The organism is Snodgrassella sp. M0110, from assembly GCF_016101465.1.
Lineage (GTDB): Bacteria > Pseudomonadota > Gammaproteobacteria > Burkholderiales > Neisseriaceae > Snodgrassella > Snodgrassella alvi.
Genome location: NZ_JACFQM010000007.1, coordinates 1 through 104,694, shown reverse-complemented (window position 1 = coordinate 104,694; position 104,694 = coordinate 1). Strand labels below are relative to the sequence as shown.

Genomic DNA, 104,694 nt, shown 5'->3' with positions numbered 1-104,694 from the left:
GATCCTTTTCTCTGTCAGTACCGCCTTTAAGAGTATCATTACCGGGACCGCCAATCAGGATATCATAGCCGGAGCCGCCTTCAAGATAATCATCTCCATCGCCACCGACAAGGATATCATTACCATCGCCGCCGTAAAGCGTATCATTACCATCATCACCATATAATTCATCATCACCGGCATACCCATATAAGGTATCATTACCTTTTCCGCCGCTGATAATATCCTTGGTATCCCAACCCCTGATGAAATTATCACCATCGTCACCATTCTGAGTAAATGTAATTTCGTTGATGATATCCTGTGCACTGATGGTTCTGTCTTCAAAAATAAAGTTAAATCCGCGGCGGATATCTTCCTTAAAATAATCAGGCAAGGTTACAGAGTCTGAATCACCATAAGCTTTGATAATCAAATCATTACCGAAACGGATGAACTGAGTATCAGCAAAACGGGCACCTTTGAACACAACATCATCATGTCGATTTGTCTCATATGAGTATGCTCCATCATCAATAGTGTCCTGCCCATGGCCGGCTGCAAATTCATACCGATCTTTTTCCCTGCTACCGCCTTTAAGAGTATCATTACCGGGACCGCCAATCAGGATATCATAGCCATATCCGCCTTCAAGGTAATCATCCCCGTCGCCACCGGCAAGAATGTCGTTACCATCGCCGCCGTAAAGCGTATCATTACCTTCATCACCGTATAATTCATCATCACCGGCATACCCATATAAGGTATCATTACCTTTACCGCCGCTAATAATATCCTTGGTATTCCAACCATGGATGAAATTATCACCATCGTCACCATTCAGAGTAAATGTAATTTCGTTGATGATATCCTGTGCACTGATGGTTCTGTCTTCAAAAATCAAGTTAAATCCACGGCGGATATCTGCGTTAAAATAATCAGGCAGGGTTACAGAGTCTGAATCACCATAAGCTTTGATAATCAAATCATTACCGAAACGGATGAACTGAGCATCAGCAAAAAGAGCGCCTTTGAACACAACATCATCATGTCGATTTGTCTCATATGAGTATGCTCCATCATCAATAGTGTCCTGCCCATGGCCGGCTGCAAATTCATACCGATCTTTTTCCCTGCTACCGCCTTTAAGAGTATCATTACCGGGGCCGCCAATCAGGATGTCATAGCCGGAGCCGCCTTCAAGGTAATCATCCCCGTCGCCACCGGCAAGAATGTCGTTACCATCGCCGCCGTAAAGCGTATCATTACCTTCATCACCGTATAATTCATCATCACCGGCATACCCATATAAGGTATCATTACCTTTACCGCCGCTAATAATATCCTTGGTATTCCAACCATGGATGAAATTATCACCATCGTCACCATTCAGAGTAAATGTAATTTCGTTGATGATATCCTGTGCACTGATGGTTCTGTCTTCAAAAATCAAGTTAAATCCACGGCGGATATCTGCGTTAAAATAATCAGGCAAAGTTACAGAGTCTGAATCACCATAAGCTTTGATAATCAAATTATTACCGAAACGGATGAACTGAGCATCAGCAAAACGGGCACCTTTGAACACAACATCATCATGTCGATTTGCCTCATATGAGTATGCTCCATCATAAATAATGTCCTGCCCATGGCCGGCTTCAAATTCATAGCGATCCTTTTCTTGATTACCGCCTTTAAGAGTATCATTACCGGGGCCGCCAATCAGGATGTCATAGCCGGAGCCGCCTTCAAGGTAATCATCCCCGTCGCCGCCAACAAGGATATCATTACCATCGCCGCCATAAAGCGTATCATTACCTTCATCACCGTATAATTCATCATTACCGGCTTCCCCATACAAGGTATCATTACCTTTGCCGCCGCTGATAATATCCTTGGAATCCCAACCATGAATAACATTATCACCATCGTCGCCATTCATGGTAAATGTAATTTCCTTGATGATATCCTGTTCTCCGATAGTTCTGTCTTCGAAAATAAAGTTGAATGCACGTTTGGTGAAATGGGTAAAATAACTAGGCAGAGTTACAGAGTCTGAATCACCGTAAGCTTTAATAATCAGATCATTACCGGAACGGATGAACTGAGCATCGGCAAAACGGGCATCTTTGAACACAACTTCATCCCAAGTATTTTTTTCACTTAAATATGCTTCATCATCAATAGTGTCCTGACCATGACCGGCTGCAAATTCATAGCGATCTTTTTCACGAATCCCGCCTTTAAGAGTATCATTACCGGGACCGCCAATCAGGATATCATAGCCGGAGCCGCCTTCAAGGTAATCATCCCCGTCGCCGCCGACAAGGATATCATTACCATCGCCGCCATAAAGCGTATCATTACCTTCATCACCGTATAATTCATCATTACCGGCTTCCCCATACAAGGTATCATTACCTTTGCCGCCGCTGATAATATCCTTGGAATCCCAACCATGAATAACATTATCACCATCGTCGCCATTCATGGTAAATGTAATTTCCTTGATGATATCCTGTTCTCCGATAGTTCTGTCTTCGAAAATAAAGTTGAATGCACGTTTGGTGAAATGGGTAAAATAACTAGGCAGAGTTACAGAGTCTGAATCACCGTAAGCTTTAATAATCAGATCATTACCGGAACGGATGAACTGAGCATCGGCAAAACGGGCATCTTTGAACACAACTTCATCCCAAGTATTTTTTTCACTTAAATATGCTTCATCATCAATAGTGTCCTGACCATGACCGGCTGCAAATTCATAGCGATCTTTTTCACGAATCCCGCCTTTAAGAGTATCATTACCGGGACCGCCAATCAGGATATCATAGCCGGAGCCGCCTTCAAGGTAATCATCCCCGTCGCCACCGACAAGGATATCATTACCATCGCCGCCATAAAGCTTATCGTTACCTGCACCACCACTTAAATAATCATTTCCGTTTCCTCCGTACAGCTCATCATCGCCTTTACCGCCAAAAAGATTATCGATACCATCGCCGCCATACAGCTTATCATTGCCCGGCCCTCCGGCAATTACATCATTTGAATCCCAGCCTCTGAGTACATCATCTCCTGCTGTGCCGCCTATAGCAAAAGACATGGCTGCAATATCATCAACACTTAATACTTTATCTTCAAAGACAAAGTTAAATGCACAATTGTCGGTATAGCTTAGATCGAAAAAATTTTGTATGGTTACAGAATCATCATTTCCATAAGCCTGAATTACTAAATCTTGTCCGGAACGGTCAAAAACAGCATCAGTAGATTTAGCTTTCATAAATACCACATCATTATATTGTTCTTTTTGATTCCGATAACCTTTATCAACGATAGTATCTTGCCCGTGCCCGGCTTCAAACACATAGCGGTCTTTTTCATAATCACCGCCATAAAGTTTGTCATTACCGCTACCGCCGATGAGGACATCATATCCAGAACCGCCTTTCAGAATATCGTCACCGGCATAACCATTTATGGTATCGTTTTTGTCTGATCCGTTAAGCGTATCATTTTTCTCTGTTCCATTTAATACATTTGTGTTATCTATGAAATATTTCGAATTTAATGTTTTATCATCGAAGATAAAAATAAAGTTACCGGCATAATTATTTTCTGAGCTGAAAAAATCTATGATAGTTAGAGAATCCTGATTGTTATATGCCTGGATTACCAGATTGTTATCTGATTTAAAAAATCTGACATTTGCAGAATTGGCCTGTTCAAATGTGATTTCATATTGCTGATTTTGATTATTTTCACTGGCATTGTGATTAATCATTTCCTGGCCATGGCCCGGTTTATATATATAACGGTTTATTGTCCGGTTATTTACATTGGAAATATTGCTGTCTGTTTGTATCATTATTGAGTCCTTGTAGAAAATTTTAAAAGTTAAATAATAATTTTTATCTAAATTAATTTATATGGAATATTTTCGGAGTGAATATTTAGTTAAATGTATGAATTTTTATAATAATTTATTAATTTTAAGAGTTTATTTGTATAGTTTAAGTAAATAACTAATTATAAAAAAATATATGTAAAAATATTCAATATATGAATTTAACGTTAAAAATAAATGTTTTACTATAATAAATATATTGCATTGGATTTCAATATCTATCTGTTTTTATGAATTTAAATATTATTTCTCCTTGATTTAATATTATTGTTAAAGTAATAAAAATTATATTTGTGTTTTTTAATTGAGTATTTTGTTATGAAATTGAAATGAAAAATGTCAGGTGCATTAGGGTATGATTCTCCTTGTAAATATAAATTGATGATATTTCCTGAAGTTAATATTTTAAATGTAATTTTTGTACTGTTTAAAAGATAGAAACTGAGTATATGATTGATTTTGATTTAATCAGTTTTTATTTCTTTAAATTTAAAGCAAATTTAAATTCACCGGTTTATACTGGTTTAATTAAGTTATATTTGTTTAAAATATAGGATAGTATTATAAAATAATTTTACACTAAGATTTGAATATTATCAATTATTTTTTATTTGATTGGATAATAATTTTAATATAAATAATTTTACTAGCTATTAATACGATATTGCCATAATAAATTGTGTACAAAAAATGCTTCATCAGTTTATTGAGTCTGATTTGATTTTACTAATCACTGATATTTTCTGATTTATTAAATTAAATTTGAAAAAGTTTATTTTTTTTGATGCTTAATAATTAATATCTGTTTATGAAATTACCAGTTTAAAATTGTTTAATCGATCGCTCATTTACAATTTTTAAGACAGTAAAAATTAATATTTAATTTCGATTTATTTTTTAAGTTGTAAAGTCAGTAGTTCTTCACCGAAATCCCGTACCTTTTGCCAATCGGTATATTCAATATGGGCATCTAGACGGGTTTCGCCTTTATTCAGTTTCATAACCAGACGCATCATGTAGCGGTCGAGCAGGTTGTATTTGGCATAGTGCAGCTCTCCGGCAAAAATTCCAATTAACTGAGGGCGCCATGGGCTTTTGGTAAAAAATTTACGTGTGTAGGTATGTGTTTGCGGTGTACTGCGATGAGGTTTGTTTGCCAGTATGCTGACGCTGAAAAAGGCACTTGGGGTGTTGTTGAGGATTTGCTGATGGCGTTCTATCCAGGGTGCCAGCTGAGAAGCGTAGTGTCCGTAGCGGATAGAGGCACCAATGATGATTTTATCATATTCCCCCTGCTGAATAAACGGATCATCTGCTAGATTAATCATATCAACTGTAATGCCGGCAGCAGTCCATTGCGCTTCAAGTGTCTGGGCAATTTTAAGGGTATAGCCAAAACGGCTGCTGTATACAAGCAGATATTTCATGGTGCACAGATTCAGATAAATAAGGTTTATCATATCACGTCTGCAGGTTTTTACTCAGGGTAATTATTTAAAGCTGATTTTGTTTATTCAGGTACAAGATATTGGCTTTTTTACTGCGCTGAGACTGGTACAATGGCGGCTGTTTTTGGAGATATATATGAAAGCCAGTCAGTTTTATATTTCAACGTTAAAAGAGGCTCCGGCCGAAGCGGAGTTGGCCAGCCATAAGCTTATGCTGCGTACCGGGATGATCCGGCGTCTGGCCAGCGGATTGTATACTTGGATGCCGATGGGGTTAAGGGTACTGCGCAAGGTTGAGCATATTGTGCGGGAAGAGATGAATCGTGCCGGTTCGATTGAATTGCTGATGCCGGTAGTTCAGCCGGCTGAATTGTGGCAGGAAAGCGGCCGCTGGGCATTTTATGGTAAGGAATTATTGCGTATTACTGATCGTCACGAACGTGAGTTCTGTATGGGGCCGACTTGTGAGGAAGTAATTACGGATATTGTGCGCAGTGAAATTCGCAGCTACAAGCAGTTGCCACTGAATTTTTATCATATTCAGACTAAATTCAGGGATGAGGTACGGCCACGGTTCGGAGTAATGCGTGCCCGTGAGTTTGTTATGAAAGATGCTTATTCATTCCATACTTCATTTGAATCATTGCAACAGACTTATCGGGATATGTTTGATGCCTATTGCCGCGTTTTTGACCGACTGGGACTGGATTATCGTCCTGTAGCAGCAGATACCGGCAGTATTGGCGGAACGGGTTCGCATGAGTTTCAGGTTCTGGCGGAAAGTGGTGAGGATGTTATTGCCTATAGTGATACATCTGACTATGCAGCTAATGTTGAGCTGGCTGCTACTTTGCCATTATCAGGAGAGCGCCTGAGTGCAGGGCAGTCTTTAAGCAAAGTTCACACGCCGAATGTACGCAGTATTGAAGATTTAGTGGCATTTTTAAATATTCCGGTTGAGCAGACTCTGAAATCGCTGGTTGTTGAGGGTGAAGAAGAGGGAACGGTGGTATTGCTGCTGGTTCGCGGAGATCATCATCTGAATGAAATCAAGGCTGAGAAGCTGGCAGGAGTAAAAGCACCGTTAACTATGGCTTCTGTGGCAGCTATTGAAGCTGCTTTCAATGGCGCACATGGTGGTTCGCTTGGTCCTGTGGGCTTTAATGGTAAGGTATACGCCGATTTTGCTACTGCAAAATCTGCAGACTGGGTAATTGGTGCTAATGAAGACGATCATCATTATACGGGCTTTAATTTTGGCCGTGATGCAGCAGAACCGGAATTTGCTGATTTACGCGAAGTAATCGCCGGTGATCCTAGTCCGTGCGGAACCGGAAGTCTGAAGCTGGCCCGCGGAATTGAAGTTGGCCATGTATTCCAGTTACGGACTAAGTATTCTGAGGCTATGCAGGCTACTGTTCTGGATCAGAACGGTAAAAATGTTGTGCTGGAAATGGGTTGTTATGGTATCGGGATTACGCGTGTGATTGCTGCGGCAATTGAACAGAATAATGATGAACGCGGTATTATCTGGACAGAAGCTATGGCACCGTTTACGGTGGTGATTGTGCCGATGAATTATAAAAAGTCAGCTGAAGTAAAAGCTGCCGCAGATAATTTGTATGCGCAATTGCAGCAGGCCGGAATAGATGTGTTGCTGGACGATCGTGATGAACGTTCCGGAGTATTACTGCATGATTCTGAGCTGATTGGTATTCCGCACCGGATTGTGATTGGTGACCGTGGTCTGAAAGCGGGTAAAGTAGAGTATCAGGCACGCAGGGATACTGAAGCTACTGAGCTGGCCGTTGATGCAGTAGTGCCGCATATTTGTGCTTTATTCAGCCGTAATTAAAATTTTAAATGTGTACAGACCGGACGTTGTGCGTCTGGTTTTGGCTGATTATTATTAGAAAATAATAATCTGATTTGATAATGTAATTATGGTTGCAGTTTAAAGATTACTGAATAAAAAACCAGATTTTGCAATCTGGTTTTTTCTATTATTTAAGTAATTCGCCCGGAATCTTGCATACCGGAATCGGGTTGATTTTATGCTGCATGGCACGATGATAACGTTCATAAATAGCAAATACTTCGCGCTCGCGGCCGGTAAAATCATCTGTTTTATGAGTATCGTAGACACTCATAGCCCATTCGAGCTCAGGATAGGTTGCACCAATTTGCTCTTCATCGGTTTTATCGGCATCCCATAATCCATCCGTAGGCGGAGCATCAATAATATTCTGATCTATGTTCAGTTCTTCAGCCAGTGTATATACCTGACTTTTGAGCAGATCGGCAATCGGGCTGAGATCTACACCACCATCGCCGTATTTGGTAAAGAACCCGACGCCGAAATCTTCTACTTTATTACCGGTTCCGACCACAAGCAGGCCGCGTTCCTGAGCGTAGTAATATAGTGCAATCATGCGCAGGCGGCTGCGTGCATTGGCCAGTGCCAGCTGGGTTTGTTCATCTTTATTGTCACCAATGTCTACCGCCATGGTAAATGAGTCAAAGGTGCGGGTAAGGTCTACCCAGTGTTCTTCTATGTTGTTATAACGGCTTTTCAGCTGACGAATATGCTCCTGTGCCCGTGCTATCTGATTAACTTTCTGATGAATAGGCAGTTCCAGTACCAATGTGGGCAAGCCTGTTCTGGCAGCAAGAGTTGAGACTACGGCAGAATCGATACCGCCGGAAACGCCTACAACAAAACCTTTGCATTTTGCCTGAGTGGCATAATCACGTAACCAGTTAACAATATATTCAATGATGGCTGCTGTTTGCATGGTGTATTCTTTCGCTGATTATTGAGCAGGATTAATATACTTCTTTAAGCTTTGCCTTGCAAAGGGTCTGTTGCGGCTGTTGCTGCCGGCTTATGTATTTAATCTGATTGGGCAGTAAGTGGTATATTAGGTTAGAATAGGTATAGTTTGTTAATGTCTTGTGACGGAAAAAATAGTTATATGCAGGATATGGTACCAGCTGAAATCCGCTTAAGTCAGAACCGGCAGAGATTACGGCTGGTTTACGGAGCAAAAACATATGAGCTTGAGGCTGAGTTTCTGCGGGTATTTTCACCCAGTGCTGAAGTGCGCGGTCACGCGGCGGGGCAGGAAGTATTACAGACAGGTAAGCGTGATGTAACGATTACTGCTTTGTCTCAGGTTGGTAATTATGCTTTGCGTATTGCATTTTCAGACGGACATGATACAGGGTTGTACGACTGGGATTATTTGTATGATCTGGCTGTTCGTCAGGCAGAACTCTGGGCAGGTTATGAAAAGCAGTTACTTCTTGCCGGTGCCAGCCGTGACCCCGACTGATTTGCGGTTATTCGGATGCAGGCAGCCGGATAAGTTTATTTGGGCAATATTTAATTCTGAAAGTGTGGTATGAGCGATCACAAAACTCATTTTGGTTATCAAACTGTTGATGAAGATGAAAAAGCGGGTCGTGTTGCCGGTGTATTCCATTCGGTGGCCAAAAACTATGATGTGATGAATGATGTGATGTCCGGCGGTTTACACCGGATCTGGAAGCACTTTACCATTACCACAGCTCCGGTACGTAAAGGTGATAAGGTATTGGATATTGCCGGTGGTTCAGGTGATTTGTCGCGCGGCTGGGCCAGACGGGTAGGACGCAGCGGTGAAGTCTGGCTTACTGATATTAATTCTTCTATGTTGACAGTGGGCCGGGATCGTTTACTTAATGAAGGGCTGGTATTGCCGGTGGCGCTGTGTGATGCAGAAAAACTCCCTTTCCCGGATAATTATTTTAATCTGGTGTCGGTATCGTTTGGTTTGCGTAATATGACGCATAAAGAAGTGGCACTGGCTGAAATGTATCGCGTTTTACAACCCGGCGGCACTTTGCTGGTACTGGAATTTTCTCATGTATTCAAGCCGCTCAAGCCGGTTTATGATTTATATTCATTTAAGATGCTACCGCTGATGGGTAAGCTGATTGCTAAAGATGCAGACAGCTATCAGTATCTGGCAGAATCAATCCGTATGCATCCTGATCAGGAAACGTTAAGAAAAATGATGCTGGATGTAGGATTTGATAGTGTGAGTTATCATAATTTAACCGCTGGTGTGGTGGCTTTGCATAAAGGGGTTAAGTTTTAGTTTGTCGGTTGACACTGTGTTCAGGCTGCCATATGGTGGCCTGATTTGTTTTATATGTGACTGGATAATGTTATGAGTGAAATTGAACAATTACAGCCGCAGCCGGTATGGCAGTGGTTTGCGCGTTTGTGTGCGGTACCGCGTCCGACATTTCATGAACAGGCTGTGCGGGAAATGCTGGTTAAGGCAGCACAAGAGCATGGTCTGAAAACAGATATTGATGCTAAGGGAAATTTGCGTATTTGCAAACCAGCCACATCAGGTATGGAAAATTGTGTGCCGGTAGCCATTCAGGCGCATATGGATATGGTGGCACAAAAAGGTGCTGATTCGCAGCATGATTTTCAGCGTGATCCGGTGCAGACCAAGATTAAAGATGGCTGGGTTTGGGCTAATGACACGACCCTCGGTGCTGATAATGGTATCGGTCTGGCTATGGGGCTGGCAGTAATATTCAGTGAAGGTATTGCGCATCCTGAATTAACGCTGATTGTTACGGTTGAAGAAGAAATTGGTATGGGCGGAGCAGAAGCGCTAAGTGCCGATTGGTTGCAGATGCCCTATTTGATTAATCTGGATACCGAAGAAGCGGGTGAGATTTTTATTGGCTGTGCCGGTGGCCGCGATGCCAGTATGACCTTACCTCTGAACTGGCAAGCCGGTAAGCTGTCTGCATGTACTGTTCGGGTGTCCGGTTTGCGCGGTGGTCATTCAGGTGTGGATATTGATAAAAATCATGCCAATGCTAATGTATTGCTGGCACGGGTGCTGTCTGGTTTGTATGCACAGATACCTTTTGCTCTGGGTTCATGGCAGGGTGGCGAGCTGCGCAATGTAATCACGCGTGAGGCTCAGGCTGTGATTGGCCTGGACGCTGATACAGCACGTACAGCTGTTGCACCAATTGCTTCTGTTATTGCTACAGAATGGGCAGAAGAAACACAGTTGAATATTGAAGTTTTACCGGCAGAGAACCTGACTCAGGCCGCTACTCTGGAAAGTACTCAAAAAGCGCTTGATTTGCTGCTGGCTGTGCCCAATGGTGTAATGCGCATGAGTGAGCAGTTTAAGGGAATTGTGGAAACTTCTTCTAATATGGGGGAAGTGAAAACCGGAACCGATGGTTTACTGATACATTGTCTGATGCGTTCGCTTCTGGAAACACCTAAAGATGAATTCAGTTTGCGTCTGGCTGCATTAGCGCGGATGGCCGGGGCAAATCTGGAGTTAACAGCAGATTATCCGGGCTGGGCACCGAATGCAGACTCTTCTTTACTGAAACTAACCAGCACTATTTTTGCCCGTCACTATGGTAAACAGCCACCGTTGCAGATTATTCATGCCGGATTGGAATGCGGGATTCTCAGTGGTAAAGCACCTCATCTGGATATGGTGTCATTCGGACCGACAATACGTGCAGCACATTCTCCTAAAGAACGGGTAGAAATTAAAGCTGTGGCTGAATGCTGGTCTGTTTTGCTGGATTTACTCAAATCTATACCGCCACGGCAGTAATCAGGTTGCCGGTTGGTACTGAAAAGGCATGGCTGTGACATGCCTTTTTGCTATTTTTTGCTGCTATTCTTCGTAAACAGGGTATAGTAAGCCTTAGCCGGTTTGTACTGGCATAAATAATTTCGGTTCTGACTATTGTTAATCAGAATGAATTACTTTTACAATGGCCCATATATTTTTGTCCGGACAATCTGCCGGATCAGGAAGTGAGTTTTATGGATACTCAACAAAATAGCCGTCGTAATTTTCTGCGTGCCGGCGCTGCTTTTGCAGGTGCCGGTCTGTTGCAGGCTTGTCGCAGCAATCCGAAGCCTGACGTCAAAACAGCATCAACACCTAAAGTACCTGTGCAAACCAATAATAATCTTAATACTATGCGTATTTTTGCCTGTTCCGGATTTGGTGAAAGTGTCAGCCGAAGTGAGCTGGCAGCCCAGCGTCTGGCTATAGCCGGTTTTGCCGTGAGTAATCAGCAGGCGTTTATGCGTCGCTATCAGCGTTTTTCTGGCAGTGATGCTGAGCGTGCTGCAGATTTGCAGGATGTTGCTATCGGCCGGGTACCTGTACCGAAGGTGCTGATGGGGCTGCGTGGCGGATACGGGGCGATGCGTATTTTGCCTCTGGTTAACTGGTCTTCTCTGGGTGCAAGAATGCGTGAGCAGGGTACATTACTGTATGGCTACAGTGATGTTACTGCTGTGCAACTGGCATTGCTGGCTCAGGGGAAAATGTGCAGTTTTGCTGGACCAATGCTGTATAGTGAGTTTGGTAAACCACAGATGAGTTTATTTACCACCCGTTCTTTTATTGAGAACAGCTGTAATCCGAAAATGTCAGTTACAGTTGCCGATATACAGAATTATCAGATACGGGCTGAGGGTATTTTGTGGGGAGGCAATCTGAGTGTGTTGTCTGCGCTCGCCGGCTCTCAATTTATGCCACAGGTGAATGGCGGTATTTTGTTTATTGAAGATGTGGGTGAACAGCCATACCGGATAGAACGCATGCTTCAGACATTGTATCTGAGCGGAGTACTTGCACGACAGCAGGCAATTATTCTGGGTAATTTCCGTATGGGCTCGATTCGTGATGTCTATGACAGTAGTTATACTTTAAATTCTGTGATTCAGACGATGGCAAGGCTGACAAAGGTTCCGGTACTAACTGGATTTCCTTTCGGGCATATTACCGATAAGGTTACCTTTCCTCTGGGCGCCAAAGCAAGTTTGTATTCTACCAGTAATGGTGGTTATCAGATTGATTTCAGTGATTATCCGGTTTTGAATCCTTCTGTACTGGCTTTAAATACGCTGCTTCCGCAACCGCCTGCCATTGAGGGACTACTTAACGGATCTACTGCGCCTGCTAATGATTCTTCATCTGAAACCGAAGATACGATGTAATTATTCAGGCAGTAGTTTGTCAGCTTGGATTTTCTGCTGATTTATTCTGGCTGCTCCAGCCATTTGATAATTGCCTGATTGTCAGCCGGAGCCTTGAGCTGACTGAGGGTATAGCGGTTCAGGGAATGATAAAAGGCTTGCTGCGCTTCGCTGAATAGTCGGGGAAGATAGCAAAACTCTGCCATTGAGCATGGGGGTTGCCGGCAGTTGATTAAATGAGGGGTCTCTGATGAAGCCAGCTCCAGTGCCTGAACAATATCACCCAGTTTGAGCTGATAGCTGGAGTCAGCCAGTTTTATGCCACCTTTTCTGCCCTTAAAGGAATCAATCCAGCCGCTCTGTGCCATGAAATATACAATTTTTACTAGATGATTTTTAGATACGCTGAGCTGTTTGGCCAGACTTTCTACGGTAGAAAGTCTGTTCTCAGGCAGGTATTGTAAAGCTAATAATACGCGTAAGCCTAAATCGGTAAAACGGTTTAATTGCATGGCAGACTGTCAGACTAATGGAAGGTCAATTTTGCCTGTTTTTAGCTGCCATGAAAAGATTTCGTTTAAATAATTTCAAAATGGTTATTATGCTGCCAGCTGGCTGAATCCGCCTGTACCAAACAATTCCATGAAAATCTGGTTTTGTGGTATTTGTAAATCACGCAGAGCCTGATATTGTGCATGCATAAATTCTATCGGGCCGCAAATATAATAGTCTGCATCAGCAGGCAGTAGTGAGCTGTCCAGTTCGGATAAATTCAGACGACCAATTTTATCAGCCGCTAATTCTTTACCCGGGTTTTCACAGGCCAGATAGCTGCGCAGGTTAGGCATGCTTTGCTGCAATTCGGTGATATGCTGGTGCATTGCCAGTACATTACTGTTGCGGCAGGCATGAATAAAACTGATTTGCTGATGCGGATTTTTTTCTGCGGCAAGGGTATTCAGAATAGCAATCATGGGTGTGATACCAACACCTGCGCTAATCAGAACAGTATTTTTATGTGGATGGTGGAGTATAAAAGTACCTGTCGGGTTGGTTACTTCCAGTTCATCACCGATCTGGTAATGTTCATGCAGTGTTGTAGACACATAACCTTCAGCATGTTGTTTGTCACCAATTTCTTTTTTGACGCTGATGCGGAAATAGTTCGGATGATTGCTGTCGGAAAGTGAGTACTGACGCGGTTGCCGGATGCCTAACTGAGGTACCATAACCCGAACGGAAATATACTGACCGGGCTTATACTCCGGCAGTGGACTGTTGTCTGCCGGTTGCAGATAAAAAGAGGTAATCTCGCTGCTTTCAATCTGCTTATCAACTATTTTAAATTTTTTCCAGCCATTCCAGCCGCCTTCAGTTTGATCTTGTTTCTTATATAGATTTGCTTCTGTGGTAATAAGAATGTCGGCCAGTTGCTGATAAGCGGCAGTCCATGCTTCTATCAGTTCGCTTTCCATGGGGACGTTCAATACCTCACTGATGGAGTGCAGCAGATTGGTACCAACAATTGGATACTGATCCGGCTGAATATCCAGACTGACATGCCGGTGAGCGATCTGACTAACTGCATCGCCGAGGTTCTGTAATTTGGTAATGTTTTGAGCATAAGCCAATACTGCACTGGCCAGTGCATGTGGTTGCGCATCATTGCGCTGGTTGCCAAGGTTAAATATTTCTTTCAGGTCGGGGTTATTAGTGAGCATCCTGTTGTAAAAGTAGCGGGTTAGTTCAACACCGTGTTCCTTTAGGGTTGGAATAGTAGACTGAACCAGTTCGATTTGTCTGGTAGTAAGTTGCATGATTGTTCTCCCGAAAATTTTGTATAATTTAATATGTATATAAAATACATATTTTATATTAGGCTGCTTAATAACAGCTGTCAATAAATACTGAATCAATTAAATGAATAATTTTTCTATTTCAATCTGTTCGGTATTGCTATCAAGGGATGAAATGCGGAAAGTGGCGCATAGATTGGCTAATATGAGTTAAACTGTCTGTTATTTTGGTTGTGGTATTTCTGGTCATTCCGGTTGTTATCCAGAATAGGGTGACAGGCTGTTGTGACTGATGAAATAAGCAGGATATCTGAGGAATGCTAAATTTATGATGATCCATCCGAATTTTGATCCAGTACTGATACATCTGGGTCCTTTGGCCATTCGCTGGTACGCATTAAGTTATATTGTTGGTTTTTGTTTGTTTATCTGGCTGGGACGCAGACGGATTAAAAGCGGGCAGACCATATTTACCAATGAATTGCTGGAAGATTTATTTACCTGGGGTGTATTCGGCGTGATACTGGGCGGGCGTCTGGGCTATGTGTTGTTTTATCAGTCTTCGTACTATTTCAGTCATCCGCTGGATATTCTGAAAATCTGGCAGGGTGGTATGTCGTTTCATGGCGGCTTTATTGGAGTGCTGGTCGCTATGTTGCTGTTTGCCTGCAAACACAAGGTTAAATTTTGGGCAGTAGCCGATTTTGTGGCGCCGCTGATACCGCTCGGACTGGCATGCGGCCGTATCGGTAATTTTATTAACGGCGAGCTGTGGGGGCGTGTTACCAGTGCTGATGCTTTCTGGGCGATGGGTTTTCCGCACGCGCATGATGATGATGTGGCACTGGTGATGCAGGATCCGCAAAAATGGCTGCCGGTATGGGAAAAATTTCAGATGCTGCCGCGCCATCCTTCACAGTTGTATGAATTTATGCTTGAAGGAATTGTGCTGTTTGTGATTATGTGGTTGTTTACCAAAAAACCTCGTCCGCTGGGGCAGGCATCTATGCTGTTTTTACTTGGCTACGGTGTATTCAGGTTTATTGTTGAGTTTGCGCGTGAACCTGATGACTATCTGGGTTTGCTGGCGATGCATATGTCTATGGGGCAATGGCTCAGTCTGCCGATGATTGTGATTGGCGCAGTCGGATTCGCTTATACATGTAAAAAAGCAGCTTAAACTGAATTTATAAAGCTGTTAAAGCCGCAATAAAATATATTTATTGCGGCTTTAATTATTGGCAGACAGAGAAGGGTATTAATCTTTACAGGCTGTCTTTGTGTGCCAGAATCCGCCGGCTGCCGCCCAGCTCGGCAGGTGAAACGATACCTGCGGCTTCAAGTGCTTCCATCAGATTTGCAGCACGGTTGTAACCAATGCGCAGATGGCGTTGTAAAGATGAAATAGATGTTTTACGGGTTTCCAATACAAAGGCTACCGCCTGATCGAATAATTCGTCACTGTTGGCGTTCGGATTAACCTGATTAACATTGGTCTGAGCAGCCTCTCCTGATAATAAGCCTTCTACGTATTGGGCAGGAGCCTGCTGTTTAATGAAGTTAACGATGGCATGAACTTCATCATCGGAGACAAATGCACCATGCAGACGGGTGGGTTCAGCCTGACCGGGCGGTAAAAACAACATATCACCTTTACCCAGCAGGTTTTCAGCACCCATCTGATCCAGAATGGTACGGCTGTCAATTTTGCTGGATACCTGAAATGAAAGCCGGGTGGGAATATTGGCTTTAATCAGTCCGGTAATCACATCAACGCTAGGGCGCTGTGTTGCCAGTATCAGGTGGATACCGGCAGCACGGGCTTTTTGTGCCAGCCGGGCAATCTGCTGTTCTACTTTTTTGCCTTCTACCATCATCAGGTCTGCCAGCTCATCAATAACAACAACGATATAAGGCAGTTTATCCAGTGGTTCAGGATCGTCCGGATTGGTACTGAATGGGTTAACCAGTGGCGTTGATGCTGCTTTGGCAGCTGCTACTTTGTCATTAAAGCCGGTAATGTTGCGTACTCCGACATGCGCTAACAGCCGGTAACGTTTTTCCATTTCGGTAACACACCAGTTGAGTGCCTGAGCTGCTTCTTTCATATCGGTAACCACCGGAGCAAGCAGATGCGGAATGCCGTCGTATACGCTTAATTCCAGCATTTTCGGGTCTACCATGATAAAGCGCACTTCGTCTGGCTGTGCTTTGTATAAAATCGACAGAATCATGCAGTTAACACCGACAGATTTACCAGAGCCGGTAGTACCGGCAACCAGTAAATGCGGCATTTTCGCCAGGCTGGCAATCACGGGTGCACCGGCAATATCTTTCCCCATAGCCATGGTTAATTTATCAGCGGCTTCATGAAAGATTTTTGCGCCCAGTATTTCTGACAGCAGAACGTTTTGGCGTTCTTCATTAGGCAGCTCAATACCCATTGTGGTTTTACCGGCGATGGTTTCTACAACACGCACGCTTTGTACTGAAAGGGAGCGGGCCAGATCTTTATTAAGATTGACTATCTGGCTGCCTTTTACTCCCTGTGCCGGTTCGATTTCATAGCGGGTAATAACCGGGCCGGTAGTGGCACTGGTCACTTCTACTTCAACGCCGAATTCTTTCAATCGGGATTCGATGTGTGCAGCCGTTTGCTGCAAAAGCTCGCTGTTAACCACAGCAGGCTGACCGGAAGGTTTGCTGAGTAATTCTGTATCTGGTAAATGAATCAGACCATTATCACTTTTTACTATAGGTTCAGATACCGATGCCGGTTCTGTTAAATCCTGTGCAACGGGTACTTCTGTACGTACAGCCACGGTTTTACGGTTGCTGGTGGTAAGCTCGGGCGGTTCGATATTTTTTGCTGTAATATTTTTGGCCTGTTTGACTACACGCCGGACAGTTTTGTTGTTAGGAAATTCGGTAATTAACCGCTGCGGCCGGCGCAGTAATTTGCACCAGAACCATTCAAATTGTGCACCAAGTTTTTCGATTACGGTTAACCACGATACCTGCAATAACATTGACAGCCCGATCAACATCATAAATATACTGATAATCAGACCACCGGTCATACCGAAAAACTGATGTAACAATTTTCCGAAACTCTGCCCGGTTAAACCTCCTGCACCAATAGGTAGAGCATTCTCAAGCATACTGGTAAATACCAGATTTTCTAGAGTAGGGCTGAAAACCAGAAGTACAGCTAAACCACTCAGAGCCAGCCAGCTGCTGTAGGGTTTACTGTCAACGCTGGTGTTAAGAGAGCGTGCATTGAGCGGACGAAAGCTTTTATACAGGGCGATAATGGCAGCAATAATTAACCACCAGACAGATAAACCGAAAATGTAGTAGCCGATATCAGACAGCCATGCTCCGGTAAGACCGGCAAGATTATGAGTTTTATTAATTTGTGCAATACCGCGTGACCATGCCGGATCAGCCATATCAAAGCTGGCTAATGACAGTATGACAAACAGGGTAATCATCAGTGCCAGCAGCCAGAAAATATCATTAATGAGGTTCATTAACCATGGCTGTCTGGGTTTGCTGATTTCCTGTGGTTTGAGTTTTTTCGGTAACTGCTTGCTCGGAGCAGTTTTTTTTCGTGTTGTGGTCATAAATGTTGCAGCTTAATTTGGTATTTTTATCAGAAATTAACTGGTTATTATACGTTCTGTCAGGCTCTGTATCTGATATTAGTAACAGGATTTAACGGTTTTTTGCGGAGTATCAAACCCAGTAACCGCAGCCGGGTATACGTGCACCATGAGCACCTGTAGCATGATGAGTGGCTACAGGCTGACGCTGATACCAGCATGCAGCCAGCCAAGCAAAGGCAGAAGCCTCAACCAGTTGTGCCGGAAGTTGTAAAGTATCGGTGCTGTATAGAGATATCCGGTGTAATTCAAGCTGCTGTGCCAGTGTTTGCATCAGAAGCAGATTTTGCGCCCCGCCGCCACATGCATATACGCTGCCGGCATCAGGTGCGGCATTTATAATGGCATTTACTGCACTGTGTGCGGTTAGTTCAAGCAGAGTGCGTAATACATCTGCGGGATTTTCCTGTCCGTTAAGATACTGGCTGAGCCAATCGAAACTGAATAAATCACGGCCGGTGCTTTTGGGATAAGGCTGGCTGAAATAGGCATGGCTGAGCATGGCTTGCAGCAATGGCTCAATTGTCCGGCCTTGTGCGGCCAGTGTGCCGTTAAAATCAAATTCTTGCTGCCAGTTTTGCTGTACCCATGCATCCATCAGCATATTGGCCGGACCGGTATCGAAGCCGAATGCCGGCTGGTGTGGTTGCAGAACACTGATATTGGCAATGCCGCCTAGATTCAGAACCACACGGCATTGCTTTTCATCAGCAAAAACTGCCTGATGGAAGGCCGGTACCAATGGCGCACCCTGACCACCGGCAGCCAGATCGCGGCTGCGAAAATCACCTACTGTGGTAATACCGGTAAGTTCGGCCAATAGTGCCCAGTCCATTAGCTGAATACTGTAATGCTGTTCCGGTACATGACGTATGGTCTGACCGTGACAGCCCAGTGCTGTCACGGCTCGTGCTTCGGTTTGTGCTGTACTGAGCACTGTACTGACAGCCTGAGCATTCAGGCGTGCTAGCTGCTGTGCCAGTACGGCAGCCTGTGCCAGTTCGTTCTGCTGTGGTATTTGTAATGATAATAGCTGCTGCCTGAGTGTTTCCGGGTAGGCGACAAATGCATGTGCACAGACACCCAGCCATTGAGTACCGGAAAGCTTGGCCAGTACGGCATCAATACCATCCATGCTGGTGCCTGACATCAGGCCGATATAGTATTGAAAAGAAGGTGTGCTGTTCATCAGGCGAAAGTAGCCATTACCGGTGCATGATCACTGGGGCGTTCCCAGCCGCGGGCTTTGCTGTCTATCTGTACTTCACGCAAAGCCGGCAATAATGCATTGCTGATCAGTATATGATCTATGCGTAAACCAAGTTTGCGTTTAAACATATTCATACGGTAATCCCACCATGTATAGTTTGTGCTGTCCGGATAAAGATAATACAGACTGTCTGTTAATCCCAGATTCAGCAACTGCTGAAACCAGCTGCGTTCCTGTGCTGAACACAATACTTTGTCCTGCCATTTTACCGGGTCATAAACATCTGTATCGTGTGGTGCGATATTAAAATCGCCCAGCAATATGGTTTTAGGATGTTGTGCCAGCTCAGTTTTGATATAGTTATTCAGTGCCGCAAACCAACGTTCTTTATAGGCAAATTTTTCACTGCCTACAGCCTCACCATTGACGCAATAAGCACAGATAATTCTGACATCATTAACCGTTGCCGCAATAATACGTTTTTGCGGTTCATTCAATTTAGGGATATCAACTGTTACGTTTTCAAGAGGCTGTCTGCTGAGTATGGCAACGCCATTATAGGTTTTCTGTCCATTCCATGCTGCATGATAGCCGATTTGAGTAAATTCAGTTTCCGGGAATTTATCCTGCTCAAGTTTCAGTTCCTGCAAAGCCAGTATATCCGGCTGGTTTTCTTCGAGCCAGCGCAGCGTATGCGGCAGACGCACATTGAGGGAGTTGACATTCCAGGTGGCAATTTTCATGATGGATTCTGTTTCAGCAAAACGGGTATTGTATGCGTAAAGTTTGGTGAGTTCCAGAGCAGATAACGCTATCAGTTAATCCAGCTGGGCAATGGTAACATTCAGATTACGAAAACCGGATAACTGCTTATCCCAGTGATGCTGTTTCTTTTTAAAGTCAGCCAGTTCACGTGCATTCAGTGTGCGGGTCGGCAGGGCAACGCTGGTCGGATTTACCGGCTGTCCGTTAATCCGGACTTCGTAATGCAGGTGCGGGCCGGTAGAAACGCCGGTACTGCCTACGTATCCGATAATATCACCAGCCTGTACATGCTGACCAACACTCAGATTAGCAAAAGCACTCATGTGTCCGTACAGGGTTTGCATGCTGTCGTTGTGCCGCAGCACAACTGCATTGCCATAGCCCCCTTTGATACCAAAGCTTTCAACAGTACCATCCGATGGAGCATGTATAGGCGTTCCGCTGGCAACAGCATAATCGATACCGCTGTGCATGCGCAGAGTTTGCAGTATCGGATGAAAACGTGTACCAAAGGGGGAGGAAATCCGTGCACCATCGACTGGTACACTGGAAAATCCTTTGCGCAAAGGTTTACCGTTTACATCATAGTACTGGCCGTTACCATCATTACCGGTATCGTAATAATAGGCATGATAAATATTGCCATTGTGGCTGAATTCTGCTGCGCGTATATCACCTGTTGCCAGTTCCTGACCGCGATAATACAGGCTGTCGTAAATCAGGCGGATAGTATCGCCACTTTGCAGCGAGTTAATATCAATTTTGTCTTTGAAAATTTCACGCAGTGATTCTCTGATTTCTACCGGAATACCGGCTTGTGCCAGTGCTCCGCGTGCAGAGGTTTTAACGACAACGGCTTTAAATGTCGGCAGGGTTTCAGTATCCACTGCGCTGATATCGGCATTCCAGTTATTACCGGTTTTTTTCAGTGCCACCAGATTTTTTTCGCCATTATCATCATCATTAAAAAACTGGATATCGGTAAGGAGGCCATTGTTATCCGTGCGGATACTGAAAACCTGATTGACCTGTAAATGCTGTACCTTATTTTTGATGATGTTAAGACTGGTAATGCGCTGAATTTCATCAGCACTGATACCAAAGCGGCTTAGTACCATGTTAATCGTATCACCGGGCTGGACAATTTCGTCCCGCCAGAAATTCTGTACAGGTACCTGGGTTTTAATGTTAACCGGAGCCAGTTTGAGTGTTATATGCTCTGGCTGATAACGATCTGAATTGTGTTTACGGCCGGATATGAGTACAACCAGTATAATCAGAAGCAATATGATTGCCACGGCAATACCACACCAGAGTATTGGTTTGGCGGCTATTTTCTGTTTGAACTGCTTTAACAGGGCTGATGATTGAGTTAACAGGGACATGGTTGTGTATCGGGCAATCCATCCTAAAACAGGTAAATGTAAAACTATTTATCTGAAATTACCAGTGTCAGAATAATTTTTATGATTGATTTTGTGTTTGCTGTTGTAGTTGTCTTGCCCATCGGGACAGACTGATATTCAGTTGCTGTAAACATGGCTGTAGCAGGGTGTTTACGGAAGTAGCTACGGCTGAATTGTGATTAGGCTGATAAATAAATAGTTGATACAAATCTGACAACATGATTTTATCCGGATCTTTTTGCAGTATCCAGCCGTCACTACAGTAAGCAATATAATGCTGCTTTTCGAGTTTAGAAAGTATCTGGTCTAAATGTTTATCACTGATTCCGAGCTTTTGCTGCAACAGATAAGATTTGACAGCCTGTCCTTGTTGCTGAGCTGTTACCAGCTGATACAACAGATCAAGTGCATTTTCAAATGGCTGATACTGACGCAGATGGCGGAATCTGTCCTGATGCCAGTAGGGCAGAGAAGAGGTAAGTACAGCACCGGCAAGTAACAGTAACCATAATAAATTCAGCCAGATTAAAAATACCGGTATTGCTGCAAATGCACCATATACTTTCTGATAATTGCCGAAATAGGTAACAAAAATGGCAAAACCGCGCCGCAATAAATCTAGCCCCACTGCTGTGATGAAAGCACCCAGCAAAGCATGCTGCCATCGAACAAAACAAAATGGTACCAGTTTATATAATAAAAACAATAAAATGGTGAATAGCGCCAGATTAGTGATAATTTTAAAAAGTATGCTGTAAAACGGTATCTGATTAGCCATATTGGCCGGATTAGATAATAAACCGATAAAAGACAGACTCATTCCCAGTACGACCGGTCCCAGGGTTAGTAGTGCCCAGTAAATCAGAATACGAATCCATAGTGGTCGTTGATCGCGTGCTTGCCAGATTTGATTAAATGCATGCTCGATTGTTTGAATCAACATCAGTGAGGTAATAATCATAAAACTGATACCGACAGCGGTTAATCCACTGGCTTTATCTCGAAAATCATACAAATAGTCACCGACAGAATCGGCACCGGCTGCCGGTACAATAATGTGAGTCAGAAACTGATTAAAGCGTGTGGCCATATCTGCAAACATGGGAAACGCATTAATGACAATAACAGTAATAGTAAAAAACGGTACCAGTGCCAGCAGCGTAGTAAATGTCAGGCTGGCGGCAATAAGCGGTAGCTTGCAGCGCTGATAGTTATGCGCAACAAACAATAAAAACTGTGGCAGGCGCTGCTGTAAATATTTGCTTTTAAATAATTGTATATTCATGGCGACTCCTCACATGGCTGATTGTAACCAAAAAGAGCAGACGGCGCAGACTTTCCGTGTAGGCTGGTCAATTTATGACACTTACGGCACAATAATAGCCTTCAGACAATCTTTAAGGAGCAGTATATGGCCGATTTACCTATTCTGGTGGTGTATTACAGCCTGTCAGGTAGTACCCGTAATCTGGCACTGGCACTGGCTCGAGGTGTAGACAGTGTGGAAGGGTGTGAAGCTTTGTTACGCACTGTACCGAAAGTATCGGCTGTATGTGAAGCAACAGCAGCGGAGATTCCGGATGAAGGAGCGCCTTATGTTACTCTGGATGAAGTTCAGAACTGTGCAGCACTTGCTCTGGGCAGCCCGACGAGGTTTGGAAATTGTGCTGCACCGGTTAAATATTTTCTCGACAGTACCAGCAGCTTGTGGCTGGCGGGTAGTCTGATTGGCAAACCAGCCTGTGTATTTACCAGTACCACCAGTTTGCATGGTGGTCAGGAAAGTACGCTTTTAAGTATGATGACTCCGCTTTTGCATCACGGGATGCTGTTGTGCGGTATTCCGTTCAGTGAACCACAGCTTAATGGTACCCATAGTGGCGGAACACCTTACGGTGCCAGCCATGTGGCCGGTCATAATAATAATACTCAACTAAGTGCTGAAGAAGAGGCACTGGCTTTTGCGCAGGGTAAACGGCTGGCTGAACTGGCGCTGCGTCTGAAAAGCTAAAATTAATATCAGGAATAATCATGAGTTACCACACCAATCTAAAGAGTGAAGCTACTTTACCGACTATTTACCGTCATCGCTCTATCCGTAAATTTACTGAAGAAGCTTTAACGGATGAGCAGCGTGAAGCGATCTGGGAGGCCGGTCGTGCTGCTTCTTCATCCAGTTTTATGCAGAGTACCCATATTATTCGCGTTACAGATGCGGAAAAACGTGCGGCTTTATGTGAAGTTGCAGCCAATCAGAAATACGTACGTACTGCTGCAGAATTCTGGGTATTTTGTATTGATTACACAAAACACAAGCAGGCTTTTCCTGAAGCCCAGCTGGATTGGACTGAAGGATTAATTCTCGGTGCTGTGGATGCCGGTATCATGGCACAAAACTGTCTTCTGGCAGCGGAATCAATGGGCTTGGGCGGTGTGTATATTGGTTCTCTGCGTAATGATGTCGCCCGTGCGGCAGAAATACTGGCGTTGCCGCCATTAACTTTTCCGCTGTTTGGCATGTGTATCGGGCATCCGGCTCAGGATCCGATGTATCGTCCCCGTCTGCCTTTGGAAACACTGGTGAGTGAAAACCGTTATAAGGCACTTGATGCAGCCAAACTGGCTGCTTATGATGAACAGCTTACTGCTTATTATAAAGAGCGCAGTGGTCTGGATCTGAACTGGAGTAAAGCTGTGACTAACAATTTTTCTCAGCCTTTACGTCCGCAGATTCTGCCATTTTTGCATCAGCAGGGGCTGGCAAAACGCTAAGCAGACTGCATAAAAATAACCGGTTTTGCAGGATAATTACCCGCAGAACCGGTTTTTTATTTACAGTAAGAATTACCGCTGCTGACGCATGGATAAAATACTTTCACCCAGTGCCTGACCAAGCCGCTGATAACCTTTTGAGGTAAAGTGAACACCATCATTGCGGGCCAGTCCCTGATTAATCCATGGTTTCATACTGCATTCACCACCCATTACCGCTTGCCAGTCCCAAAAAAATACCTGCTGGCTTTGTGCCACTTCTTTTTGCATTTCCTGTAATTCAGTTAGTTTTTCCGGTCGTACGCCGCATGAACCGGCTGTACTCTTCAGACTTTCCGGTGCGCCCAGAATCATGATGGCACTGTCGGGAGAGGCTGTGCGAATGCGGTTAATAGTTTCAATCAGATTTTGTTTAACAGTTTCAGTTTCAACCCCGTTAAAAGCTTCGTTCGTACCATAGGCAAGAATAATCAGGTCGGGAGCAATGACATTCAATTCCTGCTGCCAAGCCTGAGTATTCCAGCGGTTCCACTGAGTAAGCTGGGCTCCATTAATTCCCAGAGCAGAAAATACCACTCCCTGGCGGTTTGGATTACGTACCCACCAGCCGCCTATGGCTGTCTGAAAGTTCATACCGGCAGTAACGGTAATCGGAAAACGTGCATTAAACTGACTGAAATGCCATTGATTGTCTTTGGGTTGTGCGCCAAGTTCAATCTGTTTACCATTACTGTCGGTAATCGTTAAATCTTCATCATTCGGTCCCTGACGGATAGTGACGGTAACCGTTTGTTCGGCTTCGGGCTCTCCACGTGTTTTGATGGTCATCACAGCCCCTACAGAAGGAACAGCTACCAAACCGCCAAGTGCATAATTTTGGCTGGTATCGGTACGGCTGGAGATAGCCTGCCAGCCCTGATTCTGATAGGTAAAACGCGCCAGACGTAAACCTGGAAACTGAGTCGGCATAGCCCAGCCGGGACCGCCATTGCCTAATTGCTGCTGTAAGTACACACGGGCAGCATCAGTAAGGTAATCAGCTGCTGTATGTGAATCACCAATTTGTACTATATTGATGCTTTTTTTCTGTAATGCCTGGGCTATCTGAGCAGCATGATTATTCTGCGAAGATGCTGATACCTGTTTGCGGCCAGATTTTGCCGGAACCGGATCTGCTGAACAGGCCATGATCGACAGGCAGCAACTTAAAATGACAAAATGTTTTTTACTGTACATTAGTTGAATCGTTATCCATAGTTTGTGCTGGCAGGTTAAAGCGGTTAAAAATATTTTGGGCAATAATTTTTTGCCCGGTCACAGTAAAATGAATCCCGTCTGAGCTGCGGGTTTTAATTTTTTTTCCATCGGTTTGCGTTACCGTATCATAAAATTCATCACCATTACTACCCAGCATTGCGCGGGTATCCATAACATACCCTTGATTCTTGTTTACTTCATCGGTAGTGATCTGACGCAGATAAATCATTTGTTCATTCAATTTCTGTTTTCTCATACTTGGCGGAGTCAGCCACAAAACAGTGACCTGATGCTGTCGGGCGCTATCCATAATGGTTTTAATGCGGCTGCGGTAAATGCTTTCCCATTGAGGAGAAGCAAAGCTGATAAATCTGCTGCCGTTATGCGGATCAGGAATATCCCATGGATCATTAGGACCAAGAAACATAACCAGTATTTTGATTTGCGGATTAGTAGCCAGTGTATTTCCGATTGTTTGCGGCCAGTTAAAAAAGCCCGGATAGGTTAATCCGGTACTCTGTTTGCTGAGATTAATGGTTTTAATACCATAAGTTTCACTGAGCCATTTTTGCACATGTGGTGCCACCCCCTGCATTAATGAATCTCCGGCAAAAAACACTTCATCAGCAGCTGCAAGTGTAAAGGCCGCTTTCATATTCTTTACTTTGGCTGCTTTTTTCAGGGCATGCCTGTGCTGCTCCTGAGCAAATTTTATTTGTTGCTGTATTTTGGCTTTATAGCTGTCAGTATAGGCGTAATTATCATTATAAGCAGTGATGATGCTGAGGTTAGCAGACTTGATATACTGATTAAGCTGGCTGATACCTTTATTAAGTGTTTCGCCTGCACGGCTGCCTGTTTGCCACCATGTCTGCTGTTTCAGGTTCGTTAAAATACTATTGCTGTGGTAAGTTTGCTGATAATAGGCGATGACTGAATTTTGCATCAGCCAAAGTGAAATAGTTGCAGTGATAAAAAAGAATAGTAAAACAAAACGAAATTGTTGTTTATTGCTTTTCTTTGGCTGCTCTCTGGTTTCTGTTTCTTCACTTGCAACGACAATAGGTACGGTCGTGATGGTTTTTACACTAACAACTGGTATTTCCCTGAACTGGGAAAACTTTTTTTTACTTCCCTTTTTGCGGTAAGAAGGCACGCGGCGATATTTAGAAATTGGCATAGATAAATCCCGGAATACCAGCCGGCGCACAGATTAATACCAGAACCACTAACAGTAATAAAGGAAGAATCAAACTGTATCGGGGCAGAGAATCGGCGCGCTCATATAACATATTAGTCAATTTTGCCAGAAACGGATACATTATCCATGCCAGCAATAACAAACTGAAAAAATAAAACGGATTGGTACTCAGTGGTACATTGATATTGTTGTAAAGCAATGCGTGTAACAAAAGCATAGCATCGTTAAGTGTAGGTGCACGGAAAAAAACAAAACAAAAACATACAAAATGTACAGTCACAACAATGCTGATAATTTTAGCTGGCCAGCTGCTTTTACTCAGAGCGTCTCGAGCTTTATTCAATTCACAATGACGCAGACGACTGTACAGCCAGTCGCCCAGATTAAGCAAGATCATCCCGGCTGCATGCAATAAGCCCCAGATTAAAAAATGCCAGCCTGTCCCGTGCCAGATTCCGGATAATGCCATGGCTATCAGTAGGTTAAGCTGAGTGCGTGCCATTCCATGTCGGCCACCGCCCAATGGGATATAAATATAATCCCGTATCCAGGTTGATAAGCTGATGTGCCAGCGCAGCCAGAATTCGCGGATATTGTGTGCCAGTAATGGTGCGCGGAAATTCACCGGAAGGCGAAAACCCAGTAGCAGCCCCATCGCTATCATTAGGTCACTGTAACCGGAAAAATTAAAAAACAGCTGAACAGTATAGCCATATATGGCAGCCAGTATTTCTAGACTATGATATTGCATGGGATTGGCAAATACCGGATCTACCCAATTGTCGGCAATCCAGCCGGAAAGCCACCAGTTTTTCATTAAAGCCATTACAATCAGACACAATGCCAGAGTAGGTGCCAGAATTCTGCGGCGTTGCGGAGTATAGATTTGTGTTACCATGCCGCATGGCTGGTTATATATATCCGTTAACCCGCGTGCATCGTAGGCGCGTGCAATCGGTCCTGCAGTAATAGTAGGGAAAAAAGCCAGATGCAGAGCCAGACCCGGTAATGAAAAAACTTTACCGGCAGGTTGATTGTGGCATCGCTCCTGATAAAGAGAAACCAGATAGCTGATGGCCTGAAATGAGTAGTAGGACAGTCCCAGCGGTAATATGATATCCGCCAGCCATTCGGAACTCAGTTTCAAACTATCCAGACCATAGCTGACAGACGTGCGGAAAAAATCAAAATATTTCCATAATGCCAGATTCAGAATAGTACATATGATTGCAGTTATCAGCCATATTTTGGGTTTAGCGGCATGAACTATTCGTACAGATGTGGCATAAATAAATACCGTAAATAGCATTAATGCAATTAATGCCTGTATTTTTCCGCACAAATAAACAATCAGATAACTGGTACATAGTAAAAGCAGATTTTGCAGTTTCGGTTTGCTGCCCAACAGCCAGTAAAGACAGAAAAAGGCAATAAATGAAAGGCTGAATTCAATAGATATAAAACTAAACATGAAACAGATAAACAGTCAAAAGTAGTGATTGTTAAACTATGCCAAACATAAATAATAAGAAAAGGAACAGTTGAGAATCAGTTAATTCATGTTTCTGCTTAAGTTCAGATTAATTCCGGCAGCTAGTATATGCATACAATCTTCGTTTTGTAAGAGTATAATTAATTCAATGATCCGGTATTATGAATAAGCTTACAAAAAATCTCACATTACCAGAATAAACAAGTATTCTCAGTGTGAATGAAAACTACATATTCATAAAATATAAACACTTCAAACCGAAATATGTATTCTTTTCGCTTAATCTGGATTGGCTGTCAATTCTCAAGTCTCTTAGTGATCAGCCGCATACTGAACATGACTTGTACAAGCAGGTATTTTACCTTGATATGTGAAATAATGTAAGGAAATAATAGATAAAAATTTATTATTTTAATAATAAACATTTAAAAATAATTGCTGCTTTTACTGATATCAATATTTCTCCGCACGAAGCCTGAGTAAACACCGGCAAAATTTCTGTGTTTTCTGCTATTATCAACTTATGTAAAAAATTTATTGCCGGTATGTATATAAATATTAACTATGGATTCCAGAATGTTCTGAGCTGAAATCTGCTGATATTCACATTTGACTTTTACCATATGTTAGGGTTTAACGTATTAATGGTATTAGACAATATTTATAAAGGAATACTATGCACGACCACGACCACGACCATAACCATATACATGAACATGAACATGAACATGAACATGAAGAAGCTCATCATCACCATCATCATCTTGGTGCACACAGTGCAGATAAAAAAGTTTTAAGTATTTCACTGCTGATTATCGGTGCATATATGGTGGTAGAGATTATTGGTGGTTGGTTAACCAATAGTCTGGCACTGCTGTCGGATGCTGGTCATATGTTTTCGGATGCACTGGCGCTGGCACTGTCGTTAATCGCATTTCACCTGAGTGAGCGACCGGTAAACGGTCGGCAGACCTTTGGTTATAAACGCTTTGAAATTATTGCGGCGGCAGTAAATGGTCTGGCGCTAATGGTAATTGCAGTTATGATTGTTTATGAAGCCATAGGTCGTTTTGTTAATCCGCCGGATATCGCTACCCGGGGCATGCTGATTATCAGTACGATTGGTTTGCTGGTAAATATTATTATTGCCTGGTATATGCACAGCAGTAGTGAGACAGAACATAATGTAAACATGCGCGGAGCGTTTCTACACGTACTGGGTGATTTACTCGGTTCTGTGGGTGCTATTGCCGCAGCTGTACTGATGATGCTGTTTGGCTGGCGCTGGGCTGACCCGGTAGCAAGTATAGTGGTAGCCTGTCTGATTGCTTACAGTGGAATCGGAATCCTGAAAACCACTTTGCGTATTCTGATGGAAGGCACACCGGATGCAATTGAGCTGGAGCAGCTGGGCAGAGTAATTCAGGAAATGCCGGGAATTAAAGCTGTACATGATTTACATGCCTGGACCATTACCAGCAATATGAATGCTTTGTCCTGCCATATTGTTGTTGATGGTACATTAACGATAACGGAAGCAGAGGAACTGGTTAATGAACTGGCAGAAGTATTGCTCAGACATGATATACATCATGTTACGGTACAGACAGAAAGCGCAGCCCATAAACACAGCAATAATCTTTTATGCTGTATCCCTTCTGTTGCCGGTCAGCATGTTCATTAATACAATATAATCAGATTATCAGACCATATTTCAGGTAGAAAATCATGATTAAAGCTGTGTTATTTGATCTGGACGGTACCCTGGCCGATACGGCGCCAGACTTAGGGATAGCCCTTAATAATGTGCTGCAAAAGCAGAATTTACCGCCTAAAACGATGGCAGAGATTCGTCAGGTTGCCAGTCATGGCGCAGCAGGACTGATTAAACTCGGTACAGGTATGCAGCCTGATAATCCTGCGTTTGCAGCTTTGAGGCAGGATTTTATGGCTGAGTATGAACTGCATTTTACTGATCAGACAGTTTTATTTGGCGGCATCAATGAGTTATTAGAAAAACTGGCTGAACAGAATATAGCCTGGGGGATTATTACCAATAAGCCGCATGTTTTTACTGACCGTCTGGTACCAAAACTCGGATGCAGTATTGAACCGGCTGTAATCGTAAGCGGAGATACCACCAGTGCGCCGAAACCCAGTACCGAACCCATGTTCTATGCCTGCCGTCACATTGGCGTAGCTCCCGAAAATTGCCTGTATATCGGTGATGCAGAGCGTGATATGCAGGCAGGACGTAATGCCGGCATGATTACAGTGCTGGCGAACTGGGGATATATCGGTGCAGAAGATAACATATCGCAATGGCCAGCCGATTATATTGTTGAGCAGCCAAAAGAAATTCTTCAACTATTAAGTAAATAATTTTTTAAACGAACAAGGGGAAAACATGAAAACCATTGGGTTGCTCGGTGGCATGAGCTGGGAAAGTTCTGCTGAATATTACCGCATGATTAATGAACAAGTACGTGAGCGTCTTGGTGGTACGCATTCAGCCTGCAGCATCATGTTATCTGTAGATTTTGCCGAAATCGAAGCTTTGCAGCATCAGGGACGATGGGATGAACTAGCTGAAAATATGTGTACAGCTGCACGTCAGCTGGAGCAGGGCGGAGCACAGTGTATTGTAATTTGTACCAATACCATGCATCGTATGGCTGAACAGGTACAGAATAGTATAACAATACCTTTGCTGCATATCGCTGATGCAACGGCTAAGCAAATTTGCAGCCAGAAGCTGCAAAAAGTTGGCCTACTGGGTACCGAATTCACCATGAAGCAGGATTTTTATAAAGGCCGGCTTACAGAAAAATTTGGTTTAGAGGTATTGATTCCTGACGATAAAGATTGTCAGACAGTACATAAAATTATTTATGAAGAGCTGGTATCAGGTATCATACGTGAAGAATCACGCCAGCAGTACCGGCAGATTATCCGGCGTCTGGTTGATAAGGGCGCTCAAGCCATCATTCTTGGCTGTACCGAAATTATGTTACTGGTTTCGCAGGATGACAGTCCGGTACCGGTATTTGATACTACGGCAATTCATGCTACTGCAGCAGTAGACTGGGCTTTAACAGATAAATAATGCAGTTTCCGAAATATAAAAGCGGATAAACTGATAAAACAGATGGCTATCTAACCATCTGTTTTGTTTTCACACAGATTCAGTTAAACGGTTGCGCAGCCAGCGTGCTGCTGTAGCTATTTCACCGGCGCATAAACCTATAGGACCGGTATCATTGGCAGCAAGAATATCTGCTGCAGCACCATGTAACCATACTCCGGCTGATACTGCCTGCTCCGGTGGGATTTGCTGAGCCAGCAAACTGCCGATGATGCCGGCTAAGACATCACCGCTACCTGCTGTTGCCAGTCCCGGATTGCCGGTTTCATTTTGCTGTATCTGGCCATGAGGTGAAACAATCAGACTCTGATGGCCTTTTAAAACTATCCATGCTGAATATTTTTGCGCCAGCTGGCGTGCGGCCTGATAACGGTTATTCTGAATTTCACTAATACTGCATTGCAGTAAGCGTGCAGCTTCTCCCGGATGCGGCGTTAAAACAACATTTTGATTATTATGCCTGCCAGTCAGCAAAGCAGGCTGCTGAGCAAGTAAATTCAGTGCATCGGCATCGACTACCATCATATGCTTCTGTTGCAGACATTCAGTCAGTGTTGCCAGTGCCGTAGTTGAGGTACTCAGACCACAGCCAATCACCCATACGGTAATATCGGAACGGTGTAAAAGCCGTTCAGCGGTATTTAACATAATTTCTGGCTGCTGGCTTAGTATTGGCATTGGTAATATTGGTTGCTGAAAACCAAGCCATACTTTACCGCAGCCACAATGCAGTGCAGCTATTCCGGCCAGAATAATCGAACCGGCCATGCCTTCTGAACCACCCAGAATACCCAGCGTGCCAAACGTACCCTTATGGCTCTGAGATGGACGTTGCTGACATAATGCAGGATACTGTCTGTTTGCCTGCCGTTGCCACTGGCTGAGAATATTTTTATCAATCTGAAAACTGTTCATTACCTGTTTCCCGTTATCACTGCTTAGCGCAGTAATTGATCCAGAAGGGCATTTTTAAGCTGCAATTGCTGTTGAGTATCGGCCAGTTGAGGCGCATATACCAGAAAACTGTCTTCTACCCGTTCATCCAGAGTAGTGATTTTGGCAAAGCGAATACTGATATTTAAATCGGATAAAACAGCAGCAATGTTGGCAAGTAAAAAACGCCGGTTTGCTGTAATAATGTGCAGGCTGTACCAGCCGGGATTATCTTCTTCATCAATACTGATTCGCGGTGCAATCGGAATATGACGGCTGCGCCTGCTTAGACTGGCCGGATTGCTCGCAGACATCGGCAATTTACCATTTACAAACTGATTAAGCGCCAGCTCGGTTTTATTCTGTATGGTGAGATAATCATTCGGGTTGAGATTCGGCGGAAATTGCAGAATAAAAGTATCCAGAATAAAGTTGTGTTCGGTGATATAGGCACGGGCAGTCAGAATGTTCATTCCTGCTTCACTGAAAACCGAAGCCAGCTCAGTGAAGAGTTTCGGGCGGTTAGGCATATAAACCATCACCTTCAGGGTATCATTATCCGGCAGCATTTGGCTGTGTGCCTGAGCCTGCTGTTCATAATTAATAATTTTTGATAAATGCCATAAAATATCCTGCCACTCATGGCGGGCAAAATAAGCCTGACCGAGAATATGCCACAATTGGCGCTGCTGTGATTCGCTGATGTGATATTGATTTAACTCATGCATTGCCTGTTGCCGGCGGTCAAGAATAGTAGTGTGCCGGTTACTTTGTTTACCATTGAGCTGATGCAGCGTGGCTTTATATAAATTTTCCAGCAAACTGGCTTTCCATGAATTCCAGATTTTCGGATTGGTGCCCCGGATATCTGCTACGGTCAGCAGATATAAAGCAGTGAGCCGTTCAACAGTTTTAACCTGTTTGCAGAATCGGGTAATCACTTCAGGGTCTTGAATATCTTCTTTCTGCGCTGTCATTGACATCAGCAGATGCTGTTCTACCAGCCACGCCAGTAAATCGCTTTCTTCACTATCCAGAAAATGATCTTCAGCAAAGGAGCGGGCATCGGCTACGCCTTTTTGTGCATGGTCACCACCACGGCCTTTAGCAATATCATGAAACAGTGCAGCCATATACAAGATATGTTTGCGTGCAAAAGTATGCATTAATGTTGCGGCAAAAGGCAGTTCATGGCTATGCTGTTCCATGGCCAGACGCCGCATATTGCGTACAACCATTAAAATATGATCATCTACCGGATAAATATGAAATAAATCATGTTGCAGCAGACCGACTATTTTTCCCCATGCCGGCAAATACCGGCCGAGCACACCATACAGATTAATAAAGCGCAATAAATGAGTCAGACCCTCTCCGTGTTTGAAGAATTCGGCAAAGCATTCGCGATTTGCCGGATTCTGATAAAACTCTTCATTCACTAGCTGGTGTGCAGCCGCCCACCATACACGCAGGGTTTTTGGTGCCAGACCAATTATGTCATTGTGTTCCTGAGCAACACGTAAAATGGTGAATATATGCTCAGGCTGTTGCGAGAAAAGTTCAAGATTATGCACCGCCAGCATATTACCTACCTGATAATAATGCTGATCCAGATTAACCACAACACGCGGCAGAGAAGCGTAAACACGGTCGCGCAGCATAGGTACCAGAATACCACTGAGTTGTTTCACGCCTTTTAGTGCACGATAAAAATCATGCATTAGTTTTTCACTGGCTCGGGAATTTGCATCATCGCGATAGCCAAGATTCTGTGCTACCTGAGTTTGTAAATCAAAAATCAATCTGTCTTCAGCCCGTCTGGCAGTCAGATGCAGCTCAATACGGATTCTGGCCAGCTGTTTCTGGCAGCTCAGTAACAGCCTGGCTTCAGTTCGGTTCAGAATAGCATTTTTCATCAGCTGATGAATCTGAGGGGGTAATCCCTGAACTTTTGCCAGCCACAATAAAGTATGAATATCGCGTAAACCGCCCTGAGTAGTTTTTACATTGGCTTCCAGCAGACTGGCTTCACCGGCTGCTTTAGTATATCGTTGCCGCTGTTCCAGTATTTTACTTTCGATAAAAGCAGCCACATCCCGCTGTAAATCAAGCTGATGAATCAATTCAGCAGCCAGATCCTGCCGGCCGCATAAATACCGGCTTTCCAGTAAGGCTGAATCACCCGTTAAATCAACCCGGGCACTTTCACATAACTCATTAATTGTTCCCACCTTAGGGGCGGGCTGTAAATGGATATCCCATAATATTTGAATAAAAGCACCAATTTTTTGCTGAATATCGTCATCAATCGGATTTCTGCTGACAATAGCAATATCCATATCCGAATACGGATACATTTCGCCGCGTCCGAATCCACCTATTGCCAGCAGACACATTTCTTCGCCGGCAAACAATTCCTTCCACAGTGTGGACAGCACATCAGCAATTATTCCGGTATGCTGGCGAAAATAGACAAACGGATGCCTGCGCTGCCGGTATATTTCTGCCGCTTGTTGTTTGTGCTTGTGTAGCTTGTCCGACAACTGAGTAATAAGTGCTGAAGATGACATAATTAATAGCCGTGTGATTGAGATTGACGATATGCGTTCTGTATCGGGCGAATCTGATTCAGCCTTGCCTGATCAATTGCCTGAGCTATCTGCTGCGGTTCAGCCACTGTCCGGGCAATTGATGCTGCATCAATTGCCATTGCCGCAGACTGTAAATTTAGCCAGTGCTGTTGCTGAGGATATGACTGATGTTCAAATCTGAGGCGTCCGCGTATATCAGCGAGGCATACACGCAAAATTTGTTTAAATCGATCAGGACGACGCAATGCATCGGTTTTTTTCAGAATATCCAGTGTCGTTTTGGGTTTAAGCTGGCTGACACTATGTAACCTGATATGATATTCACATACCAGTAATGCCAGTTGCGCACAGGCTTTGGGTACCTGCCAGCGCCGGTTTATCGCTTCTACAGGTTCTATTCCGGCATAATCATGTCCGGGGTGGCGTGGTAATTTATCTGCCGGAGTCAGTGCTTTGCCCAGATCATGAGTGAGAGCAGCATAACGTTCTTCCAGTGAATAATCATTTTCAGCAGCATACTGCAGACACAGTAAAGTATGCTCACCGGTATCTATTTCAGGGTGGAAATCAGCGCGTTGCGGTACGCCGAATAACGCATCAACCTCTGGTAAAATTACTTTCAGCGCACCGCAGGCACGTAAAACGTCTATCATCAGCCGCGGATTCTTTTCCATCAGTCCTTTAGCCAGTTCCTGCCATACCCGTTCGGCAACCAGAGCATTTACTTCACCATTATTTACCATCCGGCACATCAGTGCCATAGTTTCATCGGCTACTTTAAATCCATAACGCGCTGCAAATCGGGCAATGCGCAAGATACGTACCGGGTCTTCTGCAAACGCAGGGCTGACATGTCGTAATATACCGCAGCGTAAATCAGCCAGCCCGTTATACGGATCAATCAGATTACCCGATGCATCTTCGGCCATAGCATTAATAGTTAAATCGCGTCGTTGTAAATCCTGCTCCAGCGTCACATCTGCCGCTGCATGAAAAGTAAAGCCATTGTAACCGGCAGATACTTTACGTTCGGTACGCGCAAGCGCATATTCTTCATGAGTTTGCGGATGCAGAAATACCGGAAAATCCTTGCCTACAGGCTGATACCCGGCTTCCAGCATTTTTTTTGCATCTGCGCCAACCACTACCCAGTCGCGGTCGACCACCGGACGTTGCAGATACTTATCTCTTACTGCACCACCAACCAAATAAATTTGCATATAAAATATAAAAAGTATTAACAGAAAACAGATGATCATTGTGCCGCAGTCCAATCAGCTTGTTAACTGGTTTTTTGCAAACAGACTAGCTGTCTGTTCCGTCAGCCAGCATTAATAAGCAAAACAGCCTTTGGAAAAGAGCAGGCTGAATCCAAATCATCTTAAAGAATATTTAACAGGCAGATAAATATCTGCTGTGCAGAAATATAAAACGCTCTGCTTTAAAACAGAGCGTTTTTAAATAATATTGATATTACATCATCAGAGCCGGAACAATCATAGCTAGTCCGGGAAAAAACGGTACAGTAGCAAAGGCAATAATCAGTAAACGTTTAAACATCATTTCCTGCTGTTTTTCTTCGGTTACACTTACCACCAGAGTACCGGCAATATGAATCGGGTTAACGACACTGAGCATAGCTGGTGCCGCACAGGCAGTCAGAATCAAAGAGATTTGCGGAGAATCGCCAAAAATCGTAAATACCATCGGAATCATCAAGCTGATAACACCTAAAGTAGAGGACTCCACATTACTCAGGAACGTAGTCAGGTAAGCGAGCATAAACAATAAAGCAATTTTACTGCTGGTCATACTGAGCAGACCTTGTTCTACCGCTTTCATTGTATCTACCTGCATCATTGTACCGATGAAAACCAGCAGACCACTAATAACCACTACAGCATTCCATGGGATTTTTTTCACAAAATCTTTACTTTGCTGCGTAAAAAACAGCATCATAATTACTGCCAGCGTCAGAGCAGTCAGACCGACATTGGCTTTAGCAAATATCACTAATATCAGAAAAATCAATACCGCAATAGTAGAACAGATTGCATAAAATGGCTGTAACTGATGGTTATCACCATTTTCCTGTTTAATTGGTTTCAGCAGTACAAAGCCTTTTTCAGGCGCTTTAGCATCATTTGTTTCGACTACTCTTTTATCCTGAAATACAATTTGCAGGGCAATAACCAGCACAAAACTGATTAACATTCCCAGAAACCAGACTAGCCACGGACTATACTCAACATGTGCTTTTTTTGCTGCATCCAGAATAACCTGACCAGTAGGATTAATAGGTGAAAGTGCACCGGTATTGGCACCAATAATTGCTGCCATTTCACAGATAAAAAATAATCTGGGGTGTTTTCTGCCTAAAGCAGCAATAACCGGGACCAGTAACGTTATCGATGCCGTAGAAAAGGCACCGGCTGTCGAAATCGCAAATCCGATAAAATAGCCGATCCAAGGAACAATATTAGTGCGATGCCCCATTTTTGCGTAAATCTGATCTGTAAACCAGCTTAAGCCACCGCTTTTTTCCAGATGAGCAAAAAGTAAGGACACACCGATTAACAGCGTTACAATAGCTCCGGGAAAATGACTGAGTACATCCTTGCTGGTTAAGACTGTATATGTATCAGAACCATCAGCAATTGCAGTTGTTGCCATAACCATTATAGCCGCAGCACTAAAACCTAAAAGACCAATATTGACATGTCGCCAGACTGCCAGAACCAAAATCACAACCAGTAATATAAGCGATAAAATTTGTGGTAAGTTCATAAGTTGTCCTGACATTTAATAGCAATAATATTTATTCCTGACTGAAGAGCGTTTTGATTTAGAAATAATTATTATCCAAATGGAATAAATTATGTAATCTTTATATTTATAAAACAATTATTTACTTAGTAGTAATTAATACATATCAGATGATATAAAAAGGAGCTTTTAATGTAAATAGAAGTATAAGAAAATTTTTTTATGTTAATTAAGATGGCAATAAATTTATTTTTTTGAAGAATACTTTTGAGTTTTGTTTTCAGTTTAGACGGAAAATATTTTTCTTAAAGCCACAACTAGTGTAATAAATAGTGTAATAAAAACTTTATAAGAAATAAAGAAAGCCATCTGGTAAATTATATCGTCATAAAATTGTCTGAAATAAATTATTAATTGCAATTATATGATTACCTAACCAGATGGCTTAGAAGCAAGAAACAAATTTAATGTTTACCATCAGGTGTCCGGTTTTTTAATTGCCAGCTATTACCCGGATGCTGAGTAGGAGGTGCTTTTTCATGGTCTTTAATAGTTGCATAATTTTCCAAAGCATGACCATGCTGATCAACTTCCTGATAAATCCCGCCATTTGTACCGGAATTATCACCGGGTTTCAGATTGCTCATATACAGCTCCTTTTCAATTATTACCGTGAATCTACGGTGAGTTTATTATTGGTTTAAAATATAAATAATACAAGTACTTAATCTGAATTTAATTTAATAAAACTAATTTAACCAAGTAAGTGACATTAATGCCGGTTTATTCACCGGCTACTGAAGATACACTTAAAGATAATAGCTGCTTCACCTGGATCAAGAAATACCTGAGCAGCACAGTGACTATTTTTGATATGGTTGAAATGTTGTTATATCCGGTTTCAGCATCATTTTCGGTTACAATAACTGTTTGCAAAGAAAAAAGTAAGGATGTGTATGACATGCGCTCAAGTGCGTGATTACCTGCAAACACAAGGATTGAAATTACCAGTACAAGAAATACAGATGGCAATGCTGGCTACACAATCTGTACTGGAGCTGGCACAGGCAGAAATAGATCTGTCTGTGTTATGGTATGAGGAAAACGGATTTAGTCTGGCTGAAAAATTTAATTTAAATACAAACGCACTGCGCCAAACACATCCGGCAGACTTATTTACATCCAAGGATAACATTGCCTATACCTTGCGTCAGTTGTATCTGGCTCTTGACTCGGTAGCAAGCCGACATCATAACGATACATTTGCTTTATATTTATATGAAGGAAATGATGAAGCAGGGGAGCTATTCCGGCTATTGGCTCGTGGTTGCCAGCTTCCGGCTATATTGAAATGCGATCAGCAGCAGATAAATCAATATTTATTTGCACGCACAGCCATTACAGGCTGGTTGAATCAGGTAAATGATGTGCAATCGTGGCTGAATGATGGCAGCCTGAGCGGAAAACAGAACTCAGCTTCACAACTGGCTGTTCCTGTTAGCGGTGATCAGGGGCAGATACTTGGTGTTTTGTATGCTGCTCATCAGCAGCCTGATGCTATTACTGATACGGAACTGATTGAGTGGATTGCTCTGGCTATGGTGGCGACGCCACTATTATATAATCTGCATGATGCTGTAGCACATATCAAGGGATAAATACTATGTCAACATTACATCAAAGCCATATCAAAGATCATAGTCCTGTACGCTTTATTGCTTCCTGCCGTTTGCCAACGCAATGGGGTGAATTTACCATGCATGGATTTGAAGATGTACGCAACAGGCAGGAACATATTGCTCTTACCGTAGGTGATATTTCTACAGGAGAAGATATACTTGGCCGAATTCATTCTGAATGTCTTACCGGTGATGCTTTATTTTCCCGGCGCTGTGATTGCGGCCCCCAGCTTGAAGCTGCGATGAAAACCGTACAGCAGGCGGGAAAAGGCGTGATTATATATTTACGCCAGGAAGGTCGCGGTATTGGTTTACTCAACAAAATCCGGGCTTATAAACTTCAGGATGAAGGATTAGATACTGTAGAAGCCAACCTGGCTTTAGGCTTACCGATAGATGCCCGTGATTTCACTCTAGCCAAATATATTCTTGATTATCTTAAAGTACAGTCTATACAGTTAATGACCAATAATCCGCAGAAAGTTGATACGCTCAAAGCACTGGGTATCAATGTTACAAATCGCGTGCCTTTACATGTTGGTCTGAATCCTGAAAACCAGCATTATCTGCAGACTAAAATGGAAAAAATGGGACACTTTGCTAATTAAAATCCAAAATTAAAATAACGGCCAGTATTTACTGGCCGTTATTTTATGATATCAGATTAGCTAGTATAGTTATTTTTCACTTCTCTCCAGGATAAACGTTTAAATTTGATCGAGCATTTGGGAATGTTAATGATAATTTTATTACCATTCGAATCGACACCAAAAACAGGTGTACGGCTACATTCTTCCTTTTTTGCATCAGGATCAGGTATCAATGAACCCTGTGTTCCATTAGTGCCAATATCTAAACCTTTTATAGTATCTGAATTGGATAAAGCTAAACCATACAAACCTTTAACTGTAAGAGCTGCGCCGAAAGGAGCGTTTGGATCAAATTCAATATTGGGATCTCCGCGTTTCAGTCTTCCGCCTGTTTTGATGTTATATTGTATTTTTCCGCTATAAACATCACTTTCCTGCTTACGTTCAGTTACCTGACACGGATCTTCCAGTTTATTGTCCTTTTTAACGTCGTATGCTCTGGAGAAAACCACTCCGGCGTAGGAAATAACAATTGGTTTGCTTACTACACGTTCGCCGGTACCACTTTCCAGATTGAAATACCAGCCACGATGTATCTTGGGATCAAACTTGTTGTCCGACAGCATACGATAGTTACCTGCAGCAGTTAATTGCTGTTTGAGCAGAGCTTGTTTTGATACTTCAGTTGGTGCTTTATCATTCAGATTATCATATATGCCATATACAGCCTGCTGATCTTTGTTGTTTAAATCAGATTGATACACATCACTGCCAGTACCGAATGTAACAATTACAGTCGGGTTTTTACTATTGTTATTACCATTATTGTTTGGGTCTTCAACCAGAATAGCACCCGGAGCCGAGGTAATTGGCGCACCGGCAGAGAATATTTTATGTACAGTCCATTGACTAGGGTCCGGTGATCTGAGATCAAAGCGATATAAATTGCCACCGTAATCACCGGCGTACACAATATCTGCCACACCGTCGCCGTCAATATCCAGTACTGTCGGGCTGGAAAGACCGCCAGGCTGTTGATCAGAATTTTGTTCCAGATCGAGTTTGGCAATTAGCTCTCCTTTGTTATAGTCGGTTTTTTGAAAGCCGTCAGTACCTACATCTACACCCAGAATATCATATATATAAAGTGCAGATTCCGAAGAGGTATGACCTGAATTATTACTGGCCAGTGTCTCAGAATAATTATAGCCATTATTAATAAATGCAGCTTCACGAATATGATTGGCTACAGAGGTGGCCGATGCATCAGGATCTTCATTTACTCTTAGACGAGCAATAGCCGGGGTACCTATAGTAAATCCAAGGTAATTGTCTTTACCAGTAGGGGTCTGAAACAAGGAGATATCTTTATACCAGCCATTACTGCCCGTATTGTCTGCACCAACTGGAAGCCCGGAAATCAGATCGTTACCACCGATATTGATGGCAAAAGCACCGCGCCCCGCCTGACCCATATTTGATAGCATAAATGTCTGTTGCGGGAGCAGCTTACCTTTGGAGTCAGTACGTTTTTCAGTTTGCTGAACAACCATACCGCCGTTTAACAGGAAGCGATGCGGATGCTCACTGTTCTTACCGTACTCGTTATTAGTAAGATCTTTATAATAATGCGATACTAGGTCAGAGCCATCGTTACTTTGCCGCTCAATATTCATCGGCATGAAATTGAATTTCAGATCATAAAAATTGGCATTATTGGTAGCACCGAAAACATATACCATGCCGTCATTGGCAGAGGTTACCAGATATTTTTGAAGGCCACCATCCAGATTACCGGCAGCAATAATCGGATTGTCGATAATATCGCCTATGTTTCTGGTTTCACCAAATCCGGCAAGCGCTGAATCAGTTCGCTGACGATAATCAAGTACAAAATTGTCAACTTTAATAGAAGCATCGTTTTTAGAGCGGCTCAGCCAGGCCAGTAAGCCATTGACCCATTCAGCCTGATTTTTACCATTATTAGCTATTTTGAAATTATCATTTTTGAAAGCTGATAAATTAGCAGAATACAAATAAGTATTGGTACCGTTATTCAATAATAGCTGACGATTACCGTATGAAGGTTGAACACATTTACTGTTATTATTATCAGTGATTTTGCGGATACACAGTTTACTGCCCCATGCGCCGGATTCAGTGGTGGCGGTGATGGACAGTTGATTCTGCTCAGAGTTGGATATAGCTACTGCTGGAGCAGTAGATATGGACGTTATGGTTGTGGTTTTTTGAGAACCTTTAATCGATTTAAAGATTTTATTAAATGCTTCAAGAATTTCTTTCTGCGAATTAGCATTAAAGAAATTACCGGCAGGCATAGCGCCGTTTTCAAGATAATCAATAGCTATATTAGATTTTTTATCAGTTTTTATACCCAGACCTACGCCGATAGTGAAAGTTTCAGCTTTTTGTTCAAAAGGCTGATTAGTTAACGGGTTTATAGCATTCCACGGTTGTCCGGCATTATCGGTTGTGCGTTTTGTATTCTTTGTAATTATTTCGTGACCGGTTTTATCATAAAATAAAGAATTATAAATATAGGGACCAAAATTCTTTGAGGCAAGTTTTTCAGTGTAGTACTTCAGACGTTGAGGTTTAGTTACCGGATCATTATATCTGAAAAATGCTTTTCTATCATCTTCTGTTTGTCCCTCATCGAAATAGCCATCTACATTAGCATCTGATTTAGCATAATGATTATCAGTTTCACCGTCAGTAAGTACCACAAGAAAAGATTTCTGACAGCGGTATTTTAATTTGTTCATGACCAGATTTCTGGCTACAACGGGGATCTGTCGTGTCAGAGGTGTACCACTACCAGCCTCAGCATCTGTTATATTTTTGACCATTTTAGTGTATTGTTCAGGAATTGAAGTATCAAGAAATTCAATAGTACTATCATCAGCATTTTTCAATGGTCGAAAAGCAAAATACATGTCATTACGATAATCTTCCAGGATATTCAGGAGGATATCTTTGACCTCATCAAGTTTAGTAGTTTCTTTCTTGCAATCATCATACCAAATTTCATTTGTAGAAGTTGGTTTAGGACTGAAGCCATACTGATATTCCTTTGGTTTTGGTGTCCAGATAGTGGTAATGCCTTTCTTATTTTTTTTTACAGGTGTACGAACTTTACATTTGAATGTAATTCCACCTTTCATGCTGCTTGAACCATCAATTAATAAAGTTATATTGGGTTTAACGCTATACGCAGTAGTGATGGTAGATGAATTTTGCAAATACAGCGGAATATCAGCGAATATATTGGATTCAGCTTGAGTCTGACAGACCAGAAAAGTACTCAGTGCAGCAGTAATAGCTGAAAACAGAATTTTTCTTCCTTTGAAATATGGGCCTTTTTTATTTTTTTCAAAATTATGGTACATCTCGGTTACTCTCCCTGTGGTGTAACAACAATATTTAATATGCTTGTTGTATAAAATTTATAGCTTTATATATTGTCTCTCCTGAATTCATATTTATTCAAGTATCAATATCTTTTATTATGGTAAAAATATGTTAATTATTATGGCATTAATAAGATTGAATTTTGTTTTATATATCTGTTTTTTATGAAAAACTATACGTTAAATTCAAATTGAGTATAATTATTTCTATATGATTGTTGTTATTTAAATAAATAAAAATTTGTAATATTTAATATATTTTTATTTTCATTAAATTTATAAACGAATTTTATAGTTTAAACATAAAAAAAACGGCTGAATATTCAGCCGTTTTTGTTAGAATGCTCAATCAATCCAAATAACTGTTTTTAACTTCTTTCCAGGATAAGCGTTTAAATTTAATTGGACATTTAGGTATATTAATGGTGACTAAATTTCCTTCTGTATCCACTCCGACAACAGGTGAACGAGTGCATTCTTCTAAAGATTTTGGATTAGGTGTTAATGGCGACTGAGTCATATTACCACCGATATCAAGCTTATTATTCACATCTGTCAGGGTAAAACTATACATTCCCTGAGTAAAAGTACCTGCACCAAACGGAGCTTCTTTATCAAATACAAAATTAGGATCACCTCGTTTTAATTGACCACCTGTTTTGATGTTATATTGTATTTTTCCGCTGTAAACTTCGCTCTTTTGTTCGCTAACAGTTATCTGACACGGGTCTTCCAGTTTATTATCTTTTTTAACAGTGTAAGCTCTGGAAATAACAGCTCCGGCATAAGAGATAGTCACTGGTTTGGTTACTACCCGTTCGCCAGTACTACTATCCAGATCGAAATACCAGCCACGGTATACTTTAGGATCAAATTTCTTGTCCGACAGCATACGATAGTTACCTGAAGTAGTTAATTCCTGCCTGAGCAGAGCTGTTTTCTTGACTTCAGTTGGTGCGGTATTATTCAGATTATCATAAATGCCATATACAGTTTGTTGATCTTTATTGTTTAAATCAGACTGATATATATCGCTGCCAGTACCAAAGGTAACAATAACAGTCCTTTCTTTGTTGTTGGCATTGTTGCCTGCGTTATTAGCCAGAATAACACCGGGTGCAGAGGTGATAGGTGCACCAGCAGAAAATATTTTGTGCACAGTCCATTGTTTAGGATCCGGAGACCTCAGATCAAAGCGATATAAATTGCCGCTATAATCACCAGCATATGCAACATCTACTACACCATCTCCGTCAACATCCGCTACTGTCGGGCTGGAAAGACCACCAGTTGCTTTATCATCATCCTCAGAATCCTGTTCAGGTGCCAATCTGGCAATCAGTTCCCCTTTGTTAAAGTCGGTTCTTTTGTAGCCGTCAGTACCGACATCCACACCCAGAATATCATATATGTAAAGTGCAGAATCTGTAGAGCGCAGGCTTGCATGATCGCTGGCCAGGGTCTCAGAATAATTATAGCCATTACTGATAAATGCAGCCTCACGGATATGATTGGCTACAGAAGTAGCCGATGCATCCGGGTCTTCATTTACTCTTAGCCGGCCAATAGCCGGAGTGCCTATGGTAAACCCAAAGTAATTGTCTTTACCGGTAGGGGTTTGGAACAAAGATATATCTTTATACCAGCCGGCACTGCCCATATTGTCCACGCCAATGGGCTCTTTGGAAACCAGATCGTTACCGCCGATATTAATGGCAAAAGCACCGCGTCCCGCTTGACCCATGGTTGATACCATAAATGTCTGTTGCGGACGCAGCTGACCTGTTGCCGGGTCAACGCTTTGTTCAGTTTGCTGAACAACCATACCGCCATTTAACAGATAGCGATGTGGATGCTCACTGTTCTTACCGTATTCGTTATTAGTAAGATCTTTGTAATAATGCGATACCAGGTCAGAACCATCATTACTTTGTCGCTCAATATTCATCGGCATGAAATTGAATTTCAGATCATAAAAATTGGCGTTATTGGTAGCACCGAAAACATATACCATGCCATCGTTAGCTGAGGTAATCATATATTTTTGATAATCGCCATTCAGATTACCGGCAGTAATAATCGGATTATCAATAATATCACCCATGTCTCTGGTTCCGCCAAATCCGGGAATCGGTGAATCAGTCCGCTGACGATAATCGAGTACAAAATTGTCAGTTTTAATAGAGGCATCATCTTTAGAGCGACTCAGCCAGGCCAGTAAGCCATTGACCCATTCAGACTGATTTTTGCCATTATTATTAGCTATCTTAAAGTCATCATTCTTAAAGGCTGACAGGTTGGCAGAGTACAGATAAGTATTGGTACCGTTATTTAATAATAACTGGCGATTACCGTATGAAGGTTGAGCGCATTTACTGTCATTGGTATCAGTAATTTTGCGAATGCAGATTTTACTACTCCATGTTCCGGATTCTACAGTTGCAGTGATAGACAGGTGATTCTGTTCTGAGCTGGATATGGCTACACTAGGTGCAGTAGATGTGGTCGTGGTTGTTGTGGTTTCTTGTGAACCTTTAATCGATTCAAAGATTTTACCAAATGCATCAATAATTTCTTTTTGAGAGTTGGTATTAAAGAAATTACCGGCAGGCATAGCGCCGTTTTCCAGATAATCAATCGCAATATTGCCTATGTTGTTATGTTTTTGACCCAGTCCCACACCGATAGTAAAGGTTTCGGCTTTTTGTTCAAAAGGCTGACCAGTGAGCTGGTTTATAGCATTCCATGGTTGTCCGGCATCATCGGTCGTGCGCTTAGACGCCAAATAAATTTTATTACCATTTTCTTTATAAAATGGAGCACTATAAATATAAGGACCAAAATTCTTTGTGGCAAGTGTATTGGTATAATATTTCAGACGCTGAATTTTGGTGCCATAGGTACTGCCCTGAAAAAAGCTGTCTCTGTTTTTTTTAATTGTTCCTGCATCAAAATATCCATCCGCATCCGCATCTGAAGTTGCATACTGATTATTAGATTCACCGTCAGTAAGTATCACAAGATAGGATTTCTGGCAGCGGTATTTTAATTTATTCATGACCAGATTTCTGGCTACAACGGCAGTTTGTTCTGTGAGTGGTGTACCACTCCCGGCTGTAGCTGTTTGTATTATTTTAATAAATTTATCGTAATTGGCCGGAATGGAAGTATCTATAAATTCATTATTGACATCCTTCTCAGGAGTATAAAGCGGCCGATAGGCAAAGTACATGTTATCACGATACTGAGCAATGATATCTGTTAAAACTTCTTTGACACCTTCCATTTTGGTATATAACTTACATTTATACTGTGTATCATCAGTATTTGTAATGTCCTTGTTATCAAAGCCATATTGATAAGCACTCCATGGCGACCACGTGAGCCGTCCGCGTTTGTCTACAATTCGGGTTCTAATTCTGCATTTACGAGAATCTCCTTGCAATTTTTCATTCATACTGCCTGATTCATCAATTAACAGAGTGATATTGGGTTTGACACTATAAGCTGTTTTAGTTGTTGATGAGTTTTGTAAATGCAGAGGAATGTCTGCAAATATATTAGCGAGGGTATTATCAGCTGCTTGTGCCTGACAGACAGGAAAAGTACTCAGTGCAGCAGTAATAGCTGAAAACAGGATCTTTCTGCCTTTGTAATATGAGCCTTTTTTATTTTTTTCAAAATTATGGTACATATTGGTTACTCTCCGTATGGTGTAACAACAATATTTAATCTGTTTTGTTGTATAAAATTTAAAGCTTTATATATTTTCTCTCTTACATCCGGCCTTAATCAAGTATAAACCCTCTTTTTTATAGTAAAGATTTGCAAAATATTATTATATTAATAAATTTATATTTAATATAAATATATATTTTATATATTATTTTATAATATTTATTATTTATATAAATTACTTATTAATATTTAATTATTTTCAAAGTGTAAATTAATAATATTTGATAAATTTATTTTTGTTCTGTTTATGATTGATTTACAGTATTTAAAATATAAAAAAAACGGCTGAATAATCAGCCGTTTTTGTCAGAATGTTCAATCAATTGAAATAACTGTTTTTAACTTCTTTCCAGGATAAGCGTTTAAATTTAATTGGACATTTAGGTACAATAATGTTGATTAAATTCCCTTCTGTATCAACACCCACAACAGGAGAGCGGGTACATTCTTCATAATTTTTTCCATCAGGATCCAATGGTGACTGAGTCCCAGAACCTCCAATATCGACATTATTATTAAAATTGGATATGGTAAAACTATACATTCCTAAAGTAATGGTACCTGCACCAAACGGAGCTTCTTTATCAAATACAAAATTAGGATCACCTTGTTTTAATCGGCCACCTGTTTTGATGTTATATTGTATTTTTCCGCTGTAAACTTCGCTCTTTTGTTCGCTGACAGTTTCCTGACATGGGTCTTCCAGTTTATTATCTTTTTTAACATCGTAAGCTCTGGAAATAATAGCTCCTGCATAGGAAATTATAACCGGTTTACTTACTACCCGTTCACCAGTAGATCTATCCAGATTGAAGTACCAGCCACGATGCACCTTGGGATTAAACTTGTTGTCCGTCAACATACGATAGTTACCTGAAGTAGTTAATTCCTGCCTGAGCAGAGCTGATTTGTTGACTTCAGTGGGTGCGGTATCATTCAGATTATCATATATGCCATACACAGTCTGCTGATTTTTGGTGGTTAAATCAGACTGATATACATCGCTGCCAGTACCAAAGGTAACAATAACAGTTCCTTCTTTCTTATTGTTACTAGCCCGAATAACACCAGGAGCAGAGGTGATAGGTGCTCCGGCAGAAAAGATTTTATGCACAGTCCATTTATCAGGGTTGGGAGACCTCAGATCAAAGCGATATAAATTACCGCTATAATCACCAGCATAAACAACATCTACTACACCATCTCCGTCAACATCTACTGCTGTCGGGCTGGAAAGACCGCCAGTGGCTTTTTCATCTTCTTCATCTTCAGAATCGGGATCTTGTTCAATAGCTAACTTAGAAATCAGTTCCCCTTTGTCATAGCCGGTTTTTTTGTAGCCGTCAGTACCGACATCCACACCCAGAATATCATATATATAAAGTGCAGATTCTGAAGAGGGCAGGCTTGCATGATCGCTGGCCAGTGTATCGGAATAATTATAGCCATTATTAATAAATGCAATCTCGCGGATATGATTGGCTACAGAAGTAGGGGATGCATCCGGATCTTCATTTACTCTTAGCCGGCCAATAGCCGGAGTGCCTATGGTAAATCCAAAGTAATTGTTTTTACCGGTAGGGGTTTGGAACAAAGATATATCTTTATGCCAGCCGGCATTGCCCATATTGTCCACACCAACGGGCTCTTTGGAAACCAGATCGTTACCGCCGATATTGATTGCAAAAGCACCACGTCCGGCCTGACCCATATTTGATACCATAAATGTCTGTTGCGGACGTAGCTGACCTGTTGCCGGGTCAACACTTTGTTCAGTTTGCTGAACAACCATACCGCCATTTAACAGATAGCGATGCGGATGCTCACTGTTCTTACCGTACTCGTTATGAGTAAGATCTTTGTAATAGTGCGATACCTTGTCAGAACCATCATTACTTTGCCGCTCAATATTCATCGGCATGAAATTGAATTTCAGATCATAAAAATTGGCGTTATTGGTAGCACCGAAAACATATACCATGCCGTCGTTAGCAGAGGTAATCATATATTTTTGAAGACCACCATCCAGATTGCCGGCAGTAATAATCGGATTATCAATAATATCACCCATGTCTCTGGTTCCGCCAAATCCGGCAATCGGTGAATCAGTCCGCTGACGATAATCGAGTACAAAATTGTCAGTTTTAATAGAGGCGTCGTTTTTAGAACGGCTCAGCCAGGCCAGTAAGCCATTAGCCCATTCAGACTGATTTTTGCCATTATTATTAGCTATCTTAAAGTCATCATTCTTAAAGGCTGACAGGTTAGCAGAGTATAAATAAGTTGTAGTTCCGTCATTTAATAATAACTGGCGATTACTGTATGAAGGTTGAGCGCATTTACTGTCATTAGTATCAGTGATTTTGCGGATGCAGATTTTACTACTCCATGCTCCGGATTCTACGGTTGCAGTGATAGACAGTTGATTCTGTTCTGAGCTGGATATGGCTACGGTAGGTGCTGTCGATGTGGTTGTAGTAATTTGAGAATCCTGTGAACCATTAATTGATTCAAAGATATCACCAAATGCATTAATGATTTCTTCTTGAGTATTAGCATTGAAAAAATTACCGACAGGGTGTTCACCGGGAGGAGTAGCACCATTTTCCAGGTAAGGAATAGCAATTTTGCTTTTACTGGTATTTTTCTGACCTAACCCAAACCCGATAGTAAATGTTTCAGCATATTGTTCAAAGGTTTTTTTGTTTATCTCATCCCAGGAGTTCCAGGGTTGTCCGGCATTATCTGTTGTGCGTTTAGGAACATTATAAAAAGCATTACCATCATTAGTGTAAAGTTTATTAGTATAGATATAAGGACCAAAATTCTTTTTGGCAAGTTTTTGTGTATAGTATGCCAAACGTTCTACTTTGCGTTGTGCATCACTGTGTAAAATTTTTTTTCTCTCCTCATCTGTTGTTTCTCCATCAAAATATCCATCTACTTTGACATCTGATTCTGCATATTGATTATTGGCCTCGCCGTCTGTAAGCAACACAATATAGGATTTCTGGCAGCGGTATTTTAATTTATTCATCACCAGATTTCTGGCTACAACAGCAATCTGTTCCGTAGTCGGTGTACTACCACCGGCTGTAGTATTTTTTATGATGTTAATAAGTTTGTCGTATTCCTCAGGAATAGATGTGTCAATAAATTCATTATAGCGATCGTCTAAACCCAGAAGCGGGCGATAGGCAAAATACATATTATCACGATATTGGGTAATGATCTTAAGCAAGACATCCTTCACCCCGTCAATTTTTCTGTATTGTTTACAACTATATTGTTTGTCATTATTACTAGCAGGTGCTCCATTTGGATATATATACTCATATTCACTCCAGGGCGACCATGATGTAGTTTTTCCTTTTTTGTTTTTACCTATAGAATTACGGTGCCGGCATTTTACTTCTTTAGTTTGCAGTTTTTCATGCATACTACCTGATTCATCAATTAACAGAGTGATATTGGGTTTTACACTATAAGCTGTTTTAGTTGTAGATGAATTTTGTAAATGCAGAGGAATATCTGCAAATATATTAGCGAGTGATTTATCAGCTGCTTGTGCCTGATAGACGGGAAGAACACTCAGCGCAGCAGTAACTGCTGAAAACAGTGCTTTTCTCCCTTTAGTAAATTTGTCTTTTTTATTTTTTGCATGTTTGTGGTGCATATTGGCCACTCCCCATTGGTATAACAACAATATCCAGTTTATAAAGTAAAAACACTCTCTTTATAGTGTTATATCTATATCATTTCTCTTGAAATTATACACTTTCAATCATAATTTATCACTAAATTAACAAATTTATATAATAAGTAATATTAATTATTTATACAGCAAAATAAGTAAATATGTATTTATTAATAATAAATATTTATTTTATTTACAAAATGTTAATCTTTATGATAATGGTAATAGCTTTGTGTACAGGTATTTGGATATTCTGGAAATTTCACTATAAAATATATTTAGATTAATAAGTTAAACTAAATATATTTAAAATGTATATAAAAATTATAACAATAAACTTTAATGAGTTTTAAAAAGAAAAATTTATAGGGATTTTATATTTAAATTATTGGTTTATAATAATTAAATGATTATAAAAAAACGGCTAGTAAATAATAGCCGTTTGTTGTATTAATGCTAAATTAGTCACTGTAGCCGGGTTTTATTTCTCTCCATGATAAACGCTTGAATTTTATTGCACATCTGGGAGCATTAATGGTAATTGTATTACCGTTAGTATCAACACCCACAATCGGTGACCGAGTACAATCTTCCAGTTCCTGATTTCTCTGCTTTTCCTCCAATGGGGTCTGAGTCAGATTACCGCCTATTTCTACACTATTAGCGGCTGAAGAAATGGTAAAACTATACAAACCACGAATAGTCACAGATGAACCAAACGGAGCATTTGAGTCAAAAATAAAATTAGGATCTCCCTTTTTTAATCGGCCGCCTGTTTTGATGTTATATTGTATTCTTCCGCTATAAACATCGCTTTCCTGTTTGCTTTCAGTTGCCTGACACGGATCTTCGAGCTTATTGTCTTTTTTGACTTCGTATGTTCTGGAAATAACAGCTCCGGCATAGGAAATAACAGCTGGTTTGCTCACAACTCGTTCACCGGTGCCGTTTTCCAGATTGAAAAACCACCCACGGTGTACTTTGGGATCAAATTTTTTATCTGTCAGCATACGATATTCACCTGAAGCGGTTAATTCTTGCTCGAGCAGAGCTGATTTGTTAACTTCAGTAGGTGAGGTGTCATTCAGATTATCATAAATGCCATATACAGTTTGTTGATCTTTATTGTTTAAATCAGACTGATATATATCGCTGCCAGTACCAAATGTAATAATTGCGGTCATTTTTTTGCGGCTGCTATTACCTTTTGCATCTACATCATTAACCATAATGACGCTTGGTGCAGAAGTGATAGGTACTCCCGCAGAAAATATTTTGTGCACAGTCCATTGTTTAGGATCCGGAGACCTCAGATCAAAGCGATATAAATTGCCGCTATAATCACCAGCATAAACTATATCTGCAACGCCATCTCTGTCAATATCCAACACTGTAGGGCTGGAAAGACCGCCAGTTCGTTCATCGGAATCCGGATCCTGCTCCAGACTCAGCTTGGCAATCAGTTCTCCCTTGCTATAGCCAGTTTTTTTGTAACCATCGGTACCGACATCTACGCCCAGAATATCATATATGTAAAGTGCAGACTCCGGTGACGGATGGCTTGCATGATCGTTGGCCAGTGTACTGGAGTAATTATAGCCATTACTGATGAATGCAGCCTCACGAATATGATTGGCTACAGAAGTAGGGGATGCATCCGGATCTTCATTTACTCTTAGCCGGGCAATAGCCGGAGTACCTATAGTGAATCCGATGTAATTGTTTTGACCGGTAGGGGTTTGGAACAAGGATATATTTTTATACCAGTCGGCATTGCCCATATTATCCACGCCAATGGGATTTTTGGAAATCAGATCGTTACCGCCGATATTAATGGCAAAAGCACCACGTCCGGCCTGACCCATAGTTGATACCATGAATGTCTGTTGCGGACGCAGCTGACCTGTTGCCGGGTCAACACTTTGTTCAGTTTGCTGAACAACCATACCGCCGTTTAACAGGAAGCGATGCGGATACTTATCGCTCTTACCATAATTTTCATTAACCAGATCTTTGTAATAATGCGATACCAGGTCAGAACCATCATTACTTTGCCGCTCAATATTCATCGGCATGAAATTGAATTTCAGATCATAAAAATTGGCGTTATTAGTAGCGCCGAAAACATATACCATGCCATCGTTAGCAGAGGTAATCATATATTTCTGATAATCGCCATCCAGATTACCGGCAGTAATAATCGGATTATCAATAATATCACCCATGTCTCTGGTTCCGCCAAATCCGGCAAGCGGTGAATCAGTTCGCTGACGATATATCAGCTCAAAATTGTCGGATTTAATATCCTCATCAGGTTTCGAACGGCTCAGCCAGGCCAGTAAGCCATTAGCCCATTCAGACTGATTTTTACCATTATTGGTTATTTTGAAATTATCATTATTCAAATCTGACAGGTTAGCAGAGTACAGATAAGTTTCGGTGCCATTATTCAATAATAACTTGCGATTACCGTATGAAGGTTGAGCGCATTTGCTGTCATTAGTATCAGTGATTCGGCGGATACACAGTTTACTGCCCCATGTGCCGGATTCAATGATTGCGGTAATGGACAGGTTGTCTTGTTCTGAGCTGGATATGGCTACAGTTGGTGCAGTAGCTGTTGAGGTAGTGTTAGTGGTTTCAGTAACACCTTTAATGTTATCGAAAATATCTTTGAATGCCTGAATAATATTTTCTTGAGAATTGGCATTATAGTTATGTTTACCATCGGCAGGCATAGCCCCTTTTTCCAGGTATTCACGAGCAATTTTTTCCGCTGCGGTTGCTGTCTTATCATTCGGCTCTTTCAGTCCCACGCTAATAGTAAAGGTCTCAGCTTTTTGTTCAAACGGCAGTTTGGTGTGCTCGTCTATAGTATCCCATGGTTGACCGGCATCATCTGTTAAGCGCTTTTTAGCTGAAGAATAAATTGCGAAACTATCAGATGTATAAAATTTACTTTCATAGATATACGGACCAAAATTTTTGGTGTAAAGCGTATTGGTATAATATTGTAAGCGCTTAGGTTTATTTTCGTTCTTATATTTAGCCCGAACAAAGAAATCATATCTTTCAGCATCCGAACGCCCTTCATCAAAATAGCCGTCTTTCACTACGTCTGATTTAGCAGAAGTATCATCAGCTTCACCATCAGAAAGCAGCACGATATAAGATTTCTGACAACGGTACTTTAGCTTATTCATGACCAGATTTCTGGCCATGACTGGATACTGTGCAGTTGTAGGCGTACCACCAGCCGCGACGGTATTTTTGATAAGACTAGTTAATTTTTTATACTGCTCAGGATCAGAAGGTTCGAAAAATTCATTATAGCGGTCATCAGTGCCAATTAAAGGGCGATAGGCAAAATACATATCATTGCGATAATTAGCCAGAATACTCAATAAAACGTCTTTTACGCCGTCTAATCTTGTGGCTTCCTGGCATTGATATTGATTATCATTATTATTTGATGGAATTGTCTTTTTTTCATACCCGTACTTATATTCACCCCAGGGTGACCATGCAATGGTTTTATCTTTACTATTTTTTTTAATGGATGTACGCGTTCGGCATTTGTATGAACCCTTAAGTTTTCCAATCATACTGGCCGAAGAATCAATAAAAAATACAATGTTGGGTTTGACACTATATGCAGTTTTGGTTGTGGATGAGTTTTGCAAATGCAATGGAATATCTGCAAATATATTTACCTTATTTACTTTATTCTCATTATCCCCTGCCGATACCGGTGTGGTTAATGCTAAAGCAAAAGCACTTAATAAATATTTATATATTTTTCGAAGTCGGATTTTTCTATTATTTATATATAATAATGTCATAATAATTGGTTTCCAGCTTGATGATTTGTGAAATTTAATAAGGATAATTCTATACATAAATTATCCTAATTATATACTATTTTATATAACTTAAATGAATATTAATAGCTGTATGTATATTGTTTTAATTTGAATTATTTTAAATAGATAGATTTTGTATTATGTTTTTATATAAATAATAATATATTTAAAAATAAAAAAACTAACCGGATAAATATAATTTATTTATATTTATTTATATTTATTTGTATTATTATTTTTTTATTTTAAATGTATATTTATATAAAATAATTCATTTTTTTTAAATATCTCTCTATTTGAATTTATTATTAAATTATAATTATTATATAAATATTTAGTTTTTCATCTGTAAATATTCATTGAATGTTTAGATTAAATATTTCAGATTTTAATTCTGAAAATTTATATTATATTTTAAAAAATGGCTGAAATTTTCAGCCATTTTTATTTAATATTTACAATTATTAATATTTAGGTTTGATTTCACGCCATGAAAGTCGCTGAAATCTGATCGGGCAGCGTGGTACATTGATGGTTAATTTTTCTCCGTCAGTAGTGGCAGCTATCACAGCAGCGCGAGAACAGCTTTCAAACAGTTGTGCTTGTTCACGCAATGGTTTTTGTGTAAGAGAGCCGCCAATATCATATATATTGTTACCCACCACGGTAAAACCAAATGGTCCTTCACTATTTACTATGCTACCAACCGGTGCTTTATCGTCAAACACAAAATTTGGATCAGTTTTAAGTAATGCACCACCGGTTTTAACATTAAACTGAATTTTGCCGGTAATAACTGAGTTGCGCTGAGTTACTGTGGTTGGCTTGCACGGATCAGGCAGTTTTTCTTCTTTATTTACATTATAGATACGCGAAAGTACTGCACCAGCATATGATACAATCACAGGTTTGCTTACTACGCGTTCTCCGGAATTACTTTCCAAATTAAAATACCAGCCTTGATGTACTGAAGGATAAAATGGATAGTTACTGAGCTGGCGATAATTTCCATTCTTGGTAAGCGTTTGCTCTAGAAGTCTGCTTTTGCTGATCTCTTCAACATTTTCCCGGCTCAAATCGTCATATATTCCATATACAGTTTGCTGGTCTTTATTGTTTAAATCATTCTGATAAATATCGCTACCTGTTCCAAATGTAACTATTGCAGTTAGTCTGGGTGTTTTATTACCACTAGAGGATTTGGTACTCGTTTTTGCCAGAAATACATTCGGTGCGGCTGTAATCGGGCCATTGGCTGTAAATATTTTATAGACTTTCCAGTCAGACGGATTGGGGGCACGTAAGTCGAAGCGATATAAATTACCACTATAATCACCGGCATAAATAATGCTGGCAATGCCATTCCCATTAATGTCAATCGCAGTTGGGCTTGAAAGTCCCCCTGAGCCGCCAGGTGCGACTAGTTTGGCAATCAGTTCACCTTTTTGTGTACCGGTACGGGTGTATGCCTGGGTACCAACATCTATACCAAGAATGTCATAAATATACAATGCAGATTCAGGTGAGGGTTTTACTGCAATATCCTGAGCCAGCGATGGAGAATAATTATAACCATTACTGATAAATGCAGCCTGACGGATATGATCCGTTAGTGAAGTTTCCGAGGCATCCGGATTTGAATTAACCCGAATGCGGGCTATGGCAGGTGTCCCTACTGTGTATCCGAACTGATTATTTTTTCCGCCGGGAGTTTGAAACAGGAATACGCTTTTATACCAGTCAGATGCGTTCATATTCTCAGCAGCCAGGGGTTGGCCGGTAAGGATATCGTGGCCGCCGATATTAATAGCAAAGGCTCCGCGTCCGGCCTGGCCTAAAGTAGAGACCATAAATATTTGCTGAGGACGATTATTATCTCCGTCCGTTTGCTGAACTACCATCCCTCCGTTAAGCAGATAAAGGTGATGATTAGTATCATTGGAAGCATAATCTTTACTGGCTAAATTTTTGTAGTAATGTGATACTAAGTCCGAACCGTCATTGCTTTGTCTTTCTATATTTATTGGCATGTAATTGAATTTTAAATCATAAGGATAGCTGGAATTATTTCTTGAGCGAAAAACATAAACCATACCGTCATTAGCTGAAGTAATCAGATATTTCTGACGGTTATTTTCAGTTTTGCCGGCTGTAATGATTGAATTATCAATAATATCTCCAATGTCGCGAGTGTTTCCGAAATCTTTAAGCGGGCGGCGTTTTCGATAATTCAGAGTGAAATCATTTTTTTGCTGAGTGGCGTCAGTTAATGAGCGATTCAACCAGGCGAGCAGCCCGTCACGCCATTCATCACGATTCTTATCATTACTGCTAAGTTTAAACGTATTATTGCTAAAGCTATTGAGGCTATCACTATATAGATATGTATTTTTACCGTCATTGAGTAATAACTGCCGGTTATCATAAGAAGGTTGCATCGGACAGGAATTATTGCTTTGCTTTTCTATGTCATTAATGCAAATTTGGCTGCTCCATGAACCTGTTTCAATTTTTGCCGTAATAGAGAGGTTACCCAGATCAGTATTTGAAATAGCTATGGTAGGAGCTGTATTGGTTGTTTGCATGGTTGATGAGGTAATCTCAGCTTTGATGGTTTTAAAAACCTTGTCAAAGGCTCTGATAATTTCATCGCGGGAATTGGCATTGAAAAAGCGTCCGTCAGGATTGGTTTTTTCATTGTATTCTCCGCCTGGCGTCGCAGCATTTTCTAAATAGGGAATAGCTATTTTTGCTTCATTGGTATTGCGCTGACCCAATCCTACACCAATAGTAAATGTTTGCGCTGTCTGAATGAATCGTTTGCCTGTGTGTGGATCGATCTCATTCCATGGCTGGCCTGCATCATCAGTTTTTCTTCTGTCTGGTGATGCACTAATGGATTTACCAGTAGCATTGTAATAGTCTTTGGTATAAATATAATCACCAAAATTATAATTATTGAGCCTGTCTGTATAGAATTTCAGACGTAATGGCTTATTAACATTGTGATTACGGGCAAGAAAATCTAATCGCTCGTTATTACTTTGAAAATCACGATCGAAGTAGGCATCGTAACGTAAATCATTGGTGTTATTGTAATTTTTATCCGAAACTGAATATGTATTATCGGCCTCGCCATCACTGAGTAAAATAATATATGATTTTTGACAACGGTATTTGAGTTTGTTGATTACTAAATTGCGGGCAATAACCGGGAACTGACGGGTGGTAGGGGTATCACATGGCGTTTCCAGGCGATTAATATTATCAAGCATACTTTCGTAATTATCCTGATCAGAAGTATCATAAAATTTATTAAATTTTTTCTGATCGCCGGTTCCGCACATCGGGCGAAAGGCAAAGTACATATCATTATGGTAGTTTTTAATGATATCTGTCAGAACTTCTTTTACAGCATCAATGCGCCGGTATGTGTTACAGCTATATCTGACTTCCGAAGTGTTTTTAGGTTTTTCATTGAATCCGTATTCATAACCACCATATGGCGGCCAGCTGCCACCTTTACCATTAGGATTAGGAATCCATCTGCTGACCCGGCATTTATAGGTAATGGGTACGATGTTCATAGACATGCTGCCGGAATCATCGATGTAAAGCGTTATATTGGGTTTAACGCTGTAAGATGAAGTGGTAATAGATTTACTTTGCAGATGTAAGGGGATATCGGCAAAAATATTTGCCGCAGCCAAAGCTGATGGGATTGTAATAAAATTAAAAATACCCAGAAATACAGAAGTCACTATCTGGCCGGATAGGGTGTATTTGATTACTGAAATTTGGCGAAGTTTATTTTTTTGTTTATTCATGAATTTCCTTGTTTGGTTATTGCTTTCCCAACTATCTGTAAAACCTCTGTACGATTCGGTAGATTAGTGAACTATAAGGAAATCTGATGAGTTGCTATAAGTCAGGAAAAAATAAAGTTTCTAATCAGGATTTATGTTTAAAAGCTCTGGCAGATATGATTCAAATATGGCTGCAGGCAGGGTTAAGGTTTAACTAAATATATATTAATATTTCAATGTGTTATTAAGCAATTTTATGCTAAAAATTTAAATAAAAAGGGGTTTAACTATCAGTTGATTGTAGAAGAAGATAAATTAACTTTGCTTAGATAATGCTAATAAATAAGCGTAAATTTATAAATAATTGCTTAAATTGCTTGGAAATTTGTCTTTATTAAATTGAAAATATTTTAATTTATTTATTCTGGTAGCTATTTAAAAAAATTATTTAAAATTAAATAATTTGTTATTGAATATTTTGAGCAATTTAATTGCTAAAATTTATGATAAATATCGTTTGATAATGATAATTTTATATATATATATATTATTGAATTTAAAGCTAGGTATATAAGATATAAATATAAACTTGGTTTAATATAACAAAAGTAATACATGTTTTGCAGACATATTTAATATGCTATCAGCTTCAGATTCAGAAAACAGATAAACTTCGAACTAAACCAGTTACTTTAAAGATCCATATGAGAAGAGGGTATCTAAAACATACTCTAAAGCTAAATTAAAAGATAAACTTTAAATAACATAAAATTTAAATTGAAAAAACAGTAAACTAAAAAAAATGTGCAACATTGCAATAAAAAGGGCTTGCTGTGTTTCTTACTCTGTGATTAAATACGCGCCTCGACAGCACAGGGTGATTAGCTCAGTTGGTAGAGCGTCTGCCTTACAAGCAGAATGTCGGCGGTTCGACTCCGTCATCACCCACCAGTTTTCTGTTTTATGCGTTGCGTAAAACTTGCGCGGTGGTAGCTCAGTTGGTTAGAGTACCGGCCTGTCACGCCGGGGGTCGCGGGTTCGAGCCCCGTCCGCCGCGCCAATTTCATAATTGCTGTTTTCTCTCTTAGGGGTGATTAGCTCAGTTGGTAGAGCGTCTGCCTTACAAGCAGAATGTCGGCGGTTCGACTCCGTCATCACCCACCAATATTTTTTCTCCTGATTTCTGATTTAATTAAATTCTTGATTGTTAATGGGCTATTTGTTTGCTGTTTTTTGTATGCAATCAAACTATCTGTGCTGGTGGCATTCATAGTCGATTATCAGTTTGTGATATTCAGACTGTTATTACTGGGTATATGCAATCAGAAACCCCTAGTTATTAATGTTCACTCACAGCTTATTTGCATCTGTCTGTATATGCTTAAGATATTTCACTTGGCACAATTTGCAAACTAACCTATAATTCATCGCTCAATCTTTTACTGATTGATTGCGGATATGGCGAAATTGGTAGACGCACCAGATTTAGGTTCTGGCGCTGAAAGGCGTAAGAGTTCGAGTCTCTTTATCCGCACCATCGAATTTTAAAGATATCTTATAAGCTAAGATATCTTTTTTTATTTCTACTCAGTCTGTCTGAACACTAACTAAAAACTACTTAGAAATTTTTTATCTGCTGTCAATTTTGTATTTTAAGTATAATTGTCATTGGCATGATATTCGAATTTACCTGAATTCGAAGTTAAATTAATTCTATATATACTGTTGTAAGCTTTCATTGACAGGTATTTATACAGATATATATTTTATGCGTAAGGTATGGTTTACGGATAAATAATATTTATCAATAGGTAAGATTTCAAACAGTATATTGTAGATATTATCTGACTGTTGTTGGGCTGATTTGCCAGTTGAAAAAAATGCACCATTATATAAATTTAAATGGTGCATTTTTATTTTGCTGATATGTTTGTTTTAGTTACATGGTTTCAAGTGTATCTATACCTAATAATGCCAGACCCTGTTGCAGGGTTTTGCCGGTAAGGCTGGTGAGCTGCAACCGGCTGTTGCGAGTGGCTTCGTCTGCTTTCAGTATTGGGCAGGCTTCATAAAAGCGGCTGAACAGGGTGGCAATCTGATACAGATAAGCGGCGAGATAGTGCGGATAAGAGGTATTGGCAACACTATCCAGAACATCTTCAAATTTAAGTAATTCTACAGCCAGTTGTTGTTCCATGGCTTCGTTCAGGGTGATCGCAGCATTGTTATCCCAGGTACCTGCTTTGCGAAAAACACTTTGCACGCGGGTATAGGCATATTGTAAGTAAGGAGCAGTATTGCCTTCGAAAGAGAGCATGCTGTCCCAGTCGAATATGTAATCACTGGTACGATTTTTACTTAAATCTGCATATTTTACGGCACCTATGCCTACGACTTCACCTATATGTGCGATTTCATCGGCGCTCAGTTCAGGATTTTTGCTGGCAACCAGAGCAGATGCACGTGTTACAGCTTCGTTTAGTAAATCCATTAATTTTACTGTGTCACCGCTACGGGTTTTAAACGGTTTGCCGTCTTTACCCATCATGGTACCGAAAGGTACATGTTCCGCATGTACGGTATCAGGTAGCCAGCCGGCTTTACGGGCAACTGTAAATAATTCATCAAAGTGCAGGCTTTGGCGCGCATCCACAACATATAACAATCTGTTGCCGTGCAAGGTATTAATCCGGTAACGCAGGCAGGCTAAATCGGTACTGGCATACAGGAATCCGCCATCTTTTTTCTGAATAATAAATGCTGCTGGTTCATTATCCTGATTTTTAAACTCATCCAGAAAAACAACTTTAGTACCGTCACTGTCAACGGCAATACCTTTGGCAAGAAGTTCATTTACAGTTGATTGTAACTGATCATTATAAAATGATTCGCCGGTTACATCGGCTGGTAAAAGTTTTAGGCCAAGTTTTTTATAGACCGCCTGAGCATGTTGCAAAGAGGTCTGTACAAACTGTTGCCACAATGCCAGTACGCTGGCATCTCCGCTTTGAAGTTTAACTACGTAATCACGTGCTGTGTCGGCAAAGTTTTTATCTTCATCAAAGCGTACTTTGGCATTACGATAGAATTGTTCTAAATCCGCTAGTTCGAGATCTGCACGCCCGTTTTGCTGTTGTTCTATCAGGTAGGCGACCAACATACCAAATTGTGTGCCCCAGTCACCTACATGATTTTGGGCAATAACTTTATGTCCGAGAAAAGTAAGTACGCGATTAAGGCTATCACCTATGATGCTGGAGCGTAAGTGACCTACGTGCATTTCTTTAGCCAGATTGGGTGATGAGTAATCTATAACTATTGTTTGTGGCTTGCTGTTTCTGGCAATACCCAGATGCTCATCCTGCAATGAGGCCTTAATATATTGTGCCAGTTTTTCAGGGCGAAGTTTTAAGTTAATAAAACCAGGGCCGGCAACTTCTGCTGTGGCAATCAGTGGGTTCTGCTGTAATGCATCGGCAACTTTTTGTGCCAGTTCGCGAGGGTTTTGTCTGGTTTTTTTGGCTGCACCCATGACGCCGTTAATTTGATAATCGCCAAAGTCACGATTTTTGGCTGGTTGCAGAATAATTGGCTGGTCTGTGAGCCCGTTTGCGCTAAATGCTTGTTCAACTTCAGCTGCAACTAGTTGATGTAATTTCATGTTGGTCTGATAAATAGGGAAATGGCTAATTTTCGCATAAATAAGCGTAAATCGCATTAGCGCAGCACAATGAATAAACGGACTTGACGGGAATAATGCCTAAATTAGTTAAGAAAATTTTTCTGTGGCTATATAAGAATACTATATAGATAAATGAATTGGTAATTATCAATTAGATTAGCTGATTTATGCTGGATATGAGTTGTGCGTTTTTAGTGTGTAAATGGATAATGTTGTTAAAGTATACCAGATACCAGCTGGTATACTTTAACTGTGTGATGATCAGCCTACGCGATAAAAGGCCAGACTACCAAGCAAGTTTGGCCAAAGAGAAATGCGTTTATTTCCACTCATCACCGCACGTTGCAAAATTTTTAAATGATTTTTGGCACATAATTTATCAAAATCCTGAAGGGTGCACCAATGAATGTTCGGGGTGTTATACCATTGATAGGGCATGCGTTCGGATACCGGCATATGTCCACCCAGTGCGATTTGCAGGCGGTTGCGCCAGTAGCCGAAATTGGGAAAGGTGACAATAGCTTCTGCGGCGACTCGTTTCATTTCCTGCAGGATGTTTTCCGTATTTTGCATAGACTGAATGGTTTGGCTTAAAACGATAATGTCAAAGCTGTTATCATTAAAATGTTGCAAACCGGCTTCCAGATCAGCCTGTATTACGTTGATGCCACGTTGCATAGCAGCTAATACGCTATTGGTATTAATTTCTAATCCATATCCCTGACAATTTTTGTGTTTGACTAGTGCGGCCAGCAGTTCTCCGTCTCCGCAGCCTAAATCCAGTACACGACTATTGGGTGTAATCCAGTCGAAAATCATTTGCAGGTCATCACGCAGTGGTACTGATGATATGTTCATTGTGTTAGTTCAGTGGCAATATTGTTGAAATAAATGCGGATAGCCGCCTGATAATCAGCATCTTCCATTAAAAAGGCATCATGTCCGTGAGCTGATTTAAGAGCAATATATTGCACGGGTTTGTTGGCTGCTACCAAAGCATCGAGTAATTCCTGTGAGCGTCTGGGTGAAAAACGCCAGTCGCTGCTGAAGCTGGCTATCAGTATTTTTGCCTGAATTGCCGATACTGCGGCTACCAGATTACCATCATAATCACGCGCCGGATCAAAATAATCAAGTGCTTTTGTCATCAGTAAATAACTATTGGCATCGAACACTTCAGCGAATTTATCGCCCTGATAGTGAAGATAGGATTCAACTTCAAATTCAACGTTGTAATCATACTGGTAGTTTGGTTGTCGCATCTGGCGCCCGAATTTTTTACCCAATCCGTCTTCTGCCAGATAGGTAATGTGTCCCATCATACGAGCGATACGCAAACCTCGTCGTGGAATTTTCTGCTGTTGCGCGTATTGTCCCTGACAAAAATCCGGATCAGTAAGAATGGCTTGTCTGGCTACATCATTAAAGGCAATATTTTGGGTAGATAATCGTGGAGCTGAGGCAATAATCAATGCATGTCTCAGGCGTTGCGGTTTGTCGATTGCCCATTGTAATGCCTGCATCCCGCCAAGACTTCCGCCCATAACCGCAGCCCATTTATCAATGCCGAAGCGGTCGGCCAGCATAGACTGACTTTCTACCCAGTCCTTTACGGTTACCATCGGAAAATCAGCGCCGTAAGCTTTTCCTGTGTCCGGATTGATACTCAACGGACCGGTACTGCCGTGACAGCCGCCCAGATTATTTAAGCCGACAACAAAAAAACGATTGGTATCAACAGGTTTTCCCGGACCAATCATATTATCCCACCAGCCGGGGTGTTTATCATTTTTACTATGATAACCCGCTACATGGTGATTTCCTGACAGGGCATGACATATTAATACCGCATTACTTTTGTCTGCATTAAGTGTGCCGTATGTTTCAATCATTAATTCAAACTGGGGCAGAACACAACCGTTTTGCAGGGTGAGCGGGCTGTCAAAAGACCACTTTTGCGGGGTTACAATGCCAATGCTGTCTATTTCTTTCATAGGATTAGTTAAAAGAATAGAAAACTGGCATTATAACGACTTTGTCTGGTTTGCACAGATATAACGTGTTTTGGAAAATAAATGATAGGCCGGTTGCTGAGTCTGTTTCTTTTTGTAATGTTATTGGGTGTTTTGCTTAAGTATTTACTTGGAAGACAGCAAAAACAGGTGCTCGGATACTGGGTAAACTGTCTGGCGCTGGTATTGATAGTAATTAGTTCGCTAATATTGCTGATATTTGTATTGAAATCTATTTTGTATTAATCAGCATTAATACAAACAGGTGATAAAAAAGCCGGTCTGATGTTTCAGGCCGGCCAGAGATATTTTCAGTATTTAAAGTAAGCTGCTCACTTCTGATTTTTCTTCTTCAAGTTCAGCCAGTGTCTGATTAATACGCTGCTGACTGAATTCATCAATAGGTAAATCCTGAACAATAGTGTACTCGCCATTTTCACAAGTCATGGGAAAGCCGAATACTATTTCTTCCGGGATGCCATAAGAACCGTCTGAGGGGACGCCCATAGTAACCCATTCTCCATTACTGCCGATTACCCAGTCATGAATCTGATCGATAATTGCATTGGCGGCACTGGCAGCAGAAGACAGACCTCGTGCTTCAATGATAGCTGATCCGCGTTTGCCTACTTTAGGCAAATACTCTTTTACATACCAGTCCTGATCATTAATCATTTCTGCTACGTTTTCATTATCTATCTGAGCAAAGCGGTAATCAGTGTACATGGTAGGACTGTGATTTCCCCACACGCACAGTTGTTTTATTTTGCTTACTGGTTTATTAATTTTTTCTGCCAGCTGACTAAGTGCGCGATTCTGATCCAGGCGCATCAGTGCGGTAAAATTTTTCGCCGGTAAATCAGGGGCAGACTTCATGGCGATATAAGCATTGGTATTGGCAGGATTACCAACAACAAGGACTTTAACATCGCGGCTGGCTACTTTATTCAGTGCTGCACCTTGTGTTTTGAAGATTTCGGCATTGGCCTGTAATAAGTCGCTGCGTTCCATACCTTTACTGCGCGGACGTGCACCGACGAGGATAGCTATATCTGCATCTTTGAATGCCACTTCTGGATCATGAGTTGCAAACATATCGGTAAGCAAGGGAAATGCACAGTCCTGTAATTCCATCATTACCCCCTGGGCAGCAGTTTGCGACTGAGGCAAATCAAGCAATTGCAGGATAACCGGAGTATCAGCTCCCAGCATGTCACCGCTGGCAATCCGGAACAGTAAAGCATAACCAATCTGACCGGTAGCACCCGTCACGGCAATGCGTACAGGTTTTTTCATAACATATCCTCTTAAAATAAAAACACGACTATAAATATTTTTTCTTGTCTTAAAGGTATTTAATATGTCTGTACTACAAGAATTTGGGCTGTATGATAGCAAAATTATTTTCAAAATTAAATTAATTGAAGTAATAGATTGATGCTTTTTTGAGAATATTAAGTGAGTTTTTCTGTGTTATCTTATGTCTTATATAAGACTTTATTTACATGAGTTTGAAATGTCGTACAATAGATTTAAAATCAGTTCGCTTAAAAGACACATTCCTTTATACCAGTCTGTAATGCAGCGGGTTTTTCATTTGCTTGCTGATGGTGATTTCAAGCCTGGCCAGCCTTTGCCGAGTGAATGGGATCTGGCCAGGCAGTGGAATGTAAGTCAGGGAACTGTGCGTAAAGGTTTGAGTGAACTGGCGGCGCGGGGTATTTTACAGCGTTATCAAGGGGTAGGAACCTTTGTTACCCAGCAAAACTGGGACTGGGGATATTATCCTTTTACTGAAATTCCGGTATTGCAACAGGCTAAAACTGAGCAGGTTTGGCCGGTAGCTGAAGTTTTGAGTGTGACTGTTGCTGTTGCGGATGAAGAAACTGCTATGCAGTTGGGTATAAAAATCGCAGAACCGGTATGGAAAATTATGCTGCTATGGCGTACCGGTTATATTGAAGTGGCGGTAGATGAATTATTTTTACCTGTTGCGTTATTGCAGGATTTAAATGTACGTTTTATGCGCCGCCGCCGTAGTTTTTATGCTTTTTTGTTGCTTGAGTATGATGTTTTGATGGATACTTCGCGACAATGGCTTTGGCAAACAGTTTTGCGTCCTGAGATTGCCAGACTGTTGAAGGCAGATATGGGTTCGCATGCCCTTTGTATCGGGCGTTTGAGCCAAAGTGTCGACGGTGTTCCTTATGAATGGCGCCGGCGTTATTTACAACTTGGAAATCAGTCTTTGCAATTAAGTGGTAGCTCTGCTGAGTACTGATACTGGTATTGTAAATAATTGGTGTGTAGTAATGTTACCTGTTTGTTAAAAACTGGGTCAATTGCAGTAAATTTCGGTTGGGTGCGGCTTTGGCCGCTGGTTTTGAGTTTATATCTTCTAATAATACAAGAGGAGTTACCGATGCAAAAAGAAAGGCCAGTGTATCTGGATATACAAAAGATACGATTACCCATTCCGGGTCTTGTGTCTATTTTTCATCGTTTTAGTGGTATCGCGCTATTTATCTGTATTCCGCTGTTTTTATGGCTGTTTTCAGGTACGCTTTCTCATGAATCTGCGTTCAATACTTATCAGGAGCTTGTGCATCATCCTTTGGTGAAGTGCATTCTTTTTGTTCTTTTGCTGGCATATGTTTACCACAGTCTGGCCGGTGTACGTTTTTTGTTTATGGATATTCATAAAGGCACAGAACTAAAAACGGCACGCGCTTCGGCTAAAGCGGTGGTTATTTGTGCAATTGTATTGTCCGTTATTATTTATGGAGCGTGCTTGTTATCATGATTGATCGTAAATTAGCCGGCGCGCACTATGGTCTGCGCGATTGGATTATGCAGCGTATCACGGCAGTAATCATGCTGGTGTACTCAGTCTTGTTTTTAATTATGATTATCTGTATACCGCATAGTTATCAGGAATGGCAGTGTTTCTTTGCTCAGACGTGGGTTCGTCTGATAACACAGATTTTTGTGCTGGCACTGGTATTGCATGCATGGGTTGGTATACGTGATTTGTGGATGGACTATATCAAACCAGCAGGTTTGCGTCTGTTTTTGCATGTTGCCACTATCCTGTGGTTGGTTGGCTGTCTGATTTATTCTGTTAAAGTGATTTGGGGGGTAGCATGAATATGCCCAAGAGTTTGCCGGTACGTCGTTTTGATGCAGTAATCGTAGGCGGCGGTGGTGCAGGGCTTCGTGCCGCTCTGCAATTATCTAAAGCAGGTTTAAATACAGTAGTGCTATCTAAGGTTTTTCCAACCCGTTCTCATACGGTAGCTGCCCAGGGCGGGATTTCTGCTTCGCTGGGTAATGTACAGGAAGACCATTGGAACTGGCATATGTACGATACCGTTAAAGGTTCCGACTGGCTGGGTGATCAGGATGCAATTGAATTCATGACACGCCGCGCTCCTGATGCTGTAGTTGAACTTGAACATATGGGTATGCCGTTTGACCGAGTTGAATCCGGCAAAATTTATCAGCGCCCGTTTGGCGGACATACTGCTGAGTTTGGTAAACGTGCTGTAGAACGTGCCTGTGCAGTGGCAGACCGTACCGGCCATGCAATGCTGCATACCTTATATCAGCAAAATGTGCATGCAGAAACTCAGTTTTTTGTGGAGTGGGCTGCTCTGGATCTGATTCGGGATTCAGAAGGTGTGGTAATCGGGGTTATTGCAATGGAAATGGAAACGGGTGAAGTTTTCATTTTGCATGCAAAGGCTGTACTTTTTGCTACTGGCGGTGCCGGACGTATCTATGCTTCTTCTACCAATGCCTATATGAATACTGGTGATGGTCTGGGTATGGCTGCACGTGCAGGCATTCCTCTGGAAGACATGGAGTTCTGGCAATTCCATCCTACTGGTGTGGCGGGTGCCGGGGTGTTGATTACTGAAGGTGTGCGTGGTGAGGGCGGTATTCTGCTCAACAGTGAAGGCGAGCGTTTTATGGAACGTTATGCGCCAACTGTAAAAGATCTGGCCTGTCGTGATGTGGTGTCCCGTGCAATGGCTATTGAAATTCATGAAGGCCGTGGTGTAGGTAAAAATAAAGACCATGTACTGCTGAAAGTGGACCATCTTGGCGCAGAAAAAATTATGGAAAAACTGCCAGGTATCCGCGAGATTTCCATTCAATTTGCCGGTGTGGATCCAATTAAAGATCCGATTCCGGTGGTTCCGACTTGCCACTATATGATGGGCGGTATTCCTACTAATTATCATGGTCAGGTGGTAATGGCCAAAGGTGATGATCTGGAAGCTCCGGTTCCTGGTTTCTATGCAGCAGGTGAATGTGCATGTGCTTCAGTGCATGGTGCAAACCGTCTGGGTACTAATTCTTTACTTGACCTTGTGGTGTTCGGGAAAGCAGCCGGCGATCATATGATTGACTACATCAAAAAGCAGGTAGCACATCGTGAGTTGCCGGCAGATGTTGGTGAGAAAACACTTGCACGTCTGAGCCGTCTGGAAAATCAGACTAATGGTGAAGAGGTATCTGAAGTGCGTAATGATTTGCAGCGGTGTGTACAGTCACATGCTGGGGTATTCCGTACAGATGCTCTGCTGAAAGAAGGAATTGAGAAAATCAATGAAATTGCCGAACGTGTAGCCAAAACCCAGATTCATGATAAGAGTAAGGTTTGGAATACTGCGCGGCTGGAAGCGCTGGAGCTGGATAATCTGATTGAAGTGGCTCAGGCGACCCTGGTTTCTGCTGAGGCACGCAAAGAATCACGCGGAGCACATGCTTCCGATGATCATCCGAATCGTGATGATGAAAACTGGATGAAACACACATTGTACTACGCTGAAGATCAGCATCTGGAATATAAACCAGTACACACTAAACCTCTGAGTGTGGAATACATAAAACCAGCTGAACGCGTTTACTAAGGAACTATCAAGATGGAAAAAATCCGCTTCCAGGTGTACCGCTATAATCCCGATGTGGATGATAAGCCGTACATGAAAGATTATGAACTCGAAATTGAACCGACTGATGTAAAGCTGTTGGATGCGCTGATTAAACTTAAAGCGCAGGATGACAGTTTGTCATTCCGCCGTTCCTGCCGCGAAGGTATTTGCGGTTCTGATGGTATGAATATTAATGGTAAAAATGGTCTGGCATGTCTGACCGATATTCGCAGTCTGAAACAGCCGATAGTGTTAAAACCGTTACCTGCTTTGCCGGTTATCCGTGACCTGATTGTCGATTTTACTCAGTTCTTCAATCAATACCATTCAATTAAACCCTATGTGATCAATGATACAGCTGCTCCGACACGTGAACGTCTGCAGTCACAGGCTGAGCGTAAAGAGCTGGATGGTTTATATGAATGTATTCTGTGTGCCTGCTGTTCTACTTCATGTCCTTCTTTCTGGTGGAATCCTGACAAATTTGTTGGTCCTTCAGGTTTGCTGAATGCTTACCGCTTTATTGCTGATACTCGTGATACGCGCACCAATGAACGTCTGGACAATCTGAATGATCCTTACCGTCTGTTCCGTTGTCATACGATCATGAACTGTGTGGATGTTTGCCCTAAACATCTGAATCCGACACGTGCTATCGGTAAGATTAAAGATTTAATGTTGAGAAGAGCTATCTGATGCAGGATTTTGATGATAATGCCAAACGTCGCATACGTTGGCTAACCCGACGCGGTTTACTGGAACTGGATATTATTCTTGGTCGGTTTATGACACATGCTTTTGATCAGTTATCTAACGAAGAGTTAGCTGTGTTTGTGGCGTTAATGGATTTGCCTGATCCGGAAATTCTGGCGTTAATCAATCAGTCTGAGGGTTGTACTGACTCTGAATTTGAGTCTGTTCTGGCTAAAATCAGGCAGGCTCAGTAGCTGTAAATACCTGGCTTTTGTTAACGTATTTAAGTTTAGTTTATTTAAATAGAAAAATTGAAAATTAAGGAGTTGGAGATGACTAAGAAAGCTATACTGAGCATTGAGGGGCAAGAGCCTTTTGAGATGCCGGTTTTGTCTGGCAGTTTGGGCCCGGATGTAGTGGACATTCGTAAACTGTATGGTGAAACCGGGACATTTATGTTTGATCCCGGGTTTACTTCAACCGCATCCTGCGAATCCAAAATCACTTTCATTGATGGTGAAAAGGGGCAGTTATATTATCGGGGATATCCTATTGAGCAGCTGGCTGAACACAGTGATTATCTGGAAACATGCTATCTGCTCGTATATGGTGAATTACCTGATGCAGTCGAAAAACAGAAATTTGAACTGGGTGTTTTGCGCCATAATATGGTGCATGAACAATTAACCTGGTTTTTCAGGGGTTTTCGTCGTGATGCTCATCCGATGTCAATGATGGTTGGGGTGGTAGGTGCACTGGCTGCATTCTATCAGGACAGTCTGGATATCAATAATCCTGAACACCGCCGAATTGCGGAATACCGTATGATTGCCAAGATTCCGACTCTCGCAGCTATGTGTTACCGCTACTCAAAAGGATTGCCATTTAATTATCCGCGGAACAATCTGACTTATACCGGTAATTTCCTGCATATGATGTTTGCTAAACCAACTGAGGATTATGTTGTTAATCCTGTGCTGGAACGTGCTTTAGACCGGATTTTCATTTTGCATGCGGATCATGAGCAGAATGCATCTACTTCTACAGTACGCATTGCCGGTTCTTCCGGAGCCAATCCGTTTGCATGTATTGCTGCCGGCATTGCCTGCCTGTGGGGACCTGCCCATGGTGGTGCCAATGAAGCAGTATTGAAAATGCTGGATGAAATTGGTGATGTGTCCCGTGTTGAAGAATTTATGCAGGGAGTTAAAGAAAAGCGTTATCGTCTGATGGGTTTTGGACATCGCGTGTACAAAAATATGGATCCGCGTGCCAAAATCATGAAGCAGACATGTGATGAAGTGTTAAAGGAACTTGGATTGCATGATAGTCCTAAATTCAAGCTGGCAATGGCTCTGGAAAAAATTGCGCTTGAAGATCCTTATTTTGTTGAACGCAAGCTTTATCCGAACGTGGATTTTTACTCCGGTATTGTGCTGAGTGCTTTAGGTATTCCGGTAACTATGTTTACCGTGCTGTTTGCACTGGCACGTACAGTAGGCTGGGTATCACACTGGCACGAAATGATAGCTGATCCGAATCAGAAAATCGGTCGCCCGCGTCAGCTGTATACAGGCTCAGGTCGGCGCGATTATCTCCCGGTGGATAAACGCTAGTTATTTATGTATTCAGGCAGCTTTTTTGCTGCCTGAAGCATACTGATGCTTCATCACCATGCTTATACGTGGTGATCTGGAATCGGTATGTTGATATGCGGTAATCTGGAATCGGCAATCGATTCTTTATTGGTAGGGGATAGTGATATTCCTGTTTTATTAGTTTGAGGTAAAAAGGATTTTTACCATGATGGAAGAACAAACCAATCTTTCTTATTTATATGGTGCCAATGCTCCTTACATTGAAGAGCTTTACGAGAGCTACCTAAAGGATCGTGATTCAGTTGACGAATACTGGAAAGATTATTTTGACAAAGTAGCTGCATTACCGGGCTATGTTGCCAAGGATATACCGCAATTACCGATTCAGGAATCTTTTGTTAATCTGTCCAGACAGCATGCTGCTACTCAGGGTAGTGTTGATTTAAATGTATTGCAAAAGCAGGTATCAGTATTAAATCTGATGAACGCTTATCGTATTCTCGGTGCGCGTAATGCAAATCTGGATCCGTTAAAACGCCGTCCTAAAGAATATCTGGCTGAACTTGACCCGGCACAATACGGGCTGACTGCAGCAGATATGTCTACTAAATTTTATACCGGTAGCGATTTTGGAAGCAGTCCTAAACTGTCTTTATCTGAAATTATTAACCGCCTGGATCAGACTTATTGCGGCACCGTGGGTGTGGAGTATATGCACATTACCCGGCCGGATGAACGCAACTGGGTGCAGGAGCGAGTGGAAAAAGATTTATCAGTTTCCAGTTATACGCCTGAGCATAAACGTCGCATTCTGAAGCAGCTGACTGCGGCTGAAACGCTTGAACGCTATTTGCACACCCGTTATGTCGGTCAGAAACGCTTTTCGCTTGAAGGTGGTGAAAGTACAATTGTCGCCCTTGATTATCTGATTCAGCACTGTGGTAGTCAGGGTGTTGAAGAGGTTATGATTGGTATGGCCCATCGCGGCCGCCTGAATGTGCTGGTAAATATTCTGGGTAAAGAACCCCGTGATTTATTCAGCGAATTTGAAGGTAAATATACAACTACTCTGCCAAGTGGTGATGTGAAATACCATATGGGTTTCACTTCTGATCTGGCTACCGGTAACGGTCCTTTACACGTTTCGCTAGCTTTCAATCCTTCTCATCTGGAAATTGTTAACCCTGTTGTCGAAGGGGCAGTACGTGCGCGGCAGAAACGCCGTGGTGAATCTGGTCGTAATGCGGTATTGCCGGTATTGATTCATGGTGATTCTGCATTTATTGGTCTGGGTGTCAATCAGGCTAATTTCAATCTATCACAAACCCGCGGCTATACTACTGGCGGTACTATCCATATTGTCATCAATAATCAGATTGGTTTTACGACTTCTGATTTACGTGATACCCGTTCTACGGTTTACTGCACAGATCTAGCTAAAATGGTTGATGCGCCGATTTTCCATGTGAACGGTGATGATCCTGAAGCAGTTAGCTATGTAATGGGTCTGGCAATGGATTACCGTAAGTCTTTCGGTAAAGACGTGGTGGTGGATATTGTCTGCTTCCGTAAATTGGGTCACAACGAAGGTGATGATCCGATGCTGACTCAGCCAATGATGTACAACAAAATTCATCAGCATCCGGGCACCCGTTCTCTGTATTCTGATCGTCTGGTGAGTGAAAATGTTATTACCAAAGAACAGGCTGAAGGGCTGATTCAGGCTTACCGTGATGCACTGGATAAAGGTGAGCATGTTGAGCAGACTACTCTGACTGATTATAACCATAAGTATGCAGTAGACTGGACACCTTATATGGGTACCCACTGGAATCATCCGGTTGAAACCGGTATTCCTGCTGCCGATATTAAACGTCTTGCTGAAAAATTTACTGCATTGCCGGAAGGGTTTACTCCGCATAATACGGTGAAAAAAATGCTGGCCAGTCGTATGGCGATGGCAGAAGGTACGCAGCCGGTAGACTGGGGTATGGCAGAAACTTTGGCTTATGCCAGTCTGGTGACTAATGGTAATGGTGTACGCATTTCCGGCGAGGACTCCGGTCGTGGTACTTTCTCACACCGTCATGCAGTACTGCACGATCAGAAACGTGAAAAAAGTGATGCCGGTGCTTATGTACCATTGCGTAATCTGAGCGAAAATCAGGCTTCTTTCTTAGTAATTGATTCTATTCTGAATGAAGAAGCTGTATTGGCTTATGAATACGGATTTGCCTGCAGTGCGCCAGACCAGCTGGTTATCTGGGAAGGGCAGTTTGGCGATTTTGCCAATGGTGCTCAGGTTGCCATTGACCAGTTTGTCACTTCCGGTGAAACCAAATGGGGGCGTTTATGCGGTCTGACGGTGATTCTGCCGCATGGCTATGATGGTCAGGGGCCGGAACACTCTTCTGGTCGTCTGGAACGCTGGCTGCAATTATGCTCTGAAGAAAATATTCAGGTTGTCATGCCGTCTGAGGCTTCTCAGATGTTCCATCTGTTGCGCCGACAGGTATTACGTCCATACCGTAAACCACTGGTAATCTTCATGTCTAAACGTCTGCTGCGCTTTAATGAATCCATGAGCCAGCTCAGTGACTTTACTGAAGGCCACACTTTCCGCCCGGTTATCGGCGATCAGGTTGAAGGTAATGAAAATAGTGTTAAGCGTGTGATTTTGTGTGCCGGACAGGTTTACTACGATATCAATAAAGCACGTCTTGAACGTGATCTGGGTAAAGACATTGCGATTATCCGCGTAGAACAGTTATATCCGTTCCCGTACGAACAGCTAGCTGCTGAACTGAGCCGTTATCCTAATGCAACTGAAATTCTTTGGGCTCAGGAAGAACCGAGAAATCAGGGTGCCTGGTTCCAGATTCGTCATCGCATTGAAAAGATTGCTGGTAGCAAGCAAAAGGTTATTTTTGCAGGCCGTCCGGCTAGTGCCTCACCAGCAGTGGGTTACATGAGTAAACACGTTGCCCAGCTTAAACAGCTGGTTGATGATGCGTTGGACTTAAAGTAATCCGAATCTGTTATGAATAACTGGCCACTGTAGTGGTGGCCGATACCCTTTTTTAGGAGTAATCCATGATTATTGATGTAACCGTTCCTATGCTTCCGGAAAGTGTGACCGAAGCGACCCTGATGACCTGGAATAAAAAAGTGGGTGATTTCGTACAGCGTGACGAAAACCTGATTGACCTGGAAACAGATAAAGTGGTACTTGAATTACCGGCTCAGCAGGCAGGTAAACTGGTTGAAATCATTGAAGCAGATGGTGCTACCGTAACTGCCGGTCAGTTACTGGCAAAAATTGATACTTCAGCTACTGCTGAAGCCGCAGCTCCGGCAGCAGCCGCTGCTGAAACTGCTCCGGCAGCTGCTGCAACTCAGACTGCCGCTCCGGCTAATCAGTCTCAGGCTGGTGTTGCCATGCCTGCTGCTGCCAAACTGGCTGCAGAAAAAGGTGTGAATACTGCTAATATTCAGGGTTCAGGCCGTGACGGACGTGTACTTAAAGAGGATGTTGCCGCTGCTGCTTCAGCTTTGGCTGCTGCTCCGGTTATGGCAACCAGCAAAGCCTCTGCACCTTCTACAGCCGGCGAACGTGTGGAACAGCGTGTACCTATGTCACGTCTGCGTTCTCGTGTTGCTGAGCGCTTATTACAGTCACAGCACGAAAATGCTATTCTGACAACATTTAATGAAGTGAACATGAAACCGGTTATGGATTTACGTAACCGTTATAAAGAACAGTTCCAGAAAGAGTATGGTGTTAAACTGGGCTTTATGTCTTTCTTTGTTAAAGCAGCTGTTGCCGCATTGAAAAAATATCCGGTTGTTAATGCTTCTATTGATGGTACTGATGTTGTATATCATGGTTATTTTGATATTGGTATCGCGATTGGCAGCCCGCGCGGTTTGGTAGTACCGATTCTGCGTGATGCAGATCAGATGAGTATTGCCGATATCGAACAGGCTATTCATGATTATGCAGTTAAAGCCAAAGACGGCAAGCTGGCACTTGAAGACCTGACTGGTGGTACCTTCAGTATTACTAATGGCGGGACTTTCGGTTCTATGATGTCTACACCGATTATTAATCCGCCTCAATCTGCTATTTTAGGCATGCATGCTACTAAAGAACGTGCTGTAGTAGAAAATGGTCAGGTTGTTGTACGTCCGATGATGTATCTGGCTCTTTCTTACGACCACCGTTTGATTGATGGCCGTGAAGCCGTACTGACTCTGGTAGCAATTAAGGATGCTCTTGAAGATCCTGCCCGTCTGCTGCTTGAACTGTAAGCAAATAAACTGGCTGCTATAGTTAGTATTTTTATCTGGCAGGCAATAATAACAACCGTAATGATGGCAGCCACACATTATCAAATGACGTTTGTGCCGCATTACGGTTTATTTTATCAGTCAGATATATTTATGATTGAAAGGAATTTTAATGTCTCAATTTGACGTTGTGGTAATTGGTGCAGGTCCTGGCGGCTATGTCGCTGCTATTCGTGCTGCTGAACTGGGTTTTAAAACTGCTTGTATTGATGCCGGCTTGAATAAACAGGGTGATGCACCGGCATTGGGCGGTACCTGTCTGAATGTTGGCTGTATTCCTTCTAAAGCTTTATTACAGACCAGTGAAAATTACCATGCAGCGCAAACTGAATTTGCCGAACATGGTATTGATGTTCAGGTTAAAGGCTTTGATGCCAGAAAAATGATTGAACGTAAAGATGCCATTGTAAGTAAACTGACTAATGGTATTGGTTTTCTGTTTAAAAAAGATAAAGTAGAAAGTATTTTTGGCCGGGGTTCTCTGCAAGGGCAGGCTGATGGTTTATGGCAGATTGAAGTTGATACTAATGGTAACAAGCAACAGATAACTGCCAAACATGTAATTGTGGCGACAGGATCTTTACCTCGCCCGCTGCCTTTAACTGAAATTGACAATGTTAATGTACTGGATAATGAAGGTGCACTGAATCTTGAAGCGGTACCGGCTAAACTGGGCATGATTGGTTCCGGTGTTATCGGGCTTGAAATGGGTTCAGTTTGGAATCGTCTCGGTTCTGAGGTGACTATTCTGGAAGCAATGCCGTCCTTCCTTGCTGCAGCTGATCAGCAGGTAGCGAAGGAAGCTTTCAAAATTTTCACTAAAGAACAAGGTCTTAATATTCACCTTGGCGTAATGGTTAAAGAAATTGTTAAAGGTGAAAACAATGTCACTGTTAAATATACAGTTGACGGTGAAGAAAAAACTGAAACTTTTGATAAACTGGTTATTGCTATCGGCCGTGTTCCCAATACTAACGGTCTGAATGCTGAAGCTGTTGGTCTGCAAAAAGATGAACGTGGCTTTATTGTTGTTGATGATGAATGCCGCACCAGTTTGCCAAACGTCTGGGCAATTGGTGACGTGGTTCGTGGTCCGATGCTGGCGCATAAAGCTTCCGCTGAAGGCGTGGCTGTGGCTGAACGAATTGCCGGTCAGAAACCTTTTGTAGATATGAACACTATTCCTGCGGCTATGTATACTCATCCGGAAATTGCATGGGTTGGTCAGACTGAAGAACAACTAAGAGCTGCCGGTGTAAAATACAAAAAAGGTCAGTCCAACTTTGCTGCCAACGGTCGCGCCCTGGGTATGGGTCAGGCTAAAGGGTTTGTGAAAATTTTGGCTGATGCAGATACTGATCGTGTACTGGGTGTGCATATTATTGGACCTGTTGCATCAGAACTGATTGCCGAAGCAGTTATGGCAATGGATTTCAAAGCTTCCAGTGAAGATATTACCCGTATTGTTCACGCTCATCCGACTTTATCTGAAGTGACCCATGAAGCAGCATCTTCAGTTAAATAAAATTTAAATAAATATCTATAATCAACCCGTAATCTCTCCTTCAGATTACGGGTTTTTAAATAATTATTTATATAGTTTGATTTATCTGATTGTATCTAATTATTTTTTTTATGGTCTTTTATTTTAATTTACTGTAATATTCAAAATTTTAAACCTATTTATTTTTGAATAAATAATGTCGGAGGGATATATGGCAAAAAATTACAGCGTTTTTCATGTAGAGGAACCATTTAATGAGCTGTCTGCTGGGGCAATGGCTCAGAAAGATTATTTTTATTATAATCAGCTAAGAACATGGAAATTTAAAGACGAGCTTTTTCCTTTTAATGATTTGCATGTAAAAAAATATGATGTTCGCGATGGAAGTGACTGGGATACTGTATTAAAACCGCGTATCAAACAACGTCTGGATCAAGCAGATAACATAATTTTAATTTTAAGTGAAAATACTTTTCAGTCCAGATGCTTAAAAGCAGAATTAGAGTATGGCATCGGACATCTTAAACTACCTGTTATCGTGATATATGCCGACATAACTGATAAAAAGCATATGAAGGTAGAGGGAAAAAAAGATATGAGTTTTAAAGTTCACTATTTTTTAAATAAATTACCCGTTTTCAAGCAATTAAAATCTCAGGTACCAGTTTTGCATGTTCCGCTTGATAAAGAAATGGTAGCTAAAGCTCTGAAAAAAAATAATTTTGTTAAAAATACTCATCTACAACCAAATAATTATATGTTAAATGATTAAAATATTATTTAATTATTCCTGCCAGTGTTTTTTAACTTTATCAAGTGCTCTGCGATCGCGTTTAGTAGGTCTGCCGTCAGGATATGCGGCAGTTATCTGACTTGCCTGATTCAAAGCTTTAATTTCTTCACGTTTAGCGATGCTGCTGCTGTCTTCGCTGTAAAGTAAACGGGCTTCAGGAGCAGGGCGGCGCATATGATTTAATCGTTTTACCTGAATTTTATAAGGCAGAGAATTAAGAGTTAAATCAATAGTATCACCAACCTGTACATTTTTACTGTTTTTGACTTTTGCACCATTAACCTGAACTCTTCCAAGTTCAATATGCTTTTGTGCTAGAGCGCGGGTTTTAAAAAATCTTGCTGCCCAGAGCCATTTATCCAGACGCATTACTACTGTGCTGATATTGTTGCTTTTATTCATATAATTTATATATTCCTGTTTGTAATCTTTATTTATTTTAGTTGCTGATAATTGTTGGATTAAATGATTTAGCTTATTTAAAGCAGATTTTGCGCGAAATGTATCATTTTAATCCGGGTTAACAGAAATTTTGTCGGTTATATTGAAAACCTGACGTAAATAAGCCAGAAAGGTGCTGTTGTCTGTCATGGTTTTACCCGGCGAATCCGATATTTTGGCCACAGACTGACCGTTACATTCAACAAGTTTCAATACAATGTTTAACGGAGTTAAACCCATATCATTGGTAAAATTGGTACCGATACCAAAGCTGGTTTTGAAACGGCTGTTAAAATGGATATATAAGTCCCATGCGCGCTGTAAATCCAGACTGTCGCTGAAAGTTAGCATTTTGGTACGGGTATCTATTTTGAGTTTCTGATAATGGGCATAAGCTTTTTCACCCCAGATATACGGATCACCGCTATCATGGCGCAGTCCGTCAAATAATTTGGCAAAATACAGATCAAAATCACACAAAAATGCATCCATGCCGACTACATCTGTTAAGGCAATACCCAAATCACCACGATACTCATGTACCCAGGCCTCCAGTGCCGCTTTCTGAAAATCACGTAACCGGACATCTAAAGCCTGAAAAGCCTGCAAAAATTCATGAGCCATAGTGCCAATCGGAATCAGATTGAGTTGTTTGGCGATATGTACGTTGCTGGTTCCTCTGAAAACGCCAGGAGCCGCCTCATGAAGGGTTTTAATCACATGTTTTTGCCATGAATAACGATAACGCCTCCGGGTGCCAAAATCGGAAACAACAAAAGGAGAGTTGTAATGATGCTGTTCATTAGCATAGTGATGAATCAGTTCGGCCTTTGCTTGCAGACGACGCTCTCCCTCTGCCAGTATTTCCGGAGATTCCAGCCGATGAAAGTACAATTCGTTAACAATAGACAGCACAAATATTTCGAAAAACATCGCCTGAATAATCGGTCCTTCAATGCGGATATTCAGGTATTGATTATCATCTACAGAAGTTTTGATAAAACGCCTTTTTAGTTGAAAGAGCTCCATATAGTCGACGAAATCACTTTTAATAAAGCGCAGGCTGCGCAAATATTGCAATTCATCTTCAGTAAATTTCATCTGGCACAGACGGTCAAGCTCCCAGTCAAGTTCTTCTAAAATTTCACCAAGCGGGTAGGCTGTTTCATGATTGTTACGACAACGAAACTCATAGACACCGGTTGCTTGAGGGAATTGATGCAATACTACCTGAAGCATAGTGAATTTATATAAATCTGTATCCAGTAAAGACTGAATAATGGGCGGACGGTTGGTATCTATGGTCATATTGCTGGAGCAATTCATAAAAGTAATTAATATGTACTATGCGGAAATATATGTACTGAATTCTGTTTCAGAATTGTTACAGAATTTTTATCTGCATTTCAAAATTTGAGCTCGTTCATTAACAACTCTTCATCTGTTCAAATCAAACCTTTCAGCTCCTGTTTTCATTTAAGAAAAGGATTTTATCTGTATAGCTGTAATCGTTACTCGGTTGCTGAGCAGTTCATCTGAATAACTGTAACATGATTTATTATTACAGTTGCGTTGCTTGAATATAATTTACTATCAATATTGTTTGTTACTCCTGATTTGCTTTGAATTTACTTAGATTGTTATTCCGCTTAATTTCATGTTCAGCTGAGATTTAATACTGTTTACTATTGAAAAGCTTTTTATCAGTTAGCGATTGCTGGCATTTGCAGATGTGCCCGTGCAAAAGCAATGGGTTTATCTGACTGAGCCTGCCACATAGTTGCAGTAACATGTGAAATGCGCTTTCCGGCATGCATAATTTCACATTGTGCATAGCTGTCTACAGGTTTACCGCTTAATAAATAATCCGTTGAGTAGTCAATAATCTGGGCAGATTCTTGCAGGTTTTGCTGCTCCATCAGATATAAGCTGATACAACTCTGTAAAAAGCCGCCAATCAGCCCCCCATGCAGTGCAGGCAGGAAAATGTTACCAATATTTTGTCTGGCAAAAGGCAAGCTGTACAGACGTTTATTAAGACTATCCATACCAATTTGCAGATTGATTGCTGCACAGTACGGTATACGCTGATGAGCTTGAATAGTTAGCTGTTCATCCAGTTGAAAAATTGTTGGGTTCATTTTGCCTGCTCCTGTTGCAGATACGCCTGTAATGCTTGCTGTTCTGCTTGGGTTAATGGGTTATGAATAAAAGTAGACATTCCCAGTGCAAATGGCCGGGTTTCATCATTTTGAAAGCAGTGGCTGCGGATAAAGGCAATTGGACCTTCCTGCCGGTAACAGTGTGCACGTACATGTATAGGCTGATCAGGCACTGGCTGCATCAGATAATCTATGCGCATATCCAGTGTAGCAGTCGTTTCAAACTGTTGAAACAATGCTGCTAATGTACAGGCGGAAGCCATATCTACCAGAGTAGTAATGACCCCGCCATGAATATTGCCGGTTTTCGGACTTTCCAGCAATTCGTCGCGCCAGTCTACCGAAATAACAGGTTCATCAGAACTACTGTCACCGTAGATTTTTAACCAGCGGCAATGCGGTATATTTATGTAATGATTAAACAGAGTTTGAAATAATACAGGGTTAGCAGGCATAAGATTATCCTGATTGGAATATTAACTGTTATATTAGGGTTTTTTACAGTTATTGTCACTAGAATGCTGGTTTATTAATCAATTCTTGATTGTTGCCGGATTCGATACCGGCAGTCTGGATAGAAATCGGATCTCCGGTACTATGCTGGGTAATAAATACAAGCCCTTCTTTGGCCAGTTCCAGTAATGCTATGAAGGTGGTGACAACCAATGCCATACTGTCGTTATGCTTAAAGAGTTCCGTGAAATAACAGTGCTGCCGAGTTTGCAGGAAGCGCAGGACAACGGTCATCTGAGCCCGTACTGATAATGTTTCTTTGACCACATTATGGCTACGATTGTGCTGAGACCGGGCAAGAATCGCCAACCATGCCCGGGTTAAATCAGCTACTTGTACATGCGGTGGTTGTGTTACGGCTACCAGTTCAACTGGTAACCATGCCCAGCCGAAATCACGTCCGGCACGGGGTAAAGCATCCAGTCCGGCTGCAGCCAGCTTCATTTGCTCATAGGCAAGCAGACGGCGAACCAATTCAGCACGCGGATCGGCTACTTCTTCTTCGCTGGTGGGCGGAGCAGGGAGAAGTAAACGGGTTTTAATTTCAATCAACACCGCAGCCATTAGCAAATATTCAGCGGTTAAATCCAGCTCATGCTGTTGCATCTGATGAATATAGGATAAATACTGCTCTGTAACAGTAAGCATGGGAATATCCAGTACATCAATATTTTGCTTACGAATCAGATACAGTAATAAATCCAGCGGACCTTCAAAGCTTTGTAATACCACTTGAAGTGCATCCGGGGGAATAAACAGATCCTGTGGAATTTCAGTAACAGGCTGCCCGAAAAGCATAGCAACAGTTTTATCCGCTATACTTTCTTTACTCATGTTATGGTTCAGTGTTTGCACAGATATTCCAGACAAGCCTGAGCACAGCGCAAACCGAAGCTGGCTGTTACTACCATAGAGGCACCATAACCGGCACAGGAAAGACCTTGCGGAGTAGTTTGTTCTGTTAGGCAGATACCGGACTGAGGCGGAGTTATAGTTTCGCTGGAATAAATACAGGGGATGTGCATTTTATCTGCCGGCTGACGGCTAAAACCATAGTATTTACGCAATGTATAACGCATATTTGCCAGCATGCGGTCATGGGTTACTCTGCTTAAATCAGTGCATTGAATCAAACCGGCGTTTTTTTGTCCGCCTGCTCCACCGGAAACAATAAAAGGCTGGTTTCGGGAGGTAAAAAATGCAGCCATGGCCGCTTTTACGCGTACCTGATCAATAGCATCTATTACGAAATCGAACGGCTGGCTGAATATATGTTCGATATTATCTGCTTCCACAAAATCTTCAATGCAGTTAACCTGACAATCTGGATTAATATCAGCAATACGTTCGGCCAGAGCTTCGACTTTGGGCTTGCCAATCAGGCTGATTAAGGCCGGAAGCTGGCGATTGATATTTGATTCGGCTACATTATCCAGATCAATCAGGGTTAGATAACCAACACCACTTCGTGCCAGAGCTTCTACTGCCCATGAGCCGACGCCGCCCACTCCGACTATACACACATGAGCCGAGGCAAAACGCTGAAGACAATCTTCACCGTACAATCTGGCAATGCCGCCGAAGCGACGTTGATAATTTGCAGAAAAAGTGAGTATTTGCGACACGTGAATTAAATCCGTAAAGCTGTTTTAGGCAGGTAGTGGTATTATACTGTATCTGCCAAGTGATTCGAATTGCTAAAAAGATAGGAGGGTTTCATGTATAGACATTTACTGGTAGCGGTAGATGGCAGCCATACTTCAGAAAATGCCTTAGATCATGCTATTGGTCTGGCTAAGGGGGAGGATGCAGAATTAACTGTCGTGAATGTTGCCAATCCGACTGAATATATGGCTTTGGCTCCTGAATTTCTGCAACATGAAAGTTATGAAGCTGCTGCGTTGTCAGAAGGCAATACTGTACTGGATGCAGCAATCGAAAAAGCTAAAGCAGCTTTACCGGAGACTAAAGTTCATCGGCATCTGCTGATTGCCAATAAAGGGGCAAAAGAAATGGCTCAGATGCTGGTTGATTATGCTGACGAGCAAGGCAGCGATCTGATTATTCTCGGTACTCACGGACGCAGTGGTCTGATGCATTTGTTAATGGGTAGTTTTGCCGAAACTGTCATGCGTGAAACCAATCTGCCGTTACTGATTATTCGCAGTGAATCCAAAAATGAAGGTTAAATAGTTTGATTTTCTACATTAAGTATAAAGTCACAGCTGAAAAATAAAGCTGAATCCGTATCAAATCGGGTTCAGCTTTTTAGCTATTTGTCTGATTTGCATTAACCGCGCAATAACTTAAAAAGTATTCTGGCAAATTTAGCGAATATATTTTTTATGAATATCTCTGAATAGCGGGTTATTGGCACTACCCAGCCATTCAAATGCAATCATCTCACGGCTGACAATTTCACAACCAGCCTCCTGCATTCGTGCCAGACCTAATTTAACATCTTCCGGTTTGCGAGAGCTGACTGCATCAGCAACCACAAAAACCTCATAGCCATGTGCGCGCAGATCCAGAGCTGTCTGCAGAACACAGATATGAGCTTCAATACCGGATATGATGATCTGGTTAGCCTGTTGCAGGCTGTCTTCATTCAGCACACCGGCAGCATATACAGAAAAACTTTGTTTCTGGACAATTCTTGCTTGTGGTGCAGCAGTGATGATTTCTTCACGAGTTGCACCGATTTTATCGACACAATGTTCACTGATTAGGGTAGGAATCGCCATATCATGCGCCAGACCGGCCAGCCAGATATTATTGGCCAGCAATTCTTCCGTGTTGTTTAAAGCAGGCAACAGGCGTGTTTGTAAATCAATCATTAATACTGCGGAACGTTTACTGTCTAACAACATAATGTGCTTTCAGAAAGGTTAAATAATCTGCATGTAAATTATGCAGTATTTATATGTAGCTTAAGGTAAACACAGGTTAATCAGAGCAATAATGCTCACTGGCTGTACTAGCGGGCGGGGACGGTACCCATGCGTTCTGTCAGGGTGGTTCTGGGTTCACCAAACAGATTGGCGTAATAAGTCGTATTGGCCATTACATTTTTAACATAAGTTCGCGTTTCATCAAAAGGTATCGTTTCCGCATAAATTGCTCCTTCAAGAGGCGTATTAGCCTGCCAGCGACGAGCACGTCCGGGGCCGGCATTGTAGCCGGCTGTGGCCAATACTTCATCGGCAAATTGTTTACGTACGCTACTCATATACCATGTACCCATACGAATATTTCCGCTCATGGTATACAGCTCGCTGCTGTCCATACCCAGACGTTTGGCTATATCGCGAGCTGTAGCCGGCATGACCTGCATCAGTCCGGTCGCGCCAACACTGGATCGTGCACCAATCATAAAACGGCTTTCCTGCCGGATTAAGCCATACACCCAGGCAGGATCGATGCCGACTTGCTGAGCAAACGGAACAGTCAGTTCTTTAAATGGTGCCGGATAGCGCAATTCATAATTAAGCTGGTTATCAGCCCGGTCTGCACTATAGATACTCATTTCATAAAAACCATTGTTTTCGGCTAATGTTGCGGCAGCAATTAAGGTGTCATCATTGAAATTACGTGTCGCATAGCGCCATTCCTGCTGAGCCTGACGTCGCATTGTCCAGTTGTTTTCAGCCTGTGCAGTTTTAAATAAAGTCAGGGAACGGTCAATATTGCCATCGGTTGCTATTTTGCTTTGAGTTTGCTGGCTGCTTTTAGCAACAGTGTTTTGAACATTTACTTTGTTGCCAAGCGCTTCTTTTGCAAGCAGAGAATAAAAATTGTGTCCGCGTTTGGCTGTCTGCTCAAATATTTCCCGTGCCTGATTATTTTGCCCTAATGCACGGTAACTGCGTGCCAGCCAGTACTGCCATGTAACCTGTTGCTGCAAAGCTTCTGGCATGCTGCGAATAATGCTATTCAGTTTTTGCCAGCGCTGTAACCGCAGTGCTGAACGGGCATACCATTCCCACATTTCATTATTCATCTGTGCCGGATCGGCACGGTCGAAATAAGTCAGTGCATTTGCTGAATTCAGGCTATAAGCCTGAGCCAATCCCAATTGCCCCCAGCCAAAACCGATTTGCTCTTTAGTTAGACTGGCTGATATTTGCTGTAATCTGTTTGCAGCACTGTCTTTACTACGGTTTTCTTTACTGGTTACCTGGTATAACAAAGCTTCCCGTGCGCCCTGGCTGTTTCCTGCGCTGGCATTCAACGGATCAGGTAAAGGGCTGCCCAAAGCCTGAGCCAAATTACGTGCATTAGTAATTTGATTCAGTGCAAGCAGATAACGTACACGCCGCCAGCCATTTTGTACATTAATTTGCTGGCTGGCAGCAGCTTGTACAAGCAGGCGATTACATCCTGTCGGCAAATTACCCGTTTCCTGGCTCAGACTAGTGATCAGGCTGGAATCACTTTCTATACCCCCTTGTAGCGCATAGCAACGGGTTTCCATATCTCGGGAATTTTTATCCAGTAAAGCATATTGTTGACGAAAAACAGCCCAGTTCCCCCGTTTCCCCAATTGCTGTAACCAGTTATTACGAATACTGTTACTCATTGCACTGTCCGGCTGACGGGCCAGGAATTGAGCAGGTAATACATCATCTCCGTCTTTAACTGCCTTGAGGGCATTCTGATATTGCTGGTAGCTGCTAATAATTTTATCCGGCGTTTCGCTAGCCTGAGTTCCCGGTAGAACCGCATTACCTGTATTAGTATTGATTGGCTGGACAGCTACTTCATGCTGATTGCTGCATGCTGTTATTAAAAGCACAGTACCAGAAATCAGACGATGCCGTTGAACTAATAATTTTGATTTCAGCATCATTAAATGTTTTATCAATTTTTTTCCTTCACTTTTTCTCATAATGTAATTTATTTTTTCCAGTAAGCTGGCGTAAAGAGTATAAAAACAGTAAAAATTTCCAGGCGACCAAGTAGCATAATCATAATACATAACCACTTTTGAATGTCTGAAAGAAAAGCAAAATTATTGGCTGGTCCGACAGCACCCAGTCCGGGGCCGGCATTAGTAATACAACTTATGGCAGCGGTAAGTGCAGATAGAAAATCCAGTCCGCTGATCATCAGTGCAAAGCTGAATAAAATAATAGTCAGCACATATACAAATACAAAGGCCATTACTGTCAGTGCACGCCGGTCAGGAATATTGCTGCCGTTTATTTTAACCATACTGACAGCATTTGGATGCAACATCAGCAGCATTTCTCTCAGACTGAATTTAAATAATACAATAGCTCGTACCGTTTTAATACCACCACCGGCTGAACCGCCATTAGACAGTATATTGGACAGAAAAAACATCCATAATGAAGCAATTAAAGGCCATTTAGCAAAATCAGTATTTGAGTAACCGTTTGCCAGCCCGATTGAAATCAGATTAAAACTGGTGTAGCGAAATGCTTCTGAAAAAGAATAAAAGCTATGCCACCACAGATACAGGCTGATACCGACAATGCTGAATAAGAGTACACATAATAAAACTCTTACCTCTTCATCACGCCAGTAATAACGTAATGAGCCTTTCTGTAATGCATTAAAATGATTACTGAAATTGATTGCGCCTAATAAGGTAGCAATACTAAGAATTATTTCAATCGGAACGGAATGAAAATAGGAAATACTGTTGTCGTGGGTAGAAAATCCGCCCAGTGAAAAAGCGGACATGGCATGACAGACAGCATCAAACCAACTCATTCCGGCCAGACGCAGTGCCAGTAAAGTGACTATAGTAAATAAAACATAAACACCCCATAAGCGCTTAGCCGTTTCAGAAATGCGCGGCGCCATCTTACTGTCTTTATTTACACCGGGTATTTCTGCTTTGAATAGCTGTGTTCCTCCTACGCCGAGCATTGGCATCACCGCAACAGCCAGTACAATAATACCCATGCCTCCCAGCCAGTTAAGCATGTGTCGCCAGAAATTCAATGATGGCGCAAGTGAATCCAGACTGGTAATAATGGTAGCACCGGTAGTAGTCAGCCCTGAAATAGCTTCAAAATAGGCGTTAGTAAAGCCTAGTCCGGGTAAATAAATATAAAAGGGCAGACAGGCAATCAGCGCAAAGCCAATCCACAGCATAAATACCAGTGTATAACCATCACGTGGTCGCAATTCACGGTTATAGCGCATGGTTAATAACCATGCCACTACACATACACTCATGCAAATGCCGGCAGTGAAAGCAAATGCCGGAAATACATGATCCATATAGATTAAAGAAACAATCGTCGGAGCAAGCAGTAACAAGGAAAACAGAAAACCGGTTTTAGCTACAATATGTGCCGTAGGCGCAATTTTATTTAGAAAACCTGATTCCTTGTGATGCAAAACAAAGCGATTGGTAAAATGGCTCATAGTCTGGCAGCCTTAAGCAAAAAAGCCCAGTTTGACCTGAATCATTTTTTCCAGATCCTGAACAGCCTTACGCCGAGCGATAAAAAATATAACATGGTCTCCATCTGCAAGAACTGTATCCTGATGATACATAATTATTTTTTCATTGCGAATGACTGCGCCAAAATAACAGCCGGCTGGCAGGCGCAGTTGAGTCATGGTACGACCGATTAACTTAGATGTATGGCGATCACCGTGCAGCACTACTTCAATCGCTTCTGCAGAACCGCGGCGTAACGGATAAACTGCCATAATATCGCCCAGATGTACATGAGTCAGAATAGAACCAATCGTAATTAAATGCGGAGATATCACAATATCAATGGCACTTCCCTGCAATAAATCAACGTAGCTGGAGCGATTAATAATCGCCATTACTCTTTTTGCACCGAGATTTTTAGCCAGCATTGCCGACATGATATTATTTTCATCATCATTAGTAAGCGCACAGAACACATCTATTTCATCGATATATTCGTTTTCCAGCAGACTTTCGTCAGATGCATTACCTACCAGCACAAGAGTATTGTTCAGGTTTTCCGCCAGCCATTCGGCACGGTTTTGTTTCCGTTCAATAATCTTGATATCCAGTTGAGTTTCCAGTTGTTTGGCAACGCGATAGCCAATATTTCCGCCACCGGCAATCATTATCCTGCGTGTGCGTTTGTTAATCGGGCGCAGCTCACGCATGATATTTTCTAGATAGGCTGTGGGTGTAAGAACAAAAACCTCATCATCTTCCTGTATGACTGTACTTCCGGTGGGAACGAGCAGATGATTATTGCGGTAGATAGCACAAATCTGACAATCTACACCTTCTTCCAGATGCTGTTTCAGGTTATTGATAGGCTGATTGACCAGCATACCGCCATTCTGAGCACGAATTACCAGTAAACGAATTTTATCGTGAGCAAATCGCAGAATTTGCAGCGCACTGGAATGTAGTAATAAATTGACAATTTGTTCTGTTACCAGTTGCTCCGGACTAATGGCTTCAGTGATATTGAATAAGTCCAGACTGGTTTTGTAATTATTATTACCGGTTTCGAATTCAACAAAATCGCTGTAGCGAACCCGGGCTATACGGTTAGGTGTATTGAATAGAGCATAGGCAATCCGGCAGGCTGCCATATTGGTTTCATCATTCTGAGTTAATGCTAATATCATGTCTGCATCCTGTGCACCGGCTGCGGACAATACGGAAGGCCAGGCACCATTGCCTACAATAGTTTGTACGTCAAGGCGTTGGTTAATTTGCTGCAAGGCACTCTCATTGATATCAATAATAGTGACATCATTATTAGTCATTCTGGCCAGATTACTGGCAATAGTTGAACCAACCTGCCCGCAACCGAGTATCAGGATTTTCACGTTATTTACGTCATCTCAGTAGTATCTTTGTTATTTTATCGTTTGTACTGATTGATGCAAATATTGGTGTAAAACTGCGACACTTATGATAATAGATTAATGCAAATGAAATAATAAACGAATACTTTTAAATTGTATGGAATTAAGATTCAAATAATTGAATATATGAATTAATAATGAAACAGTTAATTGCTGGTAATGGCTAAAAATTGGTCTGGCTGATATTTTAATGTATGATTATGTTAATTTTACTATATTGAAATTAATATAATAAAATATAATATAAATATTTATTACATATGGCCTATTGATGGCTTATTGAAAAATTGCAAAAAATGTTAATTTTCAATTTCTTTTTTTATTTGGATAAATTATGAATTTACTCAAAATCAAACCGAAACTACTAACTGCTACTGTAGCAACTATTTGTATGGCTTTAAGCGGCTGTGCACAGGTTGCGGATGTGATGGGTTATGATACACAAACATTAAATGAATCTGCAGCCAAGAGCTACTCCCAGATGATGGGGCAGGCAAAGGCTAAAGGTCAGATAGAGACCAATACTCCTGTTGCCAAACGTGTACGTACAGTATTTCAGCGCTTAGTGCCGTATGCTAATGAAGCTAATAAAACGGGTGTGGCATTTAACTGGCAGCTTAATGTAATTCGCAGTAATGAAGTAAATGCCTTTGCAATGCCGGGTGGAAAAATGGTGGTTTATACCGGTATTGTGAAAAATCTGAATCTGAGTGATGATGAAATTGCAGCAATCGTTGGTCATGAAATGACTCATGCTCTTCAGGAGCATAGCAAAAAAGCTGCCGGACAACAGATCTTGACCAGTACAGCTCTGGAAGTGGGCGGTTCTGCTTTGCAGTCAAAAACAGGCGTTAATGCTAATGATATGAATTTTTATAAAGATATATTAAATCAATATGGCTTAAACCTGCCTTTTTCACGTCATCAGGAAAGTCAGGCTGATGCCGGTGGACTTAGACTAATGGCACAGGCTGGTTATGATCCGAATGCAGCCGTTACAGTTTGGGAAAAAATGAATAAAGTAATGGGTAACAATAGCAGCACAAGCCTGTTATCCACCCACCCAAGTAATGATGCTCGTATTAAAGCATTGAAAAAAATGTTGCCTGAAGTATTACCTGTTTATGAACAGGCAAAACAGAATAATCTGACAATGCAAAAACGCCCGGTTAGTCAAAGTAAAAATACACAGGGTAGCGGCGCGCGCAAAGGAACCGCTAAAAAGAAAAGTCGTTCCTGAATTTAAATAAATAAGATTGATTTCTTCAGATTAAATTCCGTATCTTTACTATTTACAGCAGCCCGTCCGGGCTGCTTTTATTTTAATCTTTACATTTCCTTATATCGACTACATCTGACTACAAAATGTTTCAATCGTTCCTGTTTTCGGTTATCATTCAGGTTATTGCATTGCTAATGCATAATTAATTTACAAGAAAAATTTAAAAACCATTACATTAAGGACATTCGAGATGTTAGAAGCCTACCGCGCAGCCGCTGCTGAACGCGAAGCACTGGGTATTCCGCCATTGCCGCTAACAGCTAAGCAGACAGAAGAGTTGGTTGAATTGCTGAAAAATCCTCCCAAAGGAGAAGAAAAGTTTCTGGTTGAGCTGCTGTCGCACCGGGTACCGCCGGGTGTAGATGATGCTTCTAAAGTAAAAGCATCTTTTCTTGGTGCTGTTGCAGAAAAAACAGTTATCAGCCCGTTAATTACACCAACTTTCGCAGTTGAATTGCTGGGTACCATGCTGGGTGGATATAACGTCCAGCCTTTAATAGAGTTTCTGGATAATGAAGAATTGGCTTCTACCGCAGCAAATGCCTTAAAACATACCTTACTGATGTTTGATGCTTTCCATGATGTAGAAGAAAAAATGCGCGCCGGTAATCAGTATGCTCGTGAAGTCATTGAGTCGTGGGCTAATGCAGAATGGTTTACTGCGCGTGAAAAAGTACCGGAAAAAATCACGGTTACCGTATTTAAAGTAGTAGGTGAGACCAATACCGATGATTTATCACCTGCACCTGATGCATGGAGCCGTCCGGATATTCCTTTGCATGCACTGGCTATGCTTAAAAATCCGCGTGAAGGTATTCAACCCGATAAACCGGGTGAGGTAGGACCTATCAGACAACTGGCTGAGCTGAAAGCCAAAGGTAATCTGGTTGCCTATGTAGGTGATGTAGTTGGTACAGGTTCTTCTCGTAAATCAGCAACGAATTCCGTAATCTGGCATACCGGTAAAGATATCCCTTATGTACCGAATAAACGTTTCGGCGGCGTATGTCTTGGTGGCAAAATTGCTCCGATTTTCTTCAACACACAGGAAGACTCAGGTGCATTGCCTATAGAAGTTGATGTATCCAAATTGGAAATGGGCGATGTAGTTGATATTTTGCCTTATGAAGGCAAAATTATCAAAAACGGCGAAACAGTTGCTGAATTCGAATTGAAATCTCAGGTAATTCTGGATGAAGTTCAGGCGGGTGGCCGTATTAATCTGATTATTGGTCGTAGTCTGACTGCTAAAGCCAGAGATGCACTAAATCTGGGGCATTCAGAAGTTTTCCGTTTGCCACAGTCTCCGGCGCCAAGCACAGCCGGTTTTACTCTGGCACAAAAAATGGTTGGCCGCGCTTGTGGTTTGCCGGAAGGTCAGGGTATTCGCCCGGGTACTTATTGTGAACCGCGCATGACTACAGTCGGTTCACAGGATACTACAGGCCCCATGACCCGTGACGAGCTGAAAGATCTGGCCTGTCTGGGATTTAGTGCGGATTTAGTGATGCAATCTTTCTGCCATACCGCCGCTTATCCGAAACCGGTTGATGTTAAAACCCATAAAGAATTGCCGGTATTCATGTCTTCACGCGGTGGTGTGGCACTGCGTCCGGGTGACGGCATTATTCATTCATGGCTGAACCGTATGCTGCTACCCGATATGGTAGGTACTGGCGGTGATTCACATACACGTTTTCCTCTGGGTATTTCATTTCCCGCAGGTTCCGGTCTGGTAGCTTTTGCTGCTGCAACCGGTGTTATGCCGCTGGATATGCCGGAGTCAGTATTGGTACGCTTCTCCGGTAAAATGCAGCCGGGTATTACTTTGCGTGATTTGGTTAATGCCATTCCCTTACAGGCTATCAAAGAGGGTTTACTTACCGTTGCCAAGGCAGGTAAAAAGAATATTTTCTCTGGCCGGATTCTGGAAATCGAAGGTTTACCGGATTTGAAAGTTGAACAGGCCTTTGAGCTCACGGATGCTTCTGCAGAGCGTTCAGCTGCCGGCTGTACGGTAAAACTGCATAAAGAACCTATTGAGGAATATCTCAAATCCAATATCGTATTGCTGAAAAATATGATTGCCAATGGTTATCAGGATGCACGCACACTGAAACGCCGTATTGAAAAAATGGAGCAATGGCTGGCAGAACTGAAATTACTTGAAGCTGATGCCGATGCAGAATATGCTGCCATTATTGATATCAATATGGATGAGATTAAAGAGCCTATTCTGGCTTGTCCGAATGATCCGGATGATGTGAAAACCTTGTCTGATGTGGCAGGTACCCATATTGATGAAGTATTTATCGGCTCATGCATGACAAATATTGGTCATTATCGAGCTGCCTCAGCATTACTGGATGGTAAAACTGATCTGCCAGTCCGGTTGTGGGTAGCTCCTCCTACCAAAATGGATGCCAAAGAGCTGTCTGATGAAGGGTATTACGGTATTCTGGGCCGGGTAGGTGCGCGTATGGAAATGCCGGGCTGTTCTTTATGTATGGGTAATCAGGCACAGGCAAGAGAGGGATCAACTGTTGTTTCAACCTCTACCCGTAATTTTCCGAATCGACTGGGTAAAAATACCAAGGTATATTTGAGCTCAGCCGAACTGGCAGCCATCTGTTCAAAACTGGGACATATTCCGAATATCGATGAATATCGCGAAAATATTGCCATTATCAATGATAAAGGTATTGAAATTTATCGTTATATGAACTTCAATGAAATTCAGGAATATGTAGATGTAGCGGCTAAAGTGGATGCCTAAGATATAACATATACTGATTGCTGTACAAAAGGCTACTGGTGACGGCAGCCTTTTTTATTGGCTGAAATTTTTTATGGCAATATCAAACCTGAATAAGCTTCCTGATTAAGTAATTTTCCAAATGTTAAGATTAAATAATTTTTCAGATTACTGTTATAATAATTGATAGCATTTTAGCAATAATATTAATATTTTAAGCCTATATCATATATATTTAGTACGCCTATATAAATATTAATTGTATCTATCCGCATATAAATTATTTAGGCTGGTCACAATTTTCATCTAAGATAACAAAGATAGTTTCTCATGACGAAGGATAATAAATGAATATCGCCTCTAGCATCACCGATTTAATTGGTAATACACCACTGGTACAGTTGAATCGTCTAAGTGCGGGTTTACCGGGTAAAGTTGTAGTCAAACTGGAATTTTTTAATCCGGGCAACAGTGTTAAGGATAGAATAGCAGCCAGTATGATTGATGCTGCAGAAAAAGCCGGTAAAATTCATTCTGATACAGTAATTGTAGAGCCGACAAGTGGTAATACCGGTATTGGGCTGGCCATGGTTTGCGCTGCACGCGGATATAAACTGATTATTACCATGCCGGAAACAATGAGTAAAGAACGGCGCATGTTATTGCGTGCTTTTGGCGCTGAGCTGGTATTAACGCCCGGAGCAGAAGGCATGTCTGGTGCCATTGCCCGTGCACAGGCTTTCGTTGATTCAGAGCCGAAAAAATACTTTATGCCGCAACAGTTTGAAAATCCGGCTAATCCAGAGATTCACCGTGAAACTACTGCACAGGAAATATGGCATGATACCGATGGAAAAATTGATATTTTCGTAGCCGGTGTCGGTACAGGAGGTACCATAACCGGGGTAGGGGAAGTATTGAAAGAGAAGAAACCTGAAGTAGAAATTTATGCAGTTGAACCTGAAGCTTCTCCGGTATTGTCCGGTGGTTGCAAGGGTCCACACCCGATTCAGGGTATTGGCGCAGGTTTCATTCCTAAAACTTTGAATACTAATATATATGATGGAATTATTGAAGTGCCGAACGATGTTTGTTTTGATACTGCACGTGCCATGGCATCTAAAGAAGGTATTCTGGTCGGGATATCTTCCGGAGCTGCTGTATGGGCTGCTCTGCAGCTTGCAGCCAAACCGGAAAACAAAAATAAACTGATTGTAGTTTTAATTCCTTCTTATGGTGAGCGTTACCTGTCAACACCATTATTTGCCGATCTTGCCTGATCAAACTATTGTATGAATGAAACCGAATCAGAAAACAACTGGTTCGGTTTTTTATTACAGTCATGGCTGTGTTACAATTGTAAACGATATATGTACAGCCATACGCTTAAGCTAGCTGGCTTTTAATTTTGTTTTAAGCAATATTTTCAAGCAATATACTGAGTAAACAAATGATGAAAAAAACATTAGCATTATGTGTCGTTGCAGCCTTTTTGGGTGGTTGTTCATCTTTTAATAACCCTTTAACGACTAAGGATAGTAAAGAAGTTAAACCGGTACAGGTAGTAAATGGAACTGCAGCAAATACTGAATTTCATTTAGCCAGCAGCCATTGGTCGGATGTAGCACGGATTCGTAATGAAGCTACTCGCCTGAGCTTTCAGGTTTCACAGGGAAATATGACCAAAGTTCAGGCTGCACAATTACTGGATCAGTTTCGCATAGCTCAGGTAGGGCATAACATGGTAGATGATGACATGTATGCCATTTACTTACGCAGTGTGGTTGAAAGTCAGCAAGGTTCAATTGATACAGCACAGTCGAAAGCTTATATACAGAATGCTTTATCAGGCTGGCAGCAGCGCTGGCCGGTAATGCGCTCCAAACCGGCTAATCCGGCATTTACCAACTTCCTGATGGAAGTAATGAATATGAAGCCACTTCAATAAATCATTTTATATGGCTAAATACCCTGCTAAAATAGTTTAGCAGGGTATTGTTTTATTCATCGATACAGTTTTATTTAATAGCATAAAAAGCAGCCTTTAACAAGACTGTCTGCTGTGAAAATATGAACTTAATTATTTAATAAGTTAGGTGAGACTTTAGCAGCCTGAAATAAAGTAAATTCTAAATCAACAAGATCATAAACACAAAATGGATCTGATTTCATAATATTTTTCACTTCTTCAAGCGAATCACTCATTACTATAATAATAGCACCAGTTTTATTGTCTAAAGGACCTGATGCTATAAACTTATTTTTAGCAAAATACTCATCTAAAAATTTATTATGTTCTTCAAATTTAGCCAGTAATTCTTCCAGCGGTTTTTTGAATTTGAAAGTTACTATAATCATTAAGTACTCCTTGTATTTTAAATTATTGAAGTAAATCTTTAGCAGAATTTTTCAAGGCCAGAAAATTTTGCTTATTCAAGTGAATCACTCATTACTATACCGCGATGCTTTTAATGACTTCATATAAAGTAAAGAGTTTAATGAAAAGCTTTTGTAGACATTCCCATCAGGTGCAATAAATTCTTTTTCAAGAAAGAAATAGTCTGCTTCCCTATTCAGATAAGCACTTAAGGCTTTAAAAAAGAAATTACCAGCACCTAGACTCTGATTCCTAAATAACCTACACCTTACTTAAGTCAACTGTTCAACATTGCCCATAATGCACCTCATTGCCGCATAGAAATGGCAAGTCTGTTCATTCCATTCTTCAGCGATATCGCAAATGTAAGGTCTGATATCTCTGTATCATTGAAGTAATTTTTTAATAACTCAAACGACTCATCATCGGCGTGGCTTGTCGATATTAGTGTTATCTGCTCTGCCCAGTTCAGTGCCGCTTGTTCTTTTTTAGAAAATTGATCACTAACACGCCATCCGGCCACTTCAGATATGCGGCGCTGCGTTTCACCAGCTTTTAGCAAGGAATTTGTATGTAGATTCAGGCAATATGCACATCCATTAATTTGAGAAACTCTGAGATAGACCAACTCAATAAGATTCTGTTCAACAACGCTTTTCTCAAGGGCGACTTTCACGGCTCTAAAACCACTCATGAGTTCTGGCGATAAGTCAAAATATTTCATTCTAAGATTTTTCATGTTCTCATCTCCTTATTATCATTATTGTCTGCTAAATATATTAATAATGCAGCGGCATAACTAACTATAACATTAAAATTAATCATCATTCTTACCACAAATAATATTAATATATTTGCAATATTAATGATTTTGTTCTTTACGTTAATAATAGCACCAGTTTTATTGTCTAAAGGACCTGATGCTATAAACTCATTTTTAGCAAAATATTAATCTAAAATTTATTATGTTCTTCAAATTTAGCTACTAATTCTTCCAACGTTTTTTATTGAAGTAAATCTTTAGCAAAATTTTTCAATACCAAAAAAATTGGCTTATGAAGACATCATTAATTATATAAAAAAGGGTTAAAAAAGCAGTTAATTGCTCTTTTAAAAATGCATTAGGATTATCTAATGCATTTATTTTTAATGTTCTTTAAACAATTTCAGCTTTTTCAATGATCACATTTTCAACCGGTACATCCTGATGCGGGCCATGATTACCGGTTTTAACGCCTTTAATTTTATCAACCACATCCTGTCCTTCAACTACCTTACCAAATACAGCGTATCCCCAGCCGTGTAAATCCGGTTTAGTATGGTTCAGAAAATCATTATCTTTTACATTGATGAAAAATTGTGCGCTGGCTGAATGAGGCTGCATGGTACGAGCCATTGCAATAGTATAGCGATCGTTTTTCAAACCATTATTGGCTTCATTTTCAATCGGTTCATGAGTGGGTTTTTGTTGCATATCTTTATCAAAGCCGCCACCCTGAATCATAAAACCATCGATAACTCGGTGAAAAATGGTGCCATCATAAAAGCCTTCACGAACATAGCGTTCGAAATTTTCAGCGGTTTTGGGTGCTTTCTCATGGTTAAGCTCAATACCGATAACACCAAAATTTGTAGTTAATTTAATCATTAAAATCTCCTGAAGGGAGTGAAATAAAAAATTTGCAGAAGGATCTGCAATGGTTAGTCTGCATTATGCATAGCAGTAACGTAGTCTACTTCTTCCTTGCTACCAAGTACAACGGCTACACGCTGATGCAGGCCTTCTGGCTGAATATCAAGAATGTTCTGACGAGTGTTTGTGGCAGTCCCTTGAGCTTGCTCAATCAGCAAACTCATTGGATTTGCTTCATACATTAAGCGTAGCTTACCAGGTTTATCAGGATTGCGATTATCCTGCGGATAAGTAAAGATACCGCCGCGAATAAGAATCCGGTGTACCTCGGCTACCATCGATGCCACCCAGCGCATATTATAGTCTTTTCCTCGACAGCCGCTTTTACCTGCCAGCAACTGAGCAATATAATTTTGCATAGCCGGCTGCCAGTGGCGCTGATTAGACATATTAATAGCAAATTCAGCTGTAGATACTGGTATCTGCGGATTTTCCTGAGTCAGTAGAAACTGGTTATGTTCATTCAGAGTAAACATGGCAATACCATGTTTCAATGTCAGTACCAGAATGGTTTGCGGTCCGTATAGCACATAACCACTGGCAAGCTGTTGCCGGCCGGATTGTAAAAAGCTTTCTATAGTAAGCGCACCATCCGGTTTAGCCAATACCGAAAAAATAGTCCCAATGGATATGTTCACATCAATATTGGAACTTCCATCCAGTGGGTCGAATAACACCAGAAATTGTCCATTCTGACTGGCCGTAACAAATGAATCCTCTTCCTCGCTGGCCAGTCCGGCAATAGCCGGATTAGCAGAGAGGGTATCAATCATAATCTGATTGGATAAAACATCCAGTTTTTTCTGCTCTTCACCTTGTATATTACCTGTATGAGCACTGCCCAGAATATTATCCAGAGCGCCCAGACGTATTTCACGATTAATGTGCAGACAGGCCTGACTAATGCTAGTAATCACATCAGGCAAATGCGGTGTAACAGCATATTTTTGCTGCTGCCGTTGCAGATAATCAGACAGTAAAACAGACATGCGAATACTCCCTTTTAAAACTCACTATTATTATACATTTCTTAAGTATTATTCAGCTCGTTTAATCACTATATACATTAGAATGTATTTATCTTTGAATGATTTTTTTCAGAAAATCAATGAAGTTATTCAGCGATAATGATTGCGGATTTCCACTTTAATCCGATCTTCTTGATTTATTTATTACAGGCCGGATACACTTCGCATGAAAGCTTACAGAATAGCTTTAACTTTTCTCGACTAAATAACAGACTTTACTAACCATAAATTATTTATATTCAGGCAATCACAGAGTTAAGAACGAAATGTGCGCTGTCATCCTGAGCCAGTAACCGAGTCATTGCCGGTAATACCTTTTCCAGTATCCCGGGCAATGTGTACGGCGGATTGATAATAAACATACCACTGCCGTGCATACCAAAACCATCCGGGCGTGGTGCGTGTACATACAATTCTGCCTGAACAAAATTATCAGGAGCCAGTTTTTGCAGATTTTGGGGTAATTTCAGACTTTCACCACGGCTCAGACATGGATACCATATTAAATAACAGCCACTGGCAAATTTTTTCAGGGCGGTCTTAAGCGTGTCTGTTACCTGTTGGTAATCTTGCTTTAATTCATATGGCGGATCAATTAACACGACTGCACGCCGGCTTGGTGGGGGTAGCATAGATAGCAGACCTTTAAAGCCATCATCGCAAAAAACTTGAGCACGGTTTGGCTGTTTAATATTACGCATATTATTACGCAATAGTTCTGCATCCGCGGGATGTAATTCAAACAGGCGCAGACGATCCTGTTCGCGGGCCAGAGCCTGAGCCAGCCATGGAGAGCCGCAATAAAGATTTGTATCATCCGGCAGGCAGGAGACAACAGCATTACGGAATTGTTCTAAACTATTATCCAGATTAGTTGCAGCCAGAAGCCTGCCGATTCCCTCCCTGTATTCACCAACCTTCTGAGCTTCTTTACTGGTCAGGCTATATAGCCCTGCACCTGCATGAGTATCAACATAGCAAAAAGGTTTGTCTTTCAGTTTGAAATATTCCAGTACTGTCATCAGACAATAATGTTTAAGAATGTCGGCATGATTACCGGAGTGAAAAGCATGGCGATAGCTGAGCATGTACAATAACTGCTGTAGGACTGATTAATTTAGCCTGTTATTGTACCGAATTTACCGGCACGGGCAAAAAAATCTGTATTAAAGCACTTTTCTGATTTATCTTTTCCTTGCTCTAGATTACACAAGATTAAGCTGATACTATGCTTAATCAATTAGAAAATATGTCTACTAAAGAAAAGCGAATGAATTACACACTTTATATCGGCAATAAAAATTATTCTACCTGGTCAATGCGGCCATGGGTAGTCATGAAGCATTTTCAGATAGATTTTACTGAGCATCTGGTACGCTTTGACAGTTTTGCACCCGATTCGGTTTTTAAACAAACCATACTGCCGCTCAATCCTTATGGTACTGTGCCTGTATTAACAGATGATGATCTGATTGTTAGTGATTCTCTGGCAATTTGTGAATATCTTGCAGAACAACATCCGGAACTGGCATTATGGCCGCAAGACTATAAAGCCCGTGCCAGAGCAAGAAGTATAGTGGCTAAAATGCATAATGGTTATAATCATATACGCCGGCATTTACCCATGAATATTGAGGCAGTGCTGCCTGAAATCGGCCAGATTATCCTGCGGGATTTTCCCGCAGTAAAACAAGAAATTGATTTCCTTGATCAGCATTTGTCATCATTTCTGGCTGTATCTGAAGGACCGTTTCTATTTGGTAAATTCAGTATTGCCGATGCTTTTTATGCACCCATGTGTTTAAGATTAAAAGGTTTCCAAATTCATACTTCAGCAATACTGACTAATTATATAAATGCATTATGTGCCAATGAAGCAGTAGCAGCATGGATTGCTCAGGCGCTTGAAGAAAAAGATTTTATTGCTATGGATGAACCTTATCGCATAAAGCGATGAAAAAATTCTGAACATATAAAGCAGACAGCCTGATCAACTTCCGGCTGTCTGCTTTTATATTATTTATTCAGACTTTTCTTAATTTCTATAGCCAGCTGCGAATTCCACATGGCACCAGTAGCACTCATCACAGCATCAGCTCCGGCGGCACGGTAAGCCTGATAATGTTCAGTACAGCTTACACCGCCAACACCAATAATCGCAAAATGGTTTTGCAGACGGGCTCTTAATCTGGCCAGACGTTCTACCATTTCTAATCCGGCCCAGCGGATGGCATCACCACAAACACCACCGGTAGGTCGGTCTGTACCTAAAGCAGGTTTACCATCTGCATCAACCGGTCTGGCTGATAACGTATTTATAGTACTGTAGCCGTCAACAACTCCGTCCAGCTTACTTAATAAGGGAAAGATAGCATTATCATCTGCAAAATATGCTAGTTTCAGAAACAAAGGTTTATCCGGAACAGCATTTTTAATTTCTTTAGCTATCCGCTCCACTTTGTCAAAATCAAAGCACAATAATTTATTTACCCCTTCATTCGGACAGCTTAAATTAGCTTCCAGTATTGGTGCCTTTGTTTCATTTACCAGAACGGCTGTTCGAGCGTAATCTTTTTCTATACTGGATTCATTACCCGGTGTTCCCTGAAAGCTGCCGATAACATATTGGCCTTTCTGCGCAGCCTGAATTGCTTCTGCCATATCAGCCTGCCAGATATCCGGATTATAAGAAGGTACGCCAAAAGAATTTGTTATAGATAAAGGCTGAGTGTACTGATTATCAGCCAGAACAGTATCCACATTAGCAGAAAGCTTACCGGCAGGATGAATAGATAGAACATTAGGCAACGGGTGGCTGGCCTGAGCTCGGCTTCGGACAGTTTTATAAACACATAAATCAAAACCATGCTTAAATGCAGCCCGAATAAAATTTGCATTTAACAAAGGGCCGGCAGGAATACCAAAAGGTAAATTAACCTCCATATTCAGAAAACGCTCAGGCTGGCTTTGAATATCAGCAGATACATTTAAATTTCTGAAATCACCGAAAGGCCCTTGATGATAATTATCTTCATAGCTTAATAAAGGGTTATAAAACGGAGTCGGGCTATTTTGCATTGTTATTCCTGTAAGTTTAAATTATTTTCTGTGGCATATTGAGTAAATATTTAATACGCACACTTATCCATTGCCTGCCTGAAAATATATATATAATTCGCTGGCGCAAAAAAAGCTACAGGTAATTTGTAGCTTTTTTCAATTGTCTCAAAAACTCAGATTTTGTTTGATAACTTGTAGTGTACACCACGTTTTAAAACAAAATATTGTTTTAAATTAATTTAACTCGGATGTGCAGTTCGGGCAGCGTTTTGCCTGAATCGGAATATCAGTACAGCATTGCGGGCACTGTTTTGTGGTGGCTTTTGGTGCAGGGCTTTTATGCAGTTTGTCGATTCCTTTGACAACCAAAAAAATCGCAAATCCAATGATTACTAAACTAATAACAGTATTGATGAATAAACCAATATTGAGTGTTACCGCACCAGCAGCCTGTGCCGCCCCCAATGTTTCATACGGGCCCGGATATTTAGAGCCACTGCGTAAAGTAATAAATAAATTGGAAAAATCTACCCCGCCAATCAGCAGGCCAATTGGTGGCATAATGACATTATCTACCAGTGATTTCACCATATTAGTAAAAGCAGTACCCACTACCATACCGACAGCCAGATCAATGACATTGCCTCGTAATAAAAAAGCTTTAAACTGTTCAATAAATTTCATGTTTGCCTCCATAGTTGGCCTGAAAATCAAGTATTTGGCTTTTTCATAGTAGCGCGATAAAGCAGGCAGTCATACCAGAGCTAAGTTATTCAATGTAAAAATAATAAAAGAAATAACTTAATTAAGAATAAATTAAGTTGGCTAAAGAGAATAGGACAATTAAAACAGATAGCTGCAACTTAAATTGTTAATCTGATTACTTTATATACAGTTTGCTAACCAGATTAGTAGCATAATAAAGCAAGTCAGGTTTTGTTTATTAGCTTGGTTTAATTTTCAGATTTCTTAATATCTGAATATTTAAGTTCAATAATAGAATATTCGCACATATCCATATAATGCATACAATGGTCAATCGCTTCATCCATGACTTTTCTGTCAGTTGCATGCGTTGCCTTCATAAATGCCCGGAAATTTTTCTTTTCCATTTTACGCAGAGCAGATTTATTACAAATATTCAATTCCTGACAATAATCACGCTGTACCTGCTGTTTAATAAATTGTTTTACTGTTTTTTTCTGTCCCTGAGAACCATCGTAATCCATCGGATGAATAAATTCAGCCCATGCAACTGCAGAAAATAATAATGTTAAAAATAATATGTTTTTCTTCATTAAATTCCGCTTTCTGTTTTTTTATTTACTATTGAAAAATTAAACATAAAAAATAATAAATTTCAATAGATATGTTATTTAAATGAGTAATTTTATGGTGTTTGTAATTAAATTGGAATTGATTAAAATTATTTTCATATTATTTTAATAATATACAAAAAAATACAACATAAAACATAATAATTATATATGTAATTTATAGTAAAAAAATAATATAATATTACTTATTAGAATTCAACTATTTAAATGTAATATTCTCAGCGATAAATACTCAATTAAAAAAAGGATGCGGCTATGGGGGAAGCATACTGGGCTGCCAGGAAGGATGATATTCTTTTACATACTTCAATATGGGCTGATATAGCAGGCGCAGCAGTCGAGCTCGCTTGTTACGGAGCTATAAGTTTGATACCCGGTGGTTTGATAGTGTCTACTTTGGTCGGAGTAGCCGTTCAACTATCCGGGCTTGGTTCTGTCATATCAGATTTGGCAGATGCAGTCAGCGGGCTATTTCCGCCGGTGGAAGACGGAATAATTTTTACAGGTTCAGCCAATACTCATACCAATAGTAAACCGGCAGCCCGGGCTGCGGGTATTTTAATTGAAGAAGTTGCCGGCGAACCTGAACAACCTGAAAGCTTTATCGATACCGCAAAAAACATCTTAAAGAATTTCGGTGAAAATCCTGTACAGTCAATCACAAAAGCTGCTCAGGAATTCATGCGGCCAACCGTAGCTTCACCACAGCAACCGGTGATACCTCAAAACGAAGATACCATTACCTGTGCCAAACATCCTTCCCCTGTTTCCTCACCTGAATATCTGGCCGAAGGTTCTAAAAAAGTCTACATCAACAACCAGCCGGCGGTACGCAGCAATGACCGCAGTACCTGCGAAGCCAAAGTCACTGATGATTGTGAAGGTGGTATCAAAGTTTCTAATAATGTACGCATCGGGGGTGAATCGGTTGTCGTACGTGAAATCAGAAGCGGTAAACATCCTATAGGCCAGTTAATTTCTTTAGCTACATTAGTTTTTAATCGCAAAAAAATCTGTAGTTCATTTGGTTGTTTCGGGCTGGGATTTATGCTCGATTCTGCCGCTAGCTATACTGGATCCAAAATAGCAGCAGCTCTGAATAAAGGTAATCCCGTCCACTTGCCAACCGGTGCCAAAATGCTTGGCGGCCCCGAAGAACTGGACTTCTCCCTGCCGGTTCACCTGCCATTCGAATGGCAGCGTTTCTACAGCAGCGTCGACACCCGCACCCACAACATGTTCGGTGCCGGCTGGAGTATTGACTATGAAATCGAAATGGAAATCGACCCGCAGCCCGACGGTTCCTGCGCCGCCGTCTTTACCGACGAACAAGGTAGGCGGCTGGAAATCGAGCCCATGCAGCCGGGTGAGAATATGCGTGGTCTTAACGAAAATCTATCCATCTATCGTGGCGAGCAGGACCGCTGGGTAATTGAAGATGATGACGGCCTCTACCGCCTGTTCGAACCTGATCCCAACAACCCCAGACGTCTGCTGCTTAGCATGCTGCAGGACCGTAACGACAACCAGTTACTTATCTACCGCGATTCCCGTAGCCGCATCGTCGAAATTGCCGATAACGACAACGCCGCCCGCATCAGCCTGCACTATCAGGATCAGCGCCATCCGCAGCGCGTGACCGAAATCCGGCAAGAGCTGAGCGACGGCAGCAGCCGCTTATTGAACCGTTACCAGTACACCGAACAGGGTGATTTGCAACAGGTCTTTGATGCCGAAAACCGCCAGACCCGCGAATTTGCCTACAACAGCGACCGGCGCATGACCTACCACCGCCTGCCCACAGGCTTACAGTGTTATTATCAGTGGAGCTACTTCAGCACAGCAGCGGCAGAGACTGCATGGCGGGTAACCCGGCACTGGAGCGAAGCCGACGGTCAGCGACAGGAAGACTATCGTTTCCATTATGATTTAGATAAACGCCTGACCACAGTAGAGGACAGCCTGGGTCGTGTTAGCGAACATTACTGGAATGAAATTTACCAGATTACCCGCTACACCGATGCCCTTGGTCAGACCACCGAATTTGAATGGAATGAATATGAGCAGCTGGTCTGCATGACCGATCCGCAGGGGGGACAATGGCGCTACAGCTATGATGAACAAGGACGCGAAACTGCAGAAATCGACCCACTGGGCAGAACTACCCAGACCCAGTGGTTGCCGCACTGGGCGTTGCCGACCATCAGCGTCGACCCCGACGGCAGCAGCTGGCGCTATTACTACGACGAGCGCGGTAACCTGCTCACCGTTACCGACCCGTTACAGCAGCATACCCGTTACCAGTACGACCGACACGGCCAGGTTGTCTGTATCACCGATGTACGCGGCGGCAACAAATACCTGCGCTGGAACGAAAACGGCCAGCTTATCCAGCATGTAGACTGTTCCGGCTCCATCACCCATTTCTATTACAATACCGCTGG

Annotated in this window: 76 protein-coding genes and 4 tRNA genes; 35 read left to right on the top strand and 45 right to left on the bottom strand. The window is 41.6% G+C overall.

Annotated features, from left to right (window positions below; all coding sequences use genetic code 11):
* Window positions 1–3,850: calcium-binding protein (locus H3T84_RS09610; protein WP_304944962.1), on the bottom strand; the 3,850-nt coding region annotated here is incomplete at its 3' end.
* A gap of 929 nt (window positions 3,851–4,779) precedes the next feature.
* Window positions 4,780–5,349, bottom strand: coding sequence for a menaquinone-dependent protoporphyrinogen IX dehydrogenase (gene hemG, locus H3T84_RS09605; protein WP_198218965.1), 570 nt, complete (start codon window positions 5,347–5,349; stop codon window positions 4,780–4,782).
* Window positions 5,350–5,473: 124 nt separating this feature from the next.
* Between hemG and H3T84_RS09600 the strand changes: the two genes are divergently transcribed.
* Complete coding sequence (locus tag H3T84_RS09600; RefSeq protein WP_198218964.1) at window positions 5,474–7,192, top strand: proline--tRNA ligase; 1,719 nt, start codon at window positions 5,474–5,476, stop codon at window positions 7,190–7,192.
* 148 nt (window positions 7,193–7,340) lie between these two features.
* On the opposite strand, the gene nadE is transcribed toward H3T84_RS09600, so the two are convergent.
* A complete protein-coding gene (nadE, locus tag H3T84_RS09595; protein WP_041880207.1) occupies window positions 7,341–8,132 on the bottom strand; it encodes an NAD(+) synthase in 792 nt (263 codons plus the stop codon).
* Between the two features lie 153 nt (window positions 8,133–8,285).
* On the opposite strand from nadE, the gene H3T84_RS09590 reads away from it, so the two are divergent.
* From H3T84_RS09590 to H3T84_RS09575, 4 genes are all read left to right on the top strand, one after another.
* Window positions 8,286–8,672 carry a gamma-butyrobetaine hydroxylase-like domain-containing protein gene (locus tag H3T84_RS09590; protein ID WP_232346179.1) on the top strand — a complete coding sequence of 129 codons (387 nt, stop codon included), beginning with the start codon at window positions 8,286–8,288 and terminating at the stop codon, window positions 8,670–8,672.
* Window positions 8,673–8,741: 69 nt separating this feature from the next.
* A complete protein-coding gene (gene ubiE / locus H3T84_RS09585) occupies window positions 8,742–9,479 on the top strand; it encodes a bifunctional demethylmenaquinone methyltransferase/2-methoxy-6-polyprenyl-1,4-benzoquinol methylase UbiE (RefSeq protein WP_198218963.1) in 738 nt (245 codons plus the stop codon).
* A gap of 72 nt (window positions 9,480–9,551) precedes the next feature.
* A complete protein-coding gene (locus H3T84_RS09580; RefSeq protein WP_198218962.1) occupies window positions 9,552–10,994 on the top strand; it encodes an aminoacyl-histidine dipeptidase in 1,443 nt (480 codons plus the stop codon).
* Between the two features lie 215 nt (window positions 10,995–11,209).
* Window positions 11,210–12,397: an LD-carboxypeptidase gene (locus H3T84_RS09575; RefSeq protein ID WP_198218961.1), complete on the top strand. Its 1,188-nt coding sequence runs from the start codon at window positions 11,210–11,212 to the stop codon at window positions 12,395–12,397.
* A 41-nt stretch (window positions 12,398–12,438) separates the two neighbouring features.
* Here the strand turns inward: H3T84_RS09575 and H3T84_RS09570 are convergent, their stop codons facing one another.
* Together H3T84_RS09570 and hmpA are read right to left on the bottom strand one after the other, a co-directional pair.
* Window positions 12,439–12,888: an Rrf2 family transcriptional regulator gene (locus tag H3T84_RS09570; RefSeq protein WP_198218960.1), complete on the bottom strand. Its 450-nt coding sequence runs from the start codon at window positions 12,886–12,888 to the stop codon at window positions 12,439–12,441.
* 87 nt (window positions 12,889–12,975) lie between these two features.
* Window positions 12,976–14,193: an NO-inducible flavohemoprotein gene (gene hmpA, locus H3T84_RS09565; RefSeq protein ID WP_198218959.1), complete on the bottom strand. Its 1,218-nt coding sequence runs from the start codon at window positions 14,191–14,193 to the stop codon at window positions 12,976–12,978.
* A gap of 307 nt (window positions 14,194–14,500) precedes the next feature.
* Between hmpA and lgt the strand changes: the two genes are divergently transcribed.
* The gene (gene lgt / locus H3T84_RS09560; protein WP_198218958.1) at window positions 14,501–15,352 is read left to right on the top strand and encodes a prolipoprotein diacylglyceryl transferase; all 852 of its coding nucleotides are present in this window, start codon (window positions 14,501–14,503) and stop codon (window positions 15,350–15,352) included.
* A gap of 85 nt (window positions 15,353–15,437) precedes the next feature.
* Here lgt and H3T84_RS09555 read toward each other — a convergent pair whose 3' ends face one another.
* The 5 genes from H3T84_RS09555 to H3T84_RS09535 form a co-directional block, all read right to left on the bottom strand.
* Window positions 15,438–17,798 carry a DNA translocase FtsK gene (locus tag H3T84_RS09555; protein ID WP_198218957.1) on the bottom strand — a complete coding sequence of 787 codons (2,361 nt, stop codon included), beginning with the start codon at window positions 17,796–17,798 and terminating at the stop codon, window positions 15,438–15,440.
* A gap of 112 nt (window positions 17,799–17,910) precedes the next feature.
* Complete coding sequence (locus H3T84_RS09550) at window positions 17,911–19,026, bottom strand: anhydro-N-acetylmuramic acid kinase (RefSeq protein WP_084562590.1); 1,116 nt, start codon at window positions 19,024–19,026, stop codon at window positions 17,911–17,913.
* Window positions 19,026–19,790, bottom strand: coding sequence for an exodeoxyribonuclease III (gene xth / locus H3T84_RS09545; protein WP_198218956.1), 765 nt, complete (start codon window positions 19,788–19,790; stop codon window positions 19,026–19,028). Before xth ends, H3T84_RS09550 begins: the two co-directional genes overlap by 1 nt.
* A gap of 75 nt (window positions 19,791–19,865) precedes the next feature.
* On the bottom strand, window positions 19,866–21,197 hold the full coding sequence (locus tag H3T84_RS09540; protein WP_198218955.1) for a LysM peptidoglycan-binding domain-containing M23 family metallopeptidase: 1,332 nt from the start codon (window positions 21,195–21,197) through the stop codon (window positions 19,866–19,868).
* 79 nt (window positions 21,198–21,276) lie between these two features.
* Window positions 21,277–22,503 (bottom strand): YihY family inner membrane protein, encoded by a 1,227-nt coding sequence (locus H3T84_RS09535; protein ID WP_198218954.1) that lies wholly within the window; start codon window positions 22,501–22,503, stop codon window positions 21,277–21,279.
* Window positions 22,504–22,629: 126 nt separating this feature from the next.
* Here H3T84_RS09535 and wrbA point away from each other — a divergent pair, with 126 nt between their 5' ends.
* Both wrbA and nfsA read left to right on the top strand, forming a co-directional pair.
* Complete coding sequence (wrbA, locus tag H3T84_RS09530) at window positions 22,630–23,229, top strand: NAD(P)H:quinone oxidoreductase (protein WP_198186150.1); 600 nt, start codon at window positions 22,630–22,632, stop codon at window positions 23,227–23,229.
* A gap of 20 nt (window positions 23,230–23,249) precedes the next feature.
* Window positions 23,250–23,990 (top strand): oxygen-insensitive NADPH nitroreductase, encoded by a 741-nt coding sequence (gene nfsA / locus H3T84_RS09525; protein WP_198218953.1) that lies wholly within the window; start codon window positions 23,250–23,252, stop codon window positions 23,988–23,990.
* A 72-nt stretch (window positions 23,991–24,062) separates the two neighbouring features.
* Here nfsA and H3T84_RS09520 read toward each other — a convergent pair whose 3' ends face one another.
* From H3T84_RS09520 to H3T84_RS09510, 3 genes are read right to left on the bottom strand one after another with little or no spacing between them, the layout of a single operon-like run.
* On the bottom strand, window positions 24,063–25,178 hold the full coding sequence (locus H3T84_RS09520; RefSeq protein ID WP_174833623.1) for an SGNH/GDSL hydrolase family protein: 1,116 nt from the start codon (window positions 25,176–25,178) through the stop codon (window positions 24,063–24,065).
* Window positions 25,179–25,215: 37 nt separating this feature from the next.
* A complete protein-coding gene (locus H3T84_RS09515) occupies window positions 25,216–26,427 on the bottom strand; it encodes an SGNH family hydrolase (RefSeq protein ID WP_174833622.1) in 1,212 nt (403 codons plus the stop codon).
* Window positions 26,414–27,919, bottom strand: a complete 1,506-nt coding sequence (locus tag H3T84_RS09510) for an MBOAT family protein (protein ID WP_198218952.1) — start codon at window positions 27,917–27,919, stop codon at window positions 26,414–26,416. The genes H3T84_RS09515 and H3T84_RS09510 overlap by 14 nt, the downstream gene beginning before the upstream one ends.
* 697 nt (window positions 27,920–28,616) lie before the next feature.
* Between H3T84_RS09510 and H3T84_RS09505 the strand changes: the two genes are divergently transcribed.
* The 3 genes from H3T84_RS09505 to H3T84_RS09495 are packed head-to-tail and all read left to right on the top strand — an operon-like array spanning window position 28,617 to window position 31,046.
* Complete coding sequence (locus tag H3T84_RS09505) at window positions 28,617–29,624, top strand: cation diffusion facilitator family transporter (protein WP_198218951.1); 1,008 nt, start codon at window positions 28,617–28,619, stop codon at window positions 29,622–29,624.
* A gap of 44 nt (window positions 29,625–29,668) precedes the next feature.
* Window positions 29,669–30,322: an HAD family hydrolase gene (locus H3T84_RS09500; protein WP_198218950.1), complete on the top strand. Its 654-nt coding sequence runs from the start codon at window positions 29,669–29,671 to the stop codon at window positions 30,320–30,322.
* A 25-nt stretch (window positions 30,323–30,347) separates the two neighbouring features.
* Window positions 30,348–31,046: an aspartate/glutamate racemase family protein gene (locus H3T84_RS09495; RefSeq protein WP_198218949.1), complete on the top strand. Its 699-nt coding sequence runs from the start codon at window positions 30,348–30,350 to the stop codon at window positions 31,044–31,046.
* A 69-nt stretch (window positions 31,047–31,115) separates the two neighbouring features.
* On the opposite strand, the gene H3T84_RS09490 is transcribed toward H3T84_RS09495, so the two are convergent.
* The 5 genes from H3T84_RS09490 to H3T84_RS09470 form a co-directional block, all read right to left on the bottom strand.
* A complete protein-coding gene (locus H3T84_RS09490) occupies window positions 31,116–32,000 on the bottom strand; it encodes an NAD(P)H-hydrate dehydratase (RefSeq protein ID WP_198218948.1) in 885 nt (294 codons plus the stop codon).
* A 23-nt stretch (window positions 32,001–32,023) separates the two neighbouring features.
* Window positions 32,024–34,588: a [protein-PII] uridylyltransferase gene (gene glnD, locus H3T84_RS09485; RefSeq protein WP_198218947.1), complete on the bottom strand. Its 2,565-nt coding sequence runs from the start codon at window positions 34,586–34,588 to the stop codon at window positions 32,024–32,026.
* 2 nt (window positions 34,589–34,590) lie between these two features.
* Window positions 34,591–35,829, bottom strand: a complete 1,239-nt coding sequence (locus tag H3T84_RS09480) for a multifunctional CCA addition/repair protein (RefSeq protein ID WP_198218946.1) — start codon at window positions 35,827–35,829, stop codon at window positions 34,591–34,593.
* Window positions 35,830–36,082: 253 nt separating this feature from the next.
* Window positions 36,083–37,396, bottom strand: a complete 1,314-nt coding sequence (locus tag H3T84_RS09475; RefSeq protein ID WP_198218945.1) for an SLC13 family permease — start codon at window positions 37,394–37,396, stop codon at window positions 36,083–36,085.
* Window positions 37,397–37,839: 443 nt separating this feature from the next.
* Entirely contained in the window at window positions 37,840–38,022 is a 183-nt protein-coding gene (locus tag H3T84_RS09470; protein ID WP_100117165.1) for a hypothetical protein, read from the bottom strand.
* 309 nt (window positions 38,023–38,331) lie between these two features.
* Here H3T84_RS09470 and H3T84_RS09465 point away from each other — a divergent pair, with 309 nt between their 5' ends.
* Complete coding sequence (locus H3T84_RS09465) at window positions 38,332–39,033, top strand: hypothetical protein (protein WP_174833614.1); 702 nt, start codon at window positions 38,332–38,334, stop codon at window positions 39,031–39,033.
* A 5-nt stretch (window positions 39,034–39,038) separates the two neighbouring features.
* Complete coding sequence (gene ribA, locus H3T84_RS09460) at window positions 39,039–39,662, top strand: GTP cyclohydrolase II (RefSeq protein ID WP_198218944.1); 624 nt, start codon at window positions 39,039–39,041, stop codon at window positions 39,660–39,662.
* 56 nt (window positions 39,663–39,718) lie between these two features.
* Here the strand turns inward: ribA and H3T84_RS09455 are convergent, their stop codons facing one another.
* The 5 genes from H3T84_RS09455 to H3T84_RS09435 all read right to left on the bottom strand — a co-directional run bounded on the left by H3T84_RS09455 (window position 39,719) and on the right by H3T84_RS09435 (window position 58,200).
* Window positions 39,719–43,054: a PilC/PilY family type IV pilus protein gene (locus tag H3T84_RS09455; RefSeq protein WP_198218943.1), complete on the bottom strand. Its 3,336-nt coding sequence runs from the start codon at window positions 43,052–43,054 to the stop codon at window positions 39,719–39,721.
* Window positions 43,055–43,424: 370 nt separating this feature from the next.
* Entirely contained in the window at window positions 43,425–46,769 is a 3,345-nt protein-coding gene (locus H3T84_RS09450) for a PilC/PilY family type IV pilus protein (protein WP_198218942.1), read from the bottom strand.
* A 363-nt stretch (window positions 46,770–47,132) separates the two neighbouring features.
* Window positions 47,133–50,489, bottom strand: a complete 3,357-nt coding sequence (locus H3T84_RS09445; protein ID WP_198218941.1) for a PilC/PilY family type IV pilus protein — start codon at window positions 50,487–50,489, stop codon at window positions 47,133–47,135.
* A gap of 482 nt (window positions 50,490–50,971) precedes the next feature.
* On the bottom strand, window positions 50,972–54,352 hold the full coding sequence (locus H3T84_RS09440; protein ID WP_198218940.1) for a PilC/PilY family type IV pilus protein: 3,381 nt from the start codon (window positions 54,350–54,352) through the stop codon (window positions 50,972–50,974).
* A 485-nt stretch (window positions 54,353–54,837) separates the two neighbouring features.
* Complete coding sequence (locus H3T84_RS09435) at window positions 54,838–58,200, bottom strand: PilC/PilY family type IV pilus protein (protein WP_198218939.1); 3,363 nt, start codon at window positions 58,198–58,200, stop codon at window positions 54,838–54,840.
* A gap of 854 nt (window positions 58,201–59,054) precedes the next feature.
* On the opposite strand from H3T84_RS09435, the gene H3T84_RS09430 reads away from it, so the two are divergent.
* The 4 genes from H3T84_RS09430 to H3T84_RS09415 all read left to right on the top strand — a co-directional run bounded on the left by H3T84_RS09430 (window position 59,055) and on the right by H3T84_RS09415 (window position 59,716).
* Window positions 59,055–59,130, top strand: a tRNA-Val gene (locus H3T84_RS09430).
* Between the two features lie 32 nt (window positions 59,131–59,162).
* Window positions 59,163–59,239: transfer RNA gene (locus tag H3T84_RS09425), tRNA-Asp, on the top strand.
* Window positions 59,240–59,267: 28 nt separating this feature from the next.
* Window positions 59,268–59,343 (top strand) — tRNA-Val (locus tag H3T84_RS09420).
* A gap of 288 nt (window positions 59,344–59,631) precedes the next feature.
* Window positions 59,632–59,716: transfer RNA gene (locus H3T84_RS09415), tRNA-Leu, on the top strand.
* Window positions 59,717–60,118: 402 nt separating this feature from the next.
* Here the strand turns inward: H3T84_RS09415 and argS are convergent.
* From argS to H3T84_RS09395, 4 genes are all read right to left on the bottom strand, one after another.
* Window positions 60,119–61,840: an arginine--tRNA ligase gene (argS, locus tag H3T84_RS09410; protein WP_198218938.1), complete on the bottom strand. Its 1,722-nt coding sequence runs from the start codon at window positions 61,838–61,840 to the stop codon at window positions 60,119–60,121.
* Window positions 61,841–62,122: 282 nt separating this feature from the next.
* Window positions 62,123–62,719: a methionine biosynthesis protein MetW gene (metW, locus tag H3T84_RS09405; protein ID WP_025330891.1), complete on the bottom strand. Its 597-nt coding sequence runs from the start codon at window positions 62,717–62,719 to the stop codon at window positions 62,123–62,125.
* Window positions 62,716–63,855: a homoserine O-acetyltransferase gene (locus H3T84_RS09400; protein WP_198218937.1), complete on the bottom strand. Its 1,140-nt coding sequence runs from the start codon at window positions 63,853–63,855 to the stop codon at window positions 62,716–62,718. Before H3T84_RS09400 ends, metW begins: the two co-directional genes overlap by 4 nt.
* Window positions 63,856–64,191: 336 nt before the next feature.
* The gene (locus tag H3T84_RS09395) at window positions 64,192–65,169 is read right to left on the bottom strand and encodes a malate dehydrogenase (RefSeq protein WP_198218936.1); all 978 of its coding nucleotides are present in this window, start codon (window positions 65,167–65,169) and stop codon (window positions 64,192–64,194) included.
* Window positions 65,170–65,389: 220 nt separating this feature from the next.
* Between H3T84_RS09395 and H3T84_RS09390 the strand changes: the two genes are divergently transcribed.
* The 11 genes from H3T84_RS09390 (at window position 65,390) to H3T84_RS09340 (ending at window position 77,730) form a co-directional block, all read left to right on the top strand.
* On the top strand, window positions 65,390–66,154 hold the full coding sequence (locus tag H3T84_RS09390; RefSeq protein WP_158500018.1) for a GntR family transcriptional regulator: 765 nt from the start codon (window positions 65,390–65,392) through the stop codon (window positions 66,152–66,154).
* Between the two features lie 141 nt (window positions 66,155–66,295).
* A complete protein-coding gene (gene sdhC / locus H3T84_RS09385) occupies window positions 66,296–66,676 on the top strand; it encodes a succinate dehydrogenase, cytochrome b556 subunit (RefSeq protein ID WP_025330886.1) in 381 nt (126 codons plus the stop codon).
* A complete protein-coding gene (sdhD, locus tag H3T84_RS09380) occupies window positions 66,673–67,020 on the top strand; it encodes a succinate dehydrogenase, hydrophobic membrane anchor protein (protein WP_198218935.1) in 348 nt (115 codons plus the stop codon). The genes sdhC and sdhD overlap by 4 nt, the downstream gene beginning before the upstream one ends.
* Window positions 67,021–67,022: 2 nt before the next feature.
* Window positions 67,023–68,792, top strand: a complete 1,770-nt coding sequence (gene sdhA, locus H3T84_RS09375) for a succinate dehydrogenase flavoprotein subunit (protein ID WP_037395298.1) — start codon at window positions 67,023–67,025, stop codon at window positions 68,790–68,792.
* 12 nt (window positions 68,793–68,804) lie between these two features.
* Window positions 68,805–69,509 (top strand): succinate dehydrogenase iron-sulfur subunit, encoded by a 705-nt coding sequence (locus H3T84_RS09370; protein ID WP_025330883.1) that lies wholly within the window; start codon window positions 68,805–68,807, stop codon window positions 69,507–69,509.
* Window positions 69,509–69,760 (top strand): succinate dehydrogenase assembly factor 2, encoded by a 252-nt coding sequence (locus tag H3T84_RS09365; protein WP_078475763.1) that lies wholly within the window; start codon window positions 69,509–69,511, stop codon window positions 69,758–69,760. The genes H3T84_RS09370 and H3T84_RS09365 overlap by 1 nt, the downstream gene beginning before the upstream one ends.
* 78 nt (window positions 69,761–69,838) lie before the next feature.
* The gene (gene gltA / locus H3T84_RS09360; RefSeq protein WP_037476469.1) at window positions 69,839–71,122 is read left to right on the top strand and encodes a citrate synthase; all 1,284 of its coding nucleotides are present in this window, start codon (window positions 69,839–69,841) and stop codon (window positions 71,120–71,122) included.
* 187 nt (window positions 71,123–71,309) lie between these two features.
* A complete protein-coding gene (locus tag H3T84_RS09355; protein ID WP_198218934.1) occupies window positions 71,310–74,132 on the top strand; it encodes a 2-oxoglutarate dehydrogenase E1 component in 2,823 nt (940 codons plus the stop codon).
* A 65-nt stretch (window positions 74,133–74,197) separates the two neighbouring features.
* The gene (gene odhB / locus H3T84_RS09350; protein WP_037476464.1) at window positions 74,198–75,415 is read left to right on the top strand and encodes a 2-oxoglutarate dehydrogenase complex dihydrolipoyllysine-residue succinyltransferase; all 1,218 of its coding nucleotides are present in this window, start codon (window positions 74,198–74,200) and stop codon (window positions 75,413–75,415) included.
* A gap of 151 nt (window positions 75,416–75,566) precedes the next feature.
* Window positions 75,567–76,979 carry a dihydrolipoyl dehydrogenase gene (gene lpdA, locus H3T84_RS09345; protein WP_037476463.1) on the top strand — a complete coding sequence of 471 codons (1,413 nt, stop codon included), beginning with the start codon at window positions 75,567–75,569 and terminating at the stop codon, window positions 76,977–76,979.
* Window positions 76,980–77,169: 190 nt separating this feature from the next.
* Window positions 77,170–77,730, top strand: a complete 561-nt coding sequence (locus H3T84_RS09340) for a hypothetical protein (RefSeq protein WP_037476461.1) — start codon at window positions 77,170–77,172, stop codon at window positions 77,728–77,730.
* 12 nt (window positions 77,731–77,742) lie between these two features.
* Here the strand turns inward: H3T84_RS09340 and H3T84_RS09335 are convergent, their stop codons facing one another.
* The 6 genes from H3T84_RS09335 to H3T84_RS09310 all read right to left on the bottom strand — a co-directional run bounded on the left by H3T84_RS09335 (window position 77,743) and on the right by H3T84_RS09310 (window position 82,483).
* Complete coding sequence (locus tag H3T84_RS09335; protein WP_198218933.1) at window positions 77,743–78,153, bottom strand: RNA-binding S4 domain-containing protein; 411 nt, start codon at window positions 78,151–78,153, stop codon at window positions 77,743–77,745.
* A gap of 108 nt (window positions 78,154–78,261) precedes the next feature.
* Window positions 78,262–79,500, bottom strand: coding sequence for a nicotinate phosphoribosyltransferase (gene pncB / locus H3T84_RS09330; RefSeq protein WP_037476459.1), 1,239 nt, complete (start codon window positions 79,498–79,500; stop codon window positions 78,262–78,264).
* Between the two features lie 395 nt (window positions 79,501–79,895).
* Complete coding sequence (locus tag H3T84_RS09325) at window positions 79,896–80,333, bottom strand: PaaI family thioesterase (protein WP_037476457.1); 438 nt, start codon at window positions 80,331–80,333, stop codon at window positions 79,896–79,898.
* Window positions 80,330–80,809, bottom strand: coding sequence for a PaaI family thioesterase (locus H3T84_RS09320; RefSeq protein WP_037476455.1), 480 nt, complete (start codon window positions 80,807–80,809; stop codon window positions 80,330–80,332). The genes H3T84_RS09325 and H3T84_RS09320 overlap by 4 nt, the downstream gene beginning before the upstream one ends.
* 58 nt (window positions 80,810–80,867) lie before the next feature.
* Window positions 80,868–81,701, bottom strand: a complete 834-nt coding sequence (locus tag H3T84_RS09315; protein ID WP_037476453.1) for a ScpA family protein — start codon at window positions 81,699–81,701, stop codon at window positions 80,868–80,870.
* 8 nt (window positions 81,702–81,709) lie between these two features.
* Window positions 81,710–82,483 carry a ThiF family adenylyltransferase gene (locus tag H3T84_RS09310; protein WP_198218967.1) on the bottom strand — a complete coding sequence of 258 codons (774 nt, stop codon included), beginning with the start codon at window positions 82,481–82,483 and terminating at the stop codon, window positions 81,710–81,712.
* 102 nt (window positions 82,484–82,585) lie between these two features.
* Here H3T84_RS09310 and H3T84_RS09305 point away from each other — a divergent pair, with 102 nt between their 5' ends.
* Entirely contained in the window at window positions 82,586–83,056 is a 471-nt protein-coding gene (locus H3T84_RS09305) for a universal stress protein (RefSeq protein ID WP_174833594.1), read from the top strand.
* Window positions 83,057–83,194: 138 nt separating this feature from the next.
* Here the strand turns inward: H3T84_RS09305 and H3T84_RS09300 are convergent, their stop codons facing one another.
* The 4 genes from H3T84_RS09300 to trkA form a co-directional block, all read right to left on the bottom strand.
* On the bottom strand, window positions 83,195–83,737 hold the full coding sequence (locus H3T84_RS09300; RefSeq protein ID WP_174830222.1) for an isochorismatase family protein: 543 nt from the start codon (window positions 83,735–83,737) through the stop codon (window positions 83,195–83,197).
* A gap of 107 nt (window positions 83,738–83,844) precedes the next feature.
* A complete protein-coding gene (locus H3T84_RS09295; RefSeq protein WP_198218966.1) occupies window positions 83,845–85,713 on the bottom strand; it encodes a lytic transglycosylase domain-containing protein in 1,869 nt (622 codons plus the stop codon).
* 50 nt (window positions 85,714–85,763) lie between these two features.
* Window positions 85,764–87,269 (bottom strand): TrkH family potassium uptake protein, encoded by a 1,506-nt coding sequence (locus tag H3T84_RS09290; protein WP_084547813.1) that lies wholly within the window; start codon window positions 87,267–87,269, stop codon window positions 85,764–85,766.
* A gap of 12 nt (window positions 87,270–87,281) precedes the next feature.
* Entirely contained in the window at window positions 87,282–88,679 is a 1,398-nt protein-coding gene (gene trkA / locus H3T84_RS09285; protein ID WP_037476441.1) for a Trk system potassium transporter TrkA, read from the bottom strand.
* A 373-nt stretch (window positions 88,680–89,052) separates the two neighbouring features.
* On the opposite strand from trkA, the gene H3T84_RS09280 reads away from it, so the two are divergent.
* The 4 genes from H3T84_RS09280 (at window position 89,053) to H3T84_RS09265 (ending at window position 94,703) form a co-directional block, all read left to right on the top strand.
* Window positions 89,053–89,958, top strand: coding sequence for a M48 family metallopeptidase (locus H3T84_RS09280; RefSeq protein ID WP_198218932.1), 906 nt, complete (start codon window positions 89,053–89,055; stop codon window positions 89,956–89,958).
* Between the two features lie 232 nt (window positions 89,959–90,190).
* On the top strand, window positions 90,191–92,776 hold the full coding sequence (gene acnB, locus H3T84_RS09275) for a bifunctional aconitate hydratase 2/2-methylisocitrate dehydratase (protein WP_198218931.1): 2,586 nt from the start codon (window positions 90,191–90,193) through the stop codon (window positions 92,774–92,776).
* Window positions 92,777–93,102: 326 nt separating this feature from the next.
* The gene (gene cysK, locus H3T84_RS09270; RefSeq protein ID WP_198218930.1) at window positions 93,103–94,035 is read left to right on the top strand and encodes a cysteine synthase A; all 933 of its coding nucleotides are present in this window, start codon (window positions 93,103–93,105) and stop codon (window positions 94,033–94,035) included.
* Between the two features lie 173 nt (window positions 94,036–94,208).
* Window positions 94,209–94,703 carry a prokaryotic membrane lipolipid attachment site family protein gene (locus H3T84_RS09265; protein WP_037476435.1) on the top strand — a complete coding sequence of 165 codons (495 nt, stop codon included), beginning with the start codon at window positions 94,209–94,211 and terminating at the stop codon, window positions 94,701–94,703.
* 128 nt (window positions 94,704–94,831) lie between these two features.
* Here the strand turns inward: H3T84_RS09265 and H3T84_RS09260 are convergent, their stop codons facing one another.
* The 5 genes from H3T84_RS09260 to H3T84_RS09240 form a co-directional block, all read right to left on the bottom strand.
* Entirely contained in the window at window positions 94,832–95,113 is a 282-nt protein-coding gene (locus H3T84_RS09260) for a YciI family protein (protein ID WP_198218929.1), read from the bottom strand.
* Between the two features lie 326 nt (window positions 95,114–95,439).
* Window positions 95,440–95,871 carry a carboxymuconolactone decarboxylase family protein gene (locus H3T84_RS09255; protein WP_198218928.1) on the bottom strand — a complete coding sequence of 144 codons (432 nt, stop codon included), beginning with the start codon at window positions 95,869–95,871 and terminating at the stop codon, window positions 95,440–95,442.
* A gap of 417 nt (window positions 95,872–96,288) precedes the next feature.
* A complete protein-coding gene (locus tag H3T84_RS09250) occupies window positions 96,289–96,780 on the bottom strand; it encodes a peptidylprolyl isomerase (protein WP_025330861.1) in 492 nt (163 codons plus the stop codon).
* A gap of 53 nt (window positions 96,781–96,833) precedes the next feature.
* Complete coding sequence (locus tag H3T84_RS09245; RefSeq protein WP_198218927.1) at window positions 96,834–97,814, bottom strand: class 1 fructose-bisphosphatase; 981 nt, start codon at window positions 97,812–97,814, stop codon at window positions 96,834–96,836.
* A 278-nt stretch (window positions 97,815–98,092) separates the two neighbouring features.
* Window positions 98,093–98,941, bottom strand: a complete 849-nt coding sequence (locus H3T84_RS09240; protein ID WP_198206765.1) for a 23S rRNA (adenine(2030)-N(6))-methyltransferase RlmJ — start codon at window positions 98,939–98,941, stop codon at window positions 98,093–98,095.
* 140 nt (window positions 98,942–99,081) lie between these two features.
* Here H3T84_RS09240 and H3T84_RS09235 point away from each other — a divergent pair, with 140 nt between their 5' ends.
* Window positions 99,082–99,810, top strand: a complete 729-nt coding sequence (locus H3T84_RS09235) for a glutathione S-transferase family protein (protein WP_198218926.1) — start codon at window positions 99,082–99,084, stop codon at window positions 99,808–99,810.
* 59 nt (window positions 99,811–99,869) lie between these two features.
* Here H3T84_RS09235 and H3T84_RS09230 read toward each other — a convergent pair whose 3' ends face one another.
* The 3 genes from H3T84_RS09230 to H3T84_RS09220 form a co-directional block, all read right to left on the bottom strand.
* Window positions 99,870–100,931, bottom strand: a complete 1,062-nt coding sequence (locus H3T84_RS09230; protein WP_198211077.1) for a hypothetical protein — start codon at window positions 100,929–100,931, stop codon at window positions 99,870–99,872.
* 216 nt (window positions 100,932–101,147) lie between these two features.
* Window positions 101,148–101,597, bottom strand: coding sequence for a large conductance mechanosensitive channel protein MscL (gene mscL, locus H3T84_RS09225; protein ID WP_025330856.1), 450 nt, complete (start codon window positions 101,595–101,597; stop codon window positions 101,148–101,150).
* A 269-nt stretch (window positions 101,598–101,866) separates the two neighbouring features.
* Complete coding sequence (locus tag H3T84_RS09220; protein ID WP_198218925.1) at window positions 101,867–102,211, bottom strand: hypothetical protein; 345 nt, start codon at window positions 102,209–102,211, stop codon at window positions 101,867–101,869.
* 294 nt (window positions 102,212–102,505) lie between these two features.
* On the opposite strand from H3T84_RS09220, the gene H3T84_RS09215 reads away from it, so the two are divergent.
* A partial coding sequence (locus H3T84_RS09215) for a DUF6531 domain-containing protein (RefSeq protein ID WP_198218924.1) occupies window positions 102,506–104,694 on the top strand: 2,189 nt, incomplete at its 3' end.

Excerpts from the sequence above, each read along its gene's own strand:
- H3T84_RS09570 (WP_198218960.1), bottom strand. The coding sequence starts at position 12,888 with ATGCAATTAAACCGTTTTACCGATTTAGGCTTACGCGTATTATTAGCT.
- acnB (WP_198218931.1), top strand. The coding sequence starts at position 90,191 with ATGTTAGAAGCCTACCGCGCAGCCGCTGCTGAACGCGAAGCACTGGGT.
- odhB (WP_037476464.1), top strand. The coding sequence starts at position 74,198 with ATGATTATTGATGTAACCGTTCCTATGCTTCCGGAAAGTGTGACCGAA.
- H3T84_RS09480 (WP_198218946.1), bottom strand. The coding sequence starts at position 35,829 with ATGCAAATTTATTTGGTTGGTGGTGCAGTAAGAGATAAGTATCTGCAA.
- H3T84_RS09295 (WP_198218966.1), bottom strand. The coding sequence starts at position 85,713 with ATGCTGAAATCAAAATTATTAGTTCAACGGCATCGTCTGATTTCTGGT.
- H3T84_RS09550 (WP_084562590.1), bottom strand. The coding sequence starts at position 19,026 with ATGAACAGCACACCTTCTTTTCAATACTATATCGGCCTGATGTCAGGC.
- sdhA (WP_037395298.1), top strand. The coding sequence starts at position 67,023 with ATGCCCAAGAGTTTGCCGGTACGTCGTTTTGATGCAGTAATCGTAGGC.
- H3T84_RS09575 (WP_198218961.1), top strand. The coding sequence starts at position 11,210 with ATGGATACTCAACAAAATAGCCGTCGTAATTTTCTGCGTGCCGGCGCT.
- H3T84_RS09255 (WP_198218928.1), bottom strand. The coding sequence starts at position 95,871 with ATGAAAAATCTTAGAATGAAATATTTTGACTTATCGCCAGAACTCATG.
- H3T84_RS09465 (WP_174833614.1), top strand. The coding sequence starts at position 38,332 with ATGACATGCGCTCAAGTGCGTGATTACCTGCAAACACAAGGATTGAAA.
- H3T84_RS09500 (WP_198218950.1), top strand. The coding sequence starts at position 29,669 with ATGATTAAAGCTGTGTTATTTGATCTGGACGGTACCCTGGCCGATACG.
- H3T84_RS09440 (WP_198218940.1), bottom strand. The coding sequence starts at position 54,352 with ATGACATTATTATATATAAATAATAGAAAAATCCGACTTCGAAAAATA.
- H3T84_RS09600 (WP_198218964.1), top strand. The coding sequence starts at position 5,474 with ATGAAAGCCAGTCAGTTTTATATTTCAACGTTAAAAGAGGCTCCGGCC.
- H3T84_RS09280 (WP_198218932.1), top strand. The coding sequence starts at position 89,053 with ATGAATTTACTCAAAATCAAACCGAAACTACTAACTGCTACTGTAGCA.
- H3T84_RS09335 (WP_198218933.1), bottom strand. The coding sequence starts at position 78,153 with ATGAATAAAAGCAACAATATCAGCACAGTAGTAATGCGTCTGGATAAA.
- H3T84_RS09300 (WP_174830222.1), bottom strand. The coding sequence starts at position 83,737 with ATGTTGTTAGACAGTAAACGTTCCGCAGTATTAATGATTGATTTACAA.
- H3T84_RS09450 (WP_198218942.1), bottom strand. The coding sequence starts at position 46,769 with ATGTACCATAATTTTGAAAAAAATAAAAAAGGCTCATATTACAAAGGC.
- ubiE (WP_198218963.1), top strand. The coding sequence starts at position 8,742 with ATGAGCGATCACAAAACTCATTTTGGTTATCAAACTGTTGATGAAGAT.
- H3T84_RS09240 (WP_198206765.1), bottom strand. The coding sequence starts at position 98,941 with ATGCTCAGCTATCGCCATGCTTTTCACTCCGGTAATCATGCCGACATT.
- cysK (WP_198218930.1), top strand. The coding sequence starts at position 93,103 with ATGAATATCGCCTCTAGCATCACCGATTTAATTGGTAATACACCACTG.
- argS (WP_198218938.1), bottom strand. The coding sequence starts at position 61,840 with ATGAAATTACATCAACTAGTTGCAGCTGAAGTTGAACAAGCATTTAGC.
- ribA (WP_198218944.1), top strand. The coding sequence starts at position 39,039 with ATGTCAACATTACATCAAAGCCATATCAAAGATCATAGTCCTGTACGC.
- H3T84_RS09400 (WP_198218937.1), bottom strand. The coding sequence starts at position 63,855 with ATGAAAGAAATAGACAGCATTGGCATTGTAACCCCGCAAAAGTGGTCT.
- H3T84_RS09590 (WP_232346179.1), top strand. The coding sequence starts at position 8,286 with ATGTCTTGTGACGGAAAAAATAGTTATATGCAGGATATGGTACCAGCT.
- H3T84_RS09250 (WP_025330861.1), bottom strand. The coding sequence starts at position 96,780 with ATGATTAAATTAACTACAAATTTTGGTGTTATCGGTATTGAGCTTAAC.
- H3T84_RS09395 (WP_198218936.1), bottom strand. The coding sequence starts at position 65,169 with ATGAAAAAACCTGTACGCATTGCCGTGACGGGTGCTACCGGTCAGATT.
- H3T84_RS09455 (WP_198218943.1), bottom strand. The coding sequence starts at position 43,054 with ATGTACCATAATTTTGAAAAAAATAAAAAAGGCCCATATTTCAAAGGA.
- H3T84_RS09315 (WP_037476453.1), bottom strand. The coding sequence starts at position 81,701 with ATGAGTAAAGAAAGTATAGCGGATAAAACTGTTGCTATGCTTTTCGGG.
- hemG (WP_198218965.1), bottom strand. The coding sequence starts at position 5,349 with ATGATAAACCTTATTTATCTGAATCTGTGCACCATGAAATATCTGCTT.
- H3T84_RS09510 (WP_198218952.1), bottom strand. The coding sequence starts at position 27,919 with ATGTTTAGTTTTATATCTATTGAATTCAGCCTTTCATTTATTGCCTTT.
- H3T84_RS09260 (WP_198218929.1), bottom strand. The coding sequence starts at position 95,113 with ATGATTATAGTAACTTTCAAATTCAAAAAACCGCTGGAAGAATTACTG.
- H3T84_RS09265 (WP_037476435.1), top strand. The coding sequence starts at position 94,209 with ATGAAAAAAACATTAGCATTATGTGTCGTTGCAGCCTTTTTGGGTGGT.
- H3T84_RS09475 (WP_198218945.1), bottom strand. The coding sequence starts at position 37,396 with ATGAACTTACCACAAATTTTATCGCTTATATTACTGGTTGTGATTTTG.
- lpdA (WP_037476463.1), top strand. The coding sequence starts at position 75,567 with ATGTCTCAATTTGACGTTGTGGTAATTGGTGCAGGTCCTGGCGGCTAT.
- H3T84_RS09535 (WP_198218954.1), bottom strand. The coding sequence starts at position 22,503 with ATGAATATACAATTATTTAAAAGCAAATATTTACAGCAGCGCCTGCCA.
- H3T84_RS09235 (WP_198218926.1), top strand. The coding sequence starts at position 99,082 with ATGCTTAATCAATTAGAAAATATGTCTACTAAAGAAAAGCGAATGAAT.
- glnD (WP_198218947.1), bottom strand. The coding sequence starts at position 34,588 with ATGTCATCTTCAGCACTTATTACTCAGTTGTCGGACAAGCTACACAAG.
- H3T84_RS09230 (WP_198211077.1), bottom strand. The coding sequence starts at position 100,931 with ATGCAAAATAGCCCGACTCCGTTTTATAACCCTTTATTAAGCTATGAA.
- H3T84_RS09390 (WP_158500018.1), top strand. The coding sequence starts at position 65,390 with ATGTCGTACAATAGATTTAAAATCAGTTCGCTTAAAAGACACATTCCT.
- H3T84_RS09340 (WP_037476461.1), top strand. The coding sequence starts at position 77,170 with ATGGCAAAAAATTACAGCGTTTTTCATGTAGAGGAACCATTTAATGAG.
- H3T84_RS09370 (WP_025330883.1), top strand. The coding sequence starts at position 68,805 with ATGGAAAAAATCCGCTTCCAGGTGTACCGCTATAATCCCGATGTGGAT.
- H3T84_RS09355 (WP_198218934.1), top strand. The coding sequence starts at position 71,310 with ATGATGGAAGAACAAACCAATCTTTCTTATTTATATGGTGCCAATGCT.
- metW (WP_025330891.1), bottom strand. The coding sequence starts at position 62,719 with ATGAACATATCATCAGTACCACTGCGTGATGACCTGCAAATGATTTTC.
- H3T84_RS09435 (WP_198218939.1), bottom strand. The coding sequence starts at position 58,200 with ATGAATAAACAAAAAAATAAACTTCGCCAAATTTCAGTAATCAAATAC.
- nfsA (WP_198218953.1), top strand. The coding sequence starts at position 23,250 with ATGAGTTACCACACCAATCTAAAGAGTGAAGCTACTTTACCGACTATT.
- lgt (WP_198218958.1), top strand. The coding sequence starts at position 14,501 with ATGATGATCCATCCGAATTTTGATCCAGTACTGATACATCTGGGTCCT.
- xth (WP_198218956.1), bottom strand. The coding sequence starts at position 19,790 with ATGAAAATTGCCACCTGGAATGTCAACTCCCTCAATGTGCGTCTGCCG.
- sdhD (WP_198218935.1), top strand. The coding sequence starts at position 66,673 with ATGATTGATCGTAAATTAGCCGGCGCGCACTATGGTCTGCGCGATTGG.
- H3T84_RS09305 (WP_174833594.1), top strand. The coding sequence starts at position 82,586 with ATGTATAGACATTTACTGGTAGCGGTAGATGGCAGCCATACTTCAGAA.
- H3T84_RS09245 (WP_198218927.1), bottom strand. The coding sequence starts at position 97,814 with ATGTCTGTTTTACTGTCTGATTATCTGCAACGGCAGCAGCAAAAATAT.
- H3T84_RS09320 (WP_037476455.1), bottom strand. The coding sequence starts at position 80,809 with ATGCCTGCTAACCCTGTATTATTTCAAACTCTGTTTAATCATTACATA.
- H3T84_RS09365 (WP_078475763.1), top strand. The coding sequence starts at position 69,509 with ATGCAGGATTTTGATGATAATGCCAAACGTCGCATACGTTGGCTAACC.
- H3T84_RS09220 (WP_198218925.1), bottom strand. The coding sequence starts at position 102,211 with ATGAAGAAAAACATATTATTTTTAACATTATTATTTTCTGCAGTTGCA.
- H3T84_RS09555 (WP_198218957.1), bottom strand. The coding sequence starts at position 17,798 with ATGACCACAACACGAAAAAAAACTGCTCCGAGCAAGCAGTTACCGAAA.
- H3T84_RS09580 (WP_198218962.1), top strand. The coding sequence starts at position 9,552 with ATGAGTGAAATTGAACAATTACAGCCGCAGCCGGTATGGCAGTGGTTT.
- mscL (WP_025330856.1), bottom strand. The coding sequence starts at position 101,597 with ATGAAATTTATTGAACAGTTTAAAGCTTTTTTATTACGAGGCAATGTC.
- H3T84_RS09520 (WP_174833623.1), bottom strand. The coding sequence starts at position 25,178 with ATGGCCTGTTCAGCAGATCCGGTTCCGGCAAAATCTGGCCGCAAACAG.
- H3T84_RS09470 (WP_100117165.1), bottom strand. The coding sequence starts at position 38,022 with ATGAGCAATCTGAAACCCGGTGATAATTCCGGTACAAATGGCGGGATT.
- H3T84_RS09490 (WP_198218948.1), bottom strand. The coding sequence starts at position 32,000 with ATGAACAGTTTTCAGATTGATAAAAATATTCTCAGCCAGTGGCAACGG.
- sdhC (WP_025330886.1), top strand. The coding sequence starts at position 66,296 with ATGCAAAAAGAAAGGCCAGTGTATCTGGATATACAAAAGATACGATTA.
- nadE (WP_041880207.1), bottom strand. The coding sequence starts at position 8,132 with ATGCAAACAGCAGCCATCATTGAATATATTGTTAACTGGTTACGTGAT.
- hmpA (WP_198218959.1), bottom strand. The coding sequence starts at position 14,193 with ATGCAACTTACTACCAGACAAATCGAACTGGTTCAGTCTACTATTCCA.
- H3T84_RS09445 (WP_198218941.1), bottom strand. The coding sequence starts at position 50,489 with ATGCACCACAAACATGCAAAAAATAAAAAAGACAAATTTACTAAAGGG.
- H3T84_RS09290 (WP_084547813.1), bottom strand. The coding sequence starts at position 87,269 with ATGAGCCATTTTACCAATCGCTTTGTTTTGCATCACAAGGAATCAGGT.
- H3T84_RS09540 (WP_198218955.1), bottom strand. The coding sequence starts at position 21,197 with ATGTCCCTGTTAACTCAATCATCAGCCCTGTTAAAGCAGTTCAAACAG.
- pncB (WP_037476459.1), bottom strand. The coding sequence starts at position 79,500 with ATGACCATAGATACCAACCGTCCGCCCATTATTCAGTCTTTACTGGAT.
- H3T84_RS09515 (WP_174833622.1), bottom strand. The coding sequence starts at position 26,427 with ATGCCAATTTCTAAATATCGCCGCGTGCCTTCTTACCGCAAAAAGGGA.
- gltA (WP_037476469.1), top strand. The coding sequence starts at position 69,839 with ATGACTAAGAAAGCTATACTGAGCATTGAGGGGCAAGAGCCTTTTGAG.
- H3T84_RS09325 (WP_037476457.1), bottom strand. The coding sequence starts at position 80,333 with ATGAACCCAACAATTTTTCAACTGGATGAACAGCTAACTATTCAAGCT.
- H3T84_RS09505 (WP_198218951.1), top strand. The coding sequence starts at position 28,617 with ATGCACGACCACGACCACGACCATAACCATATACATGAACATGAACAT.
- H3T84_RS09495 (WP_198218949.1), top strand. The coding sequence starts at position 30,348 with ATGAAAACCATTGGGTTGCTCGGTGGCATGAGCTGGGAAAGTTCTGCT.
- wrbA (WP_198186150.1), top strand. The coding sequence starts at position 22,630 with ATGGCCGATTTACCTATTCTGGTGGTGTATTACAGCCTGTCAGGTAGT.